The organism is Hymenobacter terricola (assembly GCF_017921975.2).
GTDB lineage: Bacteria > Bacteroidota > Bacteroidia > Cytophagales > Hymenobacteraceae > Hymenobacter > Hymenobacter terricola.
Window position 1 is genome coordinate 56,586 of the sequence record NZ_JAGEMO020000021.1, and the last position, 108,019, is coordinate 164,604.

General features: G+C 60.6%; 96 protein-coding genes, 2 tRNA genes and 1 pseudogene (1 of these 99 running past the window's edge). 53 read left to right on the plus strand and 46 right to left on the minus strand.

The features are described 5' to 3' along the window. Together J4G38_RS15595 and J4G38_RS15600 are read left to right on the plus strand one after the other, a co-directional pair. A protein-coding gene (locus tag J4G38_RS15595) for a response regulator (protein WP_210517905.1) crosses the window boundary here: on the plus strand, window positions 1-854 show its 3' portion. 205 nt of this gene lie to the left of the window's left edge; the window shows 854 of its 1,059 coding nt (coding positions 206-1,059); its start codon lies off the left edge, out of view; it ends in the stop codon at window positions 852-854. Between the two features lie 189 nt (window positions 855-1,043). Then, window positions 1,044-2,105: an AI-2E family transporter gene (locus J4G38_RS15600; protein WP_210517906.1), complete on the plus strand. Its 1,062-nt coding sequence runs from the start codon at window positions 1,044-1,046 to the stop codon at window positions 2,103-2,105. Window positions 2,106-2,113: 8 nt separating this feature from the next. On the opposite strand, the gene J4G38_RS15605 is transcribed toward J4G38_RS15600, so the two are convergent. From J4G38_RS15605 to J4G38_RS15640, 8 genes are all read right to left on the minus strand, one after another. Then, window positions 2,114-2,503, minus strand: a complete 390-nt coding sequence (locus J4G38_RS15605) for a group III truncated hemoglobin (protein ID WP_210517908.1) — start codon at window positions 2,501-2,503, stop codon at window positions 2,114-2,116. A gap of 125 nt (window positions 2,504-2,628) precedes the next feature. Then, window positions 2,629-3,522, minus strand: a complete 894-nt coding sequence (locus J4G38_RS15610) for a glycerophosphodiester phosphodiesterase family protein (RefSeq protein WP_210517909.1) — start codon at window positions 3,520-3,522, stop codon at window positions 2,629-2,631. Window positions 3,523-3,603: 81 nt separating this feature from the next. Beyond that, complete coding sequence (locus J4G38_RS15615; protein ID WP_210517911.1) at window positions 3,604-5,103, minus strand: calcineurin-like phosphoesterase C-terminal domain-containing protein; 1,500 nt, start codon at window positions 5,101-5,103, stop codon at window positions 3,604-3,606. 144 nt (window positions 5,104-5,247) lie between these two features. Further along, window positions 5,248-6,528 carry a DUF5689 domain-containing protein gene (locus J4G38_RS15620; RefSeq protein WP_210517913.1) on the minus strand — a complete coding sequence of 427 codons (1,281 nt, stop codon included), beginning with the start codon at window positions 6,526-6,528 and terminating at the stop codon, window positions 5,248-5,250. 145 nt (window positions 6,529-6,673) lie between these two features. Continuing rightward, on the minus strand, window positions 6,674-8,137 hold the full coding sequence (locus J4G38_RS15625; RefSeq protein ID WP_210517914.1) for a SusD/RagB family nutrient-binding outer membrane lipoprotein: 1,464 nt from the start codon (window positions 8,135-8,137) through the stop codon (window positions 6,674-6,676). 59 nt (window positions 8,138-8,196) lie between these two features. After that, on the minus strand, window positions 8,197-11,667 hold the full coding sequence (locus J4G38_RS15630) for a SusC/RagA family TonB-linked outer membrane protein (RefSeq protein WP_210517916.1): 3,471 nt from the start codon (window positions 11,665-11,667) through the stop codon (window positions 8,197-8,199). Window positions 11,668-11,798: 131 nt separating this feature from the next. Then, window positions 11,799-12,818 (minus strand): FecR family protein, encoded by a 1,020-nt coding sequence (locus tag J4G38_RS15635; RefSeq protein ID WP_210517918.1) that lies wholly within the window; start codon window positions 12,816-12,818, stop codon window positions 11,799-11,801. 174 nt (window positions 12,819-12,992) lie between these two features. Further along, window positions 12,993-13,562, minus strand: coding sequence for an RNA polymerase sigma-70 factor (locus tag J4G38_RS15640; RefSeq protein ID WP_210517919.1), 570 nt, complete (start codon window positions 13,560-13,562; stop codon window positions 12,993-12,995). A 207-nt stretch (window positions 13,563-13,769) separates the two neighbouring features. On the opposite strand from J4G38_RS15640, the gene J4G38_RS15645 reads away from it, so the two are divergent. The 12 genes from J4G38_RS15645 (at window position 13,770) to hemF (ending at window position 25,423) form a co-directional block, all read left to right on the plus strand. Continuing rightward, window positions 13,770-16,211, plus strand: coding sequence for a heavy metal translocating P-type ATPase (locus J4G38_RS15645; protein ID WP_210517921.1), 2,442 nt, complete (start codon window positions 13,770-13,772; stop codon window positions 16,209-16,211). A gap of 18 nt (window positions 16,212-16,229) precedes the next feature. Further along, window positions 16,230-16,385, plus strand: coding sequence for a cbb3-type cytochrome oxidase assembly protein CcoS (ccoS, locus tag J4G38_RS15650; RefSeq protein WP_210517923.1), 156 nt, complete (start codon window positions 16,230-16,232; stop codon window positions 16,383-16,385). Between the two features lie 57 nt (window positions 16,386-16,442). Further along, window positions 16,443-16,952: a DUF2199 domain-containing protein gene (locus J4G38_RS15655; RefSeq protein ID WP_226163456.1), complete on the plus strand. Its 510-nt coding sequence runs from the start codon at window positions 16,443-16,445 to the stop codon at window positions 16,950-16,952. A 90-nt stretch (window positions 16,953-17,042) separates the two neighbouring features. Then, complete coding sequence (ccoN, locus tag J4G38_RS15660) at window positions 17,043-19,229, plus strand: cytochrome-c oxidase, cbb3-type subunit I (RefSeq protein ID WP_210517927.1); 2,187 nt, start codon at window positions 17,043-17,045, stop codon at window positions 19,227-19,229. A gap of 68 nt (window positions 19,230-19,297) precedes the next feature. Beyond that, a complete protein-coding gene (locus tag J4G38_RS15665) occupies window positions 19,298-19,501 on the plus strand; it encodes a hypothetical protein (RefSeq protein WP_210517929.1) in 204 nt (67 codons plus the stop codon). Next, complete coding sequence (locus J4G38_RS15670; protein ID WP_210517930.1) at window positions 19,495-19,773, plus strand: hypothetical protein; 279 nt, start codon at window positions 19,495-19,497, stop codon at window positions 19,771-19,773. The genes J4G38_RS15665 and J4G38_RS15670 overlap by 7 nt, the downstream gene beginning before the upstream one ends. Further along, window positions 19,767-20,657 carry a cbb3-type cytochrome c oxidase N-terminal domain-containing protein gene (locus J4G38_RS15675; RefSeq protein WP_210517932.1) on the plus strand — a complete coding sequence of 297 codons (891 nt, stop codon included), beginning with the start codon at window positions 19,767-19,769 and terminating at the stop codon, window positions 20,655-20,657. Before J4G38_RS15670 ends, J4G38_RS15675 begins: the two co-directional genes overlap by 7 nt. A gap of 131 nt (window positions 20,658-20,788) precedes the next feature. Further along, complete coding sequence (gene ccoG, locus J4G38_RS15680) at window positions 20,789-22,198, plus strand: cytochrome c oxidase accessory protein CcoG (protein WP_210517934.1); 1,410 nt, start codon at window positions 20,789-20,791, stop codon at window positions 22,196-22,198. Window positions 22,199-22,209: 11 nt separating this feature from the next. Beyond that, window positions 22,210-22,674 (plus strand): FixH family protein, encoded by a 465-nt coding sequence (locus J4G38_RS15685; protein ID WP_210517936.1) that lies wholly within the window; start codon window positions 22,210-22,212, stop codon window positions 22,672-22,674. A gap of 3 nt (window positions 22,675-22,677) precedes the next feature. After that, window positions 22,678-23,400: a sulfite exporter TauE/SafE family protein gene (locus tag J4G38_RS15690; RefSeq protein WP_210517938.1), complete on the plus strand. Its 723-nt coding sequence runs from the start codon at window positions 22,678-22,680 to the stop codon at window positions 23,398-23,400. A 33-nt stretch (window positions 23,401-23,433) separates the two neighbouring features. Further along, a complete protein-coding gene (locus tag J4G38_RS15695; RefSeq protein WP_210517940.1) occupies window positions 23,434-24,357 on the plus strand; it encodes a universal stress protein in 924 nt (307 codons plus the stop codon). 130 nt (window positions 24,358-24,487) lie between these two features. Beyond that, window positions 24,488-25,423, plus strand: coding sequence for an oxygen-dependent coproporphyrinogen oxidase (hemF, locus tag J4G38_RS15700; RefSeq protein ID WP_210517942.1), 936 nt, complete (start codon window positions 24,488-24,490; stop codon window positions 25,421-25,423). A 24-nt stretch (window positions 25,424-25,447) separates the two neighbouring features. On the opposite strand, the gene hemA is transcribed toward hemF, so the two are convergent. Continuing rightward, window positions 25,448-26,719 carry a glutamyl-tRNA reductase gene (gene hemA, locus J4G38_RS15705; protein WP_210517944.1) on the minus strand — a complete coding sequence of 424 codons (1,272 nt, stop codon included), beginning with the start codon at window positions 26,717-26,719 and terminating at the stop codon, window positions 25,448-25,450. A 240-nt stretch (window positions 26,720-26,959) separates the two neighbouring features. Here hemA and J4G38_RS15710 point away from each other — a divergent pair, with 240 nt between their 5' ends. The 3 genes from J4G38_RS15710 (at window position 26,960) to J4G38_RS15720 (ending at window position 30,055) form a co-directional block, all read left to right on the plus strand. Then, window positions 26,960-27,514, plus strand: a complete 555-nt coding sequence (locus J4G38_RS15710) for a TetR/AcrR family transcriptional regulator (protein ID WP_210517946.1) — start codon at window positions 26,960-26,962, stop codon at window positions 27,512-27,514. A gap of 779 nt (window positions 27,515-28,293) precedes the next feature. Then, entirely contained in the window at window positions 28,294-29,700 is a 1,407-nt protein-coding gene (locus tag J4G38_RS15715; RefSeq protein WP_210517948.1) for a S8 family serine peptidase, read from the plus strand. A 115-nt stretch (window positions 29,701-29,815) separates the two neighbouring features. Beyond that, window positions 29,816-30,055 carry a hypothetical protein gene (locus tag J4G38_RS15720; protein WP_210517950.1) on the plus strand — a complete coding sequence of 80 codons (240 nt, stop codon included), beginning with the start codon at window positions 29,816-29,818 and terminating at the stop codon, window positions 30,053-30,055. A gap of 141 nt (window positions 30,056-30,196) precedes the next feature. Here J4G38_RS15720 and J4G38_RS15725 read toward each other — a convergent pair whose 3' ends face one another. After that, complete coding sequence (locus J4G38_RS15725; RefSeq protein ID WP_210517952.1) at window positions 30,197-31,225, minus strand: LacI family DNA-binding transcriptional regulator; 1,029 nt, start codon at window positions 31,223-31,225, stop codon at window positions 30,197-30,199. 370 nt (window positions 31,226-31,595) lie between these two features. Between J4G38_RS15725 and J4G38_RS15730 the strand changes: the two are divergent. Beyond that, window positions 31,596-32,360 (plus strand): annotated as a pseudogene (locus tag J4G38_RS15730) (aldose epimerase family protein); the annotation flags it as partial. Between the two features lie 119 nt (window positions 32,361-32,479). Further along, window positions 32,480-32,707, plus strand: a complete 228-nt coding sequence (locus tag J4G38_RS28710; RefSeq protein WP_262906107.1) for an aldose epimerase family protein — start codon at window positions 32,480-32,482, stop codon at window positions 32,705-32,707. A gap of 134 nt (window positions 32,708-32,841) precedes the next feature. Here J4G38_RS28710 and J4G38_RS15735 read toward each other — a convergent pair whose 3' ends face one another. From J4G38_RS15735 to J4G38_RS15750, 4 genes are all read right to left on the minus strand, one after another. Further along, complete coding sequence (locus J4G38_RS15735) at window positions 32,842-34,416, minus strand: family 43 glycosylhydrolase (RefSeq protein ID WP_226163457.1); 1,575 nt, start codon at window positions 34,414-34,416, stop codon at window positions 32,842-32,844. Window positions 34,417-34,514: 98 nt separating this feature from the next. Beyond that, the gene (locus tag J4G38_RS15740) at window positions 34,515-35,501 is read right to left on the minus strand and encodes a glycoside hydrolase family 43 protein (RefSeq protein ID WP_226163458.1); all 987 of its coding nucleotides are present in this window, start codon (window positions 35,499-35,501) and stop codon (window positions 34,515-34,517) included. A gap of 264 nt (window positions 35,502-35,765) precedes the next feature. Then, window positions 35,766-37,340, minus strand: coding sequence for a RagB/SusD family nutrient uptake outer membrane protein (locus J4G38_RS15745; RefSeq protein WP_210517960.1), 1,575 nt, complete (start codon window positions 37,338-37,340; stop codon window positions 35,766-35,768). Between the two features lie 32 nt (window positions 37,341-37,372). After that, a complete protein-coding gene (locus J4G38_RS15750; protein WP_210517962.1) occupies window positions 37,373-40,510 on the minus strand; it encodes a SusC/RagA family TonB-linked outer membrane protein in 3,138 nt (1,045 codons plus the stop codon). 828 nt (window positions 40,511-41,338) lie between these two features. On the opposite strand from J4G38_RS15750, the gene J4G38_RS15755 reads away from it, so the two are divergent. The 3 genes from J4G38_RS15755 to J4G38_RS15765 all read left to right on the plus strand — a co-directional run bounded on the left by J4G38_RS15755 (window position 41,339) and on the right by J4G38_RS15765 (window position 45,012). Beyond that, the gene (locus tag J4G38_RS15755; protein WP_210517964.1) at window positions 41,339-42,406 is read left to right on the plus strand and encodes a glycoside hydrolase family 43 protein; all 1,068 of its coding nucleotides are present in this window, start codon (window positions 41,339-41,341) and stop codon (window positions 42,404-42,406) included. Window positions 42,407-42,540: 134 nt separating this feature from the next. Then, window positions 42,541-43,638 carry a glycoside hydrolase 5 family protein gene (locus J4G38_RS15760; RefSeq protein ID WP_210517966.1) on the plus strand — a complete coding sequence of 366 codons (1,098 nt, stop codon included), beginning with the start codon at window positions 42,541-42,543 and terminating at the stop codon, window positions 43,636-43,638. A gap of 141 nt (window positions 43,639-43,779) precedes the next feature. Further along, window positions 43,780-45,012 (plus strand): NADP-dependent isocitrate dehydrogenase, encoded by a 1,233-nt coding sequence (locus tag J4G38_RS15765; RefSeq protein WP_210517968.1) that lies wholly within the window; start codon window positions 43,780-43,782, stop codon window positions 45,010-45,012. A gap of 128 nt (window positions 45,013-45,140) precedes the next feature. Here the strand turns inward: J4G38_RS15765 and J4G38_RS15770 are convergent, their stop codons facing one another. The 6 genes from J4G38_RS15770 to mltG all read right to left on the minus strand — a co-directional run bounded on the left by J4G38_RS15770 (window position 45,141) and on the right by mltG (window position 48,821). Next, on the minus strand, window positions 45,141-45,623 hold the full coding sequence (locus tag J4G38_RS15770) for a hypothetical protein (RefSeq protein WP_210517970.1): 483 nt from the start codon (window positions 45,621-45,623) through the stop codon (window positions 45,141-45,143). Window positions 45,624-45,827: 204 nt separating this feature from the next. After that, a tRNA-Ser gene (locus tag J4G38_RS15775) sits at window positions 45,828-45,912 on the minus strand. A 73-nt stretch (window positions 45,913-45,985) separates the two neighbouring features. Then, window positions 45,986-46,072 (minus strand) — tRNA-Ser (locus J4G38_RS15780). A gap of 110 nt (window positions 46,073-46,182) precedes the next feature. Further along, a complete protein-coding gene (locus tag J4G38_RS15785; protein ID WP_226163459.1) occupies window positions 46,183-47,157 on the minus strand; it encodes a YihY/virulence factor BrkB family protein in 975 nt (324 codons plus the stop codon). A gap of 44 nt (window positions 47,158-47,201) precedes the next feature. Then, a complete protein-coding gene (locus J4G38_RS15790) occupies window positions 47,202-47,618 on the minus strand; it encodes an acyl-CoA thioesterase (protein ID WP_210517972.1) in 417 nt (138 codons plus the stop codon). A gap of 120 nt (window positions 47,619-47,738) precedes the next feature. Then, window positions 47,739-48,821: an endolytic transglycosylase MltG gene (gene mltG / locus J4G38_RS15795; RefSeq protein ID WP_210517974.1), complete on the minus strand. Its 1,083-nt coding sequence runs from the start codon at window positions 48,819-48,821 to the stop codon at window positions 47,739-47,741. 201 nt (window positions 48,822-49,022) lie between these two features. Here mltG and J4G38_RS15800 point away from each other — a divergent pair, with 201 nt between their 5' ends. After that, a complete protein-coding gene (locus J4G38_RS15800; protein ID WP_210517976.1) occupies window positions 49,023-49,655 on the plus strand; it encodes an L-threonylcarbamoyladenylate synthase in 633 nt (210 codons plus the stop codon). Between the two features lie 148 nt (window positions 49,656-49,803). Here the strand turns inward: J4G38_RS15800 and J4G38_RS15805 are convergent, their stop codons facing one another. Together J4G38_RS15805 and J4G38_RS15810 are read right to left on the minus strand one after the other, a co-directional pair. Then, window positions 49,804-50,718: a lysophospholipid acyltransferase family protein gene (locus J4G38_RS15805; RefSeq protein ID WP_226163460.1), complete on the minus strand. Its 915-nt coding sequence runs from the start codon at window positions 50,716-50,718 to the stop codon at window positions 49,804-49,806. Continuing rightward, a complete protein-coding gene (locus J4G38_RS15810) occupies window positions 50,715-51,584 on the minus strand; it encodes a hypothetical protein (protein ID WP_210517978.1) in 870 nt (289 codons plus the stop codon). Before J4G38_RS15810 ends, J4G38_RS15805 begins: the two co-directional genes overlap by 4 nt. Before the next feature lie 90 nt (window positions 51,585-51,674). On the opposite strand from J4G38_RS15810, the gene J4G38_RS15815 reads away from it, so the two are divergent. After that, on the plus strand, window positions 51,675-52,358 hold the full coding sequence (locus tag J4G38_RS15815) for a WbqC family protein (protein WP_226163461.1): 684 nt from the start codon (window positions 51,675-51,677) through the stop codon (window positions 52,356-52,358). 161 nt (window positions 52,359-52,519) lie between these two features. Further along, window positions 52,520-55,129, plus strand: coding sequence for an ATP-dependent Clp protease ATP-binding subunit (locus tag J4G38_RS15820; protein WP_210517980.1), 2,610 nt, complete (start codon window positions 52,520-52,522; stop codon window positions 55,127-55,129). A 55-nt stretch (window positions 55,130-55,184) separates the two neighbouring features. On the opposite strand, the gene J4G38_RS15825 is transcribed toward J4G38_RS15820, so the two are convergent. Next, entirely contained in the window at window positions 55,185-55,352 is a 168-nt protein-coding gene (locus J4G38_RS15825; protein ID WP_210517982.1) for a hypothetical protein, read from the minus strand. Window positions 55,353-55,794: 442 nt separating this feature from the next. On the opposite strand from J4G38_RS15825, the gene J4G38_RS15830 reads away from it, so the two are divergent. From J4G38_RS15830 to J4G38_RS15850, 5 genes are all read left to right on the plus strand, one after another. After that, window positions 55,795-57,939: a S9 family peptidase gene (locus J4G38_RS15830; RefSeq protein WP_226163462.1), complete on the plus strand. Its 2,145-nt coding sequence runs from the start codon at window positions 55,795-55,797 to the stop codon at window positions 57,937-57,939. 132 nt (window positions 57,940-58,071) lie between these two features. After that, window positions 58,072-59,640 carry an acyl-CoA carboxylase subunit beta gene (locus J4G38_RS15835; RefSeq protein ID WP_210517984.1) on the plus strand — a complete coding sequence of 523 codons (1,569 nt, stop codon included), beginning with the start codon at window positions 58,072-58,074 and terminating at the stop codon, window positions 59,638-59,640. A gap of 35 nt (window positions 59,641-59,675) precedes the next feature. After that, a complete protein-coding gene (locus tag J4G38_RS15840) occupies window positions 59,676-60,176 on the plus strand; it encodes a DinB family protein (protein WP_210517986.1) in 501 nt (166 codons plus the stop codon). Between the two features lie 28 nt (window positions 60,177-60,204). Further along, complete coding sequence (locus J4G38_RS15845; RefSeq protein WP_210517988.1) at window positions 60,205-61,275, plus strand: M42 family metallopeptidase; 1,071 nt, start codon at window positions 60,205-60,207, stop codon at window positions 61,273-61,275. A 120-nt stretch (window positions 61,276-61,395) separates the two neighbouring features. Beyond that, complete coding sequence (locus J4G38_RS15850) at window positions 61,396-62,223, plus strand: helical backbone metal receptor (RefSeq protein ID WP_226163463.1); 828 nt, start codon at window positions 61,396-61,398, stop codon at window positions 62,221-62,223. Here the strand turns inward: J4G38_RS15850 and J4G38_RS15855 are convergent. Together J4G38_RS15855 and aroB are read right to left on the minus strand one after the other, a co-directional pair. Further along, window positions 62,207-63,451, minus strand: coding sequence for a 3-phosphoshikimate 1-carboxyvinyltransferase (locus J4G38_RS15855; RefSeq protein WP_210517990.1), 1,245 nt, complete (start codon window positions 63,449-63,451; stop codon window positions 62,207-62,209). The two genes, J4G38_RS15850 and J4G38_RS15855, sit on opposite strands and share 17 nt — an antisense overlap. Before the next feature lie 81 nt (window positions 63,452-63,532). Further along, window positions 63,533-64,573, minus strand: a complete 1,041-nt coding sequence (gene aroB / locus J4G38_RS15860; protein ID WP_210517992.1) for a 3-dehydroquinate synthase — start codon at window positions 64,571-64,573, stop codon at window positions 63,533-63,535. 80 nt (window positions 64,574-64,653) lie between these two features. Between aroB and J4G38_RS15865 the strand changes: the two genes are divergently transcribed. Together J4G38_RS15865 and J4G38_RS15870 are read left to right on the plus strand one after the other, a co-directional pair. Beyond that, entirely contained in the window at window positions 64,654-65,085 is a 432-nt protein-coding gene (locus J4G38_RS15865; protein ID WP_210517993.1) for a hypothetical protein, read from the plus strand. A 168-nt stretch (window positions 65,086-65,253) separates the two neighbouring features. After that, the gene (locus J4G38_RS15870; RefSeq protein WP_210517994.1) at window positions 65,254-65,655 is read left to right on the plus strand and encodes a hypothetical protein; all 402 of its coding nucleotides are present in this window, start codon (window positions 65,254-65,256) and stop codon (window positions 65,653-65,655) included. 15 nt (window positions 65,656-65,670) lie between these two features. Here the strand turns inward: J4G38_RS15870 and J4G38_RS15875 are convergent, their stop codons facing one another. Next, on the minus strand, window positions 65,671-66,795 hold the full coding sequence (locus tag J4G38_RS15875; protein WP_210517995.1) for a chorismate mutase: 1,125 nt from the start codon (window positions 66,793-66,795) through the stop codon (window positions 65,671-65,673). Between the two features lie 146 nt (window positions 66,796-66,941). On the opposite strand from J4G38_RS15875, the gene J4G38_RS15880 reads away from it, so the two are divergent. The 6 genes from J4G38_RS15880 to lysS all read left to right on the plus strand — a co-directional run bounded on the left by J4G38_RS15880 (window position 66,942) and on the right by lysS (window position 75,349). Continuing rightward, on the plus strand, window positions 66,942-68,141 hold the full coding sequence (locus J4G38_RS15880; protein WP_210517996.1) for a proline dehydrogenase family protein: 1,200 nt from the start codon (window positions 66,942-66,944) through the stop codon (window positions 68,139-68,141). Between the two features lie 287 nt (window positions 68,142-68,428). Next, complete coding sequence (locus tag J4G38_RS15885) at window positions 68,429-68,722, plus strand: hypothetical protein (RefSeq protein ID WP_226163464.1); 294 nt, start codon at window positions 68,429-68,431, stop codon at window positions 68,720-68,722. A gap of 230 nt (window positions 68,723-68,952) precedes the next feature. Next, entirely contained in the window at window positions 68,953-69,813 is an 861-nt protein-coding gene (locus tag J4G38_RS29190) for a hypothetical protein (RefSeq protein WP_394371045.1), read from the plus strand. A gap of 235 nt (window positions 69,814-70,048) precedes the next feature. After that, complete coding sequence (locus tag J4G38_RS15895) at window positions 70,049-72,211, plus strand: carboxy terminal-processing peptidase (RefSeq protein ID WP_210517998.1); 2,163 nt, start codon at window positions 70,049-70,051, stop codon at window positions 72,209-72,211. Between the two features lie 271 nt (window positions 72,212-72,482). Continuing rightward, the gene (locus J4G38_RS15900) at window positions 72,483-73,571 is read left to right on the plus strand and encodes a hypothetical protein (RefSeq protein ID WP_226163465.1); all 1,089 of its coding nucleotides are present in this window, start codon (window positions 72,483-72,485) and stop codon (window positions 73,569-73,571) included. Between the two features lie 251 nt (window positions 73,572-73,822). Then, window positions 73,823-75,349: a lysine--tRNA ligase gene (lysS, locus tag J4G38_RS15905; RefSeq protein WP_226163466.1), complete on the plus strand. Its 1,527-nt coding sequence runs from the start codon at window positions 73,823-73,825 to the stop codon at window positions 75,347-75,349. Between the two features lie 277 nt (window positions 75,350-75,626). Here the strand turns inward: lysS and J4G38_RS15910 are convergent, their stop codons facing one another. Then, window positions 75,627-75,983, minus strand: coding sequence for a YtxH domain-containing protein (locus tag J4G38_RS15910; protein ID WP_210517999.1), 357 nt, complete (start codon window positions 75,981-75,983; stop codon window positions 75,627-75,629). A 124-nt stretch (window positions 75,984-76,107) separates the two neighbouring features. After that, window positions 76,108-76,545 (minus strand): CsbD family protein, encoded by a 438-nt coding sequence (locus tag J4G38_RS29000; protein ID WP_210518000.1) that lies wholly within the window; start codon window positions 76,543-76,545, stop codon window positions 76,108-76,110. 247 nt (window positions 76,546-76,792) lie between these two features. Here J4G38_RS29000 and J4G38_RS15920 point away from each other — a divergent pair, with 247 nt between their 5' ends. The 9 genes from J4G38_RS15920 (at window position 76,793) to J4G38_RS15960 (ending at window position 82,813) form a co-directional block, all read left to right on the plus strand. Then, window positions 76,793-77,038: a Kazal-type serine protease inhibitor domain-containing protein gene (locus tag J4G38_RS15920; RefSeq protein WP_210518002.1), complete on the plus strand. Its 246-nt coding sequence runs from the start codon at window positions 76,793-76,795 to the stop codon at window positions 77,036-77,038. A 13-nt stretch (window positions 77,039-77,051) separates the two neighbouring features. After that, window positions 77,052-77,990, plus strand: coding sequence for a GNAT family N-acetyltransferase (locus tag J4G38_RS15925; RefSeq protein WP_210518003.1), 939 nt, complete (start codon window positions 77,052-77,054; stop codon window positions 77,988-77,990). Between the two features lie 147 nt (window positions 77,991-78,137). Then, window positions 78,138-78,509, plus strand: a complete 372-nt coding sequence (locus tag J4G38_RS15930) for a cupin domain-containing protein (protein WP_210518005.1) — start codon at window positions 78,138-78,140, stop codon at window positions 78,507-78,509. 81 nt (window positions 78,510-78,590) lie between these two features. Then, complete coding sequence (locus J4G38_RS15935) at window positions 78,591-79,691, plus strand: lipase family protein (protein ID WP_210518007.1); 1,101 nt, start codon at window positions 78,591-78,593, stop codon at window positions 79,689-79,691. Between the two features lie 71 nt (window positions 79,692-79,762). Continuing rightward, entirely contained in the window at window positions 79,763-80,620 is an 858-nt protein-coding gene (locus J4G38_RS15940; RefSeq protein ID WP_210518009.1) for a dienelactone hydrolase family protein, read from the plus strand. A gap of 54 nt (window positions 80,621-80,674) precedes the next feature. After that, window positions 80,675-80,995 (plus strand): hypothetical protein, encoded by a 321-nt coding sequence (locus J4G38_RS15945; RefSeq protein ID WP_210518010.1) that lies wholly within the window; start codon window positions 80,675-80,677, stop codon window positions 80,993-80,995. Between the two features lie 226 nt (window positions 80,996-81,221). Next, window positions 81,222-81,590 carry a hypothetical protein gene (locus tag J4G38_RS15950; RefSeq protein ID WP_210518012.1) on the plus strand — a complete coding sequence of 123 codons (369 nt, stop codon included), beginning with the start codon at window positions 81,222-81,224 and terminating at the stop codon, window positions 81,588-81,590. A 230-nt stretch (window positions 81,591-81,820) separates the two neighbouring features. Then, entirely contained in the window at window positions 81,821-82,207 is a 387-nt protein-coding gene (locus J4G38_RS15955) for a hypothetical protein (protein ID WP_210518013.1), read from the plus strand. 117 nt (window positions 82,208-82,324) lie between these two features. Beyond that, complete coding sequence (locus J4G38_RS15960; protein WP_210518015.1) at window positions 82,325-82,813, plus strand: periplasmic heavy metal sensor; 489 nt, start codon at window positions 82,325-82,327, stop codon at window positions 82,811-82,813. Window positions 82,814-82,937: 124 nt separating this feature from the next. Here the strand turns inward: J4G38_RS15960 and J4G38_RS15965 are convergent, their stop codons facing one another. The 4 genes from J4G38_RS15965 to J4G38_RS15980 form a co-directional block, all read right to left on the minus strand. After that, window positions 82,938-85,181, minus strand: a complete 2,244-nt coding sequence (locus tag J4G38_RS15965; protein ID WP_210518017.1) for a xanthine dehydrogenase family protein molybdopterin-binding subunit — start codon at window positions 85,179-85,181, stop codon at window positions 82,938-82,940. A 179-nt stretch (window positions 85,182-85,360) separates the two neighbouring features. Further along, window positions 85,361-85,612: a hypothetical protein gene (locus J4G38_RS15970; RefSeq protein ID WP_210518019.1), complete on the minus strand. Its 252-nt coding sequence runs from the start codon at window positions 85,610-85,612 to the stop codon at window positions 85,361-85,363. A 56-nt stretch (window positions 85,613-85,668) separates the two neighbouring features. Then, the gene (locus tag J4G38_RS15975) at window positions 85,669-86,550 is read right to left on the minus strand and encodes a class I SAM-dependent methyltransferase (protein ID WP_210518021.1); all 882 of its coding nucleotides are present in this window, start codon (window positions 86,548-86,550) and stop codon (window positions 85,669-85,671) included. 263 nt (window positions 86,551-86,813) lie between these two features. Next, a complete protein-coding gene (locus tag J4G38_RS15980) occupies window positions 86,814-87,260 on the minus strand; it encodes a hypothetical protein (protein WP_210518023.1) in 447 nt (148 codons plus the stop codon). 233 nt (window positions 87,261-87,493) lie between these two features. On the opposite strand from J4G38_RS15980, the gene J4G38_RS15985 reads away from it, so the two are divergent. From J4G38_RS15985 to J4G38_RS16005, 5 genes are all read left to right on the plus strand, one after another. Continuing rightward, window positions 87,494-89,308 (plus strand): ABC transporter ATP-binding protein, encoded by a 1,815-nt coding sequence (locus tag J4G38_RS15985; RefSeq protein WP_210518024.1) that lies wholly within the window; start codon window positions 87,494-87,496, stop codon window positions 89,306-89,308. A gap of 58 nt (window positions 89,309-89,366) precedes the next feature. Continuing rightward, the gene (locus tag J4G38_RS15990) at window positions 89,367-89,828 is read left to right on the plus strand and encodes a hypothetical protein (RefSeq protein WP_210518026.1); all 462 of its coding nucleotides are present in this window, start codon (window positions 89,367-89,369) and stop codon (window positions 89,826-89,828) included. Window positions 89,829-89,900: 72 nt separating this feature from the next. Next, window positions 89,901-90,167: a barstar family protein gene (locus tag J4G38_RS15995; RefSeq protein ID WP_210518028.1), complete on the plus strand. Its 267-nt coding sequence runs from the start codon at window positions 89,901-89,903 to the stop codon at window positions 90,165-90,167. A gap of 340 nt (window positions 90,168-90,507) precedes the next feature. Next, window positions 90,508-91,071, plus strand: coding sequence for an SDR family NAD(P)-dependent oxidoreductase (locus J4G38_RS16000; RefSeq protein ID WP_226163468.1), 564 nt, complete (start codon window positions 90,508-90,510; stop codon window positions 91,069-91,071). A gap of 19 nt (window positions 91,072-91,090) precedes the next feature. Continuing rightward, complete coding sequence (locus J4G38_RS16005) at window positions 91,091-91,309, plus strand: hypothetical protein (RefSeq protein WP_226163470.1); 219 nt, start codon at window positions 91,091-91,093, stop codon at window positions 91,307-91,309. A 102-nt stretch (window positions 91,310-91,411) separates the two neighbouring features. Here J4G38_RS16005 and J4G38_RS16010 read toward each other — a convergent pair whose 3' ends face one another. The 7 genes from J4G38_RS16010 to J4G38_RS16040 all read right to left on the minus strand — a co-directional run bounded on the left by J4G38_RS16010 (window position 91,412) and on the right by J4G38_RS16040 (window position 99,425). Continuing rightward, complete coding sequence (locus J4G38_RS16010; protein ID WP_210518030.1) at window positions 91,412-92,419, minus strand: hypothetical protein; 1,008 nt, start codon at window positions 92,417-92,419, stop codon at window positions 91,412-91,414. A 139-nt stretch (window positions 92,420-92,558) separates the two neighbouring features. Further along, window positions 92,559-93,314, minus strand: a complete 756-nt coding sequence (locus tag J4G38_RS16015; protein WP_210518032.1) for an SDR family oxidoreductase — start codon at window positions 93,312-93,314, stop codon at window positions 92,559-92,561. 127 nt (window positions 93,315-93,441) lie between these two features. After that, window positions 93,442-94,515, minus strand: coding sequence for a phosphotransferase family protein (locus tag J4G38_RS16020; protein WP_210518034.1), 1,074 nt, complete (start codon window positions 94,513-94,515; stop codon window positions 93,442-93,444). 146 nt (window positions 94,516-94,661) lie between these two features. Continuing rightward, entirely contained in the window at window positions 94,662-95,897 is a 1,236-nt protein-coding gene (locus J4G38_RS16025) for an acyl-CoA dehydrogenase family protein (protein WP_210518036.1), read from the minus strand. 103 nt (window positions 95,898-96,000) lie between these two features. Further along, window positions 96,001-96,747 (minus strand): SDR family NAD(P)-dependent oxidoreductase, encoded by a 747-nt coding sequence (locus tag J4G38_RS16030; protein WP_210518038.1) that lies wholly within the window; start codon window positions 96,745-96,747, stop codon window positions 96,001-96,003. Window positions 96,748-96,820: 73 nt separating this feature from the next. Further along, window positions 96,821-98,638: an acyl-CoA dehydrogenase gene (locus J4G38_RS16035; protein WP_210518040.1), complete on the minus strand. Its 1,818-nt coding sequence runs from the start codon at window positions 98,636-98,638 to the stop codon at window positions 96,821-96,823. A gap of 232 nt (window positions 98,639-98,870) precedes the next feature. Next, on the minus strand, window positions 98,871-99,425 hold the full coding sequence (locus J4G38_RS16040; RefSeq protein ID WP_210518042.1) for a Crp/Fnr family transcriptional regulator: 555 nt from the start codon (window positions 99,423-99,425) through the stop codon (window positions 98,871-98,873). A gap of 166 nt (window positions 99,426-99,591) precedes the next feature. On the opposite strand from J4G38_RS16040, the gene J4G38_RS16045 reads away from it, so the two are divergent. Beyond that, window positions 99,592-100,530 (plus strand): D-2-hydroxyacid dehydrogenase, encoded by a 939-nt coding sequence (locus tag J4G38_RS16045; RefSeq protein WP_210518044.1) that lies wholly within the window; start codon window positions 99,592-99,594, stop codon window positions 100,528-100,530. A gap of 49 nt (window positions 100,531-100,579) precedes the next feature. On the opposite strand, the gene J4G38_RS16050 is transcribed toward J4G38_RS16045, so the two are convergent. From J4G38_RS16050 to J4G38_RS16080, 7 genes are all read right to left on the minus strand, one after another. Next, window positions 100,580-101,527 carry a pectinesterase family protein gene (locus J4G38_RS16050; protein WP_210518045.1) on the minus strand — a complete coding sequence of 316 codons (948 nt, stop codon included), beginning with the start codon at window positions 101,525-101,527 and terminating at the stop codon, window positions 100,580-100,582. 23 nt (window positions 101,528-101,550) lie between these two features. Beyond that, a complete protein-coding gene (locus tag J4G38_RS16055; protein WP_210518047.1) occupies window positions 101,551-102,501 on the minus strand; it encodes a pectinesterase family protein in 951 nt (316 codons plus the stop codon). Window positions 102,502-102,652: 151 nt separating this feature from the next. Continuing rightward, window positions 102,653-103,489: an enoyl-ACP reductase FabI gene (locus J4G38_RS16060; protein ID WP_210518049.1), complete on the minus strand. Its 837-nt coding sequence runs from the start codon at window positions 103,487-103,489 to the stop codon at window positions 102,653-102,655. 235 nt (window positions 103,490-103,724) lie between these two features. After that, entirely contained in the window at window positions 103,725-105,398 is a 1,674-nt protein-coding gene (gene recN / locus J4G38_RS16065; protein ID WP_210518051.1) for a DNA repair protein RecN, read from the minus strand. Window positions 105,399-105,486: 88 nt separating this feature from the next. Continuing rightward, window positions 105,487-106,410 carry a type IX secretion system protein PorD gene (porD, locus tag J4G38_RS16070; RefSeq protein ID WP_210518053.1) on the minus strand — a complete coding sequence of 308 codons (924 nt, stop codon included), beginning with the start codon at window positions 106,408-106,410 and terminating at the stop codon, window positions 105,487-105,489. Then, window positions 106,407-107,057: a phosphopantothenoylcysteine decarboxylase gene (locus J4G38_RS16075; RefSeq protein ID WP_210518055.1), complete on the minus strand. Its 651-nt coding sequence runs from the start codon at window positions 107,055-107,057 to the stop codon at window positions 106,407-106,409. Before J4G38_RS16075 ends, porD begins: the two co-directional genes overlap by 4 nt. A gap of 268 nt (window positions 107,058-107,325) precedes the next feature. Next, window positions 107,326-107,904, minus strand: a complete 579-nt coding sequence (locus J4G38_RS16080) for a flavoprotein (RefSeq protein WP_210518057.1) — start codon at window positions 107,902-107,904, stop codon at window positions 107,326-107,328. Between the last annotated feature and the right edge of the window lie 115 nt (window positions 107,905-108,019).

Below are 108,019 nucleotides of genomic sequence, written 5' to 3' on the forward strand. Positions count from 1 at the left end.
TCAACCAGAACCCGCGCTTGGCGGGCGTGCCGTTCCTCTTCCTCACCGCCAAAACCGAGCGCGCCGACCTGCGCCGCGGCATGGCCATGGGCGCCGACGACTACCTCACCAAGCCCTTCGACGAAGCCGAGCTGCTGGGGGCCATCGCCGGCCGCCTCACCCGCTTTCAGCACCTCAAGCCCGATTACGACCTGCACGCCAACGGCCTGAACGAGTTTCTGGACGACGCCCGCACGGCCGGCAACATGGCCAGCCTGACCGGTGACCGCAAAAGCCATGCTTTCCGCAAAAAGCAGGACGTGTACCTCGAAGGCGATGAGCCCACGCGGGTGTATTTTGTGAAAACGGGCCGCGTGAAAGGGGTAAAAACCACCGACACCGGCAAGGAGCTGATTACGGCTTTCTACGGCCCCGGCGACTTTTTCGGCTACCTGCCGCTGCTGGAACACACCGCGCACAGCGACTCGGCCGCGGCCGTCGACGACACGGAGCTGGTGTACATTCCGCAGGACGATTTCACGCAGCTCCTGGAGCGCAACCCCGAAGTGGGCCAGCAGTTTATCCGCCTGCTGGCGGGCCGCGTGAGCGAGCGCGAGCAGCAGCTGCTGGCCATGGCCTACAGCTCCATCCGCCGGCGCGTGGCCGATACGCTGCTGCGCCTGCACGAGCAGGCCGGCCCCGCCGCCGAGACCGGCATCCAGCTCTCGCGCGACGACCTGGCCGCCGTGGTCGGCACCGCGTCCGAGTCGCTGATTCGCACGCTGAGCGAGTTCAAGCAGGACGGCTTCATCGAGCTGCAGCCCAAAACCATTCGGATTCTCCAGCCCGAAAAGCTGCGCCGGGCGCACTGGTAGCGCCATTTCCCGGCGCCGCGCCGTAGACAGCGGGTCACATTAGTCGCTCGTTGGTAGTTGCTCGTTGGTAGTTATCAGTGCGCTAACAACTGACAACGAGCAACGACCAACTATAACTGACAACAGTGCCTCTATCCCGTTAAACGGCGGCTCCGGATTCGAACGCCGCCCTGCAATCCATCGAACGCCATGGCCGTTCCCGCCGAAGAAAACATCTACACCCCGCGCCAGCGCCATGTGCTGCTGGTTGTGGTGCTGGTCGCGCTGGGCGGGCTGGTGCTGTTTGGGCTGGCCAGCTACATCTCGGCATTTTTGGGCGCGGGCATCCTGTATGTGGTGCTGCGGCCGTGGTTTGCGGCGCTGGTGCACCGGCACGGCTGGCCCCGGCAGCTGGTGACGGGCCTGCTGCTGCTGTTCACGGTGGTGGCCCTCGTGATTCCCTTCTACGCGCTCAGCACCATGCTGTTTGACCGGCTGCGGGACATTGGCCAGTACACCAACCAGATTCTGACCGTGGTGCACCGGCTGGAACACCGCACCGGCTACTCCATCACCAGCGAGCAAAACGTACGCACGCTGCTGGGCCAGGTGGCCACCCGCGTCAGCAACTGGCTGCCCCAGCTGGCCGGCAGCATCCTCAATTTCATCGTCGTCATCGGCCTGATGCTCTTTACGATGTACTTTCTCTTTATGCAGGAGGAAGCCTTTTTGCGCAACCTGCGCCGCTACCTGCCTTTCCGGCCCGCTACGATGGACAAGCTGCAGGAAGCGCTGCAAAACAACGTGCACGCCAACGTGCTGGGGCAGGTGCTTATCGCGGCGGTGCAGGGCACTCTCACCGGCGCCACGCTGTGGATATTCGGAGTACCCGACCCGGTTTTCTGGGGCGCGGTGGGCATTTTCGTGGCCTTTATTCCGGTGCTGGGCACGCCGCTGGTGTGGGGGCCGGCGGCGCTCTACCAGTTTTCGCAGGGCGCTACGGCGCAGGGCGTGGGCATTTTGCTGGTCGGCTTCATCGTGGTGATGAACGTGGACAACCTGCTGCGCATCGTGCTGGCCAGCCGCATGGGCGACATTCACCCGCTCGTAACCCTGGCCGGCGTCACGCTCGGCATCGAGCTGTTCGGCATCCTGGGCCTGGTGATTGGGCCGCTGCTGCTCTCCTACCTAGGCGTGTTGCTCCATGTTTTCGCGGAGGAAAACCGCCAGGCGCAGGCCGTCAATTCAGAGCCAATCCGGGAAGCTCCCTAGCCCAGCACTCAGACCAGCGAGAGCGGGTCGCGCTTGCGCAGCCGGAACTCAAACATGGTGGCGATGTTCAGGGCGCGAACCTTGGCCTCGTCGGCTTTAGGGCCACTGAACCGCTCATCGAGCGTGGCTTCGAACAGCTCCAGCCACCGCTGAAAATGGGTAGCATCGATGGGCAGCGGCATATGCTTGGGAAACGGCCGGCCGTGGTAGCGCGCCGAACCCAGCAGAATGCTGCTCCAGAAATCATACATCACAGGCAGGTGCCGGGCCCAATCGACCTGGGCAAAACCGTTGAACACTAGGCTCAGCAGCGCATCCTGGTTCACTTTGTCGTAGAACGTATCGACGAGGAGCCGGATGTCGGCTTCAGACTGAATATCGGGGCGGGTGGCGGGCATGGGAAAGCAAAAAAGCAGGCGCGGGGGCTGGCCAGCACCTGAAAGTTACGCCACCGCAACGGAAGCGTGGCAGGTTCCCTCAGCAGCGGTTTGAGCAGGCGGAGTACCCCGACGGGCCGGGCCTGCTACCGCGCCAGCTGAGCATTCACCACGTCGGGATAATCGGTGATAAGGCCATCAACCTGCTGTTGCAGGAGCCGCTCGGCCTCGGCCGGTGTGTTCACGGTCCACGGAATCACCAGCACGTTGCGTTGGTGGCAGGCTTGCACCACTGCGGCGGTGAGCAGCTTGGCATTCGGGCTGTAAATGGTGGGCAAAAAGCTCAGTCGCAGCAGGTTATTTTCCAGGCTTTCCAGGTTTTCAACCAGCAGCGCTGTGCGCAATGCGGGCTGCGTGCGGTGCACAATTTCCAGCGTGCGCGGGTCGAACGACTGGATGATAACCCGCCGCTGAATGCCTTTCGCATTAATCACGGCCAGCAGCAACCGCACGAATTCTTCCGGCGCGGGGTGGTTGATATTATCCCCGGCCGGCGTTGTTTTCGTTTCGATGTTGTAGTTCGGCGCGGCGCGGTTCCGGCGCCGCGCATACGCCTCCGCCGAGTCGATAACTTCGGCTAGCAGTGGTTTGTAAGTCAGCATCTTTTGCTGCCTCGGGAACTTCGGATTGCCGTGACTGCCCACGTCGTAGCGCCGGATTTCGGCGTAGGGCAGCGCGTACAGCCGCAGGCTTTGCGCATCGGCTTTGGCGATGGGTTGGCCGCCGGGCTGGTACACGAAATCGGCATTCATAAACGTGTCGTGGGAGAGCAGCACCTGCCGGTCCTGGCTGATAGCGACGTCCATTTCCAGCGTTGTCACGCCCAAATCAAGGGCCCGGCACATGGCCGGGATGGTGTTTTCCGGCATCAGTCCGCGGCAGCCCCGGTGGCCCTGGATATCGAGCGGCCGCAGCGGGGCTGCGGCTTTGTGGTGGAAGCTCAGGAGCGTTAGAGCGGCGAGGAATAATGACGTTTTCATAGGACTCTGTAGCGTGGACTCGGCGAGTCCGCGGGTGTGGACGTTCGTTCAACTGCGCGGACTCGCCGAGTCCGCGCGGCATCAAACGGCAATGGTTTCGCGGTACACCTGCCCGAATCGGTCGGTGGCTTCGATGCGAATTTCCTTCGCGTCTTTCGAAGGTCGGGCAAAAAATAGGTGGTCGGTCAGCGTAGGTTCGACCCATTTGTGTTTGGCGGGCAGGTTTTCGCCGGCCTGCAGTTGCACGGCCAGCGGGTCGAAGCCGATTTGCTGCTGCATTTCGCCCTGGCGCACACCGTTTTCGAACCAGATTATTTTCCACTGCGGGTCCCAGTTCCAGACGTTGGCCACGATGTCATCGGGGTGCTCGGTCACGCTGCCCTTCGGGTAGAAACGGAGCTGGTGCTGGCGGTCGTGGCCGACGGATTTGTAGTACCATTTCAGCTCACCGCCGCTCACTTCATACACCCCGTAGCCGCTGGGCGCACCGTCGGTGCAGATGGGGCCGGTCCACCACGCGCCGCACACCGCGCCGTGGATGTGCTCGGTGGTATTTTCGTGGAACACTTTCTCGCAGATATGGGTGTGGCCCGACATAATGTGCGCCGTGTAGGGCTTGAGCAGGCGGTACAGCTCGGCCCGGTTTGAGACCACGCCGCCCAGCGGTTCCTCCTTGAGCTTGTTGCGGCGCTGGTCGCCGCTGTCTACCGGAATGTGCAGGGCCACGACCACGGTAGTGCCCGGTTTTACGTGGCTCAAATCCTGCTCCAGCCATTGCAATTGCCGCTCGGTGAGGTAGCCGATGTACTTTTTGGGCGGGCCAATAAAGAACACATCATCAAGCACCACGTAATGAACTTCGCCCCGATTGAAGGAATAATAGGTGGGACCGAACAGGCTTTTGAAGGTCTGGGCCGAGCCTTCGTCGGCGCGGGCGGTCAGGTCCATGTCGTGGTTGCCGATGACCTGAAAAAACGGCAGGCCGGTGGTTTCCACGGCTTTTTTGTAGTCCTCGAACAGCTCGTGCTTATCCCACACCAAATCGCCGCAGCCAATGGCAAACGTGTTGGCATCGTACCGCGCGGCCAGCTTTTTGAGGTCGGGCGCCGAGCTGGTCAGTAGCTCCTGGCAGTCCTTTTTGCTAATCATCTGCGGGTCGGCCCATACGATAAACGCATGCTTGGTATCGTCGCCGGCCAGCTTTTGCAGGGCAAAGTCAGCCGTCATTTTATCGGTACCGGGCTTGGTAGGCCGGAAGAACTGCGCCACGCCCTTCTCGTGCGGAAACGCGTAGCCGCGCGGGATGGATATGTACACGAATTCGGCCGTGGCATTGCTTTGCAGCGTGTATTTGCCGGTTTTGTCGGTCAGCACGATGTTGGTGCCATCCGTCACCGGCACGTTGGCGATGCCGGTGCCATTTTGGTGCACTTTGCCTTGGATGGTGAGGGGCGCGAGGCTGAGCGGCTGGCCGCTGGGAGCGGCCGGGGTTTCGTCGGCGGCAAGGGCAGTTGGGGCGAAAGGCAGGCTAAGGCCCGCCCCGACGAGGCCGAGGTTTTGGAGAAATTTTCTGCGGAACATTTGAAGTAGGGTGTCAGAGGCACGTCCTGCCGAGCGCAGCCGAGGCATCTCGCTCGGGGTAGTAATCCGGCTGTCGGGGTTTACTGCTGCACGCGAGATGCTTCGGCTGCGCTCAGCAGGACGTTCTTGATTATTAAGTGTCAGCTAGTTTTCGTAAATGGCAAGGTCATCCAGCCCCAAACGGCCGTTCAAAACTGCGGGCGGGGCACTCACGCCCAGGCCCAGCTTGTTGATGCGGAAGCGCACCGGGCCGCCGATATTCATCAGGAAGGTGATGGCGTGCTGCCAGTTGCCGGCATCGGTGACGGTAGCGCCGGTTTGGCGCCAGGTAGCGCCCTGGTCCTGCGAGTATTCCAGCTTCCACGAGCTGGCGGCGTCGGTGTAGTAAGCGCCGTAGAGGAGCGTGACTTTGGTGGCGCCATTGGGCAGGTCGAACTTCATTTCGACCACGGCCGGCACCGTCAGGCCTTGCTGCATCCGGATTCCCTGAGTGCCGGTGTAGCGGTCGCGCCCCGAGGTGTTGCCGATGATGGACTGGTACAGTTTCCAGGGGCCGCTGCTGAAGGTCACGGTGTTGTCGGGCACAGCGGCGGTGTTCATGTCATAGCTGCCCTTGGTGGCCAGCGGCACCGATTCGAAGCTCTCGGGGAAGTTGCGGTAGATGGGGCCGCTGGGGTCGAGGGCATCGGCGGCGGTGCGCAGCCAGAGCTGCGGGGCGGGGGCCTGGGCGGCGTCGGTAGCGCCCACCGGGATGCCCACGAAGGTGGCGCTGGCTGGAATGCGGCGGGCAGCGAAGGCCGCACCGGCGGCGGTGTGCAGCGTGAGGCGATTGTTGGAGCCGTCGGCCAGGGTTTTGTCGCCGGCGTACGTGTCGCCCGATACGGGCAGCGGCGTAATGCTGCCGCCGGTGATGCGCACCAGTGTGCCCTCGTAGGTATCAAAATTGGTCAGCAGAGTACCCACGTTGATGTCGCGGACCGTTACGGGGTTGTTGCTGCTCACCTTGCGCACGCGGTCGGCGGTGAGGCCTTCGAGGCGGAGGGCACCGGCACTTTTGGCCAGGGTGGCCCCGGTAATGTCTACCACTACGGAATCACCGACGGCGAAATTTGAGATGCCATTCAGCGGGATAATGATGCCGCGCACGGCTCCGCGCCGCTTGTTCTGCACCACGATGGTGGCGGGGCCGCCGGGAACGTTCAGGCCGCTGGCATCGGAAATAACGAGGCCGACAATTTGGTGCGCGCCGGAGAGCTGGGCCGCTTCCAGCGTCACGTTCGAGCCCTGGTAGAGTCGGCGCACGTCTTCCAGCGAGATGATTGGGCTGGGCTGGCCGGCGGCGTAGTCGGGGTTTTCTTCGAGGCAGCTGGTGCAGGCCAGGGCGGTGAGCAGTGCGAAGAGGCTGGTTAAAAGCTTGTGTTTCATCGTGATATTAATTTAAAAAACCATCATGCTGCGCGGCCGGGAAACCTCACCCCCGGCCCTTCTTCCGCGGAGAGGGCAACCTGACGAATTCTACCGAAGCATTGCCGGTGCTCCCTCTCCGCGGAAGAAGGACTTGGGAATGAGGCTATTGCCACCACACCTTCGTGTTGATGTCATCCGGCCCCTGGTCGGCCACGGCGGCCTGGTAGTTCACTTGGTTCAGGCTCTGCACGTAGAGCGGGTAGTTGATGCGGGCGGGCATCTGGCGGTTGTTTTTCAGGCCTGGGCCGAGGGGCAGCACGGGGTGGCCGGTGCGGCGGTACTCAAACCACTGCTGGAAATCGGTGAAAAACAGGGCGTAGTATTTCTGGAGGTGAATCTGGTCGAGCTTGGCGGCGTCGCTGCTGGCGGGTTCCCATTTCACGTCGGCGGCGGTGAGGAAGGTGGCGGGCACGGTGAGGCCCCAGAGGGTAATGCCGTTGGTGGCCCCGGTTTCGTAGTAGGTTTTGGCGTCGCCGGCAATCCAGCCGCGGAGGGCGGCTTCGGCCAGCAGGAGCTGTACTTCGGGGTAGTTGAGGATATTGCCGAGCAGCGGCTCGGTCATCAGCGCGGTGGGGTAGGTCGATTTGGCGGCCGGAATCTGGGTGGGCAGGTAGCCGCTCTGGATGCCTTCGTAGGTGCCGTTGGAGAGGGTGGCCCACTTGGCCAGGCGCGGGTCGTTCCACTCCACCAGGTTGTTGATGAAAAACTCGCTCATCGAGCTGAAGGCGTTGAAATCAGCGGTGCGATAGGTCTGGAAGGGTGACTGATAGGGCGCGGTGCCGGTCCAGCGCAGGATGGCCGATTCGGCGTTGCTGGAGATGAGCGGGTAGTCGGCGGCGTGGGTGTTCACCAGGTCGCGCAGCTTGGCTTGCGGGCTCAGGCCGTTGGCGATGGCGTCGGTACGATTCGAAACGCGCAGCAGCAGGCGCAGATAGAGCGAGTTGCCAAACTTGCGCCATTTCAAGGCGTTGCCCTGGAACAGCGGGTCGAGCTGGGCCTGGTCGGCGGTGAGGTTGACGTTGGTTTTCAGCAGCTCGTTGGCTTCTTCCAGCTTCGTAAACAGGTCGCGGTAGATGTCTTCCTGCCGGTCAAACTTGGGTTGCAGCTGCCCGGTGCGGCCCTGAATGGCTTCCGAGTACGGCACGTCGCCAAACGTATCCGTGAGCAGCGAAAACGTCCAGACTTCGCAGATGCGGGCAATGGCCATGAACGTGTTGCTCTTGAGCGCAGCGGCGCTGGCGTACATGTCGCGGAAATCGGTGAGTTGGGTGTACCAGCCGTTCCACATATAATCGGCCTCCGCCGTGCGGATGACGTAGCGGTGGAATTCGTCGTTATCGACCCGCGAAACGTGCACCTGCATCAGCTCATTCGTGATGCGGAAGCAACGGTCCATGTTGCGCTTCACCAAATCCGTGAGGGCCGGGGCCAGCAGCGTTTCGGGGATGACGTTGGGGTTTTGGTTGGGGTTGATGTTCAGGTTTTTAAATCCATCGGTGCAGGCCGGTGCGGTGGCCAGGCCAACGGCGGCGAGGAGCAGGAGGAACAGGCGTTTTAGTGGTTTCACGTTGGAATATTGGGTTAATTCAGCACGTCGTGACTTTTGATTCGTTTTCTTCTTCCGTCCTAAATCCCCACCGTCAGGTTAATCCCCATGGTGCGGGTGCTCGGGAACTGGCCCAGCTCAAACCCCAGGTCGATGGTCCCGTCGTTTAGGGTGCCGAATTCGGGGTCGAAGGCGGGCCACTTGGTGAAAATGAACAGGTCGCGGCCGTAGAGGCCGATAGACGCCTGGGTCAGTTTCAGCTTGCTCAATAAATTGGCGGGCAGGGCGTAGTCGAGGCGCATTTCGCGCAGCTTGATAAAATCGGTGCGGAACAGGTTGGCTTCCACGTTGTCGCGGCCGTAGTGGGCGAGGTAGTAGGCCGGGATGTTCTCGGCCACTACGTCGTTGGGGCGGAAGGTTCCGTCGGTGTTGCGAATCACGCCGTCGCCAATGATGCCGTTGTAGCGGCCGGGCAGGGTGTTTTTGGTTTTGCCACCTTCGGCCAGCACGGCGTTGGTCATCGAGTAAGCCTTGGCCCCAAACTGGCCGTCGAACAGGATATTGAGGCGCAGCTGCTGGTAGCTGAATTCAGTGCCGGCGCTGGCTTTCCACTGCGGCAGCGCGTTGCCCAGGTACTTGATTTCGTCGCCCAGCACGGGGTAGCCGTTTTCGTAGATAATCTGGCCATCTGGAGCCCGCTCGTAGCCGCGGCCGTAAATGGCGCCCATGCTGCCGCCGGGCCGCGCTTCCACCGAGCCCCGGCCGCCGGGGCCGCGCTGCAGCTGGTAGGTCAGCACGCTGTCGGCCAGCTCCACCACTTGGTTGCGGTTGGCGGTGAACGTGCCGTAGACTTTCCAGCTGAAGCCTTTGGGACTACTGATTACCTGGGCGTTGGCCTGAATTTCCAGGCCCTGGTTGCGCACCAGGCCGGCGTTGAGCACGGCCGCGTTGTAGCCGGCAGCCCGGTCGATGGGCACCTGTAGAATCTGGTCGTAGGTGTTGTTGCGGTACACGGCCACGTCGAGGCCGATGCGGTTTTTTAGGAAGCGCAGGTCGGCGCCCAGCTCCACGCTTTCGGTGCGGCGCGGCTTCAGGCCGTCGTTGGCGATGGCGCTGGGGTTGCTCAGGCCGGAGGGGTAGCCGGTGGCCACCGCGTAGGTGTACGACGTGAGATAGGGCGTGGTGGTGCCGCTGCCCACCTGCGCCCACGAGGCCCGCAATTTGGCAAACGACACGGCTTCGGGCAAGGGCAAAATCTGCGAAACCACCGTGCTCAAACTAGCTGATGGATAGAAGAATCCGGTATTTTTTGTCGAATTCGCCGTGGCCAGCGTGCTGGTCCAGTCCTGGCGCGCCGTGAGGTCGAGGTAGAGGAAATTATGGTAGCCGACGGAGGCCAGGGCGTAGAAGCTGTTCACCGCAAACTCGGCGCGGTAGGGCAGCGCCACCGGCAGGTCGCGGCTGTTGGCGAAGGTGAACACGCCCGGATAGAGCAGGCGCTCGGCGCGCAGCTCGTCCTTGTTGTAGCGGTTGCGCAGGGCGCTGCCGCCGGCCGAGAGACTGGTTTCAAACCGGCCGAATTTGTGGGCGTACTGCAGCAGGAAATCGTGGTTCATCTCCTGCGAGAAGATGTTCTGGGTCCGGAACATGCCCTCCTTGTACTTCTCGGTATCCTTGGGGCGCTGCTGGGAGCGGGCTTCGTAGGAGAAGTCCAGCGCCGAGCGCAGCATCAGGCTCAAATCCTTGCTGAACTTGTAGTTGACCTGCACGTTGCCGGTGAGCGAGTTGCGGGTGCTCTTGTTCAGCATCTCGTTGGCAATCAGGTACGGATTGTCTACCAGGCTGCTGAACGGGTAGCGCTGCGTGATGCCTTCCGCGCCGGGGGCCCAGTAGTTTTTCAGCCAGTCGAGGTTGCTGTTGGGCACCTGCAAAATGGCCCAGTACATGATGGTCTGGTTGTTATAGCCGGTTGAGGGCAGGTTGTCGCTGCTCCGGTTGGTGTAGTTCACCTTGGTCGAAACCTGGAGCCGGTCGGTAATCTTCTGGCTGGCCGACAGCGCGATGGTGTTGCGGTCGTAGCCCGTGTTCGGGATAATCCAGGTGTTTTGCAGGTTGGTGAGCGAGAGGCGCACGGCGGTGCGGTCGGTGCCGCCATCCAGCGAAATGGTGTTGGTGAAGGTTTTGCCCGTCTCAAAAAAGCCCTTGCGGTTGTCTTCGTAGGCCACCCAGGGCGTGCGCTCGGTGCCGCCGGTGTTGGTGTTCGGGTCGTATTGGAAAAAGGACTGGCCGTTGAATTTCGGCCCCCAGGCCGAGCTGGTGCTGCGCGTGCTGGGCCCGTCGGCGGTGGCGCCGTAGGAGTAGTAGTTCTCCCCTATCGTGCCCTGGCCGTACTCGTACTGGTAGTCGGGCCAGCGCGAAATCATGTCGAAAGCCGCGTTCGAGTTGAAGGTGACCCCAATGCCTCGTTGGCGGGCCTTGCCCGATTTCGTGGTGATGACCACCGCGCCATTGCCGCCGCGCGCGCCGTACAGCGCCGTTGCGCCCGGCCCCTTCAGCACCGTCACCGACTCGATATCCTCGGGGTTGATGTCGTTGAGGCTGGTGCCGAAATCGACCGGCGACTCGCCCTGCAAATAGGCCGTGCTGCCGGTGCCGGTGGCGCGGTTGCTGCCGCCCAGCACCACGCCGTCCACCACAATCAGGGCGTCGTTGTCGCCCGCCAGCGAGCTTTCGCCGCGCAGCACAATCTTATTGGAGCCGGCCGGCCCGCCGCCGGATTTCACCAGATTCAGGCCCGCCACTTTGCCGGATAGCGCATCGGTCCAGTTGTTCGATTTGGCTTGCGTAAGCTGTTCGTTGCTCACCTGCGTCACGGCGTAGCCCAGGGCTTTTTCTTCGCGTTTGATGCCCAGCGCCGTCACCACCACCTCGTCGAGGCTGGTGATGTCTTCGCGCAGCGCCACGTCGTAGGCCGTTTTCTCATCCACCGTCAGCTCCTGCTCTTCGAAGCCAATGAAAGAGAAAATGAGGACGTTGCCGGACTGCGCAGTTAGCTCGTAGCCGCCGTTGGGGTCCGTGGTGGTGCCGGTGGTGGTGTCTTTTATCCGCACCGAAACGCCGGGCATTCCTTCGCCTTTGGCGTCCACCACGCGGCCCTTCACAGGCTTGGGGTTGGCCGCAGCGGCGCTGCCACCCTTCACCAGAATTCGCTTATTCTGGACCGTAAACTGCACGTTGGCCTGGGCCGAAATCAGCTGTAAAACCTCGCCCAGGTTGCTGTGGGGGGCTTCCACGTTGATTTTACGGCTCAGCGCACTTGCCTGGTCCACGTACAGAAACCGGTAGCCGGTTTGCTGCTCGATGCTCGCGAATACCTCTGCCAGCGGTTGTTGGCGCGCCGTAATGGCGCAGGGCGTGGCGGCGGGGCCCTGCACCAGGGCCGGGCCGGCGGCCACGGCCGGCAACGGGGCCGGACTGAGGGCGGCCAAGCTCAAGCCAACCAGCGCGCGCCGCCAGTGCCGCCCCATTTCGGGGTACCTCGTTTGTTTCATAGATTTGTGCGTGAGCGTTGTTAAATTTTTCCGGATTTAATGGACTCTCCAACTCGCCGGCAGGTACGAACTGCCAGCTTTTATACCGGAAGGCAGTGGGTTTTGCCCGCTGTCTTCCTCTTGAAAATGCTTTAGTTAGCCGGCGTTCCCGGCGGGGGCTGCTGTAAGTAAATCACCTGGCCTTCGCGCCGGTAGGTGAGCGGGCCGGCCAGTTGCAGGGCGGCCAGCACGGCCGCCAGCGGCTCATTATCGAACGTGGCCCAGAGGCGCACCTCGGCCGTGGCCGGGTCGGCAAACACCAGCTTCACCCCGTAGAGCCGCTCGATTTGCGCCGCCACGTCGGCCAGCTTCTCGTTCTGAAACACCAGCTTATTGCCCCGCCAGCCCGTCACCTTGGTCGGGTTGAAAGCCTGCCGGTAGATGCGGCCCGTGGCGCGGTCGGCCAGAAGCTGCTGGCCCGGCGCAAGCAGGTACTGCTCGTGCTCATCAGTCACCCGCACCTGGCCTTCGACCAGCGAAACCGCCGTTTGGCCGGCCCCACGGAAAGCACTGACGTTGAACTTGGTGCCGAGCACCTGCGTCACCCAAGTGCCGCTATGCACCCGAAACGGCCGGTGCGGGTTTTTGCTCACTTCGAAGAAAGCTTCGCCTTCCAGATACACTTCCCGGCTGGTTTCGCTGAATTTCGTGGGGTAGCGCAGGCGGCTTTTCGGGGCCAGCGTTACCAGCGAGCCGTCGGCTAAGTGGATAAGCTGCTGCTCGCCGGCGCGGGTTTGGCGCACCTGGTAAGCCTGCGGGGAGGCCGGCTTCCGGAAGAAATAAGCGCCGCATAAGCCGCTCAGCAGCACCAGCGCCAGGGCCGCCAGCTGGTACGGCCGCGCCATTCGCCACCGCCGAATGGGCGGCGTGGGCGGCGGTGCCGGTGCTGGCACGGGCAGGGCCAGCCGGGCCTTCACGTTGCGCAGGGCGGCGGCGGTTTCGGCCGGTACGGCGGGCGTCTGGCTGGCTTGCCAAATGGCTTTCAGCTGCTCAAACGTCCGTTCGTGGTCGGGCGATTGGGCGACCCAGGTAGCCAGCCGCTCGTTCTCGTCCGACGACGTTTGCCGGGCCAGGTAGCGGGTGATGAGCGAGTAGAATTCTTCTGATTCCAAAGCGGTAGAAGTAGCGTGGACTCTGCGAGTCCGCGTGTATGGACGTTCCCACACGCGGACCCGCAGAGTCCACGCTACACCCCATCAAGACGCGGCTGCTTCTGCACCTCGTGACACCAAAACCCAACCGTAACCGAACGGTAACAACCGTAATTTTTGGGTAACGCGGCTGCTCTACTGTACCCCGGAAGCATAGAGCGCGCTTTTCAGAAAGCGCAGCGCCCGGAACATGTGGGTTTTCACCGAGTTGATGGAGATGGCCAGCAGTGCCGCGATTTCCTCGTAGGTCAGGCCGCTGTCGCGGTGCAGCTGGAATACCTGGCGGGTGCGCTCCGGCAGCCGCTCGATGAGCTGGAGCAGGTGCTCATTGAGTTCCTGAAAATCCAGGAGCTGGTCGGGTTGCAGGTGGGCGGCTTCGGGCTGGGTGTCCGGCAAGTCGTCCTCGGCTGCGATGATGGCGCGGCGCTGCTGGCGCAGCTTGTCGTAGCTGCGGTGCTTCACGGCGGCGTAGAGGTAGGATGCCAGCGAGCCCTGCACATTGAGTTGGGCGCGGCTGGTCCAGATGGTGCAAAACAGGTCTGCTACCACGTCCTCGGCGGCATCGGTGGGGTACGGCAGCAGGGTTTTAGCGTAGCGCAGCAGCCCGGCGTAGTGGCGGATAAACAGGGCATCGAAGGCCGCTTCGTGGCCCAGCACCAGAGCTTCGAGATACTGCTTATCGGAGGAATTAGGCGCGAACATCATACCGGTAGACAAAGCTACCGGCCACGCAGAAGGGCTGGATTACCCTTTCATTATGATATAATTAAGGCTCGGTTTCACGCCCGGTTCCCCATGCTGATGAGGTAACCAGGCGTTGTCCTGACATGAATCAGGCCGGCCGCTGATATTCGTCAGCTTTCGGCTTGGCGGCGGGGCGGAGCTTTGGGGTTGCCATCAGCCTGCCCGCCCGTGCCCCTCGCCCCTGCTCCCGCCCCGGAAACCCTGACCCACGTTGCCTGCACCCATTGCGGCGACGACTGCCCCGATGAGCCCATCAAGCGGGCCGGGCAGCCCGCGCTGAGCTTCTGCTGCCAGGGCTGCCGGGCCGTGTACGAGCTGCTGGCCGCCAGCAACCTGTGCACGTATTATCGGCTCGATGAGCGGCCGGGGCAGAAGGTGAAGGCCGTGGAGCTGCCTGGCCGCTTCGACTACCTCGACCTGGAATCGGTGCAGAGCCAGCTGCTGGCCTTCCGTTCGCCCACGCTGGCGCGGCTCACGCTCACCATCCCCCAAATGCACTGCGCCTCGTGCGTCTGGCTGCTCGAAAACCTGTTCAAGCTCAACCCCGGCATCTCGGCCTCGCGGGTCAATTTCCTGCGCAAAGAGCTGACCGTAAGCTACCAGCCCGATACTACTTCGCTGAAAGAAGTGGTGAAGCTGCTGGCCGCCATTAACTATGAGCCCCGGATTACGCTGGCCGAGCTGGGCGCGCAGCCGCACCACGGCACCCGCACGCTGCTTTACCAGCTGGGCGTAGCCGCGTTCGGCTTCGGCAACGTGATGCTGCTGGCTTTTCCGGAATACTTTTCCTTCACCGAGCAGCTGCAAAGCACCTTTGGGCGCTTTTTTGGCTGGCTGAGCCTGCTGCTGGCCATCCCGGTGCTGCTGGTGAGTGCGCGGGGCTTCTACCGCTCGGCCTGGCAGGGCTTGCGGCAACGCCACATCAACCTCGATTTTCCCATCAGCCTGGGCCTGACGGCGCTTTTCGTCACCAGCGTGGTGGAAATTGTGACGCAGCGCGGGCCGGGCTTTTTCGACTCGTTTACCGGGCTGGTGTTCTTCATGCTCATCGGCAAATGGGTGCAGCAGCGCAGCTACGACGCCCTGCGCTTCGACCGCGATTTCACCTCCTACTTCCCCGTGGCCGTGACCCTGCTCACCAAAACCGGCGAGCAATCGGTATCGGTAAAAGAGCTGAAGCCCGGCCAGCGCATCCGCGTGCGGCACCAGGAAATCATTCCGGCCGATGCCGTTCTGCGGCGCGGCACGGGCCGGATTGACTACAGCTTCGTCTCGGGCGAGAGCGAGCCGGTGGCCCGCGCGGCCGGCGAACTCGTGTACGCCGGCGGCCGGCAGGTGGGCGAGGCCGTGGAGCTGGAAGTGGTGCGCGAAGTCTCGCAGGGCTACCTCACCCAGCTTTGGAACAACCCCGCGTTTCAGAAGGACGAACAGCCCAACCTGGAGACCTACGCCAATAAAGTGGGCCGCTACTTCGTGGGGCTGACGCTGACACTGGCGCTGGGCGCGGTGATTTATTGGTACCCCAAAGACCCGCAGATGGCTTTGCGCGCCTTCACCTCGGTGCTGGTTATTGCCTGTCCGTGCGCGCTGTCGCTGGCCACGCCCTTTGCCATGGGCGCGGCGCTGCGGGTGCTGGGCCGCCGGAAATTGTACCTGAAAAACTCCGCCGTGGTCGAAACCCTGGGCCGCGCCGACACCATCGTGTTCGACAAAACCGGCACGCTTACGGATGTCAAAAAATCGGCGGTGGAATACGTGGGGCCGGCGCTCAGCCCCGCCCAGCTACAGGCCGTGGCGGCCGTGGTGCGCCACTCCACGCACCCGCTCAGCCAACGCCTGGCCAGCGAGCTGCCCGCCGGTTCATTGGCCGTGGCCGACTTCGCCGAAATACCCAGCCAGGGCCTGCGCGGCACCGTGGCCGGCATGGCGGTGCGGGTTGGCTCGGCGGTATTTGCGGGCCTGGCACCAGCCCCCACCGCTACTGTTGAACCGGCAGAAAACCTGCAATCCAGCGTCTACATCAACATTGATGGAATCACCAGCGGCTGCTACGTTTTCCGCAACGTGTACCGCGACGAGTTGCGCGAGGTGCTGGCGAAGCTCAGCCAGCGCTACCGCCTGGCCGTGCTCTCGGGCGACAACGACGCCGAACAAACCCGGCTGCGCGAGCTGTTCGGCCCCACCGCCGAACTGCACTTCCGCCAAACCCCGCAAAACAAGCTCGACTACATTGCCCAGCTCAAGCAGCAGGGGCGCACCGTAATCATGGTCGGCGATGGGCTGAACGACGCCGGGGCTCTGCAGCGCGCCGACGCCGGCATCGCCCTCACCGACACGCTCACCAACTTCTCGCCCGCTTGCGACGCCATTCTCGAAGCCGACAGCTTCGGGCAGCTGGCCACCGTGCTGGGCTTTTCGCGCGACTGCCTGCGCATTGTGCTGGCCACGTTCGTCCTCTCGTTTTGCTACAACGGCATCGGCCTCACGCTGGCGGTTCAAGGCCGGTTCACGCCCATCGTATCGGCCATTCTCATGCCCATCAGCTCGCTCAGCGTGATGGTGTTTGCCACGCTGCTGGTACGGCTGGCAGCCTGGCGGCGCGGGCTGTAATCTACATTCAATATCATCATGTCCATCATCTTCCTTCTCATCGGCATTAGTCTGCTGGTGGCCCTCACGTTCCTGGCCGCGTTCTTTTGGGCGGTGCGCTCGGGGCAGTACGAGGACGACTACACGCCCGCCGTGCGGATGCTGTTTGAAGACGAAATAGAGCAGGACGAGTAGCGGCTGCAGTATCTTGGGGCCATTCTTTTAACCCGAAATCAACCGCTGACGAATAGCATGGATGGATTTACCTGTTCCCGTTGCGGAGAGTATCACGGGGAGCTGCCGATGTGCTTCGGCGCTGGATTCCCCGACTATTATTTCAGCGTGCCGCCGGATGAACGGGAAAACAGAGTTGAGCTCACGGAAAGCCTGTGCGTGATTGACGAATCCCATTTCTTCATTCGGGCACGCATTGAAATTCCGGTTATCGATTCCGACGAGGTATTTTGCTGGAATGTGTGGACGAGTTTGAGCGAGGCGAATTTCCGGCGCACCAATGAAGTATGGGACGACCCGGAGCGGGTGAACGAGCCCGCTTATTTTGGCTGGCTCCAAACCACCATTCCCGGTTATCCGGAAACCCTCAACATCAAAACGATGCTGCACACGCAGGAGCCCGGCATTATTCCGCGGGTTGAAGTAATCGAGGAAAACCACCGCCTGGCCGACGAGCAGCTGAGCGGAATTACGTGGCAGCGGGTCGTTGAATTGGTGGAAATTGCCATGCACGATGCTGATGCCTGACAACAATCAGTTTCCCGCCTGATTTTCGTCAGCTGACTAAAAACGGCCTGCCAGGACCTTTGGAGAAGTAAATCACCCACTTCTCAGGCTATGCAAGTCGAGTTACCCCCACCGGCCGTCGCGCCCCGGTCGCCCCAGATACCCAGCCCCGTTGCGCGAGCGGTGGAAACGTTTTTCTACGACAATAAGATTGTCCGCGACTTCGGCATTGCCACCGTTATCTGGGGCATTATCGGAATGGCCGTGGGCGTGCTGGCGGCCTTCGAGCTGGCCCGGCCCGAGCTCAACATGGGCACGGCCTTCACCACCTTCGGCCGCATCCGGCCGCTGCACACCAACGCCGTCATTTTCGCCTTCGTCGGCAACGGCATTTTCACCGGCGTGTACTACTCGCTGCAGCGCCTGTGCAAGGCCCGGATGTACTCCGACGTGCTCAGCAAAATCCACTTCTGGGGCTGGCAGCTCATCATCATCTCGGCCGTGGCCACGCTGCCGCTGGGCTACACCACCAGCAAGGAATACGCGGAGCTGGAATGGCCCATCGACATCGCCATCACCGTGGTGTGGGTGATTTTTGGCTGGAACATGTTCGGCACCATCGTCAAGCGGCGCGAGCGGCACCTGTACGTGGGCATCTGGTTCTACATCGCCACGTTCATCACGGTGGCGGTTTTGCACCTCGTCAACTCGGCCGAAGTGCCCGTGAGCTGGCTCAAAAGCTACTCGGCCTACGCCGGCGTGCAGGACGCCCTGGTGCAGTGGTGGTACGGCCACAACGCGGTGGCCTTCTTCCTCACCACGCCCTACCTGGGCCTGATGTACTACTTCATGCCCAAGGCAGCCGAGCGGCCGATTTACTCCTACCGCCTCAGCATCGTCCACTTCTGGTCGCTGATTTTCATTTACATCTGGGCCGGGCCGCACCACTTGCTCTACACCGCCCTGCCCGACTGGGCCCAGAGCCTGGGCGTGGCCTTCTCCGTGATGCTGATTGCGCCCAGCTGGGGCGGCATGATTAACGGCCTGCTGACCCTGCGCGGCGCCTGGGACAAAGTGCGCGAGGAGCCCGTGCTCAAGTTCTTCGTGGTGGCCATCACGGCCTACGGCATGGCCACCTTCGAAGGCCCCATGCTGGCCCTGAAAAACGTGAATGCCATTGCCCACTTTACCGACTGGATTGTGGCCCACGTCCACGTCGGGGCCCTGGGCTGGAACGGTTTCCTCACCTTCGGGATGCTGTATTGGCTGTGGCCGCGCCTGTACCGGACGCCGCTGTTCTCGAAAAAACTGGCCACTACGCACTTCTGGCTGGGCACGCTCGGCATCCTGTTTTATGCCATTCCCATGTACTGGGCCGGCTTCACGCAGGGCCTCATGTGGAAGCAGTTCAACAGCGAGGGCATGCTGCAATACCCCAACTTCCTGGAAACCGTCATCCAGCTGGTGCCCATGTATTACCTGCGCGGCATTGGCGGGCTGCTCTACCTCAGCGGCGTGTTTCTGCTGATGTATAACCTCTTCAAAACTGCCCGGGCCGGCACGCTGCTGGCCAACGAAAAAGCTCAGGCCCCGGCCCTGCTGCCCGAAGCCCTGGACCCGCACGTGCAGCCCGGCCACTGGCACCGCTGGCTGGAGCGCCGCCCCTTCCAGCTGGCCGTGGGCGCCACCATTGCCATCCTCATCGGGGGCGCCGTGGAGATGATTCCGATGTTCCTCGTGAAGTCCAACGTGCCCACCATCGCCTCCGTGCACCCCTACCGGCCGCTCGAATTGCAGGGCCGCGACCTCTACATCAAGGAAGGCTGCTCGAACTGCCACACCCAGATGGTACGCCCCTTCCGCTCCGAAACCGAGCGCTACGGCGAGTACTCCAAGGCGGGCGAGTTCATCTACGACCGGCCCTTCCTGTGGGGCAGCAAGCGCACCGGGCCCGATTTGCACCGCGTGGGCGGCAAGTACCCCAGCTCCTGGCACTACAACCACATGATGGACCCCACCAGCATGTCGCCCGGCTCCATCATGCCGCCCTACCCGTGGCTGTATGAGAATGAAATCGACTACAGCACGCTGCCCGCCAAAATCCGCGTCCTCCAACGCCTCAACACGCCCTACCCCACCGGCTTCGATAAGCAGGCCGTGGCCGATGCCCAGAACCAAGCCCAAGGCATTGTGGCCGACCTGAAAAAGGAGGACATCGAGGTGAAGTCCGACAAGGAAATCGTGGCCCTCATTGCCTACCTCCAGCGCCTGGGCACCGACATTAAAGTGAAGAAGTAGCCCGGGCTTTTAGTCCGCGGCCCCTCCCACCATCCCATAACTCGCGGACTAAAAGTCCGCGCTACACCATGGAAAAGAACGTTCTGCAGTCCATCACCGGCGTGGCGATATACCCGCTCATCTCCTTCGCCATCTTCTTTCTCTTCTTCATCGGCCTGATGGTGTACATCCTCATCGTCAACCGCCAGCACCTCAGCACCATGAGCCAGCTGCCCCTGGAAGACAACGACGAAGCCCCGAAATCTCACCTCGAACACGACGTATTATGCTAACCAAACGCACTTTGCTGCTACTGGCCACGGGCCTGCTCATCGGCTACGCGGCGGCGGCGCAGGACGCCAGCCCGGCCGCGCCAGCCGCCGCGCCCGACTTCCTGCTCTCGCTCCTGCTGGGCGTGCTCGGGCTGGTGGCGGTGGCCGTGCTGCTCACCGGCCTACTCGTGGCCGCCCAGCTGAAACGGCGCGGCCAGCACCTCATCGCCCCGCAGCTCACCAGCGGGCTGGCGCCGGCCGCAACACCAGAAAGGGGGGTAAATCCATGCTGATTCTTACCTTGAAATCGGCCCGCTCGGCGCTGCTGGCCCTGGCCTCGGTGCTCATCAGCGCCACCGCCTTTGCCCAGGCCCCGGAAGCCGCACCCGCCAAACCCGCTGCCATGAGCGAGCAGGAAGCCCTGTTCTGGGTGCTGCTGGGCTTGCTGGGCGTGCTGCTGCTCATGCTGCTTTTCACCGGCATCACCATTGCGGTGCAGATGAAGCCGCAGTTGCGCAAGCTCTACGACCTGCCCACGGTGCACAACACCTGGAGCGGCCAGGTCCTGGGCCTGCTGGTGGGCGACGCCCGCCTGGTGCAGGGCGACGTGCGCGACGAAATAATGGACCACGAATACGACGGCATCCACGAGTTCGACAACGACCTGCCGCCGTGGTGGAAATACGGCTTTGCCTTCACCATCATCTTCGCGGTGAGCTACTTATTTTATTACCACGTAGCCAAAAAAGGCCAGCTGCAGGGAGCCGAATACGCCGCCGAAATGCGCCAGGCCGCCCTGTTCGTGCCCGCCGGGTCCGACGACCCCAACCTGCTCACCACCTACCAGCCCCTCACGGCCCTGGCCGACATCAGCAGCGGCAAAAGCGTGTTCGCCACCAACTGCGCGCCCTGCCACGGGGCCAATGCTGAAGGCAAAGTCGGCCCCAACCTAACCGACGATTACTGGCTGCACGGCGGCGAGGTGAACCACGTTTACAAAACCATCAAATTCGGCATCAACGGCAAGGGCATGGTGTCCTGGAAGGGCAAGCTCTCGGGCAAGCAAATGCTGCAAGTCAGTTCCTATGTGCTGAGCCTGAAGGGCTCGAAGCCAGCCAATCCGAAGCCGCCGCAGGGCGAGAAGGAAGTGGCTGGCAAGGCCGTGGCGAAGCTGTAGAACAATAACAGAACGTCATGCAGAGCGCAGCGCAGCATCTCGCGTGCAGTAAGTAATAAATGCCATTACAACAATGCACGCGAGATGCTTCGGCTGCGCTCAGCATGACGTTCAGTTTCTTCCCATTCCTCATGTCCACCACCCAATTCAAGCCCGACGACTCGTACCGCGACTCGCTCTCGACGATAGACGCGGCCGGCAAGCGGGTGTGGCTCTACCCCAAAAAGCCCGCCGGCCGCCTCTATCGCCACCGCAAGTGGCTCAGCTATGGGTTTCTGGCGCTGCTTTTTGCCGGGCCGTGGCTGCGCATCCACGATTTGCCGGTGCTGCTGCTCAACCTGCCGGCCCGCAAATTCATCATCTTCGGCCAGATTTTCTGGCCCCAGGATTTCTTCATTCTGCTGCTGGCCACGCTCACGTTTCTGGTGTTCATCATCGTGTTCACGGTGGTGTACGGGCGGGTATTCTGCGGCTGGATTTGCCCCCAGACCATCTTCCTGGAAATGGTGTTTCGCCGCATCGAGTACTGGCTGGAAGGCGACGCGCCCCAGCAAAAAGCCCTCGACCGCAGCGAGTTGAACTGGAACAAGCTCTGGCGCAAAACCACCAAGCACGCCCTGTTTCTGGCCGTCTCGTTCGTCATCGCCAACACCTTCCTGGCCTACATCATCGGCACCGAGGAGCTGACGAAGATTGTGACCGATTCGCCCACAGCCCATTTGGGCGGGCTGGCGGCACTCACGCTGTTCACGGGCGTTTTCTACGCCGTGTTTGCGCGGTTTCGGGAGCAGGTGTGCACCATTGTGTGCCCGTACGGCCGCTTGCAGGGCGTTTTACTCGATAAGGACAGCCTCGTGGTGGCCTATGACTACCAGCGCGGCGAGCCTCGCGAGAAGCTGCGCAAAAACCAGGCGCGCACCGCCGGCGACTGCATCGACTGCCACCAGTGCGTGCAGGTGTGCCCCACGGGCATCGACATCCGCAACGGCGCCACCCAGCTCGAATGCACCAACTGCACCGCCTGCATCGACGCCTGCGACTCCATCATGGACCTCATAAATAAGCCGCAGGGCCTCATCCGCCACGCCTCCGTGAATGGCATCGCCGAGGGCACCAAATTCCGCCTCACGGGCCGCGTGAAAGCCCTTTCGGGCGTGCTGGCTTTCCTGCTGATTGTGCTCACCGGCCTGCTGGTGTCGCGGGCCAACGTGGCGGCCACGGTGCTGCGCACGCCGGGCCAGCTGTTCCAGAAAACCGACCACGGCACCATCACCAACCTCTACAATATCTCGGTCATCAACAAAACCAACCACCCCTACCCCATCACCCTGCGCATGCTGGAGCCGGCGCACGGCACCATTTCCCTCATCAGCACCACTACGCTGACGCTGCCCGCCCAGGGCATTGCCGAGGGCGTGTTTTTCGCTGAATTACCCCGCACCGCCCTGCGCCACACCAACCAGAAAATCCGCATCGGTCTGTTCAGCGGCGGCCAGCTGATTTCGGAAACCAGCACCAAGTTTCTGGGGCCGGCGCAGTAACAATAAACCCAATGAACCCTCCCAAACCGCGCACCATCTGGCCCTACGCCATCATTGCCGTGTTCGTGCTGTTCGCCGGCTACATCGGCTCCATGGTGCAGCAGGCCATGCGCACCACCGTCGACCTGGTGAGCGACGACTACTACAAGCAGGAGCTGGCCTACCAAAAGCGCATGGAATCGGTGGCCCGCACCGCCGCCCTGCCCGCGCCCGTGCAGCTGCACCACGATGCCGCCGCCCGGCTGCTCACCCTGCAACTGCCCTCCACGCTGGTCTGGCAAACCGTACAAGGCCAGATTCACTTCTTCCGTCCTTCCGACCAAAAGCTGGATTTTACCCTGCCCCTCCAGCTAGGGGCCGACTTACGGCAGCACCTCAGCACCGCCAAAATGCAGCCCGGCCTCTGGCGCGTGCGCCTCGATTTCACGGCCGGCGGGCAGGCCTATTTCGTCGAAAAAGAACTCACCATCCGCTAAATCATGCTTTGGGCCGGCTTCCTGTTTGGGCTACTGGGCAGTTTCCACTGCGTGGGCATGTGCGGGGCCATTGCCTTGGCGCTGCCGGGGCAGGCGGGGGCGGCCCCGGCGCGCTACGTGGGCGGCCGCCTGCTCTACAACCTGGGCCGGGTGACCACCTACGCCACGCTGGGCGCCGGGGCCGGCCTGCTGGGCCAGGGCCTGCGGCTGGCCGGCGTGCAGCAAAGCCTGTCCATTGCCTCGGGCGTGCTGATTCTGCTGCTGGTGGCCGTGCCCGAGCGGCTCACCGCTCAGCTGGCCGGCGGGCTGGGTTTCAGCCGGCCGCTGGCCTGGGTGAAAACCACTTTGGGCCGCCTGTTTCAGCGGCCTTCGTTGCCGGCGCTGTACGCCACCGGCGTGCTCAACGGCCTGCTGCCCTGCGGCCTGGTGTACCTCGCCCTGGCCGGGGCGCTGAGTGCGCCGGGCGTGGCGGGCGCGGCGGCCTACATGGCCTGCTTTGGGCTGGGCACGCTGCCGCTGATGCTGGGCTTGTCGCTCAGCGGGCAGCTGGTGCCGCTGCGGTGGCGCGGCCGGATGCGGCGGGCCGTGCCCTACGCCGCCTCGGTGCTGGCGGTGCTGTTCATCGTGCGGGGGCTGGGGCTGGGCATCCCGTACCTGAGCCCGCGCCTGAGTACGCCGACAGCCGAAACCGCTGCCCAGCCGCGCACCGTGCATTACTGCCATTGATTTTCTAACCCCTACTTGTCCTCTGCTGCCCCCATGAAAACCCTGCTCGTTCCCCTCGACCACACCGCCACTGCGGAGCACACCCTCGCCTACGCCAACAAGCTGGCCGTGCGGTGGCCGGCCGAAATCGTCATCCTCTACTGCCACCCCGATGAGGGCGTGGCCGTGGCCCTTGCCGCCCGGCTCGAAGCCCAGGAGCAGCACCTGCGCAGCCTTGTGGAGCGCCTGCGCTACCAGCAGCTCACCCGCCAGGACGGCCGCCGCATCCGCTACCAGTACCGCATTCTGGCCGGCTGCCTGCACGACCACATCCGGGCTGAAGCCACTCGTTGCGCCGCCGACCTTGTGGTGATGGGTCTGGAGCACATCGACTGCGGCCGGCAGGAAGCCCCCGGCAACCACGCCGCCGCCATCACCGAGCTGCTGAGCTGCCCCGTGCTGGTGGTGCCGCCGGGCCGGCGCTCGCTGCCCCACCGCGTGGTTTTCTCCGCCGATTTCAGCACCCTGAACCCCACCGTGCTGCCGCGCCTGACGGCACTGGAAGGTGCTTTTCCTGCGCCGCTCGATTTGGTGCAGTTCTACGCGCCCGCCCAACGGCCGCAGCGCCGCAGCCTGCGGCAGGGCCTAGCCCAGGCCGCCGCGCAGTTGGGCTGGCCTGCCAGCAGTACCCCGCACTTGCTCGAAGACGATGCCCCGCTGGAAGGCATCAGCGAGTTTTGCGCCCACAACCAGGCCCAGCTGCTGATTATCGCGCCTACCAGCGCCGCGCAGCTGCTCCGCTATTTCGATGCCTGCTACACCACCACGCGGGCCTACCACACCCAGATTCCGGTGCTGGTGCTGCGCGCGGCCGAGCGCCACGCCAGCGTGGAGTGCTGCGACAAGTGCGCCGAGCGGCTGGCCAAGGAACAGGCCCAGCTTGCGCAGGCCAACTACCTATCCGCGCGTTGGGTATAGGCAACCCGTTGCGCAGCACTGCACCACTGAGAACGGTCATGTCGAAACGGTCATGCTTCGCTGCGCTCTGCATGACCGTTCTTTTTTACTGCTAAACGCCAATAATCAACCCATTTCCATCCCCACAACCATGAACACTGCCCCCTTTCCCACCGCTGCTTCCGCTGCCCGCACCACCATGGAAGCCTGGATGCGCCAGCTCCAGGACTGGCTATGCTACCAGCTGGAAGCGGCTGATGGCGGCGGCACCCCTTTCAGCGAAGATGCGTGGGTGCACGAAGGCGGGGGCGGCGGCCGCACGCGGATTATCCAGAACGGCAACGTGCTGGAAAAAGGCGGTGTGGCCTTCTCGGCCGTGTGGGGCAAAATGAGCGAAAAAGCCGCCCAGCAGCTGCTCATGCCCGATGCGTGCTACTTTGCCACCGGCGTGAGCGTGGTGCAGCACCCGCGCAGTCCGGAGGTTCCCATCTCGCACATGAACGTGCGCTATTTTGAAGCCGGCAACGGCGAAGCCTGGTTCGGCGGCGGCCTCGACTTAACCCCGATTTACGTGGATGTGGCGCAGGCCCGCTGGTTCCATGAGCAGATTGAGGAAGTATGCCAGCGCCACGATGCCAGCTACTACCCGCGATTCAAGGCCTGGGCCGATGACTATTTCTACCTGCCCCACCGCCAGGAAACGCGCGGCGTGGGCGGCATCTTTTTTGACCGCCTCACCGTGGGCCGCGACGGCTCGTTTGAGGAATTATTTGCCTTCGTGCAGGACGTGGGCGAAGTGTACGGCCGCGCCTACGGCACCATCATGCGCCAAAACCGCCACCTGCCCTATTCCGAGCGCGAAAAGCAGTGGCAGCAGGTCCGCCGCGGCCGCTACGCCGAGTTCAACCTGGCCATTGACCGGGGCACGCGCTTCGGCCTCGAAACCGGCGGCCGCCCCGAATCCATCCTCATGAGCTTGCCGCCGCAGGCCGAATGGCACTACAACCTCACGCCCGAGCCCGGCTCGGCAGAAGCAGCCACCCAGCAGTGGCTGCGCCAGGACGTGGACTGGCTGACAGCCAGTTGAGCAAGCAGAGCGAGCACCTGCCTTTCAGGCCAGCACGGCTTGGTTTTCCAGGTCGAACAGCTCCGTCAGCATTTCCACCAGCGGGCCGGTTTCGCCGCGCTTGCAGGCGGCTTTGAGCTGCAGCACGGGCCGCTTGAGCACCTTTTGCATCAACGACCGGGTCAGCTCGTCCAGCAGCTCCGCTTCGGCGGGGCTCATTTTTTTCTGAAACCGCTTCATTTCCTGTTGCCGCAGCTGTTCCAGGGCATTTTTCAGCTTTTGAATGGCGGGCGAAATCTGCATCTCGGCGCTCCACTCCCGCATGCTGGTCAGGCTTTCGGCAATGATGGCCCGTACCTGCGGCACGGCCGCCAGCCGGCGCTCCAGGGCGGCCGATGCGCTGCTCTGAATGGCATCGAGCGAGTAAAGCAGCACGCCCGGCACGCGCTCCACTGCCGCCTCGATGCTGCGCGGCACCGACAAATCCACGAAATACTTGTGGCTGAGCACCGGCTGCCGGCGCAGCAGCTGCTCCGTGATAACCGGCGCGTTCGCCGCCACGGATGAGATAATGACATCGGCCGCCTGAATGCCCTGGGTCAGGTCGGCAAAGGCCAGCACCTGGCCCCCGTAGCTGGCGGCCAGCGCGTCGGCGGTGGCTTGGGTCCGGTTGCAGAGCATAACCGGCGCGGTCCACTGGCAGCTGGCGAGCTGCCGGCACATATCGGCCCCCATTTCGCCCAGGCCCAGCAGCAGCACCCGCGGGGCGGGCAGGTGGGCCGTCAGGTTTTCTACCAGTTCCAGGGTGGCATGGGCCAGGGAAGCCGCACCGTCGCGGAAATTGGTTTCGTGCTGCACCCGCTTGTGGGCAAAAAATATGGTATGGAGCATCCGGTGCAGCAGCGGCCCGGCCGCATCGGCCTCCACCGACCACTGGTAGGCGCGCTTCACTTGGTGGCTAATCTGCTGGTCGCCGATGACCTGCGCATCCAGCCCCAGCGCCACTTCGAACAGGTGCTGCATGGCAGCGGTGGCTTGGGTCAGGCGAGTGAAATACGGGGCCAAATCGCGGCCAGCCGGCACGCCCCGGAGCCGCCCCAGCGCGCGGATGATGGCGACACTGTAATCAACCTCGGCGCCGTAGTACACCTCGGTGCGGTTGCAGGTGCTGAGCACGAGCAGGTCGTTCAGGCCCAGCTGGTTGCGCAATGCGACCAGCAACTGGCGGCAAGCGGCTTCGTCCAGAGCCAGCTGCTCCCGGATTGCGAGCGGGGCTTGCTGGTGGGTGAGGCAAATGGCCTTAAAATACTGGTTCATATATAATGGCGAGGAGAAAGCCGGCCCGAGTGAAAAGGCCGCCGCCAAAATTCCGCCATCGGGCACACTTCCTCGCTGACGACCATCAACCGGGTCGATGATTCTTGTCAGCTTTTGCCGCGTTCCCCGCCGGCCCAGGGCAATGCCGTAGTTTTGCCGCTGGGGCAGCGGCGGGCAATTCGCGCCGGGGGCCCGCAACGCCCCTTGCTGCCTTGCGCTCCCTTGCCCACTTTCAGCCCTATGAAAACGCCCGCCCTCGCCAGCACCAGCCGCAAACAGCTAATCGCGCAAACCGCCCTGCACCTGTTCTCCAACAAGGGCTACGAACACGTGTCCACGCAGCTCATCGCCAAAGAAGCCGGAGTTTCGGAAGCGCTTATTTTTAAACACTTCGGCACCAAAGAGCAGCTGCTGGCTTTCATCATCACCACCGGCTACCAGCGCATCGTGGAACACATCCGGGGCCGGCTGGCTGAGGAAAACCCGCTGGTGTTCCTGCACAAAATGGTGGACCTCCCGCACGAGCTGGTGAGCGAAGAGCCCGAATTCTGGAAGCTGCAGGCCCGCCTTACGGAGGTGGAATTTGCCCGCAAGCAGCACGCCCGGTTTCTGCAGCCGCTGCCGGCCCTGCTCCAGCAAGCCTTCCAGCGCCTGGGCTACCCCCAGCCCGAAGCCGAAGCCCAGCTCCTGCTCCTGATTGTGGAAGCACTGTGGAAAATGCAAGCCACCGGCCAGGATGAAACCATGCCCGCCCTGCGCCAATTCATCAAAACCAAGTACCGCCACCAGCAATAACACAGAGCAATACCCCAAATTAAAATCTTGCAAATCAAATACCTGAGCCGAACATAATTTCTTAATGACGAGATTACCAATATTTTTCTTGCATTACATAAAGTAAATAGTTATTATTGTTATACCAAGCCAACGCGCTGCTGGCTGGTGGATTTTTGCTACCCCATTTTCCCCCATCCCCCGCGTTAGCCCATGTGCTACGCGTTGCGGGCAGTAGCTCTTGGCCGTCGTTGCCAAGGCGAGACGCAAGGCGTCGAAATCGAACCCCGCGGGCCTATTCTCCTCCGGTTTAGGTCCCCGCCCTCGCAAGCCGAGCCATCACAACGGCCCCCGCACGTACCCGCCGCCCGCACCACCAGCCGGGCCGCGCTCCGGCGCTTGTCCACTTCCGCAGGCGCGGTGGGCGGGGCGTTCCGGGCGGCTTCAATTTGATGGCAGGAATTTCCAGCCATGCCCGCCGCGCCCCAGCGCCCGACGGCATTGCTTTCCTTTTCGATGACACGGGTGAGCCTGACCAAGGCGCTACTACGCGTGCCCATTGCTGCTGCTGTCGGGCTTGGCCAGCCCCACAAGCTGGGCAGTTGTTGGCACTCCCATTCCGCAATTCCCGCTGACTTTATTCCGCTCGGGCCACAAATCACCCCTTCCACCACGGGCTTTTGCCCGGCGCGCACCCGTCCCGTGCGCCTACTGCTGGGCCACGCCCGCAAGCCACGGGGAAGCACGAATGCATGTATCTCTTTCATTTTCTTGTAGTTTACCACTAAACACCGTCAGTTATGGCTAAGAAAGACCGCAACGATTCGGGCAACGAATCGGGTGCTAATCATGCTTCCTCCTCCGTGGAGGACCTGCTGCTGGCTGCGCTGGAGCGCGGCGACGAAAGCGGCGAAACCGGACGATACCTGGTTACTTTTAAAGAAGGCGCGGGCGACGAAGGCCTGCAGTCCCTCCGGGCGCAGGGCATGCGCGTGGCCGATGCCCGCGACTTCACCGACCAAGCCGTCGCCTTCGACAACATGGGCGACGCCAACACCATCATTTTTCCCGAGATTGGAGTGGCCCTGATTGGCGGCGAAGCCGCTCAGGAACGCAACCTGGGCGCCCAGGCCGAGCTCGCCACCGACAGCCCGATGGAAACCATCGAGGCCGAGCGGTTTGTCTTCGCCGACGCCGTGTACTCCGAGTACCTGCGCGGCATGAACCAGGCCCCCGAAATGGTGCCCCGCGAGTACCAGAACGGCTTCACACACCAGGCCGAATCGCCGTCGAACGAATACATGCACGGCTTCCTGCGCGCGGCTGAGCTGATTGCTAAAGAGCTGCGGAATGAAACCGGCGGCAGCGCCACCATGGAAACCGACCTGCAGGAAGAAGTGCTGGTGCTGGGCGCCACCTGGGGCCTCACCGTATGCAAAGTGCCCCCGAGCCTGCGCAGCGGCCTCGGCATCAAAGTGGCGGTGCTCGACACGGGCTTCGACTTGGGCCACCCCGATTTTGTGGGGCGCTCCATCACGGGAGCCACTTTTGTGGGCCAGCCCGTGCAGGATGTATTTGGCCACGGCACCCACGTAGTGGGCACGGCCTGTGGGCCCAAGGCGCCGGCCGGCACCACGCCCCGCTACGGCATCGGCTACCGCACGTCCATCTTCACGGGCAAGGTGCTGAACAACTCCGGGGCCGGCACGTCGGCCACCGTGCTGGCGGGCATGAACTGGGCCATCGCCAACCGCTGCCAGGTGATTTCCATGTCGCTGGGCGGCCCGGGCGGGCCGCTGGCGGCCTACACGGCCGCCGGGCAAGCCGCGCTCAACAACGGCCTGCTGATGATTGCCGCCGCCGGCAACAACGCCGGGACCACCGGAAACCCCGCCAACTCGCCCACCATCATGTCGGTGGCCGCGCTCGACCCCAGCCTGAACCCGTCCAATTTCTCCAACTTTGGCAAAATTGACATTGCCGGGCCGGGGCGCGACGTTTTCTCGTCCTGGCCGCGCCCCACGCGCTACCGCACCATCAGCGGCACCAGCATGGCCACGCCGCACGTGGCCGGGTGCGCCGCCCTGTGGGCCGAGTCGGCCAGCAGCCTGCGCGGGCTCAACCTGTGGCGGAAGCTGCAGGCCACGGCCCGGCACCTGCCGTACTCGGCCACCCGGGTTGGCGCCGGCCTGGTGCAGGCCCCCTGACCCTGGCCGGGCGCTAAGCGCTGGCTGTTGCGTACCCACCGGAAACCTCTTCCGGTGGGTACGCTTTCTTTGCATTTCACTCTTCTTCCACCTGACTACTTGTAAATCTGCACCGATGGCCAAGAACAAAAAATGGGTAATCACCACCTCCGGCAAGCATTCCCTGCACGATGTTCAGCAGCAGCTCTCTGCCATGGGCTTCTCGGTGGAACAGGTGCTGACGGAAATCGGCAGCATCACCGGGGCAGCGCCCGACGAGGTGGCTCAGCGGGCCAAAGCCCTGCCCGGCGTGGCCGATGTATCGCCGGACACGGACATTAACCTTGGCCCGCCGGACGACCCCGTAACCTGGTGACCACGGGCACTAAGCGTCGCGCTGATAAGATGCTGGCACTGGCAGCCGAGTGGCAGCCAGTCGCTTCCCCCAACGCTTGACCAATTGGTTGGGCGTTGTCGTGAATAGCTAACTCAAGTTGCGGAATAGCCGCGGCCGCCCTCACGGTGCCTGCCGCAGCGATGAGGCCCGCACAAACAAATCGGGTTGCAGCACCACGTGCCGGGGCGTAAAGTGCTGGTCCTGCTCTTCCATTATTTGCAGCAGCAGGCGCGTGGCCGCCGTGCCCATCAGCTCGCAGTGCTGGTCGATGGACGTGAGCTTGGGCTCGGTGAGGCGCGAGAACAACTCGTTGCTGAAGCCCACCAGGCCCATGTCCTGCGGCACGCGCACCCCCCGTTCCTTCAACACCTCCAACGCGCCAACCACCGAGAAATCGCTGGCCGAAAACACGGCATCCGGCGGCTGCGGCAGGGCCAGCAGCTGCTTCATGCCGGCCGCACCGTCCTCCATTTTCATGTCACTGATGATGGTCAGCTCTTCGACGACGGGAATATTCTGTTCGCGCAGGGCGTCCTCGTAGCCCTGGCGGCGGTATTTGTAGATGTTCAGGTGCTGCGGGCCGCCGAAGTGCGCGATGCGCCGGTAGCCCTGGTCCAGCAGATGCCTGGTGGCGCGGTAGCCGCCGGCGCGGTCGTCGAGCACCACGGCGCTCACGTCATAGCCCTCCAGAATGCGGTCGAAAAACACCAGCGGGACGTCGCGCTTCCGCACGTCTTCGAAGTGCTGAAACTCGCGGGTGGTGCGCGCCAGCGACACCAGAATGCCCTCTACCTGCGCGTTCATCAGGGTTTCCAGGTTCTCGCGCTCGTGGGCCACGTCTTCGTTCGACTGGCAGATGAGCACGTGGTAGCCCGCCTTGCTGGCCGCGGCTTCGATGCCCTTTACCACCTGCGAAAAGAAGTTGCCGTCGATGTGCGGCACTATCACGCCCAGCATCTTGCTGCGGCCCCGGCGCAACCCCGCCGCCAGGTTGTTGGGCTGGTAGCCCAGCGCTTTGGCCAGCGCCACCACCCGCTTGGTGGTGGCGTCGCTAATGGCGCTGTGCCCGCCAAGCGCCCGCGACACCGTCGAAACGGAAATGCCCAACTGGTTGGCGATGTCCGTAATGGAAGTGCGTTTTTTTGCCACTGAAATACCGGAAATTAAGCCCAATCGAAGGCCTTACTACACTCCTGCCCCATGCACGAACTGATGCAAAATCCTACGCAAATATTGCATGAAAACTTTCACATTTCTGCCCGGCGTGATTCAACAATACCTTATGCAAACGTTTGCGTAAACCGAGCCGCTCACTTATCTTTTGGCTTGGTTGGCCGGGTGACCACGCGTCCGGTTCTTTTTAGCAAAGCATCACTTACTTAATCAACCGAATGCTTCATTCCTTCTACCGCGGTCTGACATTGGGTGGCATGGGCTGCTTGTAGCTTGCTTGCCGCTTGCCGCGACTGCCTACAACCAGCAGCCCACATCCCAAGACACCGCCACCGCCGCCAATCCGATGACGACGAAAGCCGACTCTGCTACAGCCCCAGCGGCGGCCCCGCCAACTGGTACCCCGTTTGGCAAAACCACTGAAGGAACGGCCGTTTCGATTTTTACGCTGCGCAACGAGCACGGCCTGCAGGCCACCATCAGCACGCTGGGGGGTACGCTCACGAGCCTGCTGGTACCCGATAAGAACGGCAAGCCGGGCGATGTCGTGCTGGGCTTTGATAAGCCGGACGACTACACCAGCGGCTTGTTTATCAAGGAGAGTCCCTATTTCGGGGCGCTGATTGGCCGCTACGGCAACCGCATCAACCTGGGCCGGTTCACCCTGGACGGCCAGGCGTACCGGCTGCCCATCAACAACGCGCCCAACTCGCTGCACGGCGGCACCACCGGCTTCAACCGGCGGGTGTGGCAGGCCACGCCCGGCACCTCGGCCGACGGCCCAACCCTGGCCCTCGCCTACCACAGTGCGGACGGCGAGGAGGGCTACCCCGGCGCCCTCGACGTGAAAGTGGTGTACACACTCACCAACGCCAATGCCCTGCGCCTCGACTACACCGCCACGGCCGACAAGGCCACGGTGCTCAACCTCACCAACCACAGCTATTTTAACCTCACCCACGGCCAGGACCACGACATTCCCGGCCACGTGCTGACGATAAACGCCGACCGGTTTACGCCAGTGGGCAACACGCTGATTCCGACCGGCGCCCTGCAAGCCGTGGCCGGCACGCCAATGGATTTCCGGCAGCGGCACGCCATTGGCGAGCGCATCGGGCAGGTGCCGGGCGCGGCCCCCGGCGGCTACGACCACAACTGGGTGCTGCCGACAAGATGCGCAGCCGCCCGGCCCCGGCGGCCACCGTGTACGAGCCCACGTCGGGCCGCACCATGGCAGTGTACACCGACCAGCCCGGCGTGCAGTTCTACTCGGGCAACTTCCTCAAAGGCAACCTCAAAGGCAAAGGCGGCGTGGCCTACGTGCAGCACTACGGCTTTTGCCTCGAAACCCAGCACTTCCCCGATTCGCCCAACGAGCCGACGTTTCCCAGCACCGTGCTGCGGCCGGGCGAAACGTTTCATTCGACGACCGAATACCGCTTCGGCGTGCGCCAATAAGCAGAGGCCGCGCTGCTTATGCGCTCGGTTTGGCGGCCACCCCAACCGTAGAACCGCTCTGTTTGCGCGGGAGAGATGCCTCGGCTGCGCCGACGCCAGTTAAGCAGGGCGTGCTTTTATCTGTAACCGGTGCGTTACTGATTCCGCAAGTCGAACCGCTCAAAAGTAACGGTAGCCGTGGCCGGGCCCTGGGCCACCAAGCCCACGCGCACGCCCCGGTCCCAGGGCGGCAGGAACTGGCCGTTGGCCGTTTCGTTAGGGGGCAGCATATCGGTCCAAGTACGGCCGTCGGGGCGCCAGGCAAAGCGGTACTGGTTGCCGTTTTGAGCTCGTAGGCGCAGCTGCAGCGCGATGGCCGCGGCGGGCAGGGCGGTTTCAGCCAACACCCGGTCTTTGCCGTCGCGGCGCTCGCAGAGGCGCAGCTTTCCGTCGCCGGCGGTCAGGCTAATCGAATTGTTGGGGTCGCCGAGGGCGGCCAGGCCGGCGGCGGTGCCGGCGGGCAGCGTGGCGGGGTTGAGCAACGTGGTGGTGGCGGTGTAGCTGGCGGCCAGGATGGAGCGGCCCAGCGCGGCGCCGCCTTTGTCGGGGCGAGCGGTGAGTTGCAAGCGGCCCTCGCGCAGCGTAAACTGCGGCTTGTCTTCCACCGGCCACTCCCAAACGGGGGCCAGGGCCGGAGCAGTGAATTCGTCATTCATTACGGCGGGCACTTTGGCCACGGCAATCGGCGTGCTGTGATTGTTCAAAAACTGCGGCCAGCCGGCTGTCGTCCACACAAACTCGCTGAGCACGCCCTGGCGGCCCACGTTTTCGAAGCCGCCGGTTTGGTAGGCGTGGTGCAGCAGGAACCAGCGGCCGTTGCGCTCCACGGCCGTGCCGTGGCCGGGGCAGGTCCAGGTGTCGTTTTTGGTGAGAACGGGGTTTTGGGCGTATTTCTCCCAGGGGCCGAGCAAGCTTTTGGCACGGGCCACGCCGGTGGCGTAGGTGCAGCCGTGGCCGCAGCAGCCATTGGCGGCGTAGAACATATAAAAATAGCCCCCGTGGCGCACCACGCTGGGGCCTTCCACGAGGTTGCCTTCCCAGGCGGCGGTGTTGCGGAACAGCTCCGTTTTCTCGCCGATGAGGGCCGTGCGGTCGGCGTTTATCCGCTGGGCCCAGAGGGGCGTGGGCTGCTGCACGCTGTTGCCGTCCTCCTTCCAGATGAGGTAGGGCTGGCCCTTCTCGTCGCGGATGGGAAAGCCGTCAATCGAGCCATCGGCTTGGCCTACCAGGGGGCCGTGGTCGCGGTACGGGCCCTCGGGGCGGTCGGCGCTGGCCACGCCCACGGCCAGGTTGCCGCCGTGCTGGTGAGCGGTGTAGTAGATGTAGGTTTTGCCGTCGTCCTGGCTGATTTCGGGGGCCCAGAAATAATAATCGGCCCAGGCCGGCCGCTCGCCGGGGAAAACGTGTCCCACCAGCGTCCAATCGGTCAGGTTGGTGGATTTGAGCAGCGGAAACGTGGGCCCCCAGTTCGACGACGTGGCCGTGGCCCAGTAGGTGTTGCCGATTTTCGTCACCGAAGGGTCCGGGAAGTCGCCGGCCAGCACGGGGTTGGCGATGGGTTCAGCCGGTGCGGTTTTAGCAACTGGCGCAGCCTTGCCTTTTACATTGGTTTTGCCCTGACCAACGACCAGCAGCGGGGTCAAGCTCAACAGCCCTAACGCAGGCAGCAAGCGGCAAAAAGCAGAAATTTTCATTAATAATCTTATAAAGGCGACTCGCACAAAGCCGGTTGCATTCCAGTAGCTGGCCCAATAAGGCTGCGAAATTTTTACTCGCCGCCTGGGCGGTTCAGCGCTAGTCCCGTGGCTACGGGGGTTCCAAAGTTGGGCGTGCCGTCGGGGTTCCAGGTGAACTGTTGCATTCGCGGGTTGCGGAGGTCGCTACAGGCCTGGCCGGCTTGTAGGTTGGCATGGTAGAGAATCCAGTTTTGCTGTCCATCCTTCGAGATGAAAAAGCTGTTGTGGCCAGGGCCGAAAGCGTGGTCAGCGGGGTCTTTGGTGAAAACCGGCGTGGCGGTTTTGGTCCAGGCGCTGGCGTCCATGGGGTCGGCGGTGCTACTGGCCGTGAGCATGCCCAGGGCGTAGTCGTCAGAGCTGCAGTGGCTGGCCGAGTAGACGAGGAAGGTTTTGCCGCCGTGCTGCAGGATTTCGGGCCCCTCGTTCACCTTCGGAGCGTTGGTACCGTACTGTTCCCAGGTAAATTGCGGCTGGCTTAGGCGCACCCGCAAGCCGGTCAGCGTCCACGGATTAGCCATGCGGGCGATGTAGATGTTTTGCTGGTCAGAGCCGGCTTCCTGGCCCGACCATACGAGGTAGCGGCTGCCGTTCTGCTCCAGAATGGTGCCGTCGATGGCCCACAAATCCTGGCCCGGCACGGCAATCCGGCCTTTTTCCGTCCAAGTGCCGGCAGTGGGGTCGGGACTGTCGTTTTCGAGCACCCACAGGCGCTGGCCGCCGCAGCAACTGCCAGGGCCGGCCGTGTAGTATACGTACCACTTGCCGTCCAGAAAATGAATTTCCGGCGCCCAGATGTCGTGCGAATCGGCCCCGGTAGCGGGCGGCGTCCAGATTACTTTGCTCACGGCCGAGCCCAGCTCGCTCATCCTGGCCGTTTTCCACAGGGTCAGGTTGCGCCCGGTGGTGTGCATGTAATAATAAAAGCCGTCCTTCTGAATCACCCATGGGTCGGGCCCGGACGGCAGCAGCGGGTTCGTGAACGTGGTGGCGCTCACGGGCGGCATTACGGGCGGGGTCACTCCCGGCTCCGCAGTTTTTTGGCAGGCTGGCAAGCTGAGCAACAGCCAGGAAACCACCATAGAGCGGCAAAAAACAAGCATAGGTATGTTAAAAAAAAAGTTAATGTCAGCCAACAGGTTCGGAGCCGGTAAGGCACTGCGGAACATGATTCGGAAACCGCAGCACAGCTCCCGCATTACGATGAAACCTCTACTTAAAGCCAAACAGCCACTGCACCAAGGCGGTACAGCGGCTGAAAGGTTTCCCGCCAGTGGCCAGTGAGCTTAATAGTTAGGGTTTTGACCGAGCTTGTTCAGGTCCACTTCGGTCTGAAGCAAGGGCAGCAGCCGGGACTTGCCCACCACGAAATTGTTGAAGTCCGGGTCGTGGGCTTTGAGCAGGGCCGTGCCCGTAGCCGAGTCGAGCAAGCCCCAACGCTGCAAGTCAAACCACCGCACGCCTTCGCCGGTCAGTTCCGTGGCCCGCTCGTGCATGAGCTGGGTGCGCAGCGTAGCCTGCGTGAAGGTGGCGGCCACGAGCGGTACCAAGCCGGCGCGCTGGCGCACCTGGTTGATGAGCGGCACGGCATTGGTCGGGCCGCTCGCCTCGTTGAGGGCTTCGGCTTGCAGCAGCAGCACGTCGGCGAAGCGCATCACGCGCTGGTTAATGGGCGAGTCGAAGTCCTCAAACGTGCGGTAGTAGTCGGTCTGGTACTTGCGCCAGTATACGCGGGCCCGGTTGCGGGCATCGGTGCCGTAGCGCGTCAGGAAGCCCACGCCGTAAGCCAAGGTGTCGGCATCGGAAGGCAGCGCGGTGGGGAATTGCGTGAGGTCGCGGCGGTTGTAGAACACCGTGGCTGCCAGGCGCGGGTCGCGCTGGCCCGCCGCCGTGGGCTCCTGCAAAAACTCGCGCACTACCCACGGCCGCACCTCGCCGTCGTTGAAGCCAAAGCCCGGCACGCCCCAGAACTGCGAGCGCTGCCCGCCCTGCGACGACGTGGCATCGGGCCCGCCGCCGGCGTCGTTGCCGCCTTTTTTCTCGTCGGAGAACTGCACTTCGAAGATGGACTCCGAATTGTTTTCCGAGGTGTGGCGGAAGTTATCGGTGTAGTTCGCCGTCAGCTGGTAGTTGCCCGAACTGATGACCTGCGCGAACTGCACCTGCGCATCGGCCCAGCGCTTGTTCTGCATGTAGGCTTTGCCCAGCAGGGTCGTGGCCGCGCCTTTGGTGGCCCGGCCCACGTCGTTGCCGGTGTACGAAGTCGGAAGGTCGGCCTGTGCGGCCTGCAAATCACTGATAACCTGGGACCATACCTGGGCTTCGGTGCCCTGTGGGGGCACGGTGTTCAGGTCAGTAGCGGTGGCCAGCACCAGTGGCACGTTGCCGTAGAGCGACACAAGGTTGAAGTAGCTCAGCGCGCGCAGGAAACGGGCTTCGGCCAGCACCCGCTTTTGCAGGGTAGCATTCATGCCCTGAATGCCGGGCACTTTGTCGAGGACTTGGTTGCAGCGAAAAATGGTGCGGTAATGGTCGCGCCAAATGTTGTTCGACACCTCAAAGTCGTAGTTCACCTGGATGAAGTGAGTGAAATCGGCCAGCTCGCCCCAGGGGCTTTGGCTGAAGCCGGCGTCGTCGCGCAAGTCGAAGGCAAAGTTGAGCCAGCGCCGGTACATGCCCAGCCCTTGCAGGCCGGCGTAGCAGGCGGTGGAAGCCTTCACGGCGTCGTCGCTGGTCTTGTAAAACACGTCCGTGGTCGGCAGGTTGGGGTTCACCTGGTCGAGAATATTCTTCTCGCAGGCCGTGGCACTTAGCAACAGTGCGCTGGCTAGGCCCAACCGAGTCAAAAAAGAAACTTTCATATCAGTGGCTAATTTAAGAGAGTGAAGTGGGCCTAGAAGCCGGCCTGAATGCCCAGCGTGAACGAGCGTAGGTTGGGGTAGGAGCCTTCGTCAACGCCGCGGGCCAGGTTGTTGCCCAAGGTATTGAAGCCGCCGCTGCCCACGGTTTCGGGGTCGTAGCCGGTGTACTTGGTCACCGTAAACAGGTTTTGGGCCGTGGCCACGATGCGCAGCGAGGTCACGTACCTGGTACTCTCAAGCACCGTCTTGGGCACTGTATAGCCCAACTGCAGGTTCTTCAGGCGCAGATACGAGCCGCTTTCTAACCAGCGCGTCGAGTTAAACCGGGCGTTGTTGCCGGCGGCATCACCGTTCTGCGGCCCGCCCGATTTGATGGCCCGGGGCGTCGTGGTCGATGGGTTGGTGGTCGTCCAGGGGCTGAAATCAGCGCGGTAGTTGCTGTTGTCGGCGGTGTTGTCGGTCAGGAATTTCGACAGGTTCATCACGTCATTGCCCTGCACGCCCTGAAAAAAGGCCGTCACGTCGAAGCCGCCGTAGCCCAGGTTCAGGTTCAGGCCATACTGCAACTTGGGGAACACCCGGCCAACGTGGGCGCGGTCCTTGTCGTCAATCTTGCCGTCGGCGTTGATGTCCTTATAGCGCACATCGCCCGGGGCCAGCCCGGCCGGGATGTTGGCGTCGCCGGTCTGGTAAATGCCGTCGAACTGGTAGAGGTAGAAGGAGCCCACCTCATAGCCCACTTCGGTGCGGGTGATATCGCGCGGGCCGCCGTTGAAGAAGTTGGCGGCCCCCGTGCCTTCGCCGCCGGCCGTGCCCAGGTCCAGCACCGTATTTTTAATGGTGGTCAGGTTGGCCGTGGCGCCGTAGCGGAACGAGTGGCGGTCGTCGTTATAGCCCAGCAGGAACTCAAACCCTTTGTTTTCGAGCTTGCCCAGGTTACGGAACGGGTTCGAGCCAGCGTTGCCGAAGGTCAGGGGCAAGTTGGGATTGATGAGGGCGTTGTATGTCTGCGACACGTAGTAATCGGCCGACAACGTCAGGCGATTGGATACGAAGCCGGCATCGAAGCCCACGTTGGTCGTGCGGCGGTCTTCCCACCGAATGCCCGTGCTGGCATAACCCGTCTGGATGGCACCATTTTGAATGGTGCCGCCCAGCACGTAGTTGGAATTCGTGTTAATGAAGCCCTGCGACAGGTACGAGCCCCCGTAAGCGCCATTCAGCAAATCGTTGCCCAGGCGGCCGTAGGAAGCCCGGAGTTTGAGGTCGGAAATGCCGCTCACGTTCTCAAAGAACTTCTCTTTCGACACGCGCCAGCCCACCGAAGCCGCGCCGAAGTTACCCCAGCGCTTGCCGGGCTCAAAGCGCGACGAGCCGTCGCGGCGGAAAGCGGCCGTCAGGAGGTAGCGCTGGTCGTAATCGTAGGTGGCTTGGGCAAAAAACGACTGCTTGGCCCATTCGTATGCCGAGCCGATGGCCTGCGGCGTCTGGCTGCCGGCGTCCAGGGCCCAGTAGTAGATGGGGCCGTTGCCGTAGCCAAAGTTCACGCCCCGCGTAAACTCCTGGCGGAAGCGCTGCTGGCTGTAGCCGCCCACCACGGTCAGGTTGTGGTTGCCAAAGCTCTTGTCGAAGGTGAGGGTGTTTTCAGCCATGCCAAACACCTCGTTGCCTTGGTCTTCGCCAAAGTTGGACAGTTGGGTGATGTCGTTCTGCCGCCAGATGCCGTACTGCCGCTTCTGCTGGTCATGAAAAGCGTGGAACTCGGTGGCCAGGTTGAGGCGGTAGCGCAGGAAGTCGAAAATTGACACTTCGCCGTACACGTTTCCCTGCAGGCGGTTCGAGGTGCCCGTATCATTCAGCAGGCTCTGCGAGGCAATGGGGTTCAGGCCGAACGTGCTGGCATTTGGGTTGCCAATGCCGAAGCCGCCGGCCACCGTGGGGTCATACACGGTATTCACCGGCAGCATTTGCACCACGTTGTAGAACGGGGAGCCGTAGAAGGAGATGACGTTCAGGCGCATCTGGTTGGTGCGCGAAAGCATGGCGTTTTCGCCAATGCGGAACCGCCCGCGGCTAAAGCCCGTGTTCACCCGGAAGCTGTAGCGCTCAAAATCAGGCCCTTTTACCGTGCCGTCCTGCTTGAAATAACCGCCCGACACGTTGAACGTCGAGTTGGGCCCCCCGCCCGAAAAGCCCAGGTTGTAGTCCTGAACCGAGCCCTGCTTGAAAAACTCCTTCTGCCAGTCCGTATCCACCCCCGCTGGAATGTTGGCGGCGTAGGGCTGGCGTGACAGGCCGGCGTTGTCGTACGCCTGGTTGTTGACGGTGGCCCACTGCGCCGCGTTCATCAGGTCGAGGCGTTTCACGAGGTTCTGCACCCCGCCATTGGCGCTGAAGTTGATGGCCGTGGCGCCCGCTTTGCCTTTTTTGGTGGTGATGATAATCACGCCGTTGGCCCCCGAAGCGCCGTACGGCGCGAGCGCCGCCGCGTCTTTCAGCACCTGTACCGACTCCACGTCGGCCGGGTTGAAGTCCCGCTGCCCGCCCTGGCCCTGCACCCACAGCCCGTCGATGACGTAAAGCGGGCCGCTGCCGCTGGCAATGGTGCCCAGGCCCCGAATGTTGATGTTGGGCGCCTGCCCCGGCTGGCCGGAGTTGGTTACCTGCACGCCCGGCAGGCGGCCTTGAATGGCTTCGCCTACCGAGGCCACCGGGGCCCGGCGCACTTCCTGCGCGCTCACCGTTGCCACCGAGCCGGTTACGTTCTGCCGCTCCTGCGTGAGGTAGCCGACAACCACTACATCATTCAGCTGCTTCACATCCTGCTGCAGACTGATGCTCATCGTTGTACCGGTCACGGCCACTTCTTGCGTCGCATAGCCAACAGACGAGAACACCAGCGTGGCTCCTACCGGCGCGTCGATGCTGAACTCACCGCTTGCGGAGGTTGAGGTGCCATTTTGGGTGCCCTTCACGAGCACTGTTACGCCGGGCAGACCTTCGCCTTTCTGGTCAGTCACCCGGCCGGTAACGATTGCAGCCGGCCGCGCAACTTTCGAGCTGGCGGTGGTTGCGTACGCCGCGACAGGAGCCGCAACCGCTGCTGTCAGCGGCAGGCAAAAGGCCAGCACTGGCAGCAATCGCCCGGGCGGGAGTATAAGATTGTTCATGATGGTGGGATTTAAGAAGTGAGCTTGGGAAGAGTGAAAACGACAAGTTAATGCAAACGTTTGTTTTGCAAAAGAAGCCAGAAAGCGACATGCACTTTTTTCCCGTGGGAAAAACCGGAATTTAATCGAGCCGAAAAGCAGTCAGTATCGGGTGAAGGCAGAGGCTTACAGCCGGATGCTACCCGGGCAATAAGTCAGTCTGAGGAGGCTCAGCGGCTATTTTTGGTCGGACCCCGTGGCGCAATCGCAGCCCATGCAGGACTGATTTCTGGCGTAAATGTAAAAGTGATTTACCAAAAATCAAGGCTCATAGCCTTAATAGTTAAAAGTTCTGAATATTTTTTTCCAAACCGTGTAGCCATTCCGTTCCCCTCCCATGTTTGGCAGCGACAGCAGCCGCAGCTACTGATACCTTGGCTCTTAGCACATTTCTCAATAAATCGCAGCCGTTAATCACTGCCAAGCAGAACAGTTTAAACTCGAAAGAGCGACATTGCCAAAGCTTGCCAGGGCAAGCGGGAATGCTCTGGTCGACTTGTTCTTTCCTGGCGAGGTTTAAATGCTATTTTCAGGTATATTTGATTGTTTTTCAGTATTTTGACTAATATAAACATTCAACTATTTTAACCATCTGGACAGAGGCGTCTTTTTCGGAGTATATGCAAACGTTTGCGTTTCATCGTGGATTTTCGCGCAATCAGCTTACTTTTAACCGGGCTATTCAGTTGCCTTATCCCTGAGAGTTGTTGCCCGGCGACTGTTCGCTTCCGGGTCAGCAACGTATTCACGCTCATTTTTACTTTCCCACCTTCCTCCCATCCTGCATATATGGCTTCTCGTCGCTACTTCCTCAAAGGCGCGCTCTCGGGTCTGGCCTTGCTGGCCCTGCGCTCCCGGGCAGCCGCAGCGGCCCGCACCTACACCAACCCTGTGGTGGCCCGCAACTTCCCCGACCCGTTTGTGCTGCGGTACGGCAACCGGTACTACGCCTTTGGCACCACCGGCCAGGGCCGCACGCCCGACGGCCGGATTTTCACCCTGCTTACCTCCATTAATCTGGTCGACTGGCAGCCGCTGGGCGGGGCGCTCATGCCGCCGCCCGGCACCGAAAAAGCTGATTTTTGGGCTCCTGAAGTGGTATTGCACGAGGGCACGTTCTACATGTACTACTCGCGAGGCGGCGGCGCAATCGGCGCCAGCGTGGGGCACCAGCTCCACGTAGCCACCAGCGCCAAGCCCGAAGGCCCGTATACCGAAATAGCCGCCCTGCCCGTCCCCGACAGCCAGTTCACCATCGACGCGCACCCTTTTCTGGATACGGACGGGCAGTGGTACCTCTTCTACGCCCGCGACTTCACCGATACCAACGACGGCTACTACCCCGGCACCGGCCTGGTAGTGGACCGCCTCAGCAGCATGACCCAGCTGGCCAACGAAAGCCGCACCGTGCTGCGCGCCCGCCACGCCTGGACGCTGTTTGAAGCCAACCGGCTGATGCCGCTGTACGGCAACCGCACTTTTGCGCAGTGGCACACCATGGAAGGGCCTTTTGTGCGCCGCCACGAGGGCAACTACTACTGCTTTTTCAGCGGGGCCAACTTCCTGACCGACCGCTACGGCGTGGACTATTGCGTGGCCGAACACATCATGGGCCCCTACACCGATTCGGGCTCCGATGCCGGGGCGCGGGTGCTGCACTCGGTGCCCGGCCACGTGCGGGGCCCCGGTCACCACTCCCACGTAATGGGCCCCGACGGCCGCACCGAATACCTGGTGTACCACGCCTGGAACCCGGCCATGACCGAGCGCTGCCTGTGCATCGACAAGCTGGCCTGGACCGCGCAAGGGCCCCGATGCCTGGGGCCCACATACACGCCGCAGCCGTTGCCACAATAAGCATCCCCGGCTTCGGTGCTACAGCTTTCGAACCCGGCAGACGGTAGTTATGGGCCTGGTCGTTGGCCGGGCAGCGCCGCCGCGGCTTCCCTGCTCGCTTCGCTTACTTTCTTTTTAAAAATTCCCTCACTCGCATGAAAAAACTGCTGCTGTTTCTCCTGCTGCTGGTTTCAACTACCAGCACGTTTGCCCAGAAAACCAAGGTTAAAACCAAAGGCGGGGCCGCCACAGCCGCGGTGCAGGGCCCGCGCTGGTCGGCCGAAAAGGCCAACGCCTGGTACCAAACGCACGCCTGGATATCGGGCGCCAACTTCACGCCCAGCACCGCCATCAACCAACTTGAAATGTGGCAGGCCGACACGTTTGACCCCACCACCATCGACCGGGAGCTGGGCTGGGCCGAGCGCATTGGCTTCAACACCATGCGCGTGTTTCTGCACAGCCTGGCCTGGCAGGAGGACCCGGCCGGCTTCAAAAAGCGCGTGGATACCTACCTCGGCCTGGCCGATAAGCACCACATCCAGACCATCCTGGTTTTCTTCGACGACTGCTGGAACAAGGAGGCCAAAATTGGGGCCCAGCCCGCGCCCAAGCCCGGCGTGCACAACTCCGGCTGGGTGCAGGACCCCGGCGACCCGGCCTCGCGCGATTCAACCACTTTCATCAGCCTGAAGCCCTACGTGACCGACGTGCTGACCGCGTTTGCCCACGACAAGCGCATCTTGCTCTGGGACTTATATAACGAGCCCGGCAACAGCGGCAAGCTCACGGCCTCGCTGCCGCTGGTGCGCAACACTTTTGCCTGGGCCCGCGCCGTGAACCCCGACCAGCCCCTGAGCATGGGCCTCTGGAACTGGGGCTTTGAGGCCCTGAACACCTACCAGGCCCTGCATTCCGACGTCATCACCTACCACGACTACGACGAGGCCCCGGCCCACCAGCGCATCATCGAGATGCTGAAAACCCACGGCCGCCCGCTCATCTGCACCGAGTACATGGCCCGGCCCCGCAACTCGCGCTTCGTGTCCATCATGCCGCTGCTCAAAAAGGAGAACGTGGGCGCCATCAACTGGGGCCTCGTGGATGGCAAAACCAACACCAAGTACCAGTGGGACGTCCCCGTCGCCGACGGCAGCGAGCCCGGCGAATGGTTCCACGAGGTGTTCCACAAAGACGGCACGCCCTACCACGCAGACGAAACCGACCTCATCCGCAAGACCAACGGGAAGTAGCGGCTGGCGCCTGACTGGCCGGGCGCGCCTCGGTTTCCGTCCGGTTTTATTATTACGAGGTCAGGCCGCACCTTTGCAGCAGTGGACCAGATGCGCCAACGTGCGTACTACCGGAACATCCCCAATAAACTTATTGTAGCAATGTCAAAAATTAAAGTAGCGAACCCCGTAGTAGAATTGGATGGCGATGAAATGACGCGCATCATCTGGAAATTCATCAAGGACAAATTGATTACCCCGTATCTGGAGCTGGATATCAAGTACTTCGATTTGGGCATTGAGTACCGGGACGAAACCAACGACCAGGTCACCATCGACTCGGCCAATGCCATCAAGCAGTACGGCGTGGGCATCAAGTGCGCCACCATCACCCCCGACGAGGACCGGGTGAAGGAGTTCAACCTGAAGCAGATGTGGAAGTCGCCCAACGGCACCATCCGCAACATCCTGGACGGCACCGTATTCCGCGAGCCCATTGTGATGAGCAACGTGCCGCGCCTCGTGCCGAACTGGACCGCCCCCATCTGCATCGGCCGTCACGCGTTTGGCGACCAGTACCGCGCCACCGACTTTGTGACCAAAGGCAAGGGCAAGCTCACCATCTCCTTCCAGCCCGAGGACGGCGGTGCCGCCCAGTCGTTTGAAGTCTACAACTTCCAGGGCGACGGCGTGGCGCTGGCCATGTACAACACCGACGAATCCATCCGGGGCTTCGCCCACGCCTGCTTCAACCAGGCCCTGAGCAAAGGCTGGCCTTTGTACCTGAGCACCAAAAACACCATCCTCAAGAAGTACGACGGCCGGTTCAAGGACATCTTCCAGGAGATTTATGAGCAGGACTACACCGCCAGGTTTAAGGAAGCCGGCATCACCTACGAGCACCGCCTGATTGACGACATGGTGGCCTCGGCCCTGAAATGGCACGGCAATTTCGTGTGGGCCTGCAAAAACTACGACGGCGACGTGCAGAGCGACACCGTGGCCCAGGGCTTCGGCTCGCTCGGCCTGATGACTTCGGTACTGGTGACGCCCGACGGCGGCACGATGGAAGCCGAAGCCGCCCACGGCACCGTGACCCGCCACTACCGCGACCACCAGGCCGGCAAACCGACCTCCACGAACCCCATCGCCAGCATTTTCGCCTGGACGCGCGGCCTGGAGTTCCGCGGCAAGCTCGACGGCAACCAGGAGCTCATCGACTTCTGCCACGCGCTGGAAGCCGTGTGCATCGAAACCGTGGAAAGCGGCAAGATGACCAAGGACCTCGCCGTCTGCATCCACGGCAACAAGGTGCAGCACGGCCGCGACTACCTCTACACCGAGGAATTCCTGGAAGCGCTGAACGAGAACCTGAAAATCAAATTGGGCAAATAAGCCTTCCGCTTTGCTTATGCTGAAAAAAATCCCCGCCTCCCCGGCGGGGATTTTTTTTGTTTAGGACTTGCGCAAATCAAGCCGTCGGCTGCCCCGGCGATTGCCCTGACTGGCCTGCGGCGTTCCGTTCAGCTGCTACCCAGCAGGCCCGCAATTCCTTTCACATTGAGCCGGGCAAATTTCTGGACCCGCGCAAACCGGGCTGCCGTTTCCTGCAACTCCTCGTCCTTGGGCAGGCGGGCCGGAACCTGGGTTTGCAGCCGTTCAAACACGGTCGCGGCAATGTCCATGTAGCCGAGCAGCAGCAGGTACAGCTGCTTCTTCTCGTCGTCGGCGTACCCCTTCACCCGAATGGCCTTGGCCAGCGTGTCGAGTTGCGTCGTTTCGTCGGTAAACAGGTCGCGCAATGCTTGCCGACGCTGCTCATATTCCCGCAGCTGCTCCTCGCTGGCGACCGAAGTTGCGAACGGGAACTCCTGGGCAAAAGCCACGGCCTGGGCAAAGGCGCGGTCGGCATCGTACACCGTGGCCAGGTGTTTTTGCAAACTGGTCCACAGGCCCGTTCGGGCTTTGTCGAAAGTGCTGGGGCTGGCCGGTTCGGTGGTGCTCATGGTATACTTGCTGAAAAAGGCATTGCGAAGGTACTTCGGGACCACGGCAGTGGATTGATGCGCCTCCAGAACAGCGCCAAAGACGGCCCCATACTATGGCCCATAATTGCTGACTCCTTGCATCTGCGCTGTTCCGCTATGCTTGCAAACCGCATCAGAAAAAAAACAAAAACCCCATTTCCAAGCTGGAAATGGGGTTTTTCGTAGAGAGCGAGGGATTCGAACCCCCGGACCTGTTACAGTCAGCGGTTTTCAAGACCGCCGCAATCGACCACTCTGCCAGCTCTCTAAGTTGGCCTCTGCGCGCTGAATACGTGTAATCAATAAAAAAGGCTTTTCCCAGCGCAGAAAAAGCCTTTTAGTAGAGAAGGGGGGATTCGAACCCCCGATACCGTTGCCGGTATAACGGTTTTCGAAACCGTCGCATTCGACCACTCTGCCACCTCTCTAACAGGCTCCCCGAGTGATTGGGGAGTGCAAAAGTAAGGACGAATGCGCAAGGATGCAGCCCACGCGCAGAAATATTTTTTCTGTGCGGCCCCGGCCCGCTTGGCTCCTGCTACCCTTTCGCGGCCAATTGCTCGCGCATCATTTGCTGGCGGCGACCGGTGATGGCGTCCATGCTCACATTCACTTCGAAGCCGATAATCAGGGTCATACACACGAATTCGAGCCAGACCATGAAGCCCACCAGCGCGCCAATCGAACCGTAGAAGTGGTTATAAGAATCGAAAATCCGCACGTAGAGCGTGAACAGAAACGACACCAAAAAGATGAGCAGCGTGGCCACTATGGCCCCAGCCGATACCAGCGGCCACTTATCATGCACGGGCGGCACGAAGTAGTAAATCACGCAGGTCGTGCTCAAAAACAGCCCCAGCAGCGAGCCGTAGCGAATAAGCGTGAGCACCAAATCGGTGAAGCGCTCGGGCACGATTTCATAGAATACCAGCCCGTCAATCAGGTAAGTACCGAAGAAAATGCCGGCGATGGCTAATACCAGAATCAGCGACAGCACGAAGGTGAGGGCCGTGGCAATGAGGCGCTTGCGCAGGTAGCTGCGATGCTTGAACCACGGGTACTTCTTCTCGAAGGCATCGAGCAGCGCCATGATGCCATTGGAGCTGAGCACCAGGGCCGTGCCGAAACCGAAGGACAGCAAGCCGCCGTGCGGAATGTTCACAATGTCCTCGATGGTGGAGGCAGTGGCCGCGTACAGCTCGCGCGGCATGAAATCGGCCAGAAACTGCAGGATGTCCACGTTCAGGTTCGGCACGGGAATGTACGGAATGAGCGTGAACAGGAAAATAATGGTCGGAAACAGCGCCACCGTGAGGTTGAAGGCCATGTAGGCGGCGCGCTTTTCCAGGCTGTCGAGGCGCAGCTCGTGCAGAATGCGGTCGAGCACGTCGTAGAGCGAAGCGTGGCCGCCGGGGAGGCGCAGTCGCTTCAGGCCCACAATCAGCCGCCGGTAGGGCCGTTGCTGGCGCACATCGGGGAAGCGGGCACGGCTGATGGCGGCGGGGGCTTTCACTTTTCAGTTAACAATGAGCACTGGGGAATTGCGAACCGGGGGGTTCATCCTTCTGCAAAATACGGCGCCAGCTTTTCCTGTACGTCGGCGGGCACCGGCACGGGGCGGCCGGTGGTCGTGCGCACGAACACCATCAGGGTGTGGCCTTCGCTAAGCAGCTCGTGGGCTTCGTTGTAAATCTCATACTCAAACAACACGCTGGCCCCGCGGGCGGGTTTCCGGAGCAGCAGCCGCACCGTAAGCAGGTCGTCGTAGCGGGCCGGGCGGCGGAACTTGGTGCGCAACTCCCCCACCGGCATGCCCACGCCGGCCGCTTCCATGGCTTTATACGAAATACCCAGCTGCCGGAACGCCTCGGTGCGCGCCACCTCAAAATACGCCGCGTAGTTGCCGTGGTAGACGTAGCCCATCTGGTCGGTTTCGGCGTAGCGCACGCGGATTTGGGTGTCGAAGGAGAACACTGATTAATATGCTGATTTTTTGATGAGTTGAGGCGTTGATTGGATAAAGGTGCCACTACAGCGCCACGCACCGGGGAGCGTCAGCACATTAGCACATTAGCACATTAATTAATCAGCACATTACTTAATTCCGGCCCGGTTCAGCGCAGCCTGGTAGCGGCGAGCATTCAAAATATGGTCCTGCTCATTCATAGCGAAGGCATGATAGCCGCTGAAATCTTCCTTGGCGCAGAAGTATAAATAGTTGTTGCTTTCCGGCTTAAGCACGGCGTCGATGCTGGCGATGCTGGGCAGGTTGATGGGGCCGGGGGGCAGGCCGGCGTATTTATAGGTGTTGTAGGGCGAGTCTTTTTGCAGGTGCACGTTGAGCACGCGCTTGATGGTGAAATCGCGGTTAGCGTACACCACGGTGGGGTCGGCCTGCAACTTCATGCCGCGTTTCAGGCGGTTGAGGTAGACGCCCGCGATGCGGGGGCGCTCGTCGGCGTGCTGCTGCTGCTCGGCTTCCACGATGCTGGCCAGGGTGCTGACCTGGGCGCGGGTGAGGTGCAGTTTCTCGCGCTCGGCGTCGCGGGCCGGGGTCCAGAACTTCTCGTATTCCTTCTTCATCCGCTTCATCAGGTTGTCGACGGAAGTGTTCCAATACAGCTCATACGTATTGGGAATGAACATGCTGAGCACCGTGGTGGTGTCGAAACCCAGGCTGCGCGTGTACTCGGGGCTGGCCAGCAGGGAATCTATCTCACTGGGCCGGGCGTCAATCTGGTTCGAGAGCTTGTCGGCCAGCTCGCGGCGCAGGCGCACGTTGGTGAACGTGAGCTTGAGCGGCGACTGAATGCCCGCCTTCAATACGTTGATGAGCTGGCGGTTGGTGTAGCCGTCCTTCAGTTCGTAGCGGCCGGGCTTTACGTGCTCGGGGTACTTCATGAGCTTGGCCACGAAGTGCAGCGAGAGCTTATCCACCACAGTGCCGGTGGCGTCGATGGCGTTTAGGGCCGTTTTCCAGTCGGCGCCGCGGTGCACGATGACGTAGGTCGGCTTGCCCTTGGTTTCGATGTTGGCGGTGAAGAACACCTGATAGAAATAATAGGAGAAGCACACCAGCGTGAGCGTAAACACGACGCTGACGGTGGCCCAGCGCTTGCGGCGGCGCAGGGATTGGTTGCGGTATTCAATGGCCGACTTTTTGGCAGGCTGCGACATGGGAATGAGTAAGGGAAGCGAGGGAGCGGCGTCAAAAGTACGAAGGGCGGCAACCGCGGGGCGCAAGCGGCGTTGCAGTTGTTTCGTTTCGGCCAGACGTAGTACCTTGCCCGCGCCTTTGGCCCGGCTGGCACCCCGTTGCCGCCATCAGCTGCCAAAATCCGGCTCGCGCCGTCACTTTTCCATTCTCTAACTCCCTATATGCCCGCCACCCTCCTCCGCATTCATCCCGAAAATCCGCCCCATAACCGCATTCAGCAAGCCGTTGAGGTATTGCGCAAGGGCGGCGTCATCATCTATCCCACCGATACCGTCTACGGCATCGGCTGCGACGTGACCAACGCCAAGGCCGTGGACAAAGTGTGCCGCATCAAGAAGCTTTTTCCGGAAAAAGCCAATCTGAGCTTTATCTGCCACGACCTGTCGCACATTTCCGACTACGCCCACGGCATCACCACGGCCACCTACAAAGTCATCAAAAAAGCCCTGCCCGGCCCGTTCACCTTCATTTTTGAAGCCAGTGCCAACGCTCCCCGCTTCGGCGGCACCAAGCGCAAAACGGTCGGCATCCGGGTGCCCGACAACCAGATTATTCTGCAGCTGGTGAAAGAGCTGGGCAATCCCATCGTGAGCACCTCGGTGCGCGAAGACGAAAACACGCTGGACGAATACGTAACCGACCCCGACCTGATTTTTGAGAAATACCGCCTGCTGGTGGACCTCGTTATCGACGGCGGCTTCGGCGGCAACGTCCCCAGCACCATTATTGACTGCACCAACGACGACTTCGAACTCATTCGCCAGGGCGCGGGCGACATCGAGCAGTATTTGTAGAATCAGCGTTTGACGTATCCGTAAAGAGTGTCATGCTCATCCGGCGTCCGCTTGTTGAAGCATCTCTACCGCGTAAGTAATTGATTTACTAATACGGTAAAGATGCTTCGACAAGCGGACGCCGGATGAGCATGACGTTCTTTTTGCTTTAACTCCGCTTGTGCTTCCAGCGCCGGTGCGTCCACAAATACTGCTCGGGCGAGGCGCGCATGTCTTTTTCCAGCTGCCGGGCAAAGGCTTCGGTGACTAGAAATGTGCCGGCCAGCGCGGCTGCGGCGGCCCGGCCATCGGGTAGTTCCGTGAAAGTAACTTCGTAGTAACCGCGCCGCACCCGGCGAATGCCCACGTACAGCACCGCGCAGTCGAGTTGCGCGGCCAGCCGGTCGGCGCTGGTGTAAAAGCTGGTGTCCTGGTTCAGGAAAGTGGTCCAGTAGGGCCGGTCTTCGGGGCCGGCGGCCTGGTCGGTGAGCAGGCTAAGAGTGCGGCCTACGCCTTTGTGCGCCACCAGGTAGCGCAGCGTCGAGAGCATGGGCACCGCATCGGCCCCCAGCCGGGTGCGCAGCCGCCGCATAAAGCTTTCAAAAAACGGGTTGTTCAGCGGCTTGTATACGCCCGCCGCCCGGCCCGGAAATTCCAGCGCCGCGCCGCTCAGAATCCACTCCCAGTTGCCCATATGCGAGCCCAGCGAGAGCACCAGCCGCTTTTCCGCAAACGGCCGCGTCATCAGCTCCGGATTGGTGAAGCGCATGCGTTGCGCCAGCTCACCAGGGCTGATAACTGCCAGCTTCAGAATCTCGACCACCACCTGCGCAAAGTGCCGGTAGAAGGCCTTGCCCGTGCGCTCAATTTCGGCGGGAGATTTCTCGGGAAAAGAATTGCGCAGGTTTTCCGTCACCACCCGCCAGCGGTAGCGCACCACGTAGGCCAGCAGAAAATAGATACCCTCGGCCATGATATACAACACCGGCAGTGGCAGGTGCGCCAGGCCCAGCAGCAACCACTGCAATGGCTCAAAATACCAGGCGTAGGGCCGCAGAGCCGCGCCTTTGGTGCCCCTGCTCATCGGGGCACGGCCGCCCCGGCCGGCGCAAACTCGGCCGAGTGGCGCTCGCCGATGGCGCGGTGGCCAGCCAGCAGCTTTTTGTTATCCGGCCCGCCATACACTTCCACAAACAGCGTGAACGGCCCGTCGGGCAGTGGCCCCAGCGGCAGTTGCCCCACCACGGTGGTAGGCCGCCCGCTCTGGGGCGTGAGGGTGCCATCGGCGTCGGCGGCCGAGCCGTCGGGTGTGGTGAGGTGGTAGTGCACGCGCAGGTCCTGGCCCATGGGCGCATTGTGCAATTCGGTGTAGAAGAAGATGTTATCAGCTCCCCGGCCATAATTACCGCCCGGCGCCCGGGTCAGACGGTAGCCGCCACGGGCAAAATTATCGTCGCCCCCGCTGCGGGCGGCGGGCCGCGACAGCAGTACCACATCGGTCAGAAACGGGCCTACGGGCGTTTCCAATACCAACGGTTTTTCCACGGTGGTTTCGCCGTTGGTGCTGCGATATTGGTCGCGCACGGTGCCGCGCAGGGTGTATTTGCCATCGGGCAGCAAAATTCTTTTCAGAAAGCTCTGCGGGTTTTTGATGGCGATGGTGGTGTCATTCAGCACCGGCGGCTTCAGAGTAACTACTTCGTGGTAAGCCGGGGAGCCATCGGCTTTCAGAATATCCAGCGTGACGGTAGCCGCCGATTGAAACGATTTCGGAGCCCGTTGCCGGTAGGTGAGCGACTGGGTGGGCACCGTGACGTAAATTTCTACTTCAGCGCCTTTTTCCACCTTATTAAGGTTGCGGAAACGGGCGATGTCAAGAAAAATCTGGGGCGGGCCGGCCTGAGCGGCGAAAGAAACGAGGGCAGCAACGAACAGGAAGAAGAAACGCATGGAACAAAAGTAATGAGGATGACACGGGCCTGACTAAAACCCCGTCCTTTACGCAATAATCCGTGAAATCAGTAAAATCTGCCTAAATCTGTGATACTGCTAACTGAACTGCATTACCAGCCGCCGGCCGCCCTCTTCGCCGAGCTGCTCCGGGCCGACGGCATTCTGCTCGAAGCCCACGAGCACTACCGCAAGCAGACCTATCGCAACCGCTGCCTCATTCGCACCGCCCAGGGCGTGCAGCCCCTCACCGTGCCGGTTATCGACGGCAACCGGGCCGAAAAAGTGAGCATTTCGGCCATTGAAATCGACTACCGCCAGAACTGGATTCACCGGCATTGGCGCACCCTGCAAACTGCATACGGCAATAGTCCGTATTTTGAGTACTATGCCGACTACCTGCACGATATTTACGTACGTAAACCGGTACTGCTTTTCGACTTAAATCAGCAGTTTTTGCGTTTATTGCTGAAGTGTTTCCGGCTCACCCTGCCGGTGCACCTCACCACCGGATACCAGGCGCACTACCCCGCGCAACCTTCTTTCGTAAATTCAGGTCTTCCTACTACTGCTTCCAACGCGCCATTTATCAGTGACCGACGCGACTGGTTGACACCCAAAACCAACTCAAAAACGCCCGAACCTGACAGTCCGGCAGCCTCCTCTCTGGTGCGGCCGTACCCGCAGGTGTTTGGCCCAGGTTTTGAGCCGGGGCTGAGTGTGCTGGACTTATTGTTTTCGCAAGGGCCAGCGGCCGGCGCTTATTTGCAGTAACCTGCAGATTTTCGCCGACGTTACGATATACTTGCTTGCGGGACTCTCCCGTCCCGAACCTTCGCCCGAATCAGCTTGTTTTCAAGCTACATCGGCCCAACCCGTTATTCGTGTATTTGCCCGACGCGGGGCTTATTTGATTTTTCACTACGTTTATTGGCATGGAAGCTAAATTCTCAAACCGCGTCAAAGAGGTTATTTCCCTCAGTCGGGAAGAGGCCATCCGTCTCGGCCACGACTATATCGGGACCGAGCACCTGCTGCTCGGCATGATTCGCGAGGCGGAAGGCACCGCCCTCGGCCTGCTGCGCAAGCTGGGCGTGTCCATCGATGAGCTCAAGTTCTCGCTGGAGCAGGCCACCCGCAACACCGCCACGCAGGGCACCAGCATCACAGGCTCGATTCCGCTCACCAAGCAGACCGAGAAGGTGTTGAAAATAACCTATTTGGAGGCCAAAATCTTCAAGTCCGAAATCATCGGCACCGAACACCTGCTGTTGTCCATCCTGCGGGACGAGGACAACATTTCTTCCCAAATTCTCAGCAAATTCAACGTGAACTACGAAACTGTGCGCGACTCGCTGGATTACCACGGCAACGCCTCGCCGAGCCCCAAAGCCGGCCCTGATACCGACGACGACGACAACGACAAACTCTTTGGCTCGTCGGGTCCCGGCGGGCGTGGCAGTTCCGGCACCGGTGCCGGCGCCAAGAAGCCCGGCGAAAAATCGCGCACCCCGGTGCTCGACAACTTCGGCCGCGACCTCACCAAGCTGGCCGAGGACGACAAGCTCGACCCCATCGTGGGCCGCGAGAAAGAAATTGAGCGCGTGGCCCAAATCCTGAGCCGCCGCAAAAAAAACAACCCCATCCTCATCGGCGAGCCCGGCGTGGGCAAAACGGCCATCGCCGAAGGCCTCGCCCTGCGCATCATCCAGAAAAAAGTAAGCCGCGTGCTTTTCAATAAGCGCGTCGTGACTCTCGACCTGGCTTCGCTGGTGGCTGGCACCAAATACCGCGGCCAGTTCGAAGAGCGCATGAAGGCCGTGATGAACGAGCTGGAAAAGTCGCCCGACGTGATTCTGTTCATTGACGAGCTGCACACCATTGTGGGTGCCGGCGGCGCATCGGGTTCGCTCGACGCTTCGAACATGTTCAAGCCGGCTTTGGCCCGCGGCGAGATTCAATGCATCGGTGCTACTACGCTGGATGAGTACCGCCAGTACATCGAGAAAGACGGCGCGTTGGCCCGTCGTTTCCAGATGGTGATGGTGGACCCCACCACGCCCGAAGAAACCATCGAAATCCTGCACAACATCAAGGACAAATATCAGGACCACCACCATGTGGTGTATACTGACAAGGCCATTGAGCAGTGTGTGATGCTGAGCGACCGCTACATGAGCGACCGTTTCCTGCCCGACAAGGCCATTGACATTCTTGATGAGGCCGGTGCCCGCGTGCACATCAATAACATCGTGGTGCCCGAGGACATTCTCACGCTCGAAGAGCAGATTGAGAACATCAAAGGCGAGAAAAACCGCGTGGTGAAATCGCAGAAATACGAGGAAGCCGCTAAGCTCCGCGACACCGAGAAGAAGCTGCTTGACCAACTCGAAACCGCCAAAAAAGGCTGGGAAGAGGAGACCAAGAAGAAGCGCTACACGGTGAAAGAGGAAAACGTGGCCGAGGTTATTGCCATGATGACCGGCATCCCCGTTTCGCGCGTGGCCCAGAACGAAAGCCAGAAACTCCTCAACATGAACGAGGAGCTGCAAGGCAAGGTAATTGGCCAGGAAAAAGCCATTAAGCAGCTTGTGAAAGCCATTCAGCGCACCCGCGTTGGCTTGAAGGACCCCAAAAAGCCAATTGGCTCGTTCGTGTTCCTCGGCCCGACGGGCGTGGGCAAAACGGAGCTGGCCAAGGTACTGGCTACCTACCTGTTCGACAAGGAAGATGCGCTGGTGCGGGTCGATATGTCGGAATACATGGAGAAATTCAGCGTGTCGCGCCTGGTGGGCGCGCCTCCCGGCTACGTGGGCTACGAAGAGGGCGGCCAGCTGACGGAGAAAATCCGCCGCAAGCCGTACTCGGTTATCCTGCTGGATGAGATTGAAAAAGCTCACCCGGATGTGTACAACCTGTTGCTGCAAGTGCTGGACGACGGTATTCTGACCGATGGCCTCGGCCGTAAGGTGGACTTCCGCAACACCATCATCATCATGACCTCGAACATCGGGGCGCGTGATTTGCAGGACTTCGGCGCCGGCATTGGTTTTGGCACCAAGGCCCGCAATGAGAACATGGACGAGCTGACGAAGGGCACCATCACCAATGCCCTGAAGAAAACCTTCTCGCCCGAATTCCTCAACCGGTTGGATGACGTCATCGTCTTCAACTCGCTGGAGAAAAAGGACATCCACAAAATCATCGACATCAGCCTCAGCAAGCTCCTCTCGCGGGTGCAGGCCTTGGGCTACCGTGTCGAGCTGACCGAAAAGGCCAAGGATTTTGTGGCGGACAAAGGCTATGACCCGAAATACGGTGCCCGGCCCTTGAACCGCGCTATCCAGAAGTACATCGAAGACCCGATTGCGGAGGAAATTCTCAAAGCTCAGGTGGTGCATGGCGATGTCATCACGGCCGACTACACGGAAGGCGCTGAAGAACTGACTTTTGCCGTGACGAAAAGCGGCGAAGCCCAGAACCTTGCCAGCGACGAGCGCCCGGCCGAAACGCCGGAAACGCCCGACGCGGATGCGAAGAAGTAATTCGTAAGTATTGTAAAATAAGAACGGCTGGTTTCCTTGCGGAAGCCGGCCGTTCTTATTTTGTATCGGGCTTACTTTCCGTTGCTTCAAGTTTATTCATGCGCAGAATCTTCTTCATTTTTAATTTGCTCAGCCTGCTCATAGTATGCTTAATTTCAGGCAAGGCGCTGGCGCAGGAACATGTACCGCCGCGCCCCAAAATACTTTCAACAGAAACCGGCAAGGGTATAGTTATACTGCCAGGAAGGGGCTCAAAGATTCTAATGGCGTAACGTGCTATATCAGTGGCGACAAGCGGTGCGTCGAGGCCTACCGAGGCCACAAATTGCTATGGCGAACCAATGCCGTAGTTCCTTGCGGGGATACCCTGGTTGGAGCGAAGGAAATACGATACATCAAAGCCGATGCGGCCATGGTGTATGTTGTGGTTGGGAAGCACTCCTTCGTTGAAATCAACAAAGCGTCGGGAGCCGCTTCCTGTTGGGGGGCCGATTAGAGAAGGCCCTGCCTTTACTTATCACCGGTTATCAGCACCTAACGGACGTCCGGCTTGCCGGGCTTCCATCCTTCCGACGCACACGTTGGAACCGTTTTTTTAGGTGTTCCCGCATTACCTTGGCCCTTGATTTTGACGATTATTCCTAAAGTGTAAGCACTCTTTACCTATGAATTTCCTGCAGAGAGCGGCCTTGGCCGGTGCTGGCGCAGCCCTTTCCAGCGGCGCCATGGCGCAGTCGGCCCCGGTGGCGCCCATCAAGCCCAAGGCATTTACCAATTTTGGCATTACCCGCACCGACAATTATTACTGGCTAAACAAGCCCACCGACCCGGCGGTGCTCAGCTACCTCAACGCCGAAAACGAGTATTACGACAAGCAGATGGCGGGCGCGCAGGCCAACCAAAAGAAGCTGTTTGGTGAGATTAAAGGCCGCATCAAACAGGACGACGCTTCGGAACCTTACCGCGACAACGGCTACTACTACTATTCGCGCTTCGAGTTTGGGTCGGAATACCCCATTTATTGCCGCAAGAAAGGCAGCTCCATTGCCACGGAGGAAGTAATGCTTGATGCCAATGAAATGGGGGCCGGCAAGCCTTATTTCCAGATTGCCGATTGGGCGGTGAGTGACAACAACCAACTGCTGGCTTTTTCCGTCGATACCGTGAGCCGGCGCCTGTTTACCATTCGCTTCAAAAACCTGGCAACGGGCAAGCTCTATTCGGAGCGCATTGCCAACACGGGCGGCGAAGTGGTGTGGGCCGCTGACAATAAGACGGTTTTCTACACCCGGAAGGACGTGACGACCTTGCTGCCTTTCCAGGTGTACCGGCACACGCTGGGCACCGACCCCAAGGGCGACGCGCTGGTGTATGAGGAGCGGGACAACACCTTTAATGTGCACGTCAACCGCTCGAAATCGAAGAAATACATTGGCATTGAGCTCGTCAGCTCCTTGTCTTCCGAATACCGTTACCTTGACGCGGGTGCGCCCGGCATGCAGCCCAAAGTATTTGTGCACCGCGAGAAAGACCATTTGTACCAAGTGGAGCACATGGGCGATAAATTCTACATCCGCACCAACTGGCAGGCCCCCAACTACCGCCTGATGAGCACGCCCGTGGCTACCACGGCCAAAGCCACCTGGGCCGATGCCCTGACCCGCCACCCGGAAATCTTCCTCGATAACTTCGAGCTGTTCAACAATTATATTGTGTTGAACGAGCGCAAGGGCGGTCTGCGCCAACTTCGCGTGGTGAGCCTGAAGGACAAGCAGGAGCATTACCTGCAATTCGACGAATCGGCTTACACGGCCACCATTGGCATCAACCCGGAACTGGATACGCCCCTGTTGCGCTACAATTACACGTCGCTGGCCACTCCACCTTCCATTTTTGAGTACGACATGAGCACGCGCACCAGCACGCTGCTCAAGGAACAGCCGGTGCAGGGCGGCTTTAATAAATATGACTACGTGACCGAGCGCGTGTTTGTAAAATCGCGTGACAACAAGTTCATCCCCATGTCCTTGGTGTACAAGAAAGGCACGAAGCTGGACGGTACGGCACCGCTGCTGCAGTATGCCTACGGCTCCTATGGCTTTTCGCAGGACCCCACCTTCAGCGCGGCGCGCCTGAGCTTGCTCAACCGGGGCTTTGTGTATGCGCTGTGCAACATTCGGGGCGGGCAGGAAATGGGCCGTCAATGGTTTGAAGATGGCCGCATGCTCCACAAAATCAACAGCTTTAACGACTTCATCGACTGCTCGGACTACCTCACCAAGCCGCATGAGGCGCAAGTAGGCGCCACCAAAGTCAAGCAGCAATTCACGGCCCCCGACAAGCTTTTTGCGATGGGCGGCAGCGCCGGCGGCCTGCTCATGGGCGCGGTGCTGAACATGCGCCCCAGCCTCTACAAAGGCGTTATCGCCGCTGTGCCGTTTGTGGACGTGGTCACGACGATGTCGGACCCCAGCATCCCGCTCACCACCAGCGAGTACGACCAGTGGGGCAACCCCGCCGAGGAGGAGTATTTCAAGTACATGCTCTCGTATTCGCCCTATGACAATGTAACCGCGCAGGCTTACCCCAACATTCTCGTAACCACCGGCCTGCACGACTCACAGGTGCAATACTACGAGCCGGCCAAGTGGGTGGCCAAGCTGCGCACCCTGAAAACCGACAAGAACCTGCTGCTGCTGCACACCGACATGGCCGCCGGCCACAGCGGGGCCTCCGGCCGCTTCAAATCCATCGAGGATACGGCCCGGCAGTACGCTTTCATGATGATGTTGCTGGGCAAAAACCTGTGACGGGCATGGCCCTGTTTCGCTTGGGACTTCTCCTGGGGGCGCCCAACCAATCCGCGCCCGTAATCTACCGGTAACCTACCTTTGGCCTCCCATCTCCGCGCACCATTCCCACCCGCGCGCTTCCCCTGACTCATGCCCGACCCGCACGCCCACGCCCACCTTTCCAAAACCGAACTACTGGCCCGTAAAAACGCCGAAGCCCTGCTCGGAGGCGGCCAGGCCCGTATCGATTCGCAACATAAAAAAGGCAAGCTCACGGCCCGTGAACGGGTGGATTTGCTGATGGACGAAGGCTCGTTCGAGGAAATTGGCAAATTTGTGATGCACCGGGCCAAGGATTTTGGCCTCGACAAAGAGCACTACCTCGGCGATGGGGTGGTGACGGGCTACGGCACCGTGAACGGCCGCTTGGTGTACGTTTTTTCGCAGGATTTCACGGTATTCGGCGGCTCGCTGAGCGAAACCCACGCCGAGAAAATCGTCAAAATCATGGATTTGGCCATGAAAAATGGGGCCCCCGTTATTGGCCTCAACGACTCGGGCGGGGCCCGCATTCAGGAAGGCGTGGTGAGCCTCGGCGGCTACGCCGACATCTTCTATAAGAATACCCTAGCCTCGGGCGTGGTGCCGCAGCTATCGGCCATTATGGGGCCGTGCGCGGGCGGCGCGGTGTATTCGCCGGCCATCACGGACTTTATTCTGATGGTGGAGCACACGAGCTACATGTTCGTGACTGGCCCCAACGTGGTAAAAACCGTAACCCACGAAGAAGTAACCAGCGAAGAGCTGGGCGGCGCCAGCACGCACTCGGCCAAGAGCGGCGTCACGCATTTCAGCTGCGCCAACGAGGTGGCCTGCATCACGCACCTCAAGCAGCTGCTAAGCTACATGCCGCAAAACTGCGAGGAAACGGCCCCCGCCCAACCTTACGAGGCCAAAAGCGACGAAAGCCGCCCCGCCCTCGACCGGCTGATACCGGACAACGCCAACCAGCCCTACGACATCCGCGAAGTTATCGAAGGCCTCATCGACACCGACTCTTTCCTCGAAGTCCACCAGAATTTCGCCGAAAATATTGTCGTTGGTTTTGCGCGTCTGGCCGGCCGCAGCATCGGCATCGTGGGCAACCAGCCGGCCGTGCTCGCGGGCGTGCTCGACATCAACGCCAGTACCAAAGCCGCCCGCTTCGTGCGCTTCTGCGACGCCTTCAACATTCCGCTGCTGGTGCTGGAAGACGTGCCCGGCTTCCTGCCCGGCACCGACCAGGAGTGGCGCGGCATCATCACCAACGGCGCCAAACTGCTCTACGCTTTCTGCGAAGCCACCGTGCCGCGCATCACCGTGATTACCCGCAAAGCCTACGGCGGGGCGTATGATGTAATGAATTCCAAGCACATCGGTGCCGACCTAAACTACGCCTGGCCCACCGCCGAAATCGCTGTAATGGGCGCCAAAGGCGCGGCCGAAATCATTTTCAAGCGCGAAATTGCCACGGCCGATGACCCGGCCGCCAAGCTCCAGGAGAAAGTAGACGAGTACCAGGAGAAGTTCGCCACGCCCTACCGCGCCGCCCACCGCGGCTTCGTAGACGAAGTCATTTTGCCATCTCAAACGCGGCAGAAATTAATTCGCGCCTTTAAAATGCTGGAGAATAAGGTGGATACTATGCCGCGCAAGAAGCACGGCAACATTCCGCTGTAGAATCAACTGCCTTTTTACCCTTCATTACCTTGCCTATGTACGCCGCTGTTTCCGATTTTGTAGCCGACTGGCAGTACGAGGCAGGTGCTACCGAAAAGGTGCTGGCCGCCCTCACCAATGAGTCGCTGGCCCAGCCGGTTAGCCCCAATGGCCGGACGCTGGGCGGCATAGCCTGGCACATTGTGCAAACGCTGACCGAAATGCCGCACACGGCCGGTTTTTTGGCAACCAATGAGCTTGATGAGCAGCCCGTTCCCGCCGAAGCCTCGGTTATTTGCGAAACGTACCGCCGGCTGGCGCAACAGGTGGCCAGTGCCGCCACCGCAAACTGGACCGACGACCAGCTGCGGGACATGATTCCGATGTACGGCGACAGCTGGCCCAAATGTGCCGTTTTGTCGGTGCTTATTCGCCACCAGGCCCATCATCGGGGGCAGTTAACCGTATTGATGCGGCAAGCCGGCCTTAGGGTGCCGGGCGTATACGGACCGGCCCGGGAAGACTGGGCCGAATTCGGCGTATCGGCCCCCTCCTAATTTTCTAGTAAAACCAACCTCACTACCAATGCGTCCCGAATCCTTCACTTTCCTCCAAAACTACCTCAACAACCCCTCCCCTACCGGCTTCGAAAAAGAAGGCCAGAAACTGTGGCTGGAGTACATCAAACCGTACATCGACGAGTATTTCGTGGATACATACGGCACGGTGGTCGGCGTGATTAACCCCGAAGCGAAATACAAAGTCGTCATCGAAGCGCACGCCGACGAGATTTCCTATTTCGTGAATTACATCACCAAAGAAGGCTACCTGTACCTGCGCCGTAACGGCGGGTCCGACCCTCTGGTGGCGCCCAGCAAACGGGTAAATATCTTCGGTGAGAAGGGTATTGTGAAAGGTATTTTCGGCTGGCCCGCCATCCATGTCCGCAAGGTGGAGCAGGACAAAGCGCCGACCATCGAAACCGTATTTCTGGACTGTGGCGCGAGCAGTGCCGACGAGGTGGCTGAAATGGGCATCCACGTCGGCTCCGTGGTAACGTTTGAGGACGAGTTTACGGTGCTGAACGACAAATTTTACGTGGGCCGGGCGCTGGATAACCGCGTGGGCGGCTTCATGGTGGCCGAAGTGGCCCGCATGCTGAAGGAGAACAAGAAAAAACTGCCCTTCGGCCTCTACATCGTGAACGCCGTGCAGGAAGAAATTGGCCTGCGTGGCGCCGAAATGGTGGCTCACCGCATCAACCCCGACGTGGCCATCATCACCGACGTGACACACGACAGCCAGTCGCCGATGTATGAAAAAAAGACGGCCGGCGACATTTCCTGCGGCAAAGGCCCGGTGATTACCTATGGCCCGGCCGTGCAGAACAATCTGCGCGACCTCATCATCGACACGGCCAAAAAGGCTGATATTCCCTTTCAGCGCGCCGCTGCCACCCGCGCCACCGGCACCGATACCGACGCCTTTGCCTACTCCGGCTCCGGCGTGGCCTCGGCGCTCATTTCCCTGCCGCTCAAGTACATGCACACCACCGTCGAAACCGTGCACAAAGACGATGTAGAAAGCGTAACCCGCCTGATTTACGAAACGCTGCTGCGCATCAAGGACGGCCAGGATTTCCGGTATTTCGTGTAAACCACGGATTTATCAGATTCAGGGGCCCGGTCGGATTTGTAAACGAGCATTTTCAACAAAAAAGCCCGCGATTGCGGGCTTTTTTGTTGTTTTACCAGCCTGCCTTTTTGTACGCCACTTATGATACCGTCTACAAAATCCGACCAATCTGCGGAATCCGACGCATTCGTGATTCCGCTGAACGTGACCGACCAAATGGGCCGGCGGGTGGCGGTGCCGTTTCCGCCCCGGCGCATCGTGTCGCTGGTGCCGTCGCAGACGGAATTGCTGTTTGAGCTAGGGCTGGGAGAGCGGGTGGTTGGTATCACCAAGTTCTGCATTCACCCCGCCGAAGCGCGCGAAAAATCCGCGGTGATTGGTGGCACGAAGAATTTCGATTTTGGAAAAATAGCCGCGCTCAAACCCGATTTAATTATCGGCAATAAAGAAGAAAACTATCAGTCCGGCATTGAGGAATTAGCCGCTGATTACCCGGTGTGGCTGAGTGACATCAGCAACTTGCCGGAGGCAGTGGATATGATTCGGCGCGTTGGTTTCATTGCCGGCGCCAAGGACAAGGCCGAAGCGCTGGCGGCAGAAATTGGGGCTTCGTTTGCAGGCCTGCCCACCAGGCAGGAAGTAGTGTCGGCAGCGTATTTTATCTGGCGCAAACCTTACATGGTGGCCGCTACGGGCACTTTTATTGACGACATGCTGCTTCGGGCCGGTTTTGCCAACGTCTTCGCCAACCATGCCCGTTACCCGGAAATAACGGCGGCGCAATTGGCCGAGGCGGCGCCCCAACGCATTCTGCTATCCTCCGAGCCCTACCCGTTTGGTGAAAAGCATATTGCCGAATTTCAGGAAATATGCCCCGATGCGAAAATCGAAATTGTCGATGGCGAATTATTCAGCTGGTACGGCAGCCGGCTGCGCAAATCAGCGGCGTATTTCAGTCAGCTTCGCTAATTACGAACCCGCTTTTCGCTAATTCCTTCCAGAATTGCGGGTAAGATTTTTTCACCACTATTGGCGACTCGACGGTGAGCGGGCCGTGCAGGGCCAGCGGCGCGAAGGCCATCGCCATGCGGTGGTCGTGGTAAGTGGCCACCGATTGACCAGCTACTAAAAACCCAGTCGATTCGGCCCGGAAACGGCCCTCTCCTACTTCGCGCAAGTCGCCGCCAAACTTCGCCAGCTCGGTTTGCAGGGCCGCAATGCGGTCGGTTTCTTTGATGCGCAGGCTTTCCAGGCCCGTCATATCGACGGGAATTGCCAGTGCGGCGGCTACTACGGCCACTGTTTGGGCCAGGTCCGGGCAATCGGTAAAATCCAGGGTCAGGACTTCCGCTTGCCGGGCGAAGGGCTGCTGCCGCAGGTGAACGCCAGCGGGCAAAAATGTGGTTTCCACCCCAAAATGAGCCATAATACCGGCAATGGCCTGGTCGCCCTGCAACGACTCACGGCGGAGGCCGGGCAGCGTAATTTCTGAGTCCGCTGGCCCCAAAGCTACCAGGGAATACCAGTAGCTGGCCGCCGACCAATCGGATTCTACTACGTAGTCGGTGGGCTGGTACGGGCGGGGGCTTACCCGCAGCGTATCGCCTTCGGCCGAGCAGTTGGCCCCAAAAAGCTGCATCAACGCCACCGTCATGTTGATGTATGGGCGCGAGCCGATGTGGCCGGTGAGGCGCAGGCGCAAGCCGCCGGGCAGGCGCGGCCCCACCATCAGCAAGGCCGAAATGTACTGGCTGCTGATATCGCCACGCACCGCCAAGGCAGTCGGCCCGGCCGTGGCTGCTTTCGATTCCCGCCCCGCCAGCTCCAGTGGCGGAAAACCCTCGTTGCTCAGGTACGTGATGCTGGCGCCGGCCTGGCGCAACGCCTCCACCAGCACGCCAATGGGGCGCTCCTGCATGCGGGCGGTGCCCGTGAGGCGGCCGCGCCAGCCCGTCACGGCCAGGTAGGCGGTGAGGAAGCGCATGACAGTGCCGGCATCTTCGGCATCGAGCACGGCGGTGCCCGGCGCAGCGGCCAGCAAGCGGCCCATGAGCTGGGTGTCGTGGGCATCGGAGAGGTTGCTCAGGGTGCCGCCGCCGGCCAGGGCTTGCAGAATGAGGGCGCGGTTGGCTTCGCTCTTGGAAGCCGGAAGTTGGGCGGTGCCGTGCAGCGGGCCGCCGGGCCAGGATAGGTGCATGGAAGAGTGGAGCGCCCGCTTTGGCCGGCGCAGCGTCAGTGGTGAAAATGATTGGGGCGCCAGCTAAAACTGGCGCAGCAACTACAAGCGGTGGTAATACCGGAGCGAATCGGCAATTTCAGCCAGCGTCACAGGTTGGTCGAATACGCCGTTGCCGATGCCGTTGAGCAAGGTGCAATTGATGGTAGCGCCGGAGTTTTTCTTGTCTTGCAGGGCAAACTCGGCGATGGCGTCGGTTTCGAGCATGACGAAAGCAAGTTTATCGAACACCGAGAACACAAAGGTTTCGATTTTGTCCAGCTCCTCGGCACTCAACAGGCCGTGCTGCACCGAAAGCCAGCTTTCGCACACCAGGCCGGCGGCCACGGCCTCGCCGTGCAGGGCCTCGCGGCCGGGCTGGGTGAGCAGGTAGCTTTCGAGGGCGTGGCCCACGGTGTGGCCAAAGTTGAGCAGCTTGCGCGGGCCGTTTTCGAGCGGGTCCTGGGCCACGATGCGCTGCTTGAGGGCCACCGATTCGCGGATGATGGGCGTCCAGTCGTCGGTGAGCCAGCCCAGGCGGCGGTTTTCGTTGAAGGCGTCGGCATCGGCGATGAGCCAGTGCTTCAGGACCTCGGCATAGCCGGATTTGAGCTGGCGCGGGTCCAGCGTTTGCAGAAACTGCGGCTCAATAAACACGGCGGCGGGGGCCTGAAACACGCCCAGCTGGTTTTTGAAACCCTGAAAATCGACGCCGGTTTTGCCGCCCACGCTGGCATCGACCTGGGCCAGCAGCGTGGTGGGCACCTGCGCAAACCGGATGCTGCGCTTGTACAGCGCTGCCGCAAAGCCGCCCAGGTCCGTCACTACGCCGCCGCCCAGGTTCACCAGCACGGCGTGGCGGTCGGCGCGCTGCTCGGTGAGCTCGCACCAGACAGTGTCGCAGCTGGCCAGGGTTTTATATTCCTCGCCGGCTGGAATTTCGATGAGCTTATAAGTAGCTGGCAAGTGCTTTTCCAGCAGTGGCAGGCACTGGCGGGCGGTGTTGGCATCGGCCAGCACGAACACCCGGCTCACGGCCGGCCGGGACAAAAATTCGGCTAGCGCCGGCAGGGCCTCGGGCCCGATGAAAACGGAGTTATCCATGGGACAAAAGTCAGCACAAAAAATGGCCGGGCCGCTACCCTCCCAAGCAACCATTGGGCGGTGGCTCCGGTCAGGTCGGCATGCACCGCCTCAATGGCCTGTTTTTCTTCGGCATTTTCCTCTTTAGCTTCCTCGCAATGGCGGCCTGCGAGAAGGAGAGCACGGCTCCGGCAGCGAGCACGGCGGCAGCGCTGGTGGGCCGCTGGGAGCTCACCCACACCACGGGCGGCCTCACCGGCCACGTGCTGACTGCCGACCCCAACCGCAAACGGGAAATCATCTTCACCGCCGACGGCCAGGCCGAGCTCATCGTGAACGGCATCATCACCGGCATCAGCCCCTACACCCTAACCCAGGCCCTTTCGCGCACCACTCGCCAGTCCCGGCCCTACCTGGCCTATGGCCCCGACGGACCGGATACCCAGCAATACATCGAGCAGATTTCGCCCACGAGCCTGATTCTGGCCCAGGATTTTGAGGACGGTATCAGCAGTTATTTTATTCGGCGCTAAGTTCTTCTATATCACTTCCGCAATTCCACGTCCACTGTATATTTCCTTTATTATTCTACTTTTCAAGAAGCATTAACGGACTACTACACCAGCCGCCGGGCCATTGATGCCTTTGAGCAGCGGCCGTAGCGCCAAAACCTGTTCCAGATTTTCCCTTATTGCGTCGTTATGAAAATTCTTACTCGCTTGCTGCCCCTGATTCTACCTTGCCTCACGCTGGCGGGCTGCCACAAAGACGACGCTTCGCTCACCAACCCGGTTGGCCGCTGGAAGCTCGTCAACCGGCGCTGCGAGTGCGCCCCCACGCCGACGCCCAACGCCATCGTGGCGTTCACCGCCACCGACTTCCGTTTCTATGAAGACGACACCCTCGTATCCGCGGGCACGTACGCCGGCACCAAAGCCACGGTATGCGGCAGCAGCGGGCCCGCACCCGCCCTGCATTTCACCTACACCACCTCGGCGCATTTCCCAGTCGATGCCGCAATCACCGTCAAAGGCAGCAACCTGATTCTCGACTACGGGGACGAATGCGACTATCCCGTGGACACCTACGAGCTGATGCCGTAGCGCCGCAACCCCTCGCTACAGCCCCGGCCCCAGGTTCACGACGCCATCCAGGGGGCGACCGTTCAGCACCTCGGTTTGCTTGCGGATGCTTTCGAGGTGAATCAGCTTATACAGCTCGGCCACGAACTTGTCGTTCACATTCAGCTTGTTGGCCCACTCGGTGCGAGTGTTGAAAATTTCCTGCCAACGGTCAAATTGCAGGATTTTGACGTTGTTTTCCTTCTTGTATTCGGCCAGCTCTTCCACCAGCGCCATGCGCCGGGCGAGGGCTTCCACAATTTCGCGGTCGGCCACGTCCATTTTCTGGCGCAGCTCCTCGGCTTTGTTGAGGTAGTCGGCGTTGTCGGACGAGCGGTAGCGGTACTTTAGCTCGTTGAGGATTTCGCCCAGGCGCTGGGGCGTCACCTGCTGCTCGGCGTCGCTCAGGGCGTGGTCCGGGTCGGGGTGGGTTTCGATGATAAGGCCATCGTAGTCCAAATCGAGGGCTTTTTGGGCGATGGGCAGCAGCAAATCGCGCCGGCCCCCAATGTGGCTGGGGTCGCAGATGAGCGGGATGTGCGGAAAGCGCGTTTTCAACTCAATGGGCAAAATCCACGTCGGCGCGTTGCGGTAGCGGCTGGGCGCAAACGTGCTGAACCCGCGGTGAATAGCCGCCAAATCAGTAATACCGGCCCGCTCCAGCCGCTCCAGCGCACCGGCCCACAGGGCCACGTCGGGGTTCACGGGGTTTTTCACCATCACGGGCACGCCCGTGCCGGCCAGAGCGTCGGCCAGCTCCTGCACGGCAAAGGGGTTTACGGTGGTGCGGGCCCCAATCCAGAGCACGTCGATGCCGTAGCGCAGCGCGTCTTCTACGTGGCGCGGCGTGGCCACCTCAATGGCGGTGGGAATGCCGGTTTCGGCCTTCACGCGTTGCAGCCAGGGCAATGCCGCTACCCCCATGCCTTCGAACGAGCCCGGCCGGGTGCGCGGTTTCCAGATGCCCGCCCGGAATAGGTCGATTTTCCCCAGGGCTTTCAAGCCATTGGCCGTGGCCATCACCTGCTCTTCGGTTTCGGCCGAGCACGGGCCGGCGATGAGAATGGGCTGCCCTTTTTGGGCCAACAACCGGGTGAAAAACGTATCAGTAGCGGGTACCATTTGGATAGTGGACAAGTAAGGGCGTATTCCCGGCCAAGTGGCCGAAAAGCCCGCAAACGTAACTCGTTTCTCCGAAACGTTGTTTACCGGTTACCTTCGTGCCCTGCTCCTTTTCGCCCAAATTCCCACCACTAGCCGCCCACCTTATGCCAGTTGCCTCTCCGACACAGGCCCCGCCCATTTCTTTTGAAGACACCCGAGTAGCCTTCGCCTCCAAGTCCGATGCTCAGCTGCGCAAAGTTTACGCCCTGTTCGCGGCCATGAACAACGGCACCCTCGTAAAAACGGGCAGCGGCCTGATGAAAGCAGCGCTCAAGTGGCACTTGCCCGGCACGAAATTCCTCATCAAGCACAGCATTTTTGAGCAGTTCTGCGGCGGCGAAACCATTGCCGAGTGCCGCCCCGTCACGGCCGAGCTGGGCAAGTACAACATCGGCACCATCCTCGATTACTCCGTGGAGGGCGAAGGCAGCGACCGCAGCTACGACCGCACCCGCGACGAAATCCTGGCCACCATCGACGAGGCCCACCGCTCCCGGCACATCCCCTTCTCCGTCTTCAAAGTAACGGGCGTGGCCAACGTGGCTATTCTCGAGAAAATTCAGGCCGGCCAGTTGCTCACCCCCGCCGAGGAAGCCGCTCACAACCGCGCCGTGGCCCGCGTGGAGGCCTTGTGCGCCCGCGCCCACCAGCACGGCGTGCGCCTGTTTGTTGATGCCGAGGAAAGCTGGTTTCAGCACACCATCGACCTGCTGGCTTATGACATGATGGCCAAATACAACCGCGAAACGGCCATTGTCTGGAATACCTACCAGCTCTATCGGCACGACCGGCTCGAAGCCCTCCAGGCCGCGCACGACGCGGCGGCCGAAGCCGGCTACTACATCGGCGCCAAGCTGGTGCGCGGCGCCTACATGGAAAAAGAGGCCCGCGTGGCCCGGCAGCGAGGCCAGCAAAACCCCATCAATCCCACTAAGCAAGCCACCGACGACCTCTACGACGAAGCCCTGCGCTACTGCGTGCAGCACCTCGACCGCATCAGCATTTGTGCCGGCACCCACAACGAAGCCAGCTCCCTGCTGCTCACCCAATTGATGCAGCAAGCCGGCGTGGCCCCTGGCGACCCGCGCGCGTGGTTTGCGCAGCTCTACGGCATGAGCGACAACCTCACCTACAACCTGGCCAATGCCGGCTACAACACCGCCAAATACCTCCCCTACGGCCCGGTGGCCGCAGTGATGCCCTACCTCCTGCGTCGGGCCGATGAAAACACCGCCATCGCGGGCCAAAGCAGCCGGGAGTTTTTACTGATTCAGAAAGAAATTCGGCGGCGGCAGCGCAAGTAATTTCTGACTTTGGCAGCCCGTGTTTTCGTCTTAAGGCCTTCTTAAATCCTGTTTCAGACAGTCTGCCTTAAAATCTCGGAACGATTGTGGTATGATGCGAGCCCGCAGGGCTGAAAATTACTGGTTGCAGCGAAGCGTTTAGCTGGGCTGTCCAACTAAAATTCGCTAATTTTCAGCCCCAAAACGGTTTTTTGTTCATTTGAAATCCTGCCATGATTGGTCGTATTCGCACGTACTTAATTCGCTATTCTCGGCTACAAACCGGCACTGTAAGCTACCTCACACTGGTGCAGGAAGCTGAATTGGGGCTAAATCTGGAAATTTCACACGAAAAATCCCGGCTTAATGAAATGCTTGCCGAAATCTCCTCGACCGAGCATGAAGCCGGTCGGCCGCCCCTCAGCTGCCTGGTGAAGGTGCAAGGCTCGAAAGGGCAAGGCGACAATTTCTACAAGCTGTGCGAAAAGATGGGCATGGGCGAGTGGCGCAGCCTGAAACAAAACGAGGAATTCCTGAAAGTCCTTATTCGCGACTGCCGGGAATTCTGGCGCGATGAGGCTAATTTCCAGCAATTTTCCTAAACACTCTTCCGAGGAGAAAGAAGGGCGCCATGCTGAAGAAACTCAGCATGGCGCCCTTCTTTCTCCAATAAGGTGCTCCGCAATATTGCAGAGAGAAGCAAACGAATAATCATGGCATGAAGGCGGGAATGAATGGAATTTTGGCAGGCCGCAACCTCTACCGGGCTGGTTCCGTTAAGGTCTCAACCAGCCGATAGGTTGGTCATCTCTCCACATTTCATTCCTTCCCAATGAATACCAACGATTCGAACAACCCGCAAAATGCCGGCACCGGCGCAGGCTCTAACTACGGCACCCAGAACACGGGCACCGGCCTCGGCAACAGCACCGGCCTGAGTAACGAAGGCACCAGCTACAACGCCGGCACCGGCTCTACCTCCGGCACGGGCGCTACTTCGGCCTCCGGTGCAGCAATGAGCAACCCTTCCAACGCCACCGACGGCGATGATTACAGCGCAACCGCCAAAGGCGCCGCAGTAGCTGGCACCGCCGGCGCAGTAGTAGGCCGCGGCGTAGATGCCGTGCAGAACACCGCCGACCGCGCCGCCCACGCCGTAACCGGCGAGCCCTACCGCGAAGGCAGCACCATGTCCGGCATGTTCCGTGACCGCAGCAGCGCCGAGAAAGCTTATGAGTCGCTGCATTCGCGCGGCTACGGCAAAGACGATGTGAACCTGTTGATGTCGGACGAAACCCGCAAAACGCACTTCGGTGATGATACTGCCAATACCGAACTCGGCGACAAAGCAATGGAAGGCGCTGGCGTAGGCTCGGCCATTGGTGGCACGGCAGGCGCAATCATTGGCGCCATTGCGGCCATTGGCACTTCGGTAGCCCTGCCCGGCCTGGGCCTGATTATCGCCGGGCCACTGGCAGCCGCTTTGGCCGGTGCTGGGGCAGGTGGCCTCACGGGCGGCCTGGTGGGCGCCTTGGTGGGCTCGGGCATTCCCGAAGAGCACGCAGCTGAGTATGAAAGCGGCATCAAAGACGGCGGCATTGTGATGGGCGTGAAGCCCCGCAACGCAGAAGATGCCAAGTATTTCGAGGATGAATTCCGCCGCAACAACGGCGACAAGATTTATAAATACTAATTTGGTCCTGGGCTTCGGCCCATCCATCAGCAAAAAAGCCTTTCCCGTCTGGGAAAGGCTTTTTTATTGCAACCTCTTTTCCGGGTTTCTGTTTTATGCAGAGACACCCGCGAGGGTTTCCAAAGCCGGGCACTTATTTCGCCCGCCACGGCGTTTTCGACGTGAGTGACGGGGCCCGGAGTTGCCTCGTACTCTCCGTATATTTGATTCTCATCCCGTTTTTATATTACTGCTAATGTCTTTTCCCCGCTTGAAGGTCGGACTGTACGCCTTTTTGGTCGCAGCCGTATTTGTTCTGGCCTCTTACCGACTCTTCCGTCGGGCCGACTCGGTGGTACCGAGCAAAGACCAGGTGCTGATTGGCATCATGTTGCAGGGCCTGACCTCGGCCCATTACCAGCCCGAAAAAGTTGATGATGCTTTCTCGAAGCGCGTATTTGATTTGTATTTGAAGCACCTCGACCCGCGCAAGCAGTTTTTGCTGGCCACTGACGTGGAGCAGCTTCGCCGCTACCAAACGCAGATTGACGACGAGGTGAAGAACGGCACCCACGAGTTTCTCGACCTGAGCACCAAGCTCATGGCGCAGCGAACCACGGAAATGCAGGCCCTGTACCGCGAAATCCTGGCTAAGCCTTTCGATTTCAGCACGGAAGAATCCTTGCAGACCGATTTCGAAAAGGCTCCTTTCCCCGCCGATAAAGCCGCACAGCACGAGTTGTGGCGCAAGCTCCTGAAATACGAAACCCTAAGCCGGGTAGCGGAGATGATGGACGCCCAGGAAAAGGCCAAAGACGCCAAACCCACCGGTGCGACCGCCGCGCCTGCCGCTGCCAATGCCGCCGCCCCCACCGCCGCCGAGCCGGTTCGGACCCCCGTGCAAATGGAAATAGAAGCCCGCAAGCGGGTACTCAAGTCCTATGACGAGCAGTTTGAGGACGACAACGTGGATGCCAACGAGCGGCTGACTAACTACGCCAACGCCATCGCCAACACCTACGACCCGCACACCGAATATTTCGCCCCCAAAGCCAAGGAGGATTTCGACTACGAAATGACCGGCCGCTTTGAAGGCATCGGCGCTACGCTGCGCGAGAAGGAAGGGCTGATTTACGTTGATGAAATCATCCCCGGCTCGGCCTCGGCCCGCCAGGGCGACTTAAAGAAAGGCGATGCCCTGCTGCGCGTAGCCCAGGGTGCCGCCGAGCCGGTGAGCATCGAAGGCTGGCGCACGGCCAAAGCGGTGACGCTGATTCGGGGCAAAAAAGGCTCTGAAGTACGCCTCACGGTGAAGAAGCCCGACGGCAGCACCAAGATTATTTCCATCATCCGCGATGTGGTGGTGGTTGATGAGAAATATGCGCAATCGTCGGTTATCACCGATAAGGGCCAGAAAATTGGCTACCTGCGCCTGCCCGGCTTCTATGCCGACTTCAACGATAACGGCGGCCGCAGCTCGTCGGATGATGTGAAGAAAGAGTTGGCCAAGCTCAACGCCGAGGGCGTGAAAGGCGTGATTATGGACCTGCGCTTCAACGGCGGCGGCTCGCTGACGGATGCGGTATCGATGGCCGGCCTGTTTATGGAAAGCGGCCCCATGGTGCAGGTGCGCGACGGCCAGGGCCGCACCCAGGTTCTCACCGACAACGACCCGCACGTGCAGTATAGCGGCCCGCTGGTGCTGCTGGTGAACAAATACAGCGCCTCGGCCTCCGAGATTCTGGCAGCCGCCATTCAGGATTACCACCGCGGCGTGATTATGGGCTCGACCAGCACTTACGGCAAGGGCACCGTGCAGCGCATCTTCGACCTCGATGAAGCCCTGCCTGCCGAGTTGAACAGCGTGAAGCCCATCGGCTCGCTGAAGCTCACAACCCAGAAATTCTATCGCGTGAACGGAGGCTCAACCCAGTTCAAAGGCGTGGTGTCGGACATCGTGGTGCCGGACCTGTATTCGTACCTCGACCAGGGCGAGAAGGAGTCGGATTACCCGTTGAAATGGGACGAAATTCAACCCGCCCGCTACCGCCCCTGGGATGCAGCGCCCGCTTTGGAAAAGCTTCGGACCAACAGCAAAGTGCGGGTGGCCAACAACCCGAGCTTTAAGGTGATGGATGAGATGGTGAAGAGCATGCGCAAGCGCAAGGACGAAACCACGGTTTCGCTCAAACTCAGCGCCTACCGGGCCGAACAGGCCGAATCAAAAGCCATTTCGGACCGCTACGAGGCCGCTCAGAAAACGACCACTGCGCTGGCCTTCTCGCCCCTTTCCGCTGATGTACGCGCTCTGGGCGGCGACACTGTGAAGGTGAATCGCGCCGCCCGCTTCACCAAGAGCCTGAAGAAGGACATCACCATCGGCGAGGCCGTATCGGTGATTCAGGACGAGTTGAAATAATGTTTGGCTGAGTTGCAGTGGCCCGTTGGTGGCCATTAACAGCGGCTTACTGCTCTGAAATGAAAGCCCTCGTGCCATCTGGCCCGGGGGCTTTTTTGGCACATTTTTAGCATGACAACTAAATTAGTAAACAGCTTCATTTATTCAGTTCTCGATTATTTTTTTATTATGGAATCATATCACTTATAATCAGAACGTTAATTACTACATAAAATTGACAATAAATTTAGTAAACTGCAACTAAAAACCATGGCAAATCTGTTTACCTAACATGAAGACGATAGAAGAAACCCGCATCATTCCGCTCAACCCGCAGGTGGACGCCATCAGCGACGAGCAACAGCAGAAGCTAGCTGACGAAACCTGGCGCAAATCCATTCCGGCGCAGGTTTTCCTCAACTATTTCTTTGCCATCAACTACCACATTCAGGAGAACGACGACTTGCTCGGCGGGCTTCAGAACCTGCCCTTTTTCCGGAGCCATACGGCCGAGTTGGGCGATGCCGACGTAGCGAACCTCACCAAGCTGCTGCACACCAGTTGGAGCACGGAGTACGCGCTGCGCGCTACGGCCGAGCTGGGCGACGACAATTTCCTGCGCAATGCCCTGCATTGGACGTTCCCGCAGGCGTACCACGCCATTTTATCGGGCTTGCAGGCCTTCCTGTACACGACGGGCGTGCGCAGCAACAACGGCCAGCTTATCCGCCGCGAGGTGGGCCGGCTGGTGGTGAAGAATGCCTACCCGCGCCCGGTATCGTTTTACGCCGCCGGTGCTTACGGCGACTTCAGCATTCACCGGCTGCCGCTGGCGGGCTACAAGGCCGGGCTGCACATTGCCAGCAAGGAGATTGATGCCCAGGCCCAGATTGGCCAGTTTCTGCGCACTACGCGCAAGATGAAGGCTCAGTGGACCCGCGCCCAGGTGCAGGCCAATCCCAACACCGCCATCCGCAGCCAGAAAACCGGCCGGCCGCTGGACAAGTGGACCGCCGCGCATTGGCAGCAGATTACCTGGCGGCTGGGTTACACCACCATTTTCGACCTGCTGGGCCGCCTGCGCATCTCGCAAACCAGCCGTGAGATTGAGCGCTACGTGGAGGCTGACATTGATTTCCGCCTGTTTCACGCCTCGCTGCTGAACATCGTGAGTTACCTCAATGGCGTGCATGAAACGTACGTGGCCAAGGCGTTGGGCCTGGAGCGCTACCGCGAGCTGGTGGCCGAGTTGCCCGTGCATTTGCAGGCTGGCTTTGTGCAGGAGCGGTTGCGCACCCGCGTCGAGCCGGTATTGGCGCCCACGCCGCCTTCGGCTCCGGCCATTGCCACTGAGGCGCCGCAGTACCGCATGGCCGCCTAATCGCGGATTCGGCCGGATTATTCGGATTTTGCGGATTATTTGCTGTTTGAATTATTCGCGCTGGATTTTCAGATTGCATATTTTAGGATGAGAAAGCCGCTCCGGTTCGGAGCGGCTTTTTTCGTGCCGTACTTTTGCAGCTTACTTTCATTTTCTGCGGACCCATTTTGCCCCGGCGCTAGGCTGATTCTCAGCCAAAGCCGCCTCGCAAAATTAACAATCCGTGAAATCCGAATAATCCGACTAAATCCGTGATACACTTAAGCGAACAGGAACTACAGCGCCGCCACAAACTCGAAGAACTGGAAAAGCTGGGCATCGACCCGTATCCGTCGGAGTCGTACGACGTGACGTTTTACGCCAAGGAAATTCACGACAACTACCACCCCGAGCTGAATAACTTCCAGGAAGTATCGCTGGCCGGGCGGCTGATGTCGTCGCGGGTAATGGGCAAGGCCTCGTTTGCGGAGTTGATGGACACGACCGGCCGCATTCAGCTGTATGTGAACCGGGACGAAATATGCCCCGGCGAGGACAAGACGCTGTATAACGTGGTATTCAAGAAGCTGCTTGATTTGGGCGATTTTATTGGTGTGAAAGGCCATGTGTTCAAGACGCAGGTGGGCGAAACGTCCATTCACGTCACGGAGTTGAAGCTGCTTTCGAAAGCCCTGCGGCCGCTGCCCGTGGTTCGTAGAGTAGTAGACGAAGTTACCGGCGAGGTGACCACCTACGACGCCTTCACCGACCCCGAGCAGCGCTACCGCCAGCGCTACGTGGACCTGGTGGTGAACCCCAGCGTGCGTGACACCTTCATCAAGCGCACGCAGCTGGTGCAGTCGATGCGGAACTTCCTGAACGACAAAGGCTACCTGGAAGTGGAAACCCCGATTTTGCAGCCGCTGTACGGCGGCGCGGCAGCCCGGCCTTTCACCACGCACCACAACACGCTGGACATGACGCTATACCTGCGCATTGCCAACGAGCTGTACCTCAAGCGCCTGATTGTGGGCGGTTTCGATGGCGTGTATGAGTTCAGCAAGGACTTCCGCAACGAGGGCATGAGCCGCTTTCACAACCCCGAATTCACCCAGATGGAGTTGTACGTGGCCTACAAGGACTACGCCTGGATGATGGACCTGGTGGAGGAAATGGTGGAGCGCGTGGCCATGGCGCTGCACGGCCAGACCGAGGTGCAAGTGGGCGCCAACGTCATTAACTTCCAGCGACCCTGGCAGCGCTACACCATGTTCGAGGCCATTGAGAAGTTCACCGGCAAGGCCATTGGCGAAATGGACGAAGCGGCCCTGCGCGAAACCGCCCACGAGCTAAACGTGCACGTGGACCCCAGCATGGGCAAATCAAAAATCATCGACGAAATTTTTGGTGAGCATGTTGAGCCCAAGCTGATTCAGCCCACGTTCATCACCGATTACCCCGTGGAAATGTCGCCGCTGGCCAAGAAGCACCGCGACCGGCCGGGCTTAGTTGAGCGGTTTGAAGCCGTGTGCAACGGCAAGGAAATCTGCAACGCCTTCTCGGAGCTCAACGACCCCATCGACCAGCGCAAGCGGTTTGAGGACCAGTTAGAGCTGGGCAAGCGCGGCGACACCGAAGCCATGGTGCTCGACGACGATTTCCTACGCGCCCTGGAGTATGGCATGCCCCCCACGGCTGGCCTGGGCATCGGCATCGACCGCCTAAGCATGATTATGACCAACTCGCACTCCATTCAGGACGTGCTGTTCTTCCCACAGATGAAGCCCGAGAATATATAAAAGCTTCAGCGCCTAAAATCGAAAAGCCCCACACGAAATATCGTGCGGGGCTTTTCTTTTACAACCTTCTTACCCTTCAAACCGAGGTTCTTAGCAGAAGTTTGCGATGGTCCGTCTGATTTTACTACTGAGTTGTTTAACCAATTTCAGTAGAAGCTCCTACGGTCGGCAATTTTACTGATAATAGTTTCGGCCTTCTTTCAAGTAGGCTGTGAGGAGTTTTACGTAAGACTCGAATTCCAGGTTGCGTCTGGAAGAAATATTTTTTTTGCCGCTGCTACATATTGGGCTGATGGCGGGTTTCGTCGCCAAAACCATCGTAGTCAGGGTTGTCGTGGCTGTGGGTGTGGGCCGTGGAAGGCGTGCCGCTCAACCCTTGCAAAAGGCGGTCGGCGGCCTGTTTGTCTTCGCTCACGGCGGCGTCGGGGTTGGTGTGGCCGGGGGCGCTGCCCTGCACCTTAGCGAGGGCGTCTTTTGCCAGCTTTTTCAGGTCGCCGCCCCACTTCGAGGCCGACTGGCGCAGGTTGGACCGGGCGTCGTCGCCGGTTTCGGGGGCCAGCAGCAGGCCGGCCACAATGCCGGCAGTAGCGCCGGCCAGCAGCGAGAGAATGACTTTGCCTTTGTCGTCTTTCATGGGGGTTGCGGGGAAATGGAAGAATGTATGTATTCAGTAACGGAAGATACCACTGGCTGGTTGGGGCAGCAAAAAGCCCCACACCTTGCGGCGCGGGGCTTTGCGATAAGTGGCTGGTGCCAACTTACATATCGTTCAGCATTTTGGTGATTTCGGCTTTGCCTTTGCCGAGCTTGTCTTGCAGCTTGCCGACCAGCTCGTCGCCTTTGCCTTCGGCATAGGTCAGGTCCTCGTCGGTGAGCTGGGCATATTGCTGCTTCAGCTTGCCTTTGATGTCGTCCCAGTTGCCTTTCATTTTCAGGCTGCTGCCGGGCAGGGTCACGCCGAGGTCTTCGAGCTTGCCAGCGTACTCTTTGAATTTAGCTTCGAGGTCGGAACCGATTTTCGTGGCTTGCTCGCCGAGCTGGCCGCTGTACTTGGTAGCGGCACCTTTCCAGTTTTCGCGGGTGGCCGAACCTTTATCGGGAGCCAGGAGCATGCCGGCAATGATGCCAGCGCCGGCACCGGCGAGGGCGGCTAAGAGAATTTTACCGGCGTTGTTGTCTTCTTCGTGGTATGACATGGTAATAGGTAATGAAGGGTGAAAGGGTGTTGAAAGATGGGCTAGAGGAAGCGCCGGGCCGAAGGTAAAAGCCAATATTCTGGTTTTCGGCGGCGATTGGTCTGGCTGCCTATACGAAGGCAGACGCGTGGGGTTGAGCTTGGCACCAAAATTTACGCCCCAAGTTGCGCTACGGCCTTTTCTGGCTTTGGGATGGCCGCAAATCCGGGCCGTCCGGCGTAGATTCGCCTTATTCCACCCCGGCCCTATGAAAACGCATTGGATTTTGAGCGCTGCGCTACTACTGGCGTCGGCTTGCCACCAAAAAGTTGCCCCCACGGCGGCGAGCGACTGCATCGACCCCACCAAAATCAACCCACAGGGCATCTGCACCATGGATTACAACCCCGTGTGCGGCTGCGACGGCAAGACCTATGCCAACCCCTGCACTGCCCAAAATGCCGGCGTGCGCACCTACACCACCGGCCCCTGCGCGGCCGCGAGCCCCAAGTAATTCCCTCGCGCTGATGCCCGCCAAAGCTCGCTACCGCGACTTCTGCCGCACTGCCCCCGATGTGCCGGTATTTGCCCAGGCGTGGTATCTGGACGCCTGCGCCACGGGCGGCGACTGGGATGTGGTGCTGGCCCTGGAGGCCGACCGCGTGGTAGCGGCACTGCCGTATTTCTACAAGCGGAAAGGGCCTTTCCGGTACGCCACCATGCCGCCCTTCGTGAAATGGCTGGGGCCTTACGCGCTGCCCGAGTTCCGGGGGGTGCTGAAGAAGGAGCACGGCCTGATGGAAGAATTAATGAAGCAGCTGCCGGATTTCGCCGCTTTCAAGCAGAATTTCTACCCCACCATTACCAACTGGCTGCCGTTCTACTGGCAGAACTTCCGCCAGACTACTTACTATACCTACCGCCTCAACGGCCTGCACAACTTGCCGCAGGTTGAGGCCGGTATCAACCGGAACATCCGGCGCAACCTGCAAAAAGCCCGGCAGCAGGTGCGGGTAGTCCACAATCTGGGGCCGGAGCGGTTCTATCAGCTCAACAAAATGAGTTTTGACCGGCAAGGGCGGGCCATGCCGTATTCGTGGGCGCAGTTTGAGCGGCACGACGCCGCACTGGCGGCCAACGGAGCCCGGCAATTTTTTTTCGCCGTGGATGCGCAGGAGCAGGTTCATTCGGCGGCGTACCTGATTTGGGACCAGCAGGCGGCGTATTATCACCTCTCCGGCGACGACCCGGCGCTGCGCGAAAGCGGCGCCGGCATTCTGCTGATTTGGGAAGCCATCCGCTACGCCAGCGAGGTGCTCGGGCTGGCTTGCTTCGATTTTGAAGGCAGCATGCTTCCGGCCGTGGAGCGGATTCGGGTGCAGTTTGGCGCGGTGCAAACGCCGTATTTCTTTGTCTGGAAATACAATTCGCGCACTTTTGAGTTGCTGGAGAAGCTAAAGCCGTAAAAAAAGCCAACGTACCCAACCTAATGGACGTCAGGCTGAGCGGAGCCGAAGCATCTCGCGGGCAGCACTAATCAAAACAACAGGGCGAGCGAAATGCTTCGGCTCCTTCATTCAATCCTTTCTCATTCCCTCGTTTATCATCAAACAATGGCTGAAAAACGCTACGTCCTCAATCCCGCTCCCTTTGTAGTTCCCACCACCGACGGCAAGCTCATCGAAGAGCATGTGGGCGGGGCCAGCACCGGCACCACGGCCTACAGCCTGGCGCACATGGTGGCCCCGCCGCACTGGAGCGAGCCGCACCAAACCCCCTCGTTCGACGAATTCACCATCGTGGTGCGCGGCCGGAAACGGTTTGAAATCGACGGCGACGTGGTGGAGCTGCAAGCCGGGCAGGCCCTGCTCATCAAGGGCGGCGCACGGGTGCGGTACTCCAATCCGTTTGATGGCGAATGCGAGTACTGGTCCATCTGCGTCCCGGCATTCAGCCCCGACACCGTGCATCGCGAGGAGGAATAGCTTACTGCTTTTAGAAACATTCTCATCCTTATTACATTATTAGTCGGGTAGTTACGGATTTTTCTAATACCTTCCCGGCCCATGCACCGCTTCTCGCTCCTACTCGTGCTATTGCTGAACTTAGCCGGGCAGGCCGACTTGCAGGCACAAATCCTGAAACCGGGTTTCGACAAGGCCGAATACCTGGAATTGATTCGGCTGCACGCCCGGATGGGCGGCGATTCGATGTGGTGGGCCGGTATTCCGAAGCCCCGGCAATTCACGCTGGCCTACCGCTCGCCGGTGAGCCCGCTCGACAACCGCTGGGATTTGTGGACGCACGGCGGGCCGCGGCCCCAGGCCGCCATCAGCGTGCGCGGCACCACGGACGAGCAGGTGAGCTGGCTGGCCAACTTTTACGCGGCCATGCTGCCGGCGGCGGGCGAGCTGCAGCTGGCCGCAGGCCGCAAATTCGCGTACCATCTGGCCGATGACCCGCAGGCGGCGGTGCACGCGGGCTGGCTGCTGAGCCTGGCGTTCATGGCCGATGGCATCGTGCACAAAGTTGATTCCTGCTACCGGCGCGGCACCCGCGACGTTTTCATCATGGGGCACAGCCAGGGCGGGGCCATTGCGTTTTTGCTGACTTCGTACCTGCGCGATTTACAGCAACACGGCCAGCTGCCGGCCGATATCCGCTTCAAAACCTATTGCAGCGCCGGCCCCAAGCCCGGCAACCGCTTCTACGCCTACGCCTTCGAAACCGCCACCCAGGGCGGCTGGGCCACCAACGTGGTGAACCCTGCCGACTGGGTGCCCGAAGTGCCGCTCTCGGTGCAGACGCTGGACGATTTCAGCCCCGTCAACCCGTTCGTGGGGGCCAGGGCAATGATAAAGAAGCAGAAGTTTCCGAAGAACCTGGCGCTGCGCCACGTCTACAACCAGCTCGACCGGCCCGCCCGCCGCGCCCAACGCCGCTACCAGCGCTACCTGGGCGGCTTCATTGCCAAAGCCATTGCCCAGCACATCCCCGACTATCAGGGGCCGGCCTTTTATCCCAGCAGCAACTACGTGCGGGCCGGCACCACGGTGGTTTTGCCCGCCGATGCCGCCTACTACCTGCTCTATCCCAACGACCCAAACAAGCTGTTCCGGCACCACTTTTTTCAGCCGTATTATTACCTGGCCGAGCGGCTGCCATAAGGTGGGGCCATCCTTTTCCATTCATCCACCCAAGCCAGTACTTCACTCTTCTCTTTCCCAATTCCCAGTCCATGGACCAGCGCATCATCAATCTTTTTGACGACTACACCCACGTTCCGCTCTCCCGCAAGGAGTTTATGGACCGGCTGGTGAAGTTGGCTGGCGGCACGGCCCTGGCCGTAGCGGCGCTCTCGGTACTGGAGCCCGGCTACGCGGCCGCCGCTACCGTGGCCCCGACCGCCGATGATTTGGAAACCGAGGACGTGAGCTGGCCCGGCGACGGAGCCACCGCGAAAGGCTACCTGGTGCACCCCAAAGGCAAGAAAAAGCGCGGGGCCGTGGTTGTCATTCACGAAAACCGGGGCCTCACGCCGCACATTAAAGATGTGACGCGGCGCGTGGCCCAGGCCGGCTACCTGGCGCTGGGCGTGGATGCGCTGTCGGTGGTGGGCGGCACGCCCACGGACGAGGACAAGGGCCGGGAGCTGATTGGCCAGCTCGATGCCACCAAAAACCTGAATAACTACCTCGCCGCCCTCACTTACCTGCGCGGCCGGTCCGACTGCAACGGGCACACCGGAGCCGTGGGCTTCTGCTGGGGCGGGGGCCTGGTCAACCAGCTGGCCGTGCACGACCCCAGGCTGGACGCCGGCGTGGCCTACTACGGCCAGCAGCCCAAAGTTGAGGATGTTCCCAACATCAAAGCGGCCCTGATGCTGCACTACGGCGGCCTCGACCAGCGCATCGACGCCGGTATCCCAGCCTATGAAGCGGCCCTAAAAGCGGCTGGCACCAAGTACGAGCTGTATGTCTACGAAGGCGCGAACCACGCTTTCAACAACGATACCTCCCCCGCCCGCTACAACGCCGAGGCCGCCAAACTGGCCTGGGAGCGCACGCTGCGGCTTTTCAAAGAGAAACTGGGGTAGCCAGACAACCGAACGGCATTGGGTGGCATCTTTGCAGCGTCCATCCGGTGGTCTATGTCGAGTAAGAAGCTACCCGTTTTACTTGTTGCGTTATTGCTGCTCAGGGCTGCCAGCAGCCGGGCCCAGGGCCAGCCGGCCCCGGCGATGCCACCTGCGCCCGACCCTAACTACCAGCAGGTAAGCGTGCCCGTGCCCCGGGCCGTGTCGCTGCTGGCGGACGTGGCCCATGTGCTATTCTCGCGGGACAACGGCCAGGACAAAGTGCAGACACTGATAGACCGGCGCCGCGAACGGTCTAAAAAGGGCGAGCAGCGCATCAATTTCGGCATTCCGAAGAACGGAATTACCCGCACGCTGGGGTTGGTGGAGGAATAAAACCGTGCTAACGCGGCAATTGCGGGGAGTAAGTCCGGAAAGTGGGCGGGCTGGTCGGTATTTCCGGCCCGTCCGTCCACCTTTTTATTTCTGGCCCGGTTCCGGCCGGTGGTTTGCAATTACCCTGGCAGGAAGAGTCGATTCCCACACTCAGGAGCCCGCTGCCTGCAGCAACCGAGCCCACCACGCTTCACCCCCATTCTTCACGTTCCTTCCTTCAGAAACCATGAAAGCTTCCATTTTTTCCATTCTCGCTGCCGCCACGCTGTTGGCCTCCACTCCTTCCTTCGCCGCTGCCGTGCCGGCCACTGGTCCTTACGACAACTACCGCAACGACCACGACCACGACGGCCGCAATGACCGCAACAGCAAAGACTTCAACTACGGCTACGACCACAACCACCGCGTATCGCCCCAGGAGCGCCAGCGCTGGGAAGCCGCCCAACGCCACGACGACCGCAGAGATGACCGTCGGGACGCCCGCAACGACCATTTCGACCGCAACCAGAACTACGGCTTCGACCGCGACCACCGCGTATCGCCCCAGGAGCGGGCCCGTTGGGAAGCTGCCCAGCGCCACGACGGCCGCCGCTAGTTGCCTCCAAACCCAATAGGGCTACCGTCGTGCTGCCTTGCTCAATGGGACTCGGCCTAGCTCGTCACCTATCGGATTGATTTGGTCGATGTTTCGACCCTCTTGGTCCACCTTATTTCCTGCCGCCGACATTCGGCCACAGGTTTGCATTACTCCAGCCGGGCCGGGACCGATACCCGGAAGCCTGCCGCCAGCACATTCTCCCTTTTCACTTCTAGAATCCAGAAATCATGAACGCTTCGTTTTTTTCCGCCTTTGCCGCCGCCAGCCTGTTCGCCACCACTGCCTTCGCCGCTGCGCCCGCCCCTGCTGACCACGACCGCGACGACCGCTACGAGCAGCAAAACCCGCATGACCGGTACAGTGACCGCAACAGCAAGGATTTCAACTACGGCTTCGACAAGAAGCACCGCGTCTCGGACCAGGAGCGCCAGCGCTGGGAAGCCGCCCACCGCATAGCCGAGCGCAAGGATGAGCGCAAGGATGAGCGCAAAGAAATGCGCCACGATGAGCGCAAAGACAAAGATTTCAACTACGGCTATGCCAAAAACCACCGCGTTTCGGACCAGGAGCGCCAGCGCTGGGAAGCCGCTCACCACTACGACGGCCGCCGCTAGGCTCCGTTAGCCGCCTCTAAAAAAGTCCCGTTCACTTGCTTGGAACGGGGCTTTTTTGGCAGATTACTTCACGCTCAAACCATTTTTTTCTCCAACAACTTCATTTCTGTTACCTCCATGAAAAAGTTTTTGTTTCCCCTGCTGGCCGTTTGTGCCCTCACCGTTGGCGCCGCCGCTGCGCAAACCCCTTCCGATGCTGCTCCCCAGGCCATGCGTGGCGGCGGCCGCATGCAAGGCTCGCCCGATGAAATGGCCAAGCGCCAGGGCGAGCGTATGACCCAGGAACTCGGCCTCAACGCCGACCAGACTGCCAAGGTGCAGCAAATCCTGCTGGCCCGTGGCCAGGAAATGCAGGCCATGCGCGGCCAGGCCGGCGGCGACCGCGCCAAAATGCGCGAGCAAATGCAAGCCAGCCGTACCAAGTACGATGCCCAGTTCAAGGAAGTGCTGACGGCTGACCAGTACACCAAGTACACCACCATGCAGGCCGACCGCATGAACCGCGGCGGTGGCGGCCCCGGCATGGGCGCCATAGATGGCAACGTCGACAAGATGAAAGTGAAGTCGAAAGACGGCGACAAAATCAAAGTCAAAGCCGACAAATAAGTGCCTCGCGCTGCTAGAAATGAAAAGCCCGGGCCAGTTGGTCGGGGCTTTTTCGGCTTCTATTCTTTCTTTTAAATGACCGTCATGCAGGGCGTAGCGAAGCATAACGGTCATTTAAAACCCTTCAGGTGGTCAGCCCAACCAGCTTATCCGGCGTGATGGGCAGCTCCCGCACCCGCTTACCGGTGGCGTGGTACACGGCATTGGCCACGGCGGCAGTGAACCCAACCAAGCCAATTTCACCCAGCCCCTTGGCCCCGATGGGGTCGAGCACGGCATCGGGATGGTCGATGAATTCGACTTCGATTTCGGGAATATCGGCATTGACCGGGACGTGGTATTCGGCCAAGTCGTGGTTCACGATGCGGCCGTAGCGGTGGTCAATCTGGGCGCTTTCCATCAAAGCAATGCCGATGCCCCAGACCACGGAGCCGAGCACCTGGCTGCGGGCCGTCTTGGCGTTCAGCACCCGGCCCGCGTCCACTACCGACACCACCCGGCTCACCCGCACCTCACTGGTGAGCGGGTGCACCCGCACCTCCACAAAATTGGCACAGAATGACTTGCCCGAATACGCCTTCATTTCCGGCGATTTCTCGGCTTTTTTCGTCACTTCCAGCGCGGGCAGCTGGTGCTGAGTCAGCACCTCACCGTAGCTCAGGCGCCGGCCATTCTTCCGGCTGTTTAGAATGAAACCATCGACGGCCATCAAATCCTCGGTTTTGGTTTTGCCCACGCCATTGCCGGGCAGTCGCAGGGCCAATTCCAGCAGCTGCTGCTTCAGCGCCGCGCATACCTCGTGCACCGCCGAGCCCACCGAAGTAGCCGTGTGCGAGCCAGCCTGCAGCGGGGCCTCCGGCAGGGCCGAATTGCCCAGCTCGAAGCGGATGTTGGCTGGGGACACGCCGCTGGCATCGGCCGCAATCTGGGTCATGATGGTGGCCGTGCCGGGGCCAGTGTCGGCGGTGGCGCTTTGCACCAGCAGGGTTCCGTCGGGCAGCAGGCGGGCGCGGGCCGTGGCGACACTCCGCTCGGCTTTGTAGATGCCGGTGCTCATGCCCCAGCCCAGCAAGTGGCCGTCGGCCGAGTGCATGGAGCGGGGCGCGGGCGTGCGCTTGCGCCAGCCAAACAGCGCCGCCCCGCGCTCGTAGCATTCGCGCAGGTGCTTGCTGCTCCAGGGCTTGCCGTTTTCGGGGTCGGTGTCGGCATAGTTCTTCAGGCGCAGGGCCAGCGGGTCCATGTTCAATGCATAAGCCAGCTCGTCCATTGCCGATTCGAGGGCGAAGGAGCCGCTGGTTTCGCCGGGGCCGCGCGTCCAGCAGGGCGTGCTCACGTCGAGCGGCACGAGGCGGTAGCTGGTGTTCAGGTTGGGCGTTTGGTAGGAAGATTTGGTGGGGTGCACGATGCGCTCACCAAACTGCTCGTGGCGCGAAGTCATGCCGTAGGCCTGGTGCGTGATGCCCACCAGCGTGCCATCGGGCGTGGCGCCCAGGCCTAATTTTTGGATGGACTGCGGCCGGTAGCCCACCATGTTGAATTCCTGGTCGCGCTGGCCCATCACCTTCACGGGCCGGGCCACTTTCTTGGCCGCCAGAATTGCCGCCATCTCCGGTGGCCAGATGCGCGACGAACCCCCAAAAGCCCCGCCCACGAATTGTGAATGCACCTGCACGTTCCCAGCCGGCAGCTGCCACATGCGCATCAGGTCCTGCTGCGCCAGCTTGGGGCCCTGGGTTTTGTTGTGCACCGTCAGCTTGTCGCCCTCCCACAGCGCAATGGCGGCGTGCGTTTCCATCGGGTTGTGCACCTGCATGGCCGTGCGATATTCCTGCTCAACGCGCACCGGGGCCGTTTTATAAGCATCAGCCTGGCCTTTGGAAAACTCCGCGTCTTCCTTGGGCGTCACGTTCGCCCCCAGGCTGGCGGCTAAGGTAGTCTGGTGCGCCGCTGCCTCATATTCTACCCGAATTAAGGAAGCCGCGTGTTGCGCCTGCTCCAACGTTTCGGCCACGGCCAGGGCCACGGGCTGATTGCTGAAGTGGATTTGGTCGTCGAAAAACACCCGGAACTCCTGGCCTTCCACGCGCGGGTTCTGGTTGGTGGCCGGGTTCTGGTAGCCGGGCACGTTGGGCGAATTCAGGTGCGACACCACGGCCAGCACTCCGGGCAATTTTTCGGCGGCGGCCGAGTCCAGCCGCTTGATGCGCCCCCGGGCAATGGCACTGGTTACCAGCACCCCGTGCACGCAGCCCGGCACGGCATGCTCGGCGGCGTAGCGGGCACCCCCGGTCACTTTCAGGCGGCCATCAACCCGGCTCAGCGGCTCGCCGACACTCGCGGCAGCGGCTGGAAACAACGATTTTTCCATAGCAGAAGGAATAAAAGCCCCTGCCAGTACGGCGGGCAAAATCGCCGCGTTTCAACTCTTCTGATTAAAAAACCCGCTGTTCTGCTTATTAAACGCCGTATTTCTACGCAAAATAGCGGCTATCCCCGAGGTGGGAATAGCCGCTACTGAAGAATCAATTTCGAAAAAACGCCGTTGCGCTACATTGTGCGGTGCGCCCGGCCTTTGTGCGAGCTGCGGTGGCGGGCCGTCGGACGGCGCTTAAACAGGCCGCCGAAGCTGTTTTTGTGCCGGCCCTGGCCCCGGTAGTACCGATACACTGGCACGTAATTGCCAGCCGTGGGCTTGCGCCGGTGAATGGGATGGAAGGTGGCAGCCGTTGCAGTGGCGGCGTGAATTTCGGCGCTTGCGAAACCCAGCAGGAGGAAAAACAATAAAGCAGTACGCAGCATAAAAAAGGGGTTTGGTGGCGTGAGCAATAGGCTTGGTCAGTCATCAGCAGCGGGTGCTACCGAACTACTAACCCCGCCAGCGGGGGAAATATTCCCCTATCGTTCCACTTTTTCGACCATTCAGGCATTATTATCGACCAATCCGGCACCTGAATAGCTGGCAATGAGTTACTAATAGGGTGATTTATTTTTTCGAAACATAAGCAATAATCAGCAGACCATCTGCAATTTAATACGGTTTTAATGTTGCAGTCATTATTAATTAAATTATTTATTGCACCTTTCACTTCCGTCCTTTTCAGCCATTTGCTATTATCAAGCTGAAATATAAATGAAATTATTCGTGGTACGGCGTTTCGGTTGTCATCGTCAAACCATTCCCGTAGAACCATGCAGCTAAAGCCGTTTTTCGAGGCCGCAGCCATGTAATCCGAAACGTGATGCACAAAGCATTCCAACTCAACCGTTCCGCCGCCCTGCTCAAAACGTGCCTTACTGCCCAGATATTGTTTGAATGGGTGCAATTCGCCGAAATAAAACAGCCCGCCCGGCTTCAACCCCCGGCCCGCCTGCTGAAACACGAAGCCCAAATCCTGGACGTGCTCCAGCAGCAGGCTACAGGTAACCAGGTCGGCCGCGCCCGCTGCAAAGGCCCATTCCCTGGTAATATCGGCCTGCTGAAAGGTGATATTGCCACTCCCGGGCTTTTCTTGCGCCTTGCGCAGCATCTCCGCCGAAAAATCCACGGCCGTGACGTGCGCCGCCCGGGCCGCCAGCCATTCCGTGTTCTTCCCCGTCCCGCAGCCAATTTCCAGCACCTCCGCAAAGGGCATTTCCGCCAGCATCTGCCGAAAGGCAGTGCCTTCGAGGTCGCGTGTTTTGTTGAGGACCGCATCGTAGGTTTCGGCCCAGGCGTTGTAGGCGGTTTGGATGTTCATAGGGAAATTTAAGAAGCGGAAGCTGCTTCCGCAGCAGTAGAGCAACCGAACTGGTTACCTTTTTTGCTGAACTTGTTGGGGCCGGAAGGCAACTAGTTGTGTTTTGACGAAACCAGTTCGAAACTTCTCTTCCAAAGTGCCCTCCATTTAGTACATGACTAATTACGTAAAATGTTTCGTGACTGCATCTTTCCCTACCCCCTGAATCATTCATCCCTGCTGGCGCGAGTTTAGTGCAGCGTAACTCGTACCAGAGCGAGGTTTTAATCACAGCTTATCGCTGGTTTAATTTTTTTATTAAACCAATCTGTTATTCTTTCCTGCTGCTTTTTATCAAGGCCATGATTAAAATCCTGCCATTTGCTGGTTGGATTCGGCCCTTTAACACTCACAAGAAGTAATGCTGATTCTTTATTAAATCCACCAGTAGGTACAGCAGTTAATAGAATGCAGTTATTCTCACGAGAGAAAAAATAAAAACTATAGTATGGAGATGGCGGCTCATTTGGGCCATCAGGGTAAGAGGAAGCATTATCATATACCCCACTCGCTTTTAGGCGTTTCAATCTGTTTATAATAGTATCTCCCTTACACCCAGAATAGACATTTTCAGCATATGCATAAGAACCCGCTGAGAAAGAATTAATATCACAAGAGCAGATTAGAACTTGAAATACTGACAGGAGGAGTAACCACGCGAGCTTTTTCATGATACTTGAGTATTTACCAATAAAAGGCAAATAAAGACATTCTGCACTGCCGCGAGGCTTTCCGTTCGCAACCCCAAAACAACCCCACTCCCGCCTCGCTCGTCTAACCGGCTCCACTGTAGGGTGCGGGGTCGTACCCGGAGGGCTTGCCCCCGCCCGTCGTTGAACGGGCACGTTGTTTCGGCCCGAGCGGCGGGCGGGGGCAAGCCCCGCCCCTACACAACGCTTTTCCGATGAGCCTCTGGCAAATTATCCAACGCCTGCTGCCGTTTGTGCGGCCCTACCGCCGCCTGGTGATTGCCACGCTGCTGCTCACGCTGGTGGGCTCGCTGGCCGCGCAGGTCAACCCCTTCGTGCTGCGCTATACCGTGGACACGGTGCAAGGGATGCTGGACAAGGGCCAGGGCCTGGCCGAGGGCTGGACGCTGCTGGCCTGGGTGAGCGGGCTGCTGCTGGGCAAGGAAATCATCAACACTTTCATCCAATTTGGGCAGAAATACTACGGCGAGAAAATCCGCATCCAGATTTCCGGCGTGCTGGCCCAAACGGCCGTGAGCAAGATTCTGAGTTACCAGCTCGGCTTCTTCTCCGACGACGGCAACCAGACCGGCAAGCTCCAGACCCGCATCGACCGGGGCGTGGAAAGCCTGATGAAGCTGGTGCAAAACTTCTTCATCGATATCATGCCGCTCTTCGCCAACGCCATCGTAGCGCTGGTGGTCATTTTCCTGAATAACAAGTGGGTGGGGCTGGTAGCGCTGGCCATTTTGCCGGTGTATTTCTGGCTCAGCTACGCGCAGGCCGCCAAATTGCAGGGCGTGCGGCGCGGCCTCCAGCGCCTGCGCGAGGAGAAAAACCACGGCCTTATCAGCATCATCGACAGCATCGTGGTCATCAAAAGCTTCGTGCGCGAGCAGTACGAAGGCCAGAAGCAGGCCAGCGTGCAAAGCCGCCTCGAAGGCGCCCAGCTCCTAACCCGCAAAACCAACTTCCGCTTCGATGGCCTCAAAACCTTCGTCGAGCAGATTGGCGTGGTGGCCATCATCGTGCTCACGGCCTACCTCGTGCTGGGCCGCCAGATTTCCATCGGGGCCATCATGTTCCACATCCTGCTGTTCAACAACGTGTCGGCGCCCATCCGGCAGCTGCACCGCATCTACGACGAGATGAACGAGGCCCTCACCTACTCCGAAGGCTTCTTCGCCATCCTCGACGCCGACGACCAGACCGAGCGCCCCGGCCCGCTGGCCCCCGGCCCCGACCTGCGCGGCCAGTTCGAGCTGCGCCACGTGAACTTCACCTACCCCAGCGGCACGGCAGCATTGCACGACGTAAGCCTGACCATTCAGGCCGGCAAAACCACCGCGCTGGTGGGCCTCAGCGGGGCGGGCAAAAGCACCATCATCAACCTGCTCTGCCAGTTCTACCGCCCCAACGGCGGCGAAATCCTGCTCGACGGCCATCCACTGGCCGAGTACGATACCTTCGCCCTGCGCCAGGAAATCGGCCTGGTGCTCCAGAAGAACCACATTTTCAAGGGCACCATCGAAGAAAATATCCGCTACGGCGACTTCACCGCCACCCAGGCCCAGATTGAAGCTGCCGCCAAGCAGGCCTACCTGCACGACCAGATTCTGGACCTGCCGCGCCAGTACGAGTCCGATGCCCAGCAGCTCAGCGGCGGCCAGCAGCAGCGCATCGCCATCGCCCGGCTCTTCCTCAAAAACCCGCCCATCATCTTCCTCGACGAGCCCACCGCCAGCCTCGACGCCATCGCCACCGAGCAAATCAAAAACTCGCTCGACGCCATCAAGCAGGGCCGCACGGTGGTCATCATCTCCCACAGCCTCGCCCAAATCGTGGATTCGGACTGCATCTACGTCATGAAAAAAGGCCACATGGTAGAAAGCGGCACCCACGACGAGCTCTACGATATGAAAGGCACCTACCGCGAGATTTTCGACGCCTCAGCCCGCAGCTTAAATATCGAGAAGCTGGCCAAAGCAATGGCCGATGACGGCGACGACGTACTGGATACGGCTTCGTGAAGGAAGATTACATTTGCTTCACCAAACTGGTATTTACAGGTTAAGATTATAAAATCCAATGAAAATCCATTACGTTTTTTCCATAATAATAGCAGCTTGCACAGCTTGTACATCAGGCATTCCTAAAGCAAGTAATGGGTTCCCAGCAACATATTCCGGAGGGTCTGCAAAACCTAGATTCATCAATGTCAACTTGGAATTGGAAAGCGAAAATTCTTACACTTATTCGGAATTCGGAACCCCAAATTATTCTATTGAAGACTCAGGCACCTATACAATAAACGACACTACAATAATCCTAAACTCCTTGAACACTTTGCAAAAGATAAAACGTCGCAAAGGAAAGATGATTGATGGGAGAAAAATTTCACTCGATGATTCTATCAATCATCAAAAACTATTTGTAAGGCAAAAATGCTCAATACATAAAGATGAAATTATTATTTGGAGTAGGGAAGCAGTCGCAAATGATGGCTTTGGGTTTTCCTTATATAATTACCATAAGCGCGATGGCAGATAACACCTTCGGTTTTCCTAGACTAATTCCCCTAAATTATTAGCGACAAAGTCACACTATTATTTACCCCGCCTCATGACCATCGACCTCACCCACGTCGACACCAAAGCGGCTTTTCACCACACCATGAAGCGCGAGCTACACTTCCCCGACTGGTACGGCGTGAGCTGGGACGCTTTTTGGGATGTCCTCATCGCCGTGGTCGAAATGCCGGAGTGCGTGGTGTTGCTTCACTGGGAGCGTTTCGCCCAAACCTGCCCCAAAGACATGCTGATTCTGCGTCAGATTATCGCCGACTACCACCAGGAAAAGCCCGGTAAGCAACTACTGCTGGGCTCTTAAAAGCTTGCAGGCAGCCTGAGAGTAGCGCGGACTTTGTAGTTCGCGTCTCCACGCCGTTTGAAAATTGTTCGGGTTTCCGCCGCAGACGCGGACTACAAAGTCCGCGCTACTCACCGTGCGAATCGTTACATAGGGCCCGTAAATGCGTCCATAGGCCTCGCAAATCCATCCGTATACCCCGCGCAAGTCTTCATAGGCCCCGCGAATCTCTTCATATAGCCTGCACGGACCCAAAGAGGCTGCACCGGCCCTTTTCGAGGCCTTTCAATAAAGCCCGACTATAACCCCCGCCAAGCCGGAATCGTTAGGAAACACTCCACATTCTCACTCTTTCCCCACAATGGCAACCCAACAAACTGCCCTCACCACGGGCGCCACCAGCGGCATCGGCCGCGAGCTGGCCAACTGCTTCGCGCAAGACAAGTACAACCTCGTCATCGTGGCCCGCGACCAGAACGAGCTGAACCAAACGGCTTCGGAGCTCAAGCAGCAGTTCGGCATCGAAGTCACCACCATCGCCAAAGACCTGTTCAAGCGCGAGGCCCCGTTTGAAGTCTACAACGAAAGCAAGGGCCTGCAAATTGACGCGCTGGTGAACGACGCCGGCCAGGGCCAGTACGGCACTTTCGACAGCACCGACATCAACCGCGAGTTGGATATTATTCAGCTCAACATTGGGGCCTATGTGGTGTTCACCAAGTTGTATCTGCAGGAATTTACGGCCCGGAATGAGGGCAAAATCCTGCTCGTGGGCAGCATCGCGGGCGAGCTGCCCGGCCCGCTGCAAGCCGTGTACCACGGCACCAAAGCCTTCGTAAACTCTTTCGCCGAGTCCATTTCAGGAGGAAAACAAGGACAGCAAGGTCACCATCACCAACCTGCTGCCGGGCCTGACGGATACTGACTTCATCAACAAAGCCGACATGACCCGCGCCAAAAATGTGGCCGAAGGCCAGGCCGCCCCCGCCGCCGGCGTGGCCCAGGACGGCTACAAAGCCCTGATGGCCGGCGAGCACCGCGTCATTTCCGGCTTCAAGAACAAGGCCCAGGTAACGGCCAGCAACATCATCCCCAACGAGCTGGTGGCCGCCAACGTGCACAAGCAAAGCGCCCCCGTCAACGGCGACGAGCGCAGCAAATAGCTGCCGCAGTAGCACATTCGTCACGGTTTTCATCAAAGAGCCCGGCCGCTCTGGTCGGGCTTTTTGCGTGGCGGCAGCTTTACAAAGTCGCTTCAGTAGCGGCTAGGACTTGGGTTTTGCCTTCTCTGACTTGGGCTTGTTGGTGCCCGTTTTTCCGAAAAAAGCCGTGGGCCGGGCGGCCCGCACCTGCTCGTAGGCAATGCGCTGCAAGGCCACGGCGTTGGCCGGCGTGATGCCGAGCGTGGTGGCGGCCTGCTCGGCCGCGCCCAGCGTGCGTGGGTCGCGGCCCGTGATTTCGCCGAAGAGCACGCAGGCGTTCAGGTAGGCACCCCCATTGCTGGGGTGGTAATGGTCCTCGGCCCAGAGGTCGATTTTGCCGGGTTCGGGGGCGTACGGGTTGCGCTGGGCCACGCCCGCCTGCACGGCATGCAGCCAGGCATCGCCGGCCGGGGCAATGCCGGCCAGGGCGGGGTTGAGCTGCTGGAAGCCATAGTAGGAGGCGTGCAGCTCCTGCGCCATCGAATCGAGCGGCAAGCCAGCGAAGGGCGTGCCGACTGGGTAGCAGAGGTCGGCACGGGGCCAGGTCTGGAACATGAACACGCGGGCGGCCGGGCTGGCCGTGTGCACGGCCTGCTCCAGCCGGGTGGCGTAGTCGCGGAACTGGTCGGGGTGGCCGCCGTGCCGCACGGGCAGCGCCCAGAGGCTGTGCTCCTGCAGCACCACGGTGTTCCAGCGCGGCTGCTGAATCACGGCCAGGGCGTGTTCGTAGTGGTATTGCAGCGGCTTGGCATTGATTTCCTCGAAATGCACTTCGTAGTCAAGGCCGGCTTCTTCGGTGAACTGCTTGAAAATGCCGGGGATGCCGCCCCACACCACGGGCTCGCCGGTGGGGGTTTCGCAGCGGGGGCTGGTGCTGGGCAGGCCGTAGTTTTCGTCGGTGACGCGGGCCGCGTTGTAGGCCAGCACCGGCTGGTACTTGCCGTGAAAAAAGCTATTGCCGACAAACAGAATGACGTTTGGGGCGGGGCGCGACCGGCCCAGTACCGGGGCGGCGCTCAGCCAAAGGGCCAGGGCAGCCAGTACCGGCAGTTTACAAAAATCTCGTGTCACAGGGCAATGGGAAGGAAATCGCAGAAACCCCGCAGCTGGGAAGAAGAGAGCAGCACAAAATCAATGATTCAGAAATTTGGGTATGCAATAACGCAATTTCCCAGGAAAGACGCTATCTAACCAGCAGAAACCACCAGTGCTACAGCAGCTTCTGCACCCAGCGCAGCGGCAGCCACTTCATCGCGCGGGCCATCAGGCCCCAGGGCCAGCCGGGAACGAAAGCCTGCACGGGCTCGCGCTCAATGGCCTTTACGAGGGCGCGGCAGCCGGTTTCGGTGTCCACCATGTAGGGCGTGCTCTTCACCCTGGCATTGATTTCGGAGCGGATGTAGCCGGGGTACATGATGCTGACTTTGATGGGCGAATTCAGCAAATCGGCCCGAATGCCTTCCGTAAGCGCCGACAGCCCAGCCTTGGTGGCCGCATAAGTAGTCTGCGCGCGCGGCATCCCGCGCATGGCCGCTACCGACGAAATTGTGACCAGATGCCCTGCATTCTGCGCCCGAAATACCTCCAGCGCCGCCTCGCACTGCGCCAGCGCGGCCACGAAATTGGTCTGGGCGGTTTGCAGGTTGGCGTGAAAGTAGCCGGTACCCAGCGACGCGCCTTTGCCCATGCCCGCATTCACAATGATGCGGTCAAGCGTGCCCAAGTCAGTTTTGAAAGCCCGAAACACTTCGAATACCTGGTCGTGGTTGTTTACATCGAGGGCGCGCACGAAGACTTTGATGTTTGGATACGCGGCTTCCAGCTCAGCTTTCAGGGTGTCGAGGCGGTCGGTGCGCCGGGCGCAAAGGGCGAGATTGCGGCCCATGCGGGCGTATTCGCGGGCCATGCCCTCGCCCAGCCCCGAGCTGGCTCCGGTGATGAGGATGTTTTGGCGGATGGTGGTCATACTAAGGAAAGTGGTTTGGTAATGTAGGAACGCGCCATGGCGCGTTCGGCGGTGGCACAGCAGTTCTGGCGCAACGATTGAACGCGCCCCGTCTTAGCGCAACGATTGAACGCGCCGTGGCGCGTTCCTACGGCCGCATGGCCCGGCGGCAGCGCCAGTGCAGGTAATGCACAAAAATCCAGAAGTTCCTGAAGGCCGGATTGCGGGTTTGCTTGTGGTGGTAGCGGAAGTAAATCTGCTGGGCGATGGCCGAGAGCCGGAACAGCCCATACACTTCGTAAAAGGCCCAATTCTCGGGTTGGAAGCCGGTTTTCTCGCAGTAGTAGGCCACCACTTCCTTGCGGGTGAGCATGCCGGGCAGGTGGGTGGGCTGGCGGCGGGTGGCCTGGGCCAGGAAGTCGTCGTCAGCCTGCACCCAGTAGGCCAGCAGGTTGCCCAGGTCCATCAGCGGGTCGCCGAGGGTGGCCAGCTCCCAATCCAGAACACCGAGGATGCGCGTGGGGTCCTCCGCATCCAGCACCACGTTATCAAACCGGAAATCGTTGTGCGTAATGCAGATGCGCTCCTGGCTGGGCTGGTGGGCTTCGAGCCAGGCCATGATGCGACGGGCCCTGGGCACGTTCCAGGTGCGGGCCTGGGCGTAGCGCTTGCTCCAGCCGCTGATTTGGCGCTGGGTGTAGCCCACGCCGCTGCTTAACCCCACCAGCCCGGCCGCCTGGTAGTCGACTTGGTGCAGCTCAATGAGGGCGTCGAGCACGTTCAGGCAAAGCTGGCGCACGGTGGCGGGCGGCAAATCCAGCCCGCGCGGCAGGTTCTTGCGCGGGATGATGCCGGCCACGCGCTCCATCACGTAGAAATCAACCCCGATAAGGCTGGTGTTCTCGCAATAAGCCACCATCTCGGGCACGTAAGGGAACACCGGTTTCAGGGCCTTTTGCACGCGGTATTCGCGGCCCATGTCGTGGGCCGATTTGGCCTTGGTGCCGGACGGCGGGCGGCGCAGGATGAGGTCGGCGTTGTCGTATTCGAGGCGATACGTCCAGTTGGAAGCCCCGCCGGCGTACTGCGTCACGCGCGGCAGCCCGCGCAGCTCCGGCCGCTGCTGTTTCAGCCAGGCATCCACGGCGGCGGCGTCCAGCTCTTCGCCCGGGCGCAGCGGACCGGCGGTATCGAGAAGGCGGGGGGCGGGTTCGGGAGGCATGGAGAAATTTGAGTTAATCCTGAAAAGAGCATTAAGAACGGTCATACTGAGCTTGCCGAAGCATCTCTACTGCTTCGTTTAACGGTTCAGGCGAAGCGGGAGAGATGCTTCGGCAAGCTCAGTATGACCGTTCTTTTGTCATCATTCTACTTCTCATTCCTGCCCTTGTATTTCGCCAGCTCCACCCGCGCCACCATGGCGCGGTGCACCTCGTCCGGCCCGTCGGCCAGGCGCAGGGCGCGAGCCACGGTGAAGAGCGCCGTGAGCGGCACGTCGTGCGACACACCCGCGCCGCCGTGCATCTGGATGGCCTCGTCCACTACGCGCTGCAGCACGTTAGGCGCTACTACTTTAATGGCCGAAATCTCATTCATGGCCGCTTTCACGCCCTGGGTGTCAATTTTCCAGGCGGCGTAGAGGGTGAGCAAGCGGGCCTGGTCGATGGCCATGCGCAGGTCGGCCACGCGCTCCAGGTTGCCGCCCAGGTGCAAGATGGGCTTGCCAAAGGCGGTGCGCGCCAGGCCGCGTTTAATCAATAATTCCAGCGCCCGCTCGGCCGCGCCGATGCAGCGCATGCAATGGTGAATGCGGCCCGGCCCCAGGCGGCCCTGCGCAATGGCGAAGCCTTCGCCTAAGCCCACTAGTAGGTTAGCTTTCGGCACCCGCACGTTTTCAAACCACACTTCGCCGTGGCCGTACGGCGGGTCGTAATCGCTGAAGGCGGGCAGCATGCGCTGGATGTTGACGCCGGGCGTGGGCAGCGGCACCAGCACCATGCTGTGGCGGGCGTGGGGCGCGGAGTCGGGGTTCGAAAGGCCCATGAAGATGGCCAGCCGGGCATCGGGGTGGCCCAGACCGGTGGCCCACCACTTGCGGCCGTTCAGCACCAGCTCGTCGCCGTCTTCGGTAATGGTGGCCTGCATGTTGGTGGCGTCGGAGGAGGCCACGTCGGGCTCGGTCATGCAGAACACGGAGCGAATTTCGCCGGCCAGCAGCGGCATCAGCCACTCTTGTTTTTGCGCGGCATTGCCGAAGTAGTGCAGCACTTCCATGTTGCCGGTGTCGGGCGCGTTGCAGTTGAACACGGTGGGCGCCAGGAAACTACGGCCGGTTTCTTCGGCAATAGGAGCATATTCGAGGGTGCTGAGACCCGCGCCGTGCTCGGCATCGGGCAGGAACAGGTTCCAGAGGCCGGCGGCTTTGGCTTTCGTTTTCAGCTCTTCGATGAGGGGGAGCACGCGCCAGGTTTGCCAGTCGGCACCGGGGTTGGCGGCCAGGTTGTCGCGGTGGTACTGCTCCTCGATGGCCACGATGTGCTCACGCATAAAGGCCTGCACGCGGGCAAGGTAGTTCTGGGTTTTGGGGCTGGGGGCGAAATCCATGGGGAAGAAAGGAGCGCGGACTTTGTAGGCCGCGTGGCAGAACGACAAACGTTGAAATGGCGTGGGGACGCGGACTGCAAAGTCTGCGCTACGTCGTGCTACGCTACGAAATCACGCCGCTGTCAATCACCAGCTGAGTGCCGTTGGTGTAGCTCGAATCATCCGACGCCAGGTAAATAAACGCCTTGGCCACTTCATCGGCGCGGCCCAGGCGCTTCATCGGGCTCATCGAAATCATCTGGTTGCGCAGTTCCTCAGGCGCGTCCTTGATGAGCGGCGTATCGATGTAATACGGGCAGAGGGCATTCACGCGCACGTTGCGGCGGGCGAATTCCTGCGCCGCCACGCGGGTGAGGCCCAGCACGCCGTGCTTGGAGGCCACGTAGGCACTCAGGCCCGGCGCGCCGCGCAGGCCGGCCAGCGACGACATATTCACAATGACGCCCCCGCCCTGCTTCATGAACTGCGTCAGCTCGTATTTCATGCAGGTAAACACGCCCGTCAGGTTCACGTTGAGGATGCGCTGAAACGACTCCTCACTGGTGTCAAGGAAACTGAAGAAGCCTTCGCCGATGCCCGCGTTGTTCAGCGCCACATCGAGCCGGCCAAATTTCTCCACGGTGGTGGCGATGGCCTGCTGAATGCTGGCCGAATTGGTGACATCGAGCGGCACAAAAAGGACTTCGCCCCCGGCGGCTTTCACTTCATCGAGGGCGGCTCGGTAATCAGAATTCAGCAGGTCGGCAATGACGACTTGGGCACCTTCCCGGGCGGCGGCTACGGCTGAGGCCCGGCCCAGGCCCGAGGCCCCGCCGGTGATGAACACGACTTTGTTTTCGAGTTTTTTCATGGGTATTGTTCTGACGGTTCACCTCACCCCGGCCCCCTCTCCCGCGGCGAGGGGGCCGGGGTGAGGGGGCATCTTAAAACCAGGCGTCCTGCATGTCTACCGTCACGGCATTGGCCGATTGCAGGCGCTTGGCCAGGCTGGGCACTTTCACCAGCTCGTATTCGTAGAAATACTGGGCGGCCATAAGTTTGCCGTGGTAGAAATTTCGGTCCTCGGCGTGGGCGGCGTGCAGGGCTTTTTGCGCCACGGTGGCTTGGCGCAGCCACTGCCAGGCCACCACTACCAGGCCGGCCAGTTCCAGGTAGAGCGTGGCATCGGCCAGAAATAACTCGTGGTTTTGGGTGGCGATGCCCAGCAGGTGGCCCGTCGTCTGCTGGAGTACGCCCACCATTTTGGTGAGCTGCCCGGCCAGCGGCTCCAGGGTCGGCTGGGCCTTCGCGGCGATGATGGCGGCCTGCATTTCTTCCAGCAGCAGGCCCACGGCTTTGCCGCCGTGCTGGGTGATTTTGCGCCCCAGCAAATCGAGGCCCTGAATGCCGGTGGTGCCCTCGTGAATGGGGTGAATGCGTGACTCGCGCCAGAACTGCTCCACCGGAAAATCGGTAGTGTAGCCGGCCCCGCCGTGCACCTGAATGGCAGCGCTGGTGCTGAGCACCCCCATTTCCGAGGGGTACGTTTTGGCGATGGGCATCAGCAAATCGAGCAGCAGCTCGGCCCGCTCTTTTTCCTCGCCCTCCCCGGCCCGGGCCACGTCCATGTAGTAGCTGCACTGGAGCAACAGGCCCAACGCGCCTTCCATGGTGGCTTTTTGGAAGAGCAGCATGCGCTTCACGTCGGCGTGCTGGATAATGGGTACTTGGGGCTGGGTTACGTCGCGGTTGGCGATGAGGCGGCCCTGGGGGCGGGCGCGGGCGTATTCGAGGGCCGCGTAGTAGGCGGCCGTGCCGATGGCCGCCGCGCTCACGCCCACGGCCAGCCGGGCCTCGTTCATCATCTGGAACATGTAGCTGAGGCCCTTGTTGGGCTCGCCCACGAGGTAGCCGCGGCAGTCGTCCTGGCCCCCAATCATGAGGTGGGCAATGGGGGCGCCTTTGCAGCCCAGCTTGTGGTAGATGCCGGCCGTGACGACGTCGTTACTGATTAAATCCCTGGGCTTCGTGGCCGCGTCGGGCAGGCCGGCGGCCGTGCGCTGGCGCGGCACCACGAACAAGGAAATGCCCTTGGCGCCGGCGGGGCCGCCTTTTATTTTGGCCAGCATGAGGTGCACCACGTTGTCGCAGGCGTCGTGGTCGCCGGAGGAAATGTAGATTTTCTGGCCGTGCATGCGGTAGTAGCCCTCGTCGGTGGGCGCGGCCGCGGTGCTGATGTCGGAGAGGGAGCTGCCGGCGTCGGGCTCGGTGAGGGCCATGGTGCCCTGCCAGCGGCCGGCGTACATATTTGGCGTGAAGGCAGCCGTGAGCTCGGGCCGGGCGAAGCTGCGGAGCAAATTGGCGGCGCCCAGGGTGAGGAAGGGCGGCACGCTGGCCGAGTAATTGGTGGCCTGCATGGCGAATACGGCCGCGTTGTACACGGTGCCGGGCAGCTGCTGGCCGCCTTCGGCGTAGGGAAACAGGGCGTTAATCCAGCCATCTTCGCCGAAGCGGCGCACGATATTTTTCACGCCGGGGTGCAGCCGGATGGTGCCGTCCACGAGCTGCGGCTCCTGGCGGTCCATCTCCGTGAGGAGCGGCTTCAGCAGTTGGTCGGCAAACTGGCCGGCGGTGTCCAGCACGAGGTCAATCGAGCCGCGGTCGTGGTCCTGGAAATAGAGGAAGCGGGCGAGGGTTTCAACCTGCAGGACTTCGTGGAGCTGAAACGCCAGGTCGCGGCGGGAATAGGCTTGCTTGGCCATTCTAACAGGAAATTGGGTGGGAAGGGAGAGCCGGTAAAAGTACCCGTCCGCCCTGTTCGGCCCAATGACCTAGGTTAAGAAATGCAGCGGGCATAATGATACAAACCCAGAATGTTATGCTGAGCGGAGTCGAAGCATCTCTACCGCTTCGTTGCATTCATTGAAATACTTGCGCGGTAGAGATGCTTCGACTCCGCTCAGCATGACGTTCTTTTTTCTCCTTACCAAAGCCCTATAGCTGCGCCCGCATCCGGCTCAGGCTTTCGGGCTTCACGCCCAGATAGGTGGCGATGTGGCGCTGGGGCACTTGCTGAATCAGCTCGGGGTTCTGGCGGAGCAGGGCGAGGTAGCGGGTGCGCAGGTCGTCCATCTGGAAGGCCCGCAGGCGCTCGGTGAGGCCGCACACCAGGTTCTCGTTGATGCGGCGGCCCAGGCGCTCGATGGGCGGGACGCGGCGAAAGAGACGGTTGAGGTCGGGAATCAGTATTTCGTGGGCCTGCACATCGGTGAGGCATTCAAAATACAGCTCGGTGGGCACCTGGGCCACAATGCTGAGGGTGTCGAAACAGAAGGAACTGGCCCCGTAGAAGGCCGAGGTAATGTCCTCGCCGCGCACGAGGCGGTAGGCGCGGGCCAGGCCGGTTTCGATGAAGTAGAGGCGGTCGGGCGGCGGGCCGGGGTGGAACAGCTCGGTGCCTTTCCGAAACGCGCAGGGCCGGATGAGGGCCAGGGTCTGCTCCAGCTCGGCGTCGGTGAGGTAGGCGTGCTGCTGCAAATAGGCGCGCATAGAAGGGCTTTTCGATAAATTATTTGGGCCAGAAAATCGCACAGCTTGTACCGGCCGGGGCGTTTCTTCACGAAAAGTACGCCGCTTACGCAGCACCTTTGTCAGATTGCGTACAAGGCCCGGTAATACTCCCCAAAACCGTTCGCAGCCGGGAAGGCTGCTCATTATGCACCTCTTCGTTTTCTCGCCCTTAAGCGCCTCGGCCCGCACCCATTTGTACCAGCAGCTGCCCACCAACGTGGAGGCCACTTTCTGCTCCGACCTGCCCGTCGACCAGCAATTTTCCGCTTTCCAGGAAGCCGAGGTGCTGCTCGGCAATCCGCCCGCCGCCTGGCTCACGGCCGGCACCCCGCCCCTGCTGCGCTTCTGGCAAATCGACTCGGCCGGGTTTGAGCGCTACCGCCACGTGCGGCTGCCCATTCCGGTGGCCAATATGGGCGACTTTTTTGCCTGGCCCTGCGCCGAAACCATGGTCGGCGGCCTGCTCGCCCTCTACCGCCACCTGCCCGAGCTGGCCGTGCTCCAGTCCCAGAAAAAATGGGTGGGCGGGGCCCACGTGCGCAACCGCGCCGGCCTGCTGCGCGGCAAGCGTGTGGTCATTCTCGGGGCCGGGGCCATTGGGCTGGCGGTGCGCCAGCAGCTCACCGGCTTCGAATGCTGGGTGCAGCTGCTGGCCCGCACGCACCCCGAGGCGGCGCTGCGCTCCAAGGAGGACCTCAAAGCCGCCCTGCCCGATACCGACATCGTAATAAACTGCCTGCCCGGCAGCGCTGAGGGCTTTTTCTCCGCCGATTTGGTGGCCGCCATGCGGCCCGGCAGCATCTATGCCAGCGTGGGCCGCGGCAACACTACCGACGAGCCCGCCCTCCTCAAACTGCTGCAAGCCGGCTACCTCGGCGGCGCCGTGCTCGACGTAACGGCCATCGAACCCCTGCCCGCCGATAGCCCCCTCTGGACCCTGCCCAACGTGCTGCTCACCCAGCACACCGGCGGTGGCCAAGCCCTCGAAGACGAGAGCAAAGTGGACGTGCTCCTGCGCAACCTGGAATTGCTCCGCACCGGCCAGCCGCTGGAGAATCTGGTGGAGTTAAGCCGGGGGTACTAACCTCACCCCCTGGCCCCCTCTTTTTTGGAGAGGGGGTCAGGGGGTGAGGTTACGGCAGCCACGGCTCACTCGCCGCAAAAACAGCCTTCACCGTGTACTGCCTGGCCTCTTTGGCCGTAAGCTGATGCGACCACGCCACCCGGCCCTTGGGATTGGCGCCGGGGCCGGTGGAGTTGTATTCGGCAAAATAGGCCGTCTTTTCGTTCTCGGGATTCTTCCAGTTGTCCCAGCCCGTGGCGGTGATGTGGCTGCCCATCTCGGCGTTGAGGTACAGCACTTTGGCATTGGGCCGCCAGGGCCGGCCCAGGTTCACCTTCTTGGCCAGGGCCGTATCGGCCGTCAGCTTGCAGCTCAGAAACACGAAGCCAAACCGCTGCCCGGCCGGCGTCGAGGCCGCCGTGATGAAGGAGTTTTTCTTGCTTTTGATGACGCAATGGTCGAACACGGCCGTGCTGGCCCCGAAAATAAAATCCGTCGTGCCCTCCAGGTAGCAGTCCTTGAAATACTGGCGGGTGTGGTTGGTGGAGAGGAACAGGATATCCTGATTGCCCACCACCCGGCAGTTGCGGAAAGTGCAGCGGTCGCCTTCCACATGCAGCGCCACGGCCTGCCCGGCGGTGTAGCCGGCGTTGTTTTCGAAGGTGATGTTCTCGGCTGAAAAGTCGTTGGCCTGCACCAGCACCGAGTGCGACGTAGGCGTGGTAATGCCGTTTGTGCCCGAGTGGTCATCGTAGGTCAGGATGGTCTGGTCCTCGTCCTCCCCCACCATTTTGATGTGGACTTTGAGGGCCGGCACCACCAGTTTTTCGCGGTAAGTGCCTTTTTTGATAAAGATGGTGACGGTTTCCTGGCTCTGATTGGGCACCGCGTCCACTGCCTCCTGCACGGTACGGTAGGTGCCCGAGCCATCCTGGGCCACGATGATGGGCCTGGCTTTGGAGGGCGTTTGGGCGTGCACCGCACTGGTAGTCAGCAGCACCAGGGGCAATAGCTTCATTCGAAACAACATCGAGACAACAGTTAATTGGCCAGTGGATTCCAGCCGTGCAGCACGTTTTGCAGGGTGTACAGCTTGGCTTCGGCGTCGGTGAGTTGGTGCGACCACGGCGCCCGCCTGGCCGGTGCGGCGCCCGGCCCGTGGCTTTGGTACTCGGCGTAGTAGGCCGTTTTCTTGTTCGACTCCTTTTCCCACGGGTCCCAGCCCTCGGGCCGAATTATGGCGCCCAACTCACAATTCAGGTACACGGTTTTGGCGTAAGGCCGCCAGGGCCGGCCCAGTCCGAAGCTACTGGCCGGCGCATCGCCCCCAATGCGGCAGTGGCTGAACACGTAGCCAAACCGCGCCGTGTCGGGCGTGGATGCTGCCGTGACGTAGCCGCTCTTTTTGCAGAAAATCTCGCAGTCCTCAAACCACGCCGTGCTCGAACCGAAGATAAAATCCACCGTCCCTTCGATGTAGCAATTCTTGTAAAACTGCCGGCTGCCGCGCCCATACGTGTACAGCGTGTCCTGAAATCCCAGAAACCGGCAATTCACAAACGCGGCTCTGTCGCCATCAACCCACACGGCCACGGCCTGCCCCACCGGCCCCGACGAGTTCTGAAACGTCAGGTTCTCAGCCGAAAAATCGGAGCCGTAGAGGTAGCAGCTAGCCGAGCCCGACGTGCCCTTGTCCTCCCCGAAAATATTCTTCTTCTGGTTGTAGTCGTCGTAGGTCAGGATGGTCAGGTCCCGGTCTTCGCCGATGAGCTTCACTATATTCTTGGAGCCCGCCAGGATGAGTTTCTCCTTATAAATCCCCTTTTTGATGAAGATGGTCGTGGCTTTCTTCCGAAAGTCGGGCACGGCGTTGAAGGCCTCCTGCACGGTGCGGAACTTGCCGCTGCCGTCCTGCGCCACCACAAAATCGTAGCCAAAAGCCCGGCCCAGCCCGCCGAAACTTAGAAACACAAGCAGCAACAGATTCTTCATGGCTAAGGGGTAAATCTGCCGTAAACCTAGTAGCTAGTGCCGCTGAAACCGCCATCTTTTTGCGCAATCGTTCCCGGCCATGAGGCCGTTTTCATTCCATAAAAAAACCCGACCAACCGGCCGGGCTTTTCATTTCAACTGTTCGGCGTACTTATTCCTGTTCCTGCGCGCCGGCCGCCTTGTTCATCACCTCCACAATCTCGGCCGAGATGCCGGTGGTGCTGAAGCCACCGTCGTGCATCAGGTTTTGCATGGTCACGTAGCGCGTCAGGTCCGAAAACAGCGAGATGCAGTAGTCGGCGCAGGCTTCGGCCGGGGCGTTGCCGAGGGGCGACATCTTATCAGCGAAGTCGTAAAACGCGTCGAAGCCCGTGATGCCGGCCCCGGCCGTGGTGCGGGTTGGCGACTGCGACACCGTGTTCACGCGCACCTTTTTCAGCTTGCCAAACCGCTGGCCGTAGCTACGGGCAATGCTTTCGAGCATGGCCTTGGCCTGCGTCATGTCGGTATAATCGAGGAAGGCGCGCTGCGAGGCAATGTAGCTCAGGGCCACAATGCTGCCCCACTCGTTCATGGCGTCCTGCTTCTCGGCCACGGCCATCATCTTGTGAAACGACATGGCCGACACGTCAATCGTCTGCTGGAAGAATTTGTAGTCCAGCTCGCCATAATGCTTCTTTTTGCGGATGTTGGCGCTCATGCCAATGCTGTGCAGCACGAAGTCAATCTTGCCGCCCAGCTTCTCCTGCGCCCCCGAAAACAGCGCCTCCAGTTCCTCCACCGATGTCGCATCGGCCGGAATAATGGGCGCGTTGCATTCCTCGCTCAGCTTGTTGATTTCGCCCATGCGCATGGCCAGCGGCGCGTTGGTGAGCACAAAACGGGCGCCTTCGGCATGAGCCCGCTGGGCCACCTTCCAGGCAATGGACTGTTCGTTGAGGGCGCCGGAAATGATGCCGACTTTACCGGCGAGGAGGTTATTGGACATAGGGGTTTGGATGGTGTAATGGAAGAGTAAGTGCCGCCTGTCATGGTGAGTGGAGCGCAGCGAAACGCGGCAATCCGTTCTCTCTCAGCGCCTAGCTTTAGGGTGCGACAAACCCAACCGTTGGGTTTGCGGCGGCAAGTTAGCAGTTGGGGTTGTCACATTATCAGGTTGGTTGCTGAGAGAGGACGGATTGCCGCGTTTCGCTGCGCTCCACTCACCATGACAGACGCTCACCTCACGCCGCTGCCGTTTCCCCCCGCAGCGCCAGCAACTCGCGGGCGCTCTGGAAAGCATTTTCGCTCGGCTTGGCCCCCGCAATCATGTGCGCAATTTCCTTGATGCGGTCATCCTGGTTCAATTCGCGGATGCGGCTCACGGTGCGGTCGGCCCGGTCTTCTTTGTACACGAAGTAATGCACATCGCCGGCCGCCGCCATTTGGGGCAGGTGCGAGATGGCTACGAGTTGGTGCTTCCGGGCCATTTGCTGCATCATGCGGCCCACTTTCACGGCAATCTCACCCGAAATACCGGTGTCAATCTCATCGAATACAATCGTGGGCAGGGCCGTCTTGTCCGCCAGCATATACTTAATGCACAGCATCAGGCGCGAGAATTCGCCGCCCGAAGCGGCCTTGCTCAGCGTCTGAGGCTGGGCGCCCTTATTGGCCGTGAAGAGGATGCTCACCACATCGACGCCGCTGGTGGCGGGCGCGCCGGTGCTGTGCTGCACCACAATGCGGGCGTGCGGCATACCGAGGTCGGCCAGCAGCAGCCCCAACTGCTTTTCAAAGTTGGGGAACGACTTGCGGCGGCTCTCCGAAAGCTTGCTGGCCTGCTTGGTCACGGCGGCCAGGGCCGCGTCGGAATCCTTGCGCAGGCGGGCAATTTCTTTATCCAGGTTCAACACCGAGCTCACTTTCTGGCGCAGGGCATCGCGCACGGCCATCAGCGCAGTCAAGCCGCGGGCCTGGTGCTTGCGCTCCAGCGTGTAGAGCACGTTGAGGCGGTCCTGCAGCTCCTCGGCACGGGCGGGGTCACCTTCGGTCCGGCGTTCGGCGGTTTCCACTTCGTCGGCGATGTCGTGCAGCTCAATCAGGCAGCTGTCGAGGCGCTGGCGCAGCTCCTTGCAATTATCGGCGTAGCTCGCCACCTGGCCCAGCAGCGTCACGGCTTCTTTCATGTTGCCGGTGGCGCAGGTTTCGCTGTCGCGCAGCCCGTGCAGGGCCTGGCTCAGTTTGTACTTAATTTCCTCGGCGTGCTCCAGCTGCTTCACCTCCTGCTCCAGGGCGTCCTGGTCTTCGGTGTCGAGGCGGGCATCTTCCAGCTCGTTCAGCAGAAAGCTATTGTAGTCCAATTCTTTACTGGCTTGCGCGGCCTGACTTTCCAGCGTATCCAGGTCGACTTCCAGCTTGCGGTACTGTCGAAAAGCACTGCTGTACATGGTGCGCTGCGGCACCAAACCAGCGTACAAGTCCAATAGATTGAGCTGAAAGACGCCATCGCCCAGCAGCAGCGTGTCGTGCTGCGAGTGAATATCCATCAGGTTGGCCCCGATTTTCCGCAGGGCTTCCAGCGTCACCGGCGTGTCGTTCACAAAGGCACGCGACTTCCCATTGGGGCTGATTTCGCGCCGCAGAATGCAGTGCGTGTCGTAGTCCAAATCCTCGGCCTCGAAAATATCCTGCAACTGGTAATTGGCAATATCAAACTGGCCCTCAATCACGCATTTGCGCTCGGTATCGAACAGCATCCGCGAGTCGGCCCGGTTGCCCAGCAACAGGCCAATGGCGCCCAGCATAATGGATTTACCAGCCCCGGTTTCACCCGTAATAATATTCAGCAGCGGCGAAGGACGCAATTCCAGCTGCTCAATCAGCGCGTAGTTTTTAATCCGTAAATCGACAAGCATTATAATTAATTATGAGCTATGAATTAGAAGTCATGAATTAGAAATCGTCCGTTTGACAACTCATAATTCATAACTTATAACTCATAATTTATTTAAGTACCGTTTGATATTTCGCTGAATTCGTCGGGTCTACTTCCGTGAGCATCGTCACGAGCTGCTGCTTCTGCTGCTGGTCCTGACTGGTGCGGAAGATGTTGGCAATTTCATCGGATTTCGCATCGAAGAAAGCCCTGGCGAATAAGGTGCTGGGCCGCGTCACGGCGGCTTGCTGCACGCCAGTTAGCGCAGTCATTACCGCAGCGCGGGCCTCTTCGGGCTTCTCAATAAAGCGGTCGAGCCCCAGTCGATAGTAGCCATACAGGCCCGTGCGAAAGGCTTCCAGCTGCGGGTCGGTGATGTTGTCGAGCAGCCAGTGCCGCTCGCGGGAGCCCGTGCCGCGCCAGCCCTCATCGGCTTCGTTGGTGCTGGTTTGGTTGGACGTGTAACTCACCACGGTGCGGGCCATTTCGTAATACGGGGTGCCGCCGAGCCGGGCAAACGTGTCGCGGTCGAGGCCGATGACGAGGTAAGCATAATAACCCAGCAGCGACGAGAGGTTGGAAACGAAGCTATTGGGTGAGAAGTCCAGCGGGGTCTGCGGCGAATAATTAAAATTGAAGCTCCGGTCGCTGATGCTGATGACGTTGGTGTCGTAGCCGGTGCCGTACACCGGGCGCGTCGAAATCAGGCGCATGGTGGAATTGTAGGTGCCGTTTTGGGGGATGGCCGTGATGCCGATGAAGATTCGGAGCTTAATCCGCTCCTCGGGCCGATAGGTCTGGGTGGTCCAGGCGCGGCTGTTGAGGAAAGTCCGGATGTCGTTCTGCATCTGCGTGACCAGCGTGGGGTCGGTGATGGTGACGTTTTGGGTGGTCACCTGCACTTCGGCCAGCAGCTCCTGGGCACGGGCCGCGGGGCCAGCCGCCAGGAGCAGCCCGAAAACGGAGAATATTGCGAGAAGTTTTCGCATCATAAGGAAGGTGCCAGGCGGCTCATTATCAGGCTAACCAACCCGCGGGCCACATCGGCTTTGGATTGCAACTCAAAATTAACGATTTGGCCGGCGGCATCCAGCACGGTCACTTTGTTGGTGTCGTGGCCGAAACCCGCGCCCGCGTCGCGCAGCGAATTCAGCACGATGAGGTCGAAGTTTTTCCGGTGCAGCTTGTCCCGGGCGTGGGCCAGCTCGTTCGTAGTCTCCAACGCAAAACCGACCGCAAATTGTTCAGGCCGCTTGCGCTGGCCGAGGGTGGCGGCGATGTCCACGTTTTTCACCAGCTCCAGCGTAAGGGTTTCGCCCGATTTTTTTATTTTATCCATCGCCACATGGGCCGGCCGGTAGTCGGCCACGGCGGCGGCGAAAACCCATACATCGGCTTCTCCGGCCACCTTTGCCGCTTCGGCATACATCTCGGCCGCCGTCTCCACCCGCACCATGCGGATGCGCGGACTGGCGGGGTCCGGCAAGTGGCTGGGGCCACTCACCAGCGTCACCTCCGCGCCCTGCGCGGCAAAAGCCTCCGCCAGCGCGTAGCCCATCTTGCCCGTCGAGCGGTTGCCGAGGAAACGGACGGGGTCGAGTGGTTCGTAGGTGGGGCCGGCAGTGAGAAGGACGTGCATTAGCTTAATGAGGACTTACGCAGTTGGCAGATAGAATTAGCCGTGAAGCGGCGACACATTGGTAGTTAAATTATTGAAAAACAACTCAGAGCCGCAAAGCGGCGGCACTCTTTGCAGACGAAAAGTGCCGCCGCTTTGCGGCTTATTTTCCTTTGCTAATCAATAGACTACCAACATGCCGCCGCTTTGCGGCTATTCAACTGCGTAAGTCCTATTAACCAGGAATGAGAAATGAAGAGTTACCTGCTTTGTAATCATTGCTAATTCTTCATTCTTCATTCTTCATTAAGCGCAGCGTCAACTCCGCCACAATATCCCCGGGCTCCAGCATGCGCCCGGGGCCGCTGAGGCCGCTGGCCAGCTCGCCACTGGGCGAGTCGAATACGTGGTTGCCAAAGGAGCGCAGCCGCGCCAGATTCTGCATCACGGCCGGGTGAGCGAACATATCCACGTCCATCGCCGGGGCCAGAAACACGGGGCAGCGCGCCGACAAATACACGGCGCAGAGCAGATTGGGGCACAAGCCATTGGCCAGTTGCCCGATGGTGTTGGCGCTGGCCGGCGCAATCAGCAAGGCATCGGCCCAGAGGCCCAGCTCGACGTGGTTGTGCCACTCCCCGGCGGCCGCATCACGCAAAAAGCCCGTCAGGACGGGCTTTTTGGAGAGGGTGCCCAACGTGAGGGGCGTAACAAAAGCAGCGGCAGCTTCGGTGAGAACAACCTGCACTTCGGCCCCGGCTTTAACGAGTAAGCGCGTGAGCATCGCCGATTTGTAGGCGGCAATGCTCCCGCTCACGCCCAGCAGAATGCGGCGGCCAGCCAGTGGGCTCGTTGTTAGCTCAGGCATACGCTGCTGGCAAATTAATCACTAACAACTGACAACAAAAAACGGACAACCAGATAAGACTAGAACAGCTCGCGGGGCACCGGAATTTCTTCCGGCTCGGGCGTGGTGTACTGAA

Excerpts from the sequence above, each read along its gene's own strand:
- J4G38_RS15600 (WP_210517906.1), top strand. The coding sequence starts at position 1,044 with ATGGCCGTTCCCGCCGAAGAAAACATCTACACCCCGCGCCAGCGCCAT.
- J4G38_RS28710 (WP_262906107.1), top strand. The coding sequence starts at position 32,480 with ATGGCAGTGTACACCGACCAGCCCGGCGTGCAGTTCTACTCGGGCAAC.
- J4G38_RS15630 (WP_210517916.1), bottom strand. The coding sequence starts at position 11,667 with ATGAAACAAACGAGGTACCCCGAAATGGGGCGGCACTGGCGGCGCGCG.
- J4G38_RS16035 (WP_210518040.1), bottom strand. The coding sequence starts at position 98,638 with ATGGCCAAGCAAGCCTATTCCCGCCGCGACCTGGCGTTTCAGCTCCAC.
- J4G38_RS15830 (WP_226163462.1), top strand. The coding sequence starts at position 55,795 with ATGAATTTCCTGCAGAGAGCGGCCTTGGCCGGTGCTGGCGCAGCCCTT.
- J4G38_RS15610 (WP_210517909.1), bottom strand. The coding sequence starts at position 3,522 with ATGAAAACGTCATTATTCCTCGCCGCTCTAACGCTCCTGAGCTTCCAC.
- J4G38_RS15960 (WP_210518015.1), top strand. The coding sequence starts at position 82,325 with ATGAAAAAGTTTTTGTTTCCCCTGCTGGCCGTTTGTGCCCTCACCGTT.
- J4G38_RS15695 (WP_210517940.1), top strand. The coding sequence starts at position 23,434 with ATGAAAACCCTGCTCGTTCCCCTCGACCACACCGCCACTGCGGAGCAC.
- J4G38_RS15710 (WP_210517946.1), top strand. The coding sequence starts at position 26,960 with ATGAAAACGCCCGCCCTCGCCAGCACCAGCCGCAAACAGCTAATCGCG.
- J4G38_RS15850 (WP_226163463.1), top strand. The coding sequence starts at position 61,396 with ATGATACCGTCTACAAAATCCGACCAATCTGCGGAATCCGACGCATTC.
- J4G38_RS16030 (WP_210518038.1), bottom strand. The coding sequence starts at position 96,747 with ATGAAAAAACTCGAAAACAAAGTCGTGTTCATCACCGGCGGGGCCTCG.
- J4G38_RS15715 (WP_210517948.1), top strand. The coding sequence starts at position 28,294 with ATGGCTAAGAAAGACCGCAACGATTCGGGCAACGAATCGGGTGCTAAT.
- J4G38_RS15620 (WP_210517913.1), bottom strand. The coding sequence starts at position 6,528 with ATGAAACACAAGCTTTTAACCAGCCTCTTCGCACTGCTCACCGCCCTG.
- J4G38_RS16000 (WP_226163468.1), top strand. The coding sequence starts at position 90,508 with ATGGCAACCCAACAAACTGCCCTCACCACGGGCGCCACCAGCGGCATC.
- recN (WP_210518051.1), bottom strand. The coding sequence starts at position 105,398 with ATGCTTGTCGATTTACGGATTAAAAACTACGCGCTGATTGAGCAGCTG.
- ccoG (WP_210517934.1), top strand. The coding sequence starts at position 20,789 with ATGTCCACCACCCAATTCAAGCCCGACGACTCGTACCGCGACTCGCTC.
- J4G38_RS15690 (WP_210517938.1), top strand. The coding sequence starts at position 22,678 with ATGCTTTGGGCCGGCTTCCTGTTTGGGCTACTGGGCAGTTTCCACTGC.
- J4G38_RS16040 (WP_210518042.1), bottom strand. The coding sequence starts at position 99,425 with ATGCGCGCCTATTTGCAGCAGCACGCCTACCTCACCGACGCCGAGCTG.
- J4G38_RS15920 (WP_210518002.1), top strand. The coding sequence starts at position 76,793 with ATGAAAACGCATTGGATTTTGAGCGCTGCGCTACTACTGGCGTCGGCT.
- J4G38_RS15655 (WP_226163456.1), top strand. The coding sequence starts at position 16,443 with ATGGATGGATTTACCTGTTCCCGTTGCGGAGAGTATCACGGGGAGCTG.
- J4G38_RS15605 (WP_210517908.1), bottom strand. The coding sequence starts at position 2,503 with ATGCCCGCCACCCGCCCCGATATTCAGTCTGAAGCCGACATCCGGCTC.
- J4G38_RS16055 (WP_210518047.1), bottom strand. The coding sequence starts at position 102,501 with ATGAAGAATCTGTTGCTGCTTGTGTTTCTAAGTTTCGGCGGGCTGGGC.
- J4G38_RS16080 (WP_210518057.1), bottom strand. The coding sequence starts at position 107,904 with ATGCCTGAGCTAACAACGAGCCCACTGGCTGGCCGCCGCATTCTGCTG.
- J4G38_RS15765 (WP_210517968.1), top strand. The coding sequence starts at position 43,780 with ATGTCAAAAATTAAAGTAGCGAACCCCGTAGTAGAATTGGATGGCGAT.
- hemA (WP_210517944.1), bottom strand. The coding sequence starts at position 26,719 with ATGAACCAGTATTTTAAGGCCATTTGCCTCACCCACCAGCAAGCCCCG.
- J4G38_RS15670 (WP_210517930.1), top strand. The coding sequence starts at position 19,495 with ATGCTAACCAAACGCACTTTGCTGCTACTGGCCACGGGCCTGCTCATC.
- J4G38_RS15840 (WP_210517986.1), top strand. The coding sequence starts at position 59,676 with ATGTACGCCGCTGTTTCCGATTTTGTAGCCGACTGGCAGTACGAGGCA.
- J4G38_RS15640 (WP_210517919.1), bottom strand. The coding sequence starts at position 13,562 with ATGATGTTCGCGCCTAATTCCTCCGATAAGCAGTATCTCGAAGCTCTG.
- ccoS (WP_210517923.1), top strand. The coding sequence starts at position 16,230 with ATGTCCATCATCTTCCTTCTCATCGGCATTAGTCTGCTGGTGGCCCTC.
- J4G38_RS15880 (WP_210517996.1), top strand. The coding sequence starts at position 66,942 with ATGCCAGTTGCCTCTCCGACACAGGCCCCGCCCATTTCTTTTGAAGAC.
- J4G38_RS15950 (WP_210518012.1), top strand. The coding sequence starts at position 81,222 with ATGAAAGCTTCCATTTTTTCCATTCTCGCTGCCGCCACGCTGTTGGCC.
- J4G38_RS15870 (WP_210517994.1), top strand. The coding sequence starts at position 65,254 with ATGAAAATTCTTACTCGCTTGCTGCCCCTGATTCTACCTTGCCTCACG.
- J4G38_RS15810 (WP_210517978.1), bottom strand. The coding sequence starts at position 51,584 with ATGCGTTTCTTCTTCCTGTTCGTTGCTGCCCTCGTTTCTTTCGCCGCT.
- J4G38_RS15755 (WP_210517964.1), top strand. The coding sequence starts at position 41,339 with ATGGCTTCTCGTCGCTACTTCCTCAAAGGCGCGCTCTCGGGTCTGGCC.
- J4G38_RS15945 (WP_210518010.1), top strand. The coding sequence starts at position 80,675 with ATGTCGAGTAAGAAGCTACCCGTTTTACTTGTTGCGTTATTGCTGCTC.
- J4G38_RS15835 (WP_210517984.1), top strand. The coding sequence starts at position 58,072 with ATGCCCGACCCGCACGCCCACGCCCACCTTTCCAAAACCGAACTACTG.
- J4G38_RS15685 (WP_210517936.1), top strand. The coding sequence starts at position 22,210 with ATGAACCCTCCCAAACCGCGCACCATCTGGCCCTACGCCATCATTGCC.
- J4G38_RS15980 (WP_210518023.1), bottom strand. The coding sequence starts at position 87,260 with ATGAAAAAGCTCGCGTGGTTACTCCTCCTGTCAGTATTTCAAGTTCTA.
- J4G38_RS16075 (WP_210518055.1), bottom strand. The coding sequence starts at position 107,057 with ATGCACGTCCTTCTCACTGCCGGCCCCACCTACGAACCACTCGACCCC.
- J4G38_RS16020 (WP_210518034.1), bottom strand. The coding sequence starts at position 94,515 with ATGCCTCCCGAACCCGCCCCCCGCCTTCTCGATACCGCCGGTCCGCTG.
- J4G38_RS15970 (WP_210518019.1), bottom strand. The coding sequence starts at position 85,612 with ATGCTGCGTACTGCTTTATTGTTTTTCCTCCTGCTGGGTTTCGCAAGC.
- J4G38_RS15935 (WP_210518007.1), top strand. The coding sequence starts at position 78,591 with ATGCACCGCTTCTCGCTCCTACTCGTGCTATTGCTGAACTTAGCCGGG.
- J4G38_RS15940 (WP_210518009.1), top strand. The coding sequence starts at position 79,763 with ATGGACCAGCGCATCATCAATCTTTTTGACGACTACACCCACGTTCCG.
- J4G38_RS15895 (WP_210517998.1), top strand. The coding sequence starts at position 70,049 with ATGTCTTTTCCCCGCTTGAAGGTCGGACTGTACGCCTTTTTGGTCGCA.
- J4G38_RS16005 (WP_226163470.1), top strand. The coding sequence starts at position 91,091 with ATGACCCGCGCCAAAAATGTGGCCGAAGGCCAGGCCGCCCCCGCCGCC.
- J4G38_RS16045 (WP_210518044.1), top strand. The coding sequence starts at position 99,592 with ATGCACCTCTTCGTTTTCTCGCCCTTAAGCGCCTCGGCCCGCACCCAT.
- J4G38_RS15930 (WP_210518005.1), top strand. The coding sequence starts at position 78,138 with ATGGCTGAAAAACGCTACGTCCTCAATCCCGCTCCCTTTGTAGTTCCC.
- J4G38_RS15925 (WP_210518003.1), top strand. The coding sequence starts at position 77,052 with ATGCCCGCCAAAGCTCGCTACCGCGACTTCTGCCGCACTGCCCCCGAT.
- J4G38_RS15990 (WP_210518026.1), top strand. The coding sequence starts at position 89,367 with ATGAAAATCCATTACGTTTTTTCCATAATAATAGCAGCTTGCACAGCT.
- J4G38_RS15845 (WP_210517988.1), top strand. The coding sequence starts at position 60,205 with ATGCGTCCCGAATCCTTCACTTTCCTCCAAAACTACCTCAACAACCCC.
- J4G38_RS15985 (WP_210518024.1), top strand. The coding sequence starts at position 87,494 with ATGAGCCTCTGGCAAATTATCCAACGCCTGCTGCCGTTTGTGCGGCCC.
- J4G38_RS15910 (WP_210517999.1), bottom strand. The coding sequence starts at position 75,983 with ATGAAAGACGACAAAGGCAAAGTCATTCTCTCGCTGCTGGCCGGCGCT.
- J4G38_RS15615 (WP_210517911.1), bottom strand. The coding sequence starts at position 5,103 with ATGTTCCGCAGAAAATTTCTCCAAAACCTCGGCCTCGTCGGGGCGGGC.
- J4G38_RS15720 (WP_210517950.1), top strand. The coding sequence starts at position 29,816 with ATGGCCAAGAACAAAAAATGGGTAATCACCACCTCCGGCAAGCATTCC.
- mltG (WP_210517974.1), bottom strand. The coding sequence starts at position 48,821 with ATGTCGCAGCCTGCCAAAAAGTCGGCCATTGAATACCGCAACCAATCC.
- hemF (WP_210517942.1), top strand. The coding sequence starts at position 24,488 with ATGAACACTGCCCCCTTTCCCACCGCTGCTTCCGCTGCCCGCACCACC.
- aroB (WP_210517992.1), bottom strand. The coding sequence starts at position 64,573 with ATGGATAACTCCGTTTTCATCGGGCCCGAGGCCCTGCCGGCGCTAGCC.
- J4G38_RS15750 (WP_210517962.1), bottom strand. The coding sequence starts at position 40,510 with ATGAACAATCTTATACTCCCGCCCGGGCGATTGCTGCCAGTGCTGGCC.
- J4G38_RS15665 (WP_210517929.1), top strand. The coding sequence starts at position 19,298 with ATGGAAAAGAACGTTCTGCAGTCCATCACCGGCGTGGCGATATACCCG.
- J4G38_RS15675 (WP_210517932.1), top strand. The coding sequence starts at position 19,767 with ATGCTGATTCTTACCTTGAAATCGGCCCGCTCGGCGCTGCTGGCCCTG.
- J4G38_RS29190 (WP_394371045.1), top strand. The coding sequence starts at position 68,953 with ATGAATACCAACGATTCGAACAACCCGCAAAATGCCGGCACCGGCGCA.
- J4G38_RS15770 (WP_210517970.1), bottom strand. The coding sequence starts at position 45,623 with ATGAGCACCACCGAACCGGCCAGCCCCAGCACTTTCGACAAAGCCCGA.
- ccoN (WP_210517927.1), top strand. The coding sequence starts at position 17,043 with ATGCAAGTCGAGTTACCCCCACCGGCCGTCGCGCCCCGGTCGCCCCAG.
- J4G38_RS15865 (WP_210517993.1), top strand. The coding sequence starts at position 64,654 with ATGCACCGCCTCAATGGCCTGTTTTTCTTCGGCATTTTCCTCTTTAGC.
- J4G38_RS15975 (WP_210518021.1), bottom strand. The coding sequence starts at position 86,550 with ATGAACATCCAAACCGCCTACAACGCCTGGGCCGAAACCTACGATGCG.
- J4G38_RS15800 (WP_210517976.1), top strand. The coding sequence starts at position 49,023 with ATGCCCGCCACCCTCCTCCGCATTCATCCCGAAAATCCGCCCCATAAC.
- J4G38_RS15745 (WP_210517960.1), bottom strand. The coding sequence starts at position 37,340 with ATGAAAGTTTCTTTTTTGACTCGGTTGGGCCTAGCCAGCGCACTGTTG.
- J4G38_RS15760 (WP_210517966.1), top strand. The coding sequence starts at position 42,541 with ATGAAAAAACTGCTGCTGTTTCTCCTGCTGCTGGTTTCAACTACCAGC.
- J4G38_RS15875 (WP_210517995.1), bottom strand. The coding sequence starts at position 66,795 with ATGGTACCCGCTACTGATACGTTTTTCACCCGGTTGTTGGCCCAAAAA.
- J4G38_RS15965 (WP_210518017.1), bottom strand. The coding sequence starts at position 85,181 with ATGGAAAAATCGTTGTTTCCAGCCGCTGCCGCGAGTGTCGGCGAGCCG.
- J4G38_RS15955 (WP_210518013.1), top strand. The coding sequence starts at position 81,821 with ATGAACGCTTCGTTTTTTTCCGCCTTTGCCGCCGCCAGCCTGTTCGCC.
- J4G38_RS15995 (WP_210518028.1), top strand. The coding sequence starts at position 89,901 with ATGACCATCGACCTCACCCACGTCGACACCAAAGCGGCTTTTCACCAC.
- J4G38_RS16015 (WP_210518032.1), bottom strand. The coding sequence starts at position 93,314 with ATGACCACCATCCGCCAAAACATCCTCATCACCGGAGCCAGCTCGGGG.
- J4G38_RS29000 (WP_210518000.1), bottom strand. The coding sequence starts at position 76,545 with ATGTCATACCACGAAGAAGACAACAACGCCGGTAAAATTCTCTTAGCC.
- J4G38_RS16025 (WP_210518036.1), bottom strand. The coding sequence starts at position 95,897 with ATGGATTTCGCCCCCAGCCCCAAAACCCAGAACTACCTTGCCCGCGTG.
- J4G38_RS16050 (WP_210518045.1), bottom strand. The coding sequence starts at position 101,527 with ATGAAGCTATTGCCCCTGGTGCTGCTGACTACCAGTGCGGTGCACGCC.
- J4G38_RS16060 (WP_210518049.1), bottom strand. The coding sequence starts at position 103,489 with ATGTCCAATAACCTCCTCGCCGGTAAAGTCGGCATCATTTCCGGCGCC.
- porD (WP_210518053.1), bottom strand. The coding sequence starts at position 106,410 with ATGATGCGAAAACTTCTCGCAATATTCTCCGTTTTCGGGCTGCTCCTG.
- J4G38_RS15820 (WP_210517980.1), top strand. The coding sequence starts at position 52,520 with ATGGAAGCTAAATTCTCAAACCGCGTCAAAGAGGTTATTTCCCTCAGT.
- J4G38_RS15805 (WP_226163460.1), bottom strand. The coding sequence starts at position 50,718 with ATGAGCAGGGGCACCAAAGGCGCGGCTCTGCGGCCCTACGCCTGGTAT.
- J4G38_RS15900 (WP_226163465.1), top strand. The coding sequence starts at position 72,483 with ATGAAGACGATAGAAGAAACCCGCATCATTCCGCTCAACCCGCAGGTG.
- J4G38_RS15855 (WP_210517990.1), bottom strand. The coding sequence starts at position 63,451 with ATGCACCTATCCTGGCCCGGCGGCCCGCTGCACGGCACCGCCCAACTT.